The 115,343-nt window shown below is 43.3% G+C and carries 111 protein-coding genes, 1 pseudogene and 3 riboswitches; of the genes and pseudogenes, 95 read left to right on the top strand and 17 right to left on the bottom strand.

Annotation, left to right across the window (positions count from 1 at the left end; genetic code table 11):
* The first annotated feature begins 176 nt into the window (after window positions 1-176).
* A complete protein-coding gene (locus ACFQWC_RS15795; protein ID WP_377108400.1) occupies window positions 177-1,247 on the top strand; it encodes an SDR family oxidoreductase in 1,071 nt (356 codons plus the stop codon).
* Between the two features lie 49 nt (window positions 1,248-1,296).
* On the opposite strand, the gene ACFQWC_RS15790 is transcribed toward ACFQWC_RS15795, so the two are convergent.
* The 6 genes from ACFQWC_RS15790 to ACFQWC_RS15765 form a co-directional block, all read right to left on the bottom strand.
* Window positions 1,297-2,088 (bottom strand): SDR family oxidoreductase, encoded by a 792-nt coding sequence (locus ACFQWC_RS15790; protein ID WP_377108398.1) that lies wholly within the window; start codon window positions 2,086-2,088, stop codon window positions 1,297-1,299.
* Window positions 2,089-2,103: 15 nt separating this feature from the next.
* Window positions 2,104-4,266 carry a TRAP transporter permease gene (locus tag ACFQWC_RS15785; RefSeq protein ID WP_377108396.1) on the bottom strand — a complete coding sequence of 721 codons (2,163 nt, stop codon included), beginning with the start codon at window positions 4,264-4,266 and terminating at the stop codon, window positions 2,104-2,106.
* Between the two features lie 15 nt (window positions 4,267-4,281).
* The gene (locus tag ACFQWC_RS15780) at window positions 4,282-4,755 is read right to left on the bottom strand and encodes a DUF1850 domain-containing protein (RefSeq protein WP_377108394.1); all 474 of its coding nucleotides are present in this window, start codon (window positions 4,753-4,755) and stop codon (window positions 4,282-4,284) included.
* Window positions 4,756-4,797: 42 nt separating this feature from the next.
* Window positions 4,798-5,796: a TAXI family TRAP transporter solute-binding subunit gene (locus ACFQWC_RS15775; protein WP_299743007.1), complete on the bottom strand. Its 999-nt coding sequence runs from the start codon at window positions 5,794-5,796 to the stop codon at window positions 4,798-4,800.
* Window positions 5,797-5,955: 159 nt separating this feature from the next.
* Entirely contained in the window at window positions 5,956-6,648 is a 693-nt protein-coding gene (locus ACFQWC_RS15770) for a response regulator (protein ID WP_377108524.1), read from the bottom strand.
* Window positions 6,629-8,239 (bottom strand): ATP-binding protein, encoded by a 1,611-nt coding sequence (locus tag ACFQWC_RS15765; protein WP_299743012.1) that lies wholly within the window; start codon window positions 8,237-8,239, stop codon window positions 6,629-6,631. Before ACFQWC_RS15765 ends, ACFQWC_RS15770 begins: the two co-directional genes overlap by 20 nt.
* A gap of 74 nt (window positions 8,240-8,313) precedes the next feature.
* Here ACFQWC_RS15765 and ACFQWC_RS15760 point away from each other — a divergent pair.
* Window positions 8,314-9,348, top strand: a pseudogene (locus ACFQWC_RS15760) (DctP family TRAP transporter solute-binding subunit).
* Between the two features lie 76 nt (window positions 9,349-9,424).
* Here the strand turns inward: ACFQWC_RS15760 and ACFQWC_RS15755 are convergent.
* Window positions 9,425-9,664, bottom strand: coding sequence for a hypothetical protein (locus tag ACFQWC_RS15755; RefSeq protein WP_299743018.1), 240 nt, complete (start codon window positions 9,662-9,664; stop codon window positions 9,425-9,427).
* Window positions 9,665-9,840: 176 nt separating this feature from the next.
* On the opposite strand from ACFQWC_RS15755, the gene ACFQWC_RS15750 reads away from it, so the two are divergent.
* The 5 genes from ACFQWC_RS15750 to ACFQWC_RS15730 all read left to right on the top strand — a co-directional run bounded on the left by ACFQWC_RS15750 (window position 9,841) and on the right by ACFQWC_RS15730 (window position 13,665).
* Window positions 9,841-10,767 (top strand): manganese-dependent inorganic pyrophosphatase, encoded by a 927-nt coding sequence (locus ACFQWC_RS15750; protein ID WP_299743020.1) that lies wholly within the window; start codon window positions 9,841-9,843, stop codon window positions 10,765-10,767.
* A 78-nt stretch (window positions 10,768-10,845) separates the two neighbouring features.
* Complete coding sequence (gene gloA2, locus ACFQWC_RS15745) at window positions 10,846-11,235, top strand: SMU1112c/YaeR family gloxylase I-like metalloprotein (protein ID WP_377108522.1); 390 nt, start codon at window positions 10,846-10,848, stop codon at window positions 11,233-11,235.
* A gap of 746 nt (window positions 11,236-11,981) precedes the next feature.
* Complete coding sequence (locus tag ACFQWC_RS15740) at window positions 11,982-12,869, top strand: helix-turn-helix domain-containing protein (protein WP_299743022.1); 888 nt, start codon at window positions 11,982-11,984, stop codon at window positions 12,867-12,869.
* Between the two features lie 69 nt (window positions 12,870-12,938).
* Window positions 12,939-13,400, top strand: coding sequence for a hypothetical protein (locus ACFQWC_RS15735; RefSeq protein ID WP_377108391.1), 462 nt, complete (start codon window positions 12,939-12,941; stop codon window positions 13,398-13,400).
* A 139-nt stretch (window positions 13,401-13,539) separates the two neighbouring features.
* A complete protein-coding gene (locus ACFQWC_RS15730; RefSeq protein ID WP_299743027.1) occupies window positions 13,540-13,665 on the top strand; it encodes a hypothetical protein in 126 nt (41 codons plus the stop codon).
* 276 nt (window positions 13,666-13,941) lie between these two features.
* On the opposite strand, the gene murB is transcribed toward ACFQWC_RS15730, so the two are convergent.
* Complete coding sequence (gene murB, locus ACFQWC_RS15725) at window positions 13,942-14,862, bottom strand: UDP-N-acetylmuramate dehydrogenase (RefSeq protein WP_299743030.1); 921 nt, start codon at window positions 14,860-14,862, stop codon at window positions 13,942-13,944.
* 281 nt (window positions 14,863-15,143) lie between these two features.
* On the opposite strand from murB, the gene ACFQWC_RS15720 reads away from it, so the two are divergent.
* The 46 genes from ACFQWC_RS15720 (at window position 15,144) to cobD (ending at window position 58,758) form a co-directional block, all read left to right on the top strand.
* Entirely contained in the window at window positions 15,144-16,046 is a 903-nt protein-coding gene (locus ACFQWC_RS15720; protein ID WP_299743033.1) for a DMT family transporter, read from the top strand.
* A 215-nt stretch (window positions 16,047-16,261) separates the two neighbouring features.
* Window positions 16,262-17,113 (top strand): DegV family protein, encoded by an 852-nt coding sequence (locus tag ACFQWC_RS15715; protein WP_377108388.1) that lies wholly within the window; start codon window positions 16,262-16,264, stop codon window positions 17,111-17,113.
* A 193-nt stretch (window positions 17,114-17,306) separates the two neighbouring features.
* Entirely contained in the window at window positions 17,307-18,800 is a 1,494-nt protein-coding gene (locus ACFQWC_RS15710; RefSeq protein ID WP_377108386.1) for an ATP-dependent helicase ComFA, read from the top strand.
* Window positions 18,801-18,942: 142 nt separating this feature from the next.
* On the top strand, window positions 18,943-19,491 hold the full coding sequence (locus tag ACFQWC_RS15705) for a ComF family protein (RefSeq protein ID WP_341356997.1): 549 nt from the start codon (window positions 18,943-18,945) through the stop codon (window positions 19,489-19,491).
* Between the two features lie 61 nt (window positions 19,492-19,552).
* Entirely contained in the window at window positions 19,553-19,969 is a 417-nt protein-coding gene (locus tag ACFQWC_RS15700) for a TIGR03826 family flagellar region protein (RefSeq protein WP_299743044.1), read from the top strand.
* 116 nt (window positions 19,970-20,085) lie between these two features.
* On the top strand, window positions 20,086-20,352 hold the full coding sequence (flgM, locus tag ACFQWC_RS15695) for a flagellar biosynthesis anti-sigma factor FlgM (RefSeq protein ID WP_377108383.1): 267 nt from the start codon (window positions 20,086-20,088) through the stop codon (window positions 20,350-20,352).
* Between the two features lie 12 nt (window positions 20,353-20,364).
* Complete coding sequence (locus tag ACFQWC_RS15690; RefSeq protein WP_299743047.1) at window positions 20,365-20,859, top strand: flagellar protein FlgN; 495 nt, start codon at window positions 20,365-20,367, stop codon at window positions 20,857-20,859.
* Between the two features lie 29 nt (window positions 20,860-20,888).
* Window positions 20,889-22,445 carry a flagellar hook-associated protein FlgK gene (gene flgK, locus ACFQWC_RS15685; RefSeq protein WP_377108381.1) on the top strand — a complete coding sequence of 519 codons (1,557 nt, stop codon included), beginning with the start codon at window positions 20,889-20,891 and terminating at the stop codon, window positions 22,443-22,445.
* Between the two features lie 12 nt (window positions 22,446-22,457).
* The gene (gene flgL, locus ACFQWC_RS15680) at window positions 22,458-23,363 is read left to right on the top strand and encodes a flagellar hook-associated protein FlgL (protein ID WP_377108379.1); all 906 of its coding nucleotides are present in this window, start codon (window positions 22,458-22,460) and stop codon (window positions 23,361-23,363) included.
* Between the two features lie 75 nt (window positions 23,364-23,438).
* Window positions 23,439-24,029 carry a DUF6470 family protein gene (locus tag ACFQWC_RS15675; protein ID WP_377108377.1) on the top strand — a complete coding sequence of 197 codons (591 nt, stop codon included), beginning with the start codon at window positions 23,439-23,441 and terminating at the stop codon, window positions 24,027-24,029.
* 18 nt (window positions 24,030-24,047) lie between these two features.
* Window positions 24,048-24,491 (top strand): flagellar assembly protein FliW, encoded by a 444-nt coding sequence (gene fliW / locus ACFQWC_RS15670; RefSeq protein WP_377108375.1) that lies wholly within the window; start codon window positions 24,048-24,050, stop codon window positions 24,489-24,491.
* A 4-nt stretch (window positions 24,492-24,495) separates the two neighbouring features.
* The gene (csrA, locus tag ACFQWC_RS15665; protein ID WP_377108373.1) at window positions 24,496-24,717 is read left to right on the top strand and encodes a carbon storage regulator CsrA; all 222 of its coding nucleotides are present in this window, start codon (window positions 24,496-24,498) and stop codon (window positions 24,715-24,717) included.
* Between the two features lie 158 nt (window positions 24,718-24,875).
* Complete coding sequence (locus tag ACFQWC_RS15660) at window positions 24,876-26,045, top strand: flagellin N-terminal helical domain-containing protein (RefSeq protein ID WP_377108371.1); 1,170 nt, start codon at window positions 24,876-24,878, stop codon at window positions 26,043-26,045.
* A gap of 134 nt (window positions 26,046-26,179) precedes the next feature.
* Window positions 26,180-26,539, top strand: a complete 360-nt coding sequence (gene flaG, locus ACFQWC_RS15655; RefSeq protein WP_377108369.1) for a flagellar protein FlaG — start codon at window positions 26,180-26,182, stop codon at window positions 26,537-26,539.
* 15 nt (window positions 26,540-26,554) lie between these two features.
* Window positions 26,555-28,078 (top strand): flagellar hook-associated protein 2, encoded by a 1,524-nt coding sequence (locus ACFQWC_RS15650; RefSeq protein WP_377108368.1) that lies wholly within the window; start codon window positions 26,555-26,557, stop codon window positions 28,076-28,078.
* 22 nt (window positions 28,079-28,100) lie between these two features.
* The gene (gene fliS / locus ACFQWC_RS15645) at window positions 28,101-28,505 is read left to right on the top strand and encodes a flagellar export chaperone FliS (protein WP_341356988.1); all 405 of its coding nucleotides are present in this window, start codon (window positions 28,101-28,103) and stop codon (window positions 28,503-28,505) included.
* Window positions 28,502-28,843, top strand: coding sequence for a flagellar protein FliT (gene fliT / locus ACFQWC_RS15640; protein WP_341356987.1), 342 nt, complete (start codon window positions 28,502-28,504; stop codon window positions 28,841-28,843). Before fliS ends, fliT begins: the two co-directional genes overlap by 4 nt.
* Window positions 28,844-28,931: 88 nt before the next feature.
* Window positions 28,932-29,276, top strand: a complete 345-nt coding sequence (locus ACFQWC_RS15635) for an MmcQ/YjbR family DNA-binding protein (RefSeq protein WP_341356986.1) — start codon at window positions 28,932-28,934, stop codon at window positions 29,274-29,276.
* A gap of 6 nt (window positions 29,277-29,282) precedes the next feature.
* Window positions 29,283-30,038, top strand: a complete 756-nt coding sequence (locus tag ACFQWC_RS15630; protein WP_377108365.1) for an ABC transporter permease — start codon at window positions 29,283-29,285, stop codon at window positions 30,036-30,038.
* 239 nt (window positions 30,039-30,277) lie between these two features.
* A complete protein-coding gene (locus ACFQWC_RS15625; RefSeq protein WP_377108363.1) occupies window positions 30,278-30,841 on the top strand; it encodes an REP-associated tyrosine transposase in 564 nt (187 codons plus the stop codon).
* A 393-nt stretch (window positions 30,842-31,234) separates the two neighbouring features.
* The gene (gene hpf / locus ACFQWC_RS15620) at window positions 31,235-31,813 is read left to right on the top strand and encodes a ribosome hibernation-promoting factor, HPF/YfiA family (protein ID WP_113971339.1); all 579 of its coding nucleotides are present in this window, start codon (window positions 31,235-31,237) and stop codon (window positions 31,811-31,813) included.
* 156 nt (window positions 31,814-31,969) lie between these two features.
* Window positions 31,970-32,806: a DUF1028 domain-containing protein gene (locus ACFQWC_RS15615; protein WP_377108361.1), complete on the top strand. Its 837-nt coding sequence runs from the start codon at window positions 31,970-31,972 to the stop codon at window positions 32,804-32,806.
* Window positions 32,807-32,935: 129 nt separating this feature from the next.
* Window positions 32,936-34,066 (top strand): YecA family protein, encoded by a 1,131-nt coding sequence (locus ACFQWC_RS15610; RefSeq protein ID WP_377108359.1) that lies wholly within the window; start codon window positions 32,936-32,938, stop codon window positions 34,064-34,066.
* Between the two features lie 604 nt (window positions 34,067-34,670).
* Window positions 34,671-37,181: a preprotein translocase subunit SecA gene (gene secA / locus ACFQWC_RS15605; RefSeq protein ID WP_299743096.1), complete on the top strand. Its 2,511-nt coding sequence runs from the start codon at window positions 34,671-34,673 to the stop codon at window positions 37,179-37,181.
* 373 nt (window positions 37,182-37,554) lie between these two features.
* Window positions 37,555-38,656, top strand: a protein-coding gene (gene prfB / locus ACFQWC_RS15600) for a peptide chain release factor 2 (protein WP_156142358.1) whose coding sequence is annotated in 2 segments (ribosomal slippage) — window positions 37,555-37,626 and window positions 37,628-38,656 — 1,101 coding nt in all. Because the reading frame shifts where the segments join, the coding sequence is not laid out codon by codon here.
* 545 nt (window positions 38,657-39,201) lie between these two features.
* A complete protein-coding gene (locus tag ACFQWC_RS15595; protein WP_341356982.1) occupies window positions 39,202-40,074 on the top strand; it encodes a YitT family protein in 873 nt (290 codons plus the stop codon).
* 79 nt (window positions 40,075-40,153) lie between these two features.
* Window positions 40,154-40,468 carry a cytochrome c551 gene (cccB, locus tag ACFQWC_RS15590; protein ID WP_299743105.1) on the top strand — a complete coding sequence of 105 codons (315 nt, stop codon included), beginning with the start codon at window positions 40,154-40,156 and terminating at the stop codon, window positions 40,466-40,468.
* Window positions 40,469-40,977: 509 nt separating this feature from the next.
* Window positions 40,978-41,664, top strand: a complete 687-nt coding sequence (gene ftsE / locus ACFQWC_RS15585) for a cell division ATP-binding protein FtsE (RefSeq protein WP_299743108.1) — start codon at window positions 40,978-40,980, stop codon at window positions 41,662-41,664.
* A complete protein-coding gene (gene ftsX, locus ACFQWC_RS15580) occupies window positions 41,654-42,538 on the top strand; it encodes a permease-like cell division protein FtsX (protein WP_299743111.1) in 885 nt (294 codons plus the stop codon). Before ftsE ends, ftsX begins: the two co-directional genes overlap by 11 nt.
* 39 nt (window positions 42,539-42,577) lie before the next feature.
* Window positions 42,578-43,927 carry a murein hydrolase activator EnvC family protein gene (locus tag ACFQWC_RS15575; protein WP_377108354.1) on the top strand — a complete coding sequence of 450 codons (1,350 nt, stop codon included), beginning with the start codon at window positions 42,578-42,580 and terminating at the stop codon, window positions 43,925-43,927.
* Window positions 43,928-44,072: 145 nt separating this feature from the next.
* Window positions 44,073-44,163, top strand: a riboswitch (cyclic di-GMP riboswitch).
* 126 nt (window positions 44,164-44,289) lie between these two features.
* Complete coding sequence (locus ACFQWC_RS15570) at window positions 44,290-44,526, top strand: hypothetical protein (RefSeq protein WP_299743117.1); 237 nt, start codon at window positions 44,290-44,292, stop codon at window positions 44,524-44,526.
* 198 nt (window positions 44,527-44,724) lie between these two features.
* The gene (gene rpsN / locus ACFQWC_RS15565; protein ID WP_282138593.1) at window positions 44,725-44,994 is read left to right on the top strand and encodes a 30S ribosomal protein S14; all 270 of its coding nucleotides are present in this window, start codon (window positions 44,725-44,727) and stop codon (window positions 44,992-44,994) included.
* Window positions 44,995-45,024: 30 nt separating this feature from the next.
* On the top strand, window positions 45,025-45,270 hold the full coding sequence (locus ACFQWC_RS15560) for a type B 50S ribosomal protein L31 (protein ID WP_299743124.1): 246 nt from the start codon (window positions 45,025-45,027) through the stop codon (window positions 45,268-45,270).
* Window positions 45,271-45,330: 60 nt separating this feature from the next.
* Window positions 45,331-45,705, top strand: coding sequence for a hypothetical protein (locus tag ACFQWC_RS15555; protein ID WP_299743126.1), 375 nt, complete (start codon window positions 45,331-45,333; stop codon window positions 45,703-45,705).
* 334 nt (window positions 45,706-46,039) lie between these two features.
* Window positions 46,040-46,609 carry a class I SAM-dependent methyltransferase gene (locus ACFQWC_RS15550; RefSeq protein ID WP_377108350.1) on the top strand — a complete coding sequence of 190 codons (570 nt, stop codon included), beginning with the start codon at window positions 46,040-46,042 and terminating at the stop codon, window positions 46,607-46,609.
* 39 nt (window positions 46,610-46,648) lie between these two features.
* The gene (locus ACFQWC_RS15545) at window positions 46,649-47,266 is read left to right on the top strand and encodes a hypothetical protein (protein ID WP_377108348.1); all 618 of its coding nucleotides are present in this window, start codon (window positions 46,649-46,651) and stop codon (window positions 47,264-47,266) included.
* Complete coding sequence (locus tag ACFQWC_RS15540; RefSeq protein WP_377108346.1) at window positions 47,259-47,840, top strand: redoxin domain-containing protein; 582 nt, start codon at window positions 47,259-47,261, stop codon at window positions 47,838-47,840. The genes ACFQWC_RS15545 and ACFQWC_RS15540 overlap by 8 nt, the downstream gene beginning before the upstream one ends.
* Window positions 47,841-47,931: 91 nt before the next feature.
* Complete coding sequence (locus tag ACFQWC_RS15535; protein ID WP_299743972.1) at window positions 47,932-48,315, top strand: DUF302 domain-containing protein; 384 nt, start codon at window positions 47,932-47,934, stop codon at window positions 48,313-48,315.
* A gap of 125 nt (window positions 48,316-48,440) precedes the next feature.
* Window positions 48,441-49,580: a trans-sulfuration enzyme family protein gene (locus ACFQWC_RS15530; protein WP_377108344.1), complete on the top strand. Its 1,140-nt coding sequence runs from the start codon at window positions 48,441-48,443 to the stop codon at window positions 49,578-49,580.
* Between the two features lie 95 nt (window positions 49,581-49,675).
* A riboswitch (SAM riboswitch) is annotated at window positions 49,676-49,794 on the top strand.
* 332 nt (window positions 49,795-50,126) lie between these two features.
* Window positions 50,127-51,422 (top strand): O-acetylhomoserine aminocarboxypropyltransferase/cysteine synthase family protein, encoded by a 1,296-nt coding sequence (locus tag ACFQWC_RS15525; protein WP_377108342.1) that lies wholly within the window; start codon window positions 50,127-50,129, stop codon window positions 51,420-51,422.
* A gap of 403 nt (window positions 51,423-51,825) precedes the next feature.
* A complete protein-coding gene (metX, locus tag ACFQWC_RS15520; protein ID WP_341356976.1) occupies window positions 51,826-52,899 on the top strand; it encodes a homoserine O-acetyltransferase MetX in 1,074 nt (357 codons plus the stop codon).
* A gap of 174 nt (window positions 52,900-53,073) precedes the next feature.
* Complete coding sequence (locus ACFQWC_RS15515; RefSeq protein WP_377108339.1) at window positions 53,074-54,519, top strand: S41 family peptidase; 1,446 nt, start codon at window positions 53,074-53,076, stop codon at window positions 54,517-54,519.
* Between the two features lie 234 nt (window positions 54,520-54,753).
* Window positions 54,754-55,950 (top strand): PDZ domain-containing protein, encoded by a 1,197-nt coding sequence (locus ACFQWC_RS15510; protein ID WP_377108337.1) that lies wholly within the window; start codon window positions 54,754-54,756, stop codon window positions 55,948-55,950.
* An 87-nt stretch (window positions 55,951-56,037) separates the two neighbouring features.
* Entirely contained in the window at window positions 56,038-56,745 is a 708-nt protein-coding gene (locus ACFQWC_RS15505) for an adenosylcobinamide amidohydrolase (protein WP_299743152.1), read from the top strand.
* Window positions 56,742-57,707 (top strand): adenosylcobinamide-phosphate synthase CbiB, encoded by a 966-nt coding sequence (cbiB, locus tag ACFQWC_RS15500; RefSeq protein WP_299743156.1) that lies wholly within the window; start codon window positions 56,742-56,744, stop codon window positions 57,705-57,707. The genes ACFQWC_RS15505 and cbiB overlap by 4 nt, the downstream gene beginning before the upstream one ends.
* The gene (gene cobD, locus ACFQWC_RS15495; RefSeq protein WP_377108333.1) at window positions 57,679-58,758 is read left to right on the top strand and encodes a threonine-phosphate decarboxylase CobD; all 1,080 of its coding nucleotides are present in this window, start codon (window positions 57,679-57,681) and stop codon (window positions 58,756-58,758) included. The genes cbiB and cobD overlap by 29 nt, the downstream gene beginning before the upstream one ends.
* A gap of 46 nt (window positions 58,759-58,804) precedes the next feature.
* On the opposite strand, the gene ACFQWC_RS15490 is transcribed toward cobD, so the two are convergent.
* From ACFQWC_RS15490 to ACFQWC_RS15475, 4 genes are all read right to left on the bottom strand, one after another.
* Entirely contained in the window at window positions 58,805-60,040 is a 1,236-nt protein-coding gene (locus ACFQWC_RS15490) for a dicarboxylate/amino acid:cation symporter (RefSeq protein WP_377108330.1), read from the bottom strand.
* A 176-nt stretch (window positions 60,041-60,216) separates the two neighbouring features.
* Window positions 60,217-61,611, bottom strand: coding sequence for a sensor histidine kinase (locus tag ACFQWC_RS15485; protein ID WP_377108328.1), 1,395 nt, complete (start codon window positions 61,609-61,611; stop codon window positions 60,217-60,219).
* Window positions 61,592-62,284, bottom strand: a complete 693-nt coding sequence (locus ACFQWC_RS15480; protein ID WP_299743165.1) for a response regulator transcription factor — start codon at window positions 62,282-62,284, stop codon at window positions 61,592-61,594. The genes ACFQWC_RS15485 and ACFQWC_RS15480 overlap by 20 nt, the downstream gene beginning before the upstream one ends.
* Window positions 62,285-62,307: 23 nt before the next feature.
* A complete protein-coding gene (locus tag ACFQWC_RS15475; RefSeq protein ID WP_299743167.1) occupies window positions 62,308-63,540 on the bottom strand; it encodes a hypothetical protein in 1,233 nt (410 codons plus the stop codon).
* A gap of 168 nt (window positions 63,541-63,708) precedes the next feature.
* Between ACFQWC_RS15475 and ACFQWC_RS15470 the strand changes: the two genes are divergently transcribed.
* Window positions 63,709-64,659 (top strand): polysaccharide deacetylase family protein, encoded by a 951-nt coding sequence (locus ACFQWC_RS15470; protein ID WP_299743169.1) that lies wholly within the window; start codon window positions 63,709-63,711, stop codon window positions 64,657-64,659.
* A 58-nt stretch (window positions 64,660-64,717) separates the two neighbouring features.
* Here the strand turns inward: ACFQWC_RS15470 and ACFQWC_RS15465 are convergent, their stop codons facing one another.
* On the bottom strand, window positions 64,718-65,569 hold the full coding sequence (locus ACFQWC_RS15465) for a DUF1206 domain-containing protein (protein WP_299743171.1): 852 nt from the start codon (window positions 65,567-65,569) through the stop codon (window positions 64,718-64,720).
* A 416-nt stretch (window positions 65,570-65,985) separates the two neighbouring features.
* Window positions 65,986-66,123: riboswitch (cyclic di-AMP (ydaO/yuaA leader) on the top strand.
* A gap of 242 nt (window positions 66,124-66,365) precedes the next feature.
* Here ACFQWC_RS15465 and ACFQWC_RS15460 point away from each other — a divergent pair.
* From ACFQWC_RS15460 to ACFQWC_RS15430, 7 genes are all read left to right on the top strand, one after another.
* Complete coding sequence (locus ACFQWC_RS15460; protein ID WP_299743173.1) at window positions 66,366-67,022, top strand: potassium channel family protein; 657 nt, start codon at window positions 66,366-66,368, stop codon at window positions 67,020-67,022.
* A 3-nt stretch (window positions 67,023-67,025) separates the two neighbouring features.
* Window positions 67,026-68,348, top strand: coding sequence for a TrkH family potassium uptake protein (locus ACFQWC_RS15455; RefSeq protein ID WP_299743175.1), 1,323 nt, complete (start codon window positions 67,026-67,028; stop codon window positions 68,346-68,348).
* Between the two features lie 220 nt (window positions 68,349-68,568).
* Window positions 68,569-69,648: a 3-phosphoserine/phosphohydroxythreonine transaminase gene (gene serC / locus ACFQWC_RS15450; protein WP_299743177.1), complete on the top strand. Its 1,080-nt coding sequence runs from the start codon at window positions 68,569-68,571 to the stop codon at window positions 69,646-69,648.
* 2 nt (window positions 69,649-69,650) lie between these two features.
* Window positions 69,651-70,826 carry a phosphoglycerate dehydrogenase gene (locus tag ACFQWC_RS15445; protein WP_299743179.1) on the top strand — a complete coding sequence of 392 codons (1,176 nt, stop codon included), beginning with the start codon at window positions 69,651-69,653 and terminating at the stop codon, window positions 70,824-70,826.
* Window positions 70,827-70,896: 70 nt separating this feature from the next.
* Window positions 70,897-71,667, top strand: coding sequence for an alpha/beta fold hydrolase (locus tag ACFQWC_RS15440; RefSeq protein ID WP_299743181.1), 771 nt, complete (start codon window positions 70,897-70,899; stop codon window positions 71,665-71,667).
* Window positions 71,668-71,744: 77 nt separating this feature from the next.
* A complete protein-coding gene (locus tag ACFQWC_RS15435) occupies window positions 71,745-72,386 on the top strand; it encodes an HD domain-containing protein (RefSeq protein ID WP_299743183.1) in 642 nt (213 codons plus the stop codon).
* Window positions 72,387-72,458: 72 nt separating this feature from the next.
* Window positions 72,459-72,689 carry a CsbA family protein gene (locus ACFQWC_RS15430; RefSeq protein ID WP_148970221.1) on the top strand — a complete coding sequence of 77 codons (231 nt, stop codon included), beginning with the start codon at window positions 72,459-72,461 and terminating at the stop codon, window positions 72,687-72,689.
* Window positions 72,690-72,760: 71 nt separating this feature from the next.
* On the opposite strand, the gene ACFQWC_RS15425 is transcribed toward ACFQWC_RS15430, so the two are convergent.
* On the bottom strand, window positions 72,761-74,761 hold the full coding sequence (locus ACFQWC_RS15425; RefSeq protein ID WP_377108322.1) for an N-acetylmuramoyl-L-alanine amidase: 2,001 nt from the start codon (window positions 74,759-74,761) through the stop codon (window positions 72,761-72,763).
* A gap of 623 nt (window positions 74,762-75,384) precedes the next feature.
* Here ACFQWC_RS15425 and uvrB point away from each other — a divergent pair.
* The 6 genes from uvrB to ACFQWC_RS15395 all read left to right on the top strand — a co-directional run bounded on the left by uvrB (window position 75,385) and on the right by ACFQWC_RS15395 (window position 82,923).
* Window positions 75,385-77,367 (top strand): excinuclease ABC subunit UvrB, encoded by a 1,983-nt coding sequence (uvrB, locus tag ACFQWC_RS15420; protein ID WP_299743190.1) that lies wholly within the window; start codon window positions 75,385-75,387, stop codon window positions 77,365-77,367.
* A 7-nt stretch (window positions 77,368-77,374) separates the two neighbouring features.
* Entirely contained in the window at window positions 77,375-80,248 is a 2,874-nt protein-coding gene (gene uvrA, locus ACFQWC_RS15415) for an excinuclease ABC subunit UvrA (protein ID WP_299743193.1), read from the top strand.
* 629 nt (window positions 80,249-80,877) lie between these two features.
* On the top strand, window positions 80,878-81,192 hold the full coding sequence (locus ACFQWC_RS15410; RefSeq protein ID WP_113970834.1) for a magnetosome magnetite crystal formation protein family: 315 nt from the start codon (window positions 80,878-80,880) through the stop codon (window positions 81,190-81,192).
* Between the two features lie 22 nt (window positions 81,193-81,214).
* A complete protein-coding gene (locus tag ACFQWC_RS15405) occupies window positions 81,215-82,342 on the top strand; it encodes a DUF4097 family beta strand repeat-containing protein (protein ID WP_377108318.1) in 1,128 nt (375 codons plus the stop codon).
* Window positions 82,343-82,363: 21 nt separating this feature from the next.
* Entirely contained in the window at window positions 82,364-82,567 is a 204-nt protein-coding gene (locus ACFQWC_RS15400) for a PspC domain-containing protein (RefSeq protein WP_299743205.1), read from the top strand.
* Window positions 82,567-82,923 carry a phage holin family protein gene (locus tag ACFQWC_RS15395; RefSeq protein WP_299743207.1) on the top strand — a complete coding sequence of 119 codons (357 nt, stop codon included), beginning with the start codon at window positions 82,567-82,569 and terminating at the stop codon, window positions 82,921-82,923. Before ACFQWC_RS15400 ends, ACFQWC_RS15395 begins: the two co-directional genes overlap by 1 nt.
* Window positions 82,924-83,050: 127 nt before the next feature.
* On the opposite strand, the gene ACFQWC_RS15390 is transcribed toward ACFQWC_RS15395, so the two are convergent.
* Window positions 83,051-83,731: an N-acetylmuramoyl-L-alanine amidase gene (locus ACFQWC_RS15390; protein WP_377108315.1), complete on the bottom strand. Its 681-nt coding sequence runs from the start codon at window positions 83,729-83,731 to the stop codon at window positions 83,051-83,053.
* A 251-nt stretch (window positions 83,732-83,982) separates the two neighbouring features.
* Between ACFQWC_RS15390 and hprK the strand changes: the two genes are divergently transcribed.
* The 15 genes from hprK to trxB all read left to right on the top strand — a co-directional run bounded on the left by hprK (window position 83,983) and on the right by trxB (window position 97,583).
* Complete coding sequence (gene hprK / locus ACFQWC_RS15385; protein WP_299743211.1) at window positions 83,983-84,918, top strand: HPr(Ser) kinase/phosphatase; 936 nt, start codon at window positions 83,983-83,985, stop codon at window positions 84,916-84,918.
* Window positions 84,919-84,982: 64 nt separating this feature from the next.
* Window positions 84,983-85,819 carry a prolipoprotein diacylglyceryl transferase gene (gene lgt / locus ACFQWC_RS15380; protein ID WP_299743214.1) on the top strand — a complete coding sequence of 279 codons (837 nt, stop codon included), beginning with the start codon at window positions 84,983-84,985 and terminating at the stop codon, window positions 85,817-85,819.
* Window positions 85,820-85,838: 19 nt separating this feature from the next.
* Complete coding sequence (locus ACFQWC_RS15375) at window positions 85,839-86,804, top strand: nucleoside recognition domain-containing protein (RefSeq protein WP_299743217.1); 966 nt, start codon at window positions 85,839-85,841, stop codon at window positions 86,802-86,804.
* Window positions 86,776-87,426 (top strand): pyrophosphatase PpaX, encoded by a 651-nt coding sequence (gene ppaX / locus ACFQWC_RS15370; protein ID WP_299743220.1) that lies wholly within the window; start codon window positions 86,776-86,778, stop codon window positions 87,424-87,426. The genes ACFQWC_RS15375 and ppaX overlap by 29 nt, the downstream gene beginning before the upstream one ends.
* Window positions 87,423-87,962 (top strand): acyltransferase, encoded by a 540-nt coding sequence (locus ACFQWC_RS15365; RefSeq protein WP_341356961.1) that lies wholly within the window; start codon window positions 87,423-87,425, stop codon window positions 87,960-87,962. Before ppaX ends, ACFQWC_RS15365 begins: the two co-directional genes overlap by 4 nt.
* 218 nt (window positions 87,963-88,180) lie before the next feature.
* Window positions 88,181-89,368, top strand: coding sequence for an ATP phosphoribosyltransferase regulatory subunit (locus ACFQWC_RS15360; RefSeq protein WP_341356960.1), 1,188 nt, complete (start codon window positions 88,181-88,183; stop codon window positions 89,366-89,368).
* Window positions 89,365-89,988, top strand: coding sequence for an ATP phosphoribosyltransferase (gene hisG, locus ACFQWC_RS15355; protein ID WP_299743228.1), 624 nt, complete (start codon window positions 89,365-89,367; stop codon window positions 89,986-89,988). Before ACFQWC_RS15360 ends, hisG begins: the two co-directional genes overlap by 4 nt.
* Before the next feature lie 198 nt (window positions 89,989-90,186).
* Complete coding sequence (gene hisD / locus ACFQWC_RS15350; RefSeq protein WP_377108311.1) at window positions 90,187-91,458, top strand: histidinol dehydrogenase; 1,272 nt, start codon at window positions 90,187-90,189, stop codon at window positions 91,456-91,458.
* A gap of 57 nt (window positions 91,459-91,515) precedes the next feature.
* Window positions 91,516-92,100, top strand: a complete 585-nt coding sequence (gene hisB / locus ACFQWC_RS15345; protein WP_299743978.1) for an imidazoleglycerol-phosphate dehydratase HisB — start codon at window positions 91,516-91,518, stop codon at window positions 92,098-92,100.
* 3 nt (window positions 92,101-92,103) lie between these two features.
* Window positions 92,104-92,739, top strand: a complete 636-nt coding sequence (hisH, locus tag ACFQWC_RS15340; RefSeq protein WP_341356958.1) for an imidazole glycerol phosphate synthase subunit HisH — start codon at window positions 92,104-92,106, stop codon at window positions 92,737-92,739.
* Window positions 92,736-93,470, top strand: coding sequence for a 1-(5-phosphoribosyl)-5-[(5-phosphoribosylamino)methylideneamino]imidazole-4-carboxamide isomerase (gene hisA, locus ACFQWC_RS15335; RefSeq protein WP_299743236.1), 735 nt, complete (start codon window positions 92,736-92,738; stop codon window positions 93,468-93,470). Before hisH ends, hisA begins: the two co-directional genes overlap by 4 nt.
* Window positions 93,464-94,222, top strand: a complete 759-nt coding sequence (gene hisF, locus ACFQWC_RS15330; RefSeq protein WP_377108308.1) for an imidazole glycerol phosphate synthase subunit HisF — start codon at window positions 93,464-93,466, stop codon at window positions 94,220-94,222. Before hisA ends, hisF begins: the two co-directional genes overlap by 7 nt.
* A complete protein-coding gene (hisIE, locus tag ACFQWC_RS15325) occupies window positions 94,219-94,848 on the top strand; it encodes a bifunctional phosphoribosyl-AMP cyclohydrolase/phosphoribosyl-ATP diphosphatase HisIE (RefSeq protein WP_341356957.1) in 630 nt (209 codons plus the stop codon). The genes hisF and hisIE overlap by 4 nt, the downstream gene beginning before the upstream one ends.
* A 125-nt stretch (window positions 94,849-94,973) precedes the next feature.
* The gene (locus ACFQWC_RS15320; protein WP_299743245.1) at window positions 94,974-96,485 is read left to right on the top strand and encodes a tetratricopeptide repeat protein; all 1,512 of its coding nucleotides are present in this window, start codon (window positions 94,974-94,976) and stop codon (window positions 96,483-96,485) included.
* Between the two features lie 150 nt (window positions 96,486-96,635).
* Window positions 96,636-97,583, top strand: coding sequence for a thioredoxin-disulfide reductase (gene trxB / locus ACFQWC_RS15315; RefSeq protein WP_299743248.1), 948 nt, complete (start codon window positions 96,636-96,638; stop codon window positions 97,581-97,583).
* A gap of 83 nt (window positions 97,584-97,666) precedes the next feature.
* Here the strand turns inward: trxB and ACFQWC_RS15310 are convergent, their stop codons facing one another.
* Window positions 97,667-97,819 (bottom strand): Fur-regulated basic protein FbpA, encoded by a 153-nt coding sequence (locus ACFQWC_RS15310; protein ID WP_299743251.1) that lies wholly within the window; start codon window positions 97,817-97,819, stop codon window positions 97,667-97,669.
* 182 nt (window positions 97,820-98,001) lie between these two features.
* On the opposite strand from ACFQWC_RS15310, the gene ACFQWC_RS15305 reads away from it, so the two are divergent.
* The 13 genes from ACFQWC_RS15305 to ACFQWC_RS15245 all read left to right on the top strand — a co-directional run bounded on the left by ACFQWC_RS15305 (window position 98,002) and on the right by ACFQWC_RS15245 (window position 114,552).
* The gene (locus ACFQWC_RS15305) at window positions 98,002-98,316 is read left to right on the top strand and encodes a MerR family transcriptional regulator (protein WP_299743253.1); all 315 of its coding nucleotides are present in this window, start codon (window positions 98,002-98,004) and stop codon (window positions 98,314-98,316) included.
* Window positions 98,317-98,824: 508 nt separating this feature from the next.
* Complete coding sequence (locus tag ACFQWC_RS15300) at window positions 98,825-99,541, top strand: GDSL-type esterase/lipase family protein (protein ID WP_299743256.1); 717 nt, start codon at window positions 98,825-98,827, stop codon at window positions 99,539-99,541.
* A 435-nt stretch (window positions 99,542-99,976) separates the two neighbouring features.
* Entirely contained in the window at window positions 99,977-100,435 is a 459-nt protein-coding gene (locus tag ACFQWC_RS15295; protein ID WP_113970858.1) for an 8-oxo-dGTP diphosphatase, read from the top strand.
* Window positions 100,436-100,483: 48 nt separating this feature from the next.
* Entirely contained in the window at window positions 100,484-101,377 is an 894-nt protein-coding gene (gene rapZ / locus ACFQWC_RS15290; RefSeq protein ID WP_044338286.1) for an RNase adapter RapZ, read from the top strand.
* On the top strand, window positions 101,374-102,336 hold the full coding sequence (locus ACFQWC_RS15285) for a gluconeogenesis factor YvcK family protein (RefSeq protein ID WP_341356956.1): 963 nt from the start codon (window positions 101,374-101,376) through the stop codon (window positions 102,334-102,336). The genes rapZ and ACFQWC_RS15285 overlap by 4 nt, the downstream gene beginning before the upstream one ends.
* 57 nt (window positions 102,337-102,393) lie before the next feature.
* Entirely contained in the window at window positions 102,394-103,338 is a 945-nt protein-coding gene (gene whiA / locus ACFQWC_RS15280) for a DNA-binding protein WhiA (RefSeq protein ID WP_299743267.1), read from the top strand.
* A gap of 27 nt (window positions 103,339-103,365) precedes the next feature.
* Window positions 103,366-103,623, top strand: a complete 258-nt coding sequence (locus ACFQWC_RS15275; protein WP_044338500.1) for an HPr family phosphocarrier protein — start codon at window positions 103,366-103,368, stop codon at window positions 103,621-103,623.
* 403 nt (window positions 103,624-104,026) lie between these two features.
* A complete protein-coding gene (locus ACFQWC_RS15270; RefSeq protein WP_377108302.1) occupies window positions 104,027-105,628 on the top strand; it encodes a diguanylate cyclase in 1,602 nt (533 codons plus the stop codon).
* 4 nt (window positions 105,629-105,632) lie between these two features.
* The gene (locus tag ACFQWC_RS15265; protein ID WP_377108300.1) at window positions 105,633-106,676 is read left to right on the top strand and encodes a HEAT repeat domain-containing protein; all 1,044 of its coding nucleotides are present in this window, start codon (window positions 105,633-105,635) and stop codon (window positions 106,674-106,676) included.
* On the top strand, window positions 106,673-108,085 hold the full coding sequence (locus ACFQWC_RS15260; protein ID WP_299743286.1) for a glycosyltransferase family 2 protein: 1,413 nt from the start codon (window positions 106,673-106,675) through the stop codon (window positions 108,083-108,085). Before ACFQWC_RS15265 ends, ACFQWC_RS15260 begins: the two co-directional genes overlap by 4 nt.
* The gene (locus tag ACFQWC_RS23210; RefSeq protein ID WP_483880589.1) at window positions 108,082-111,315 is read left to right on the top strand and encodes a hypothetical protein; all 3,234 of its coding nucleotides are present in this window, start codon (window positions 108,082-108,084) and stop codon (window positions 111,313-111,315) included. The genes ACFQWC_RS15260 and ACFQWC_RS23210 overlap by 4 nt, the downstream gene beginning before the upstream one ends.
* 2 nt (window positions 111,316-111,317) lie before the next feature.
* The gene (locus ACFQWC_RS15250; RefSeq protein ID WP_377108298.1) at window positions 111,318-111,689 is read left to right on the top strand and encodes a response regulator transcription factor; all 372 of its coding nucleotides are present in this window, start codon (window positions 111,318-111,320) and stop codon (window positions 111,687-111,689) included.
* Window positions 111,676-114,552 carry an ATP-binding protein gene (locus ACFQWC_RS15245; protein ID WP_377108296.1) on the top strand — a complete coding sequence of 959 codons (2,877 nt, stop codon included), beginning with the start codon at window positions 111,676-111,678 and terminating at the stop codon, window positions 114,550-114,552. Before ACFQWC_RS15250 ends, ACFQWC_RS15245 begins: the two co-directional genes overlap by 14 nt.
* Before the next feature lie 47 nt (window positions 114,553-114,599).
* Here ACFQWC_RS15245 and clpP read toward each other — a convergent pair whose 3' ends face one another.
* Window positions 114,600-115,196: an ATP-dependent Clp endopeptidase proteolytic subunit ClpP gene (clpP, locus tag ACFQWC_RS15240; protein ID WP_098352025.1), complete on the bottom strand. Its 597-nt coding sequence runs from the start codon at window positions 115,194-115,196 to the stop codon at window positions 114,600-114,602.
* Between the last annotated feature and the right edge of the window lie 147 nt (window positions 115,197-115,343).

Here is a 115,343-nt window from a genome sequence, read left to right as displayed (position 1 = left end):
TGAAAGAAAATGAATCAAAAACGGTGAGCAGGCATAGTCTCACCGGTTTTTTTCTATTAAAGCTCCGCATTTTGACATCATGTTCCAACTCTCTCATTCACAACGATTCCGCTTTCAATATGTGCTATGATAGACAAAATAGCCCTTGAGGTTGAAATTCAACAGGAGTGATCAATTTGAATTTATTTTTAACGGGATCGACAGGTTTCCTTGGTGGAAGGCTCATCAAGAACCTTTTACAAAATAAAGTGAACGAAGTCTATATTTTAGTGAGAAATGTAGAGAAGGCTGAAAGATTAAGAGATTCCTTTGAAGCGGATGAGCAAAAGAGAATTCACATATTTCAAGGGGACATTACCATTCCCAATGCCGGCCTGAGCAGGGATGACCTTGAATGGTTAACGGGAAAAATTGATGCGGTTTATCACCTCGCTGCCCTGGTAAAGTTTGATTTGGAATTGCGTGATGAATTGTTTGCTGCTAATTACGATGGGACCAAGCATATTCTTGAATTGGCTTCACTTCTAGAAGTGAAGAAGTTTTATTATGTGAGTACGGCTTACACGGTCGGGAAGCTGAATAAAGGGATTGAAGAGCTCTATCCAACAAATGGAGAGTTCCATAATCCATATGAGGAGAGCAAAGTGAAATCGGAGCATCTTGTTTTTTCTTATCGAGACAAAATGGATGTGTCCATTTTCCGCCCGGCTATTATTGTAGGGGATTCTAAAACGGGGGAAGCGGACTCTCAATTCACACTGTACGGATTCATGCGTGCTCTCGGGGTGTTCAAGCGTAAGACGGCAAGGCGCAAGGGAGAAGAGCGGACCTACAGACTGGTTGCTGCGAAAAACGGTACTTCCAATCTTGTTCCAGTGGATTATGTTGCGGACATTCTAAGCCTGGCTCCAGAAAAAGCCCAAGCGAACAAAATCTATCATATTACGAATCCGAATCCTCCTGAGAACATCGAGCTTTTGAAGATGTTAAAAGAAGCTCTTCAATTTGAGAACTTATCGGTCGTTGAGAACACGGGTGAGTATGAGTTAGATGAAGAGGAAGTAAAGCTTAATACCTTGATTGATGTGTTCAAGGTGTATCTGGCAGGGGCGTTGACGTTTGATGATCGCAATACTCAAGACCTGATGAAAGGTACCGGGGTGTCCCATTTGGATATGTCGAATGAGACGATTGAGATGATCATACGGACGGGTTGCGAGCCTAACGGTGGGAAAGTTACGGTATAAACAGAATAAGCAAAGCCCCAATGGTAATAGCCATTGGGGCTTTGCTTTTTTATAGTGCGGTAACCAATCCGCCATCAACGACGAGGGATTGACCGGTTAAATAAGTGTTGGCGTCTGAAACTAAGAAGGTAATGGCCCGGGCAAATTCTTCAGGCTCGCCGTACCTTCCCATCGGAATCGCTTTTTCACTTTGCTTCTTAAATTCCTCATGAGAAACATTTTGTTTATCTGCGTTTAATTGATCCAACTGAGCCACTCGTTCTGTTGCGATTCTACCTGGACCCACCGTGTTGATAAGAATATGATCCTGGGCCAGTTCCCTTGATAAGCTCTTCGATAAGCCGACGATACCTGTTCTGAAGGTGTTGGATAGAATCAGACCATCAATTGCCTGCTTCGTGGAGGAAGAAGCGATATTGACGATCCGTCCGCCCTTATTCTTTTTCATATGGGGAATAACCTCTCTGATGGTCCGGATATAGCTGAGCAGGTTAAGCTCAAAGGCATATTGCCAGTCTTCATCATCGAATTGCTGGAAGCCCCCTGCAGGTGGACCTCCTGTGTTGTTGACGAGAATGTCGACTCCTCCAAGTTTATTTACCGCTGTTTCAACGAGTGCTTGAATGTCTCCTGGTTTCGTCATGTCACATGTTGCAAAATAGACTTGGTGATTCCCGGACAGTTCAATGATTTCTTTTGCAGTAGATTGAAGCTCTTCCTCATTTCGGCTTGAAATAAGCACGTGCGCTCCTTCTTTTGCAAGCTCGAGTGCCGTTGCTTTTCCTAATCCTTTACTGGAAGCAGTGACAATCACTGCTTTATTTTTTAAGCCAAAATCCATTAAAATCCACCTCGTTTAATTGGGAATATTGATCTCCTTATTCATCGGTTTACCCTTTCCTTGGTAATTCCAAAACAGAACAAAGACGAAGACAGTGAAGCCGATAAGGTCTGTCACCCAGCCGGGATAAATCAGGAGAAAAGCGGCTACAGCACTAATCAAGCGCATACTGACAGGGATTTTCTTTTTGAAATGGCCCTCAATGGAAACGGATAACAGGAACACTCCGATAACAGATGTTACGGTCAGGACAAGAATACTCGTAACAGATGCGTCCACCATCAGCATTTCATGGGAGAACACAAACATGAACGGAACGATAAATCCTGCAATGGCAAGTCTCATGGCCTGGAAACCGGTCTTAGTCGGATCACCGCCACTGATGCCTGCTCCGGCAAACGCTGCCAAGGCAACAGGCGGCGTGATATTTGCAAAGATTCCAAAGTAGAAAACAAACATATGAGCCACAAAAACCGCCGTTTCCGTCGACCCGGCCAATTCACGGAATAATGGCAGCTGTAAAAGGATCGGTGCTGCCATGGTACTCGTGATGATATAGGTTGGGATACTTGGTAAACCCATTCCCAGCACGATGGAAGTAACCATTGTCAGCAGTAACGTAATGACGAGCTGAAGAAGCGGGCTGTCAATCATTTCACCAATACCGACAATACTGTTTGCGAGCTCAAGTGCAACTCCAGTCAGTGAGGCAACTCCGACGACGATGCCGACAGCACCGCAGGCGACTGCCACCGGAATCGTCGTTTTCGCTCCTTCTTCCAGTGCTTGTACACAATCCTTTAAGCTGATTTCTTCAGCTTCCAGATCCATTGTTTTTCTAACGAGATTGATGACCAATGGTATTACCACGATCAACAGGAGTTCCCACCATCCGCTTTTAAGAGGAGGGATGCTTTCTCCTGACAGGACGCCATTGACCTGTGGTTGGAAAATGAAAAATACTCCGAGCAGGGTTGATAACGTCAGAACCTGCTTCGAACCGGAAATGATAATCGTTGCCAAAATCGACCAGAACGCAGCGTAGAACGGTGTTTTTCCTGAGAATAATAAGTACAGGAGAATCACCATCGGGATGATCAAATGTCCCCGTTCGGCCAAAACTGCTTTCACGGATGGAAGTTCTGATTTCGGTACCCCATGCAATCCTCGTTTGGAAGCTCTAAAGTGCACCTGAAGCAGGATACCGATGTAGAATAGCAGTGCTGGGATGATACCTGCCAAGATCACTTTGGTATAAGGAATATTCAGATTTTCTGCCATAATGAAGGCGGCTGCACCCATGATGGGAGGGAGGATCTGCCCACCGACACTTGCCGCTGATTCAACCGCTCCTGCAAATTCTTTCTTATAGCCGATTTTTTTCATCAATGGAATGGTGAAAGCCCCTGTTGTCACGACATTGGCAACAGCCGAACCATTAATGGAACCGAGAAATCCACTGGCGATAACGGCAACTTTAGCAGGCCCGCCTTTTGTATGACCAGCGACTGCCAGTGCAAGGTCATTGAATAATTTCCCCATGCCGGAGCGGCTAAGGAATGCTCCAAACAAGATAAAGAGAATGATGTAGCTTGCCGAGACGCCGATCGCTGTACCAAGGATCCCCTCCGTAATGTAAACAAGCTGGGAAGTCATTTTCTTTGTCACAGTCAATGTGATTTGAGAATTCAATTCCGGATAGATGGCCAGCTTTACATAGAGACCATAGATTAAAAATCCAAGGGCAAGAAGGGTCAAGCCCCATCCGGTCACACGCCTTGTCAGTTCGAGAAGAAGGACAATGACGAGTATCCCGACGATGAAATCGGTATCGTTGATTTGTCCCCCCATTTTAATGATGCGCTCCGCACTGAATAACAGATAAATACCAACGAATAAGGACAACCCGCTTAAGATATAGTCATAAAATGGAACAGGGTGGCCTTTCTTTTTACTAATAATAGGGTACAGGATAAATCCAATCGCCATTAAGCCATATAAGTGGATGCTTCGCTGCTTTACATCGACTAATGCACCTGCATAAGACGTGTATAAGTGGAAGAGTGCAATCCCGGCTGCCACTACTAAAATAAATATACCGATCACCTTGGGGAACTGGCTTCTCGTATTTCCCTCCCGATCCAACTCTTCCACAGATGTGTTCTTTTGTTTTCTCATCATGAGTCACCTCGCTTAATCATTAACAATCATATAAATCAGTTGATACATAGGGACGGACCTCACCGATAATTGGTAGGACCGCTGAGAATCGAGTACTAGAGTTTGTTCATTGAATGAAATTCGATGATTCGTATTCTTACCTGTCTGGAAGCGCAATGAGTCTCCAATCGATTGATGGATATTCGTCATATACACCCATCCGTCTTTAATATATGTGTCTTCGCCTGCATGGTCCGGAACACCGGCACCAAACGTTTTGAAACGGGTGGAGGTCAAGGTGATGGTAGTATCTTTAATGTGAAAAAATTCTTCCCAATCTTCTTTTTCAACAGAATGTGTCCAGCGGATGGATACTTCCTTTTGGTTGAAAACAGGCTGCACGACTATATTTTTATTCTCATAGGATAAGATGATCGTGTTCATCGGGACAATGGCGAGAAGGGTAAGAAGGAGAAGGGCAGAGGCGCCCAGAATTCTTTTTCTCATAGATAGAATGAAAAGGGCACCAGGATTGATGCCCTTTCTCTATTATTCCAGTAATCCTTTTTCTTCATAAAACTTCTTCGCTCCCGGGTGCAGGGGAGTTATGAGACCCTTCGCCATTTCATCCCGGTTGACTTCTTTAAGCGGTGCAACCGCAACTGCGTCTGTTCCTAAGTAGTCGTAATAACGTTTTGTTAAGTCGTATACTGTGTCTTCACTTACATCCTTCGATACAATCAGCATATTTTGAATCCCGACGGTTTCAACTTTTGAATCCAGGTTATATTTTGCCTCGTCTCCTGACTCAATCGTAAATGTTTTATAGAACGGATATTTCTCCATTAGCTTATCAGCAAGATCTCCTTTGATTTCAACAAACGATACATCATTTTGCTGCATAAGGTCTGTAATATTGCTGTTCGGTACACCTGAAGTGAAAAATGCAGCGTCAAGTGTGCCATTTTTCATTTCCTGTACTGAATCCGCGTACCCTGTGTGAGTGACTTTTTCAAGGTCATCATACGTTAAGCCGGCCGCTTCCAATACTTTCTTAGCGCTCTGTTCCACGCCGGAACCTACCTGGCCTACTCCCACTTTCTTACCCTTTAAATCTTCAATACTCTTAATTCCGCTATCAGACATAGCGACTACCTGTACAACGTTTTGGTACATGCCCGCAAGCGCCTGAACCTCTACTTTATTGCCTTCGAACTGTCCTTTTCCTTCTACTGCATCATAAGCAACATCACTCATGACAATCGCCATTTGATTTAGACCGTCTGTAATGTTCTGGATATTGGCTACAGAAGCTCCTGTCGATTCTACTGTTACATTCCCGATCGAATCACTTTCCTCGAAAATTGGTTTAAGTGATCCGCCAATCGCATAATAAGCACCGGACGTTCCACCTGTCCCAAATACGATTGATTGGCTGGAAGAGTCATCGCCACTGCTTGAATCGTCTCCGCTTGCACCATCACTGCCACATGCCGCCAATAATAATGAAATGATGGCTACCATCGAAATCCATTTTAATTTTTTCATCGTTTCGTCCTCCTTTACGTTACCTATTAAATATGGTAACGCTTACATGTTAAAATGAGAATATTTAGAACTTAAAGGACGTTTTGGTCTTTTTGGTCTGGGAGTGCGATTAAGGAGAATAAAAAAGAATGAGGCATCCACCTTTCGCCTCATTCTTATTTACTGCCATTGATATCGATTGATTGGACGCCCAATTCCACCGTACTCGATCATGATTTGAACCTGGCCTGATTTCTGTAAATAGTCTAAATATCTTCGGGCTGTTACACGGGCGATGCCGATTCCTTCAGCGGTTTCTTCTGCTGATAAGGGGCTTTTTTGGTCTTTTATAAATTGAATGATCTGCTGTAACGTTTGCTGGTTCAATCCTTTTGGTAATTCTTCTTTCTTTTCCTGTGGTTCAATGGGGGAGGGAACACCCTGAAGCTGATCTAATTCCTGCTGTCCCACGGGTCCCTCTCCTGTCATTCGGTGTTTGAACATTTGGTATTTCTCAAGAGCTTGTTTCAATCGTTCAAACTTGAAAGGCTTAATGATGTAATCGAATACTCCTAATCTCATCATCATCTTGATGGTTTCTTTATCCTGTGCAGCAGATATGACAATCACATCCACGTCTGTATCCTGCTGCCGGAAAGCTTGTAAGGTTTCAAGACCATTTTGTTTAGGCATAAAGTTATCCAGAAGGACAAGGTCAGGCTGATAGAAAGAAACCTTCTCCGCACCTTCCTGTCCATTTCCCGCAATGGCACACACTGTAAAGCCCGGTACACGTTCTATGAACATTCGATTGACTTCCTGAACCATGGGATCGTCTTCAATAAGTAATACGTTAATCGGTTCCTTCATGATTGTTCCCTCCATTCATTGGAAAAGTAAGTTGGAATAACGTCCCTTCACCAGGGGTTGACTCCACTTTAATATGACCATCTGCTTTCTCTATAATGCTATGAATCAAGTAGAGTCCGATTCCTGAGCCATTTTTTCCTTTGGTAGTGTATCCTTTTTGAAATAAGTGGGGAAGCTGTTCTTTCGTCATTCCTGCTCCATTATCTTCTATTTCAATATGAAAAGTGTCCAGATCTTCTTTTAAATAGACATGAATGACCTTGGTATATTCTTCAGAATCTTTTAGGGCATAAAAGCTATTTTCAATCAGGTTACCTAAGATAATGACAAAATCATGTTCATCTAGAAGAGGGGGAAGGAATGATAGATAGCTATCGGGATCGATCTTTACTTCTATCCCCATTTCATTTCCTCTCCTGATCTTGCCTAATAGTAATCCTGTCAAACTATCAAGCTTGATCTGCCGTGTCAGGGAGGTGGTGAGATTTTCCTCTTCTTGAGAGGATAGAAAGATATAATCGAGAGCTTTCTCTCCTTCTTCTAATTGAATCAGACCGGCAACGGTATGTAATTTATTCTGGTGTTCGTGATTTTGGACCCTCAATGCCTCAACGAATTCTTTCACTCCAGTCAGCTCTTCTGCCAGTTGAGTCATCTCCGTTCGATCCTGAAACACGGCGACGGCTCCGACAATGTCCCCGTTTACCAGAATAGGAACCCTGGAGCTTAATACGATCTTATTCTCTAATCTCATTTCCTCATGATAAATCGGTTCCTTCTTGTGTAACACGTCCGGTAATTTTGAAGAAGGAAGTACCTCTTGAATGGATTTTCCGGTTGGATCTCCATTTAACACCAATATATCTTTGGCTTTCTCATTAAAGACGGTGATCCTTTTTTGATTATCAATGGCAATGATCCCTTCATTCATGGCTTGAAAAGTAGCGGTCCTTTCCACCAGAAGTTTTCCAATTTCATGAGGTTCCAAGTGAAATGTATCTTTCTTTATTTGTCTTGCCAGTAACCAAGAACCAATGATGCCGAACAGGAGAGTGATGGCACCTATAATGATGAGTTCATTTTGGAGATTCCTTATTATATCGAGTGTAGAAGGGAGCAGGATGCCTACAATGACCACACCTATTTGTTGGTGCTGATCGTTCATGATCGGAACGAACCCCCTGACCGCCGTACCGATTTCCCCCTTAGCTGTCGTCACATAACTATGCTCGGCAAAAGCAGGACCTTCATCCTTTCCGGCAGAAATGATCCCAAGCTGCTCATCAGACGGGTGTGAGTAACGGATCCGGTTCATATTGAGGACGACGATATAGTCAGAGCCATTTACAGTCCTGATATTTTCTACAATGGGCTGGATTTCACCCCATCCTCCGGAATCCTCGAGATGGCTTTGTACAGTTGGAAGATTCGCTACTGTTCTAGCTGTAATAAGTGCCTGGTTTCCTAACTCTTCTTTCTTCATTTCAATCGCTTTTCCTACAAATATAATAAATCCAATGATTAGCGCAAACAGGACTACACCAAAGGATAATATCGTCATTTTCCAACGGATGGGCATTTGTTTTCGATTCATTCTGAATATTCCTTCCTCTTCATTCAAAGTTATTGTACCATTTTTAATAGAACGGAGAGAGGGGAGGTCCCATAATGAAAACATTTTTCTTTATAGGGTTGTTTATTTTAACAGGAATTGCTACAGCCTATTTTGTTGGATTTCAATCTCAGACCGGCTTTACCTGGGAATATGATGACGATCAAGAAAAGCTGAAAGATGGCATCGTCATTAAAGTCAGTCATGTTGTTTCCGAAAACACACCGAAAGGAAAAGCAATCAGGCGTTTTAAAGCACTAGTAGAAAAGAATACCAAGGGAAAAGTGAAGGTTGAAATCTACCCAAACGGCTCGCTCTATTCGGATATTAGTGAATGGAATGCCCTTGAAAATAATAATGTTCAAATGATTATCCCTGCCACGTCTAAAGTCTCTGCTTATGTTCCTGAGTATAGTGTGTTCGACTTACCCTTTGCGTTTAATAGTTATGAAGATGTTTAACGGGCATTTGAGGGGAATATAGGAGATATATTACTTAAAAAGGTAGAAAAACAAGAAAACGTGAAGGGGATTACCTTTTGGTATAACGGATTTAAACAAATCACCAATAGTCAGCGACCCTTGATCAGGCCGGGTGATTTCAATCGGCTCCACTTCCGTACAATGCCGGGTGAGGTGATAAAAGATCAATATCAAAGGATGGGGGCTGCCGTAAGTCACCTGCCTTTTAATAAAACATACGAGAACTTAGAAGTAGGATTTATAGATGGACAGGAAAATACCATTTCGAATATTTACTCCAAGAAGCTTTATGACCATCAATCCTACCTTACTGTCAGCAATCATACTTATTTAGGCTATGTTGTATTAATGAACGAAGAATTTTGGGAGGACTTGCCTGAAGAATACCGGGTGGAAATTGAAGAAGCGATGAAGCAAACGACTGAATGGATCCGCCGGCATGCCATAGAAATCAATGATGACCATATGCGTGAATTAAAGAGAAATACTGATTTGGATATTCACATTCTGTTGAATTCGGAAAAAGAAGAGTGGATGAAGAAGCTGGCTCCTATGTATAAAGAATACAAAGATGAAATAGGGAAGGAATTAATGAGGGAGATTGAATGAAAAGTGGTCAGGTATGTGATTGGTGGTTAATGCTGAAGTTTATCTAAGAGGAAAGAGTGGGAGTGAAAAGTTTTGGTTATTGCTCCATTCCCACTCGTCGTTTTACTTTATGAAGTTCCTTTTTGTGATCCCAGTTTTCTTTTATCAGAATCGTGATGTTATCCTGGGTGTCTTGTTGATTTTCTTCGAGGACGGTCATTCTGGATTCAAGCTTGACCATACGGGTTTCTAATTTCGTCATGCGTTCATTCATGTTGTTTTCAAATCGAGTCATCTGCCCTTGCAACTCTCTAACGGCTTGTAAAATCTGATCCAAGTTATTTGTAACCTCCTTTTCACCCGAGTATAACAAAGAATTTGGGAATGCTGCCTTCATAATCACTGGAAAAAATCTTCCCCAACGGATACGGTTTTGCTATTAAATATGGTAATATAAGAAAATGTAAAGAGAGAAATCAATGATGACTATTACATAGAGTTAGGAGAATGATGATGAGTAAAACACTTATTTTCGGACACAAAAATCCAGATACAGATACGATCACGTCTGCACTCGTATATGCTGATTTGAAGACAAAAATCGGGATGGACGTTGAGCCTGTACGTTTAGGTGAAGTCAACGGTGAAACCCAATATGCCCTTGACTACTTTAACGTTGACGCACCTCGTTTGGTTGAAAAGGTTGCCGGTGAAACCGACACGGTTATCCTTGTCGACCATAATGAGCGCCAGCAAAGCGCGGAAGACATCGAAGAAGTACGCGTTCTTGAAGTCATCGACCACCACCGCATCGCAAACTTTGAAACGGCAGATCCTTTATACTACCGTGCAGAGCCGGTTGGTTGTACGGCAACGATCTTAAACAAGATTTACAAGGAAAAAGGAGTAGAGGTAACGAAGGAAATGGCTGGATTAATGCTTTCAGCGATCATCTCAGATTCTCTATTATTTAAATCTCCAACCTGTACTGATGAAGACGTAGCAGCAGCGAATGAACTGGCTGAAATCGCTGGTGTTGATGCTCAAGTGTACGGATTGGACATGTTAAAAGCCGGTGCGAACATGAGCACGAAATCCGTGGCGGAGCTTGTAACCCTTGATGCGAAAGAATTCTCAATGGGCAACGCGAAGGTGGAAGTGGCTCAAATCAACGTTGTCGATGTGAATGACGTATTCGGACGTCAAGCGGAAGTGGAAGCTGCGATGGAAACAATGATCAAAGAAAAAGGATTGGATCTTTTCTTACTTGTTGTGACTGACATTCTGGAGAATGACTCAACGGCATTGGCTCTTGGAAGCAAAACTGCGGAAGTGGAAAAAGCATTCAATGTAACACTTCAAAACAATACAGCCCTATTAAAAGGCGTTGTATCACGTAAGAAGCAGATCGTACCTGTGTTGACGGATGCGATGAAATAAGAAAGAATTGAGAGGAGCAGTCTTTTGGCTGCTTCTTTTTTTTCGACAAAAAACGGGAGGTGCCTGTGGCCCATGACCATGAATTTTAAAAAAATCCACCACATCGCAATCATCTGCTCAGATTACCATCTTTCAAAAGACTTTTATGTCAACAAACTTGGTTTTGAAATAAAACAAGAAATCTACAGGGAAGAAAGAGACTCATACAAACTGGATTTAGCGCTAAATGGAGAATACGTCATCGAACTATTTTCATTCCCTGACGCACCGGTCCGCCCAAGTTATCCGGAAGCTCAAGGGTTACGCCATTTAGCATTTGAAGTAGAGGATATTGAGGAGAGTGTAAGACGTTTAAATGAAAAGGATATTGAAACAGAAGAAATAAGACTAGATCCATATACTCATAAACGTTTCACTTTCTTTGAGGATCCCGATGGACTTCCACTAGAAATATATGAAAGCGAGTAGAGGTCCGTCCCTAAAAAAAGAGCACTTCCCACAAGGAGAAGTGCCGTCCAAAGGTATTGTAATTTGTCGTTAGGTATATTAAACCACAGATTGTGAACGCATGTATTGTCGTTGTGGCACGATTTTAGTTGATATATAGAGGCATTTCTTATGAATATCTCTGTTATCTTTATATTTATTAAAATATTAATATTGGTGAAATGGGGTGCCAGGCACAGAACCTCTTTTTTGTGCCTGGCACCATTCATGTATCATCATTAGAATGCAAGGTCCGTCCCTCAAAAAAAAGAGCACTTCCCACAAGGAGAAGTGCTGTCCAAAGGTATTGTAATTTGTCGTATGTATATTAAAGCACAGATTGTGAACGCATGTATTGTCGTTGTGGCACGATTTTGGCTGATATATAGAGGCATTTCTTATGAATATCTCTGTTATCTTTATATTTATTAAAATATTAATATTGTGAAATGGCTCCCAGGCATGGAACCTCTATTGTGTGCCTGGCACCCTTTGCGTATAGTCAATTGAATGCGAGGTCCGTCCCTCAAAAAAAAGAGCACTTCCCACAAGGAGAAGTGCCGTCCAAAGGTATTGTAATTTGTCGTTAGGTTTATTAAAACATAGATTTAAAATGTATGTATTGTCGCTCTACGGGCTTGAGAGGACACGTGTGAGGATTTCCCTAAAAAAATTGCTTGTTTTCTGTTAAAATATAAATATATTAATATTTTCTGGGTGGTGAGACTGTGGATTATTCTGTTATTGGGAAAAAAATTAAAGAGCTAAGAAAAGTAGTTGGATTGACTCAAGGTGAATTAGCAGACGGGATTTGTACCCAAGCTCTCATCAGTCGAATTGAAAAAGGAGACATTTATCCAAGCGCTACTTCTCTCTATCAAATTTCAAAGAAACTCGGAGTGGATGTTAACTATTTCTTTGAAATTGGGACGACTCCCCGTCTTGATTACATAAAAGAGGTTGAGCGTCAATTGCGTAAATTAAGAATCAAGCACAGATATACAGAAATGATGGAGATGGTGGCTGCAGAAGAAAACAACCCACTCTTTAAAGAAGAGGCTAATCTTCAGCTTCTTTATTGGCATAAAGGAATCTATAAATTTGAGGTTGAGCATAACTGGGAGGATGCTTTTCCACTACTGGAAAAAGCATTTTCCCTGACAGCAAATAGTAAGAAAGCATTGTCAGAAAGGGAGATGGAGATTCTTCTTGCTTTTGGTGCCTTCTATTTTGGTATGGAAAAATATCAAGAAGCTCTTGATTACTATGAGGAAGTCAGAGGAGCTATAAATACTACCGGGCAACTAAATGATAAATCAATTAAAACACGCTTGCTATACAATATTGCAAGGGTCTTAACACGATTAGGAAATTACAAGGACTCCATAAAGTATTGTAAGGAAGCGATAAAATGGTGTATTGAAGAAGAGCATTTGTACGGTTTAGGACAGCTGCATTATCATATTGGGTATAATTTTGAGTTGGAAGAGAATTACGAACAAGCCTTACTTTATATTAAAAAATCGATTTTGATCTTTGAAATGCTTGAAAATGATGAGCATTTAACTTATTTGACAAACAAAATAGAGGAGATATCTCAAAAAACACTCTCATAAATGTCTTTTATTTTCATACATCCAGCAAGTCCCTCATAAAGATTACTATAGACAGGGAGTGGTGGAGCAATGAGAAGAAGAAGCCCGGTTCCTCTGGTCATTGGAGTAATTGCCTCCATTCTGATCGTAGTGGCCCTATTCATGATAGTAGGGGAAAGCCGGGAACCTGATACACCAGAGGAAGTCATCAAGGAGTTTTATCAGTTTGAACAATCCGGTGATTTCGGTAATGCATGGGAATTATTTCATCCGGAAATGCAGAACAAGTTTCCCAAGTCATCATATATTCAAACGAAGAACCATGTATTCATGGGGCATATGGGGGTAGATGAGTTTGAGGTGGAAGTGGGAAAAATAGAAAAATTAGAAAAGTTCACGTTTAATGAGGAAGGTCTTACGTTTAAAAATGTAAGAAAAGCAGAGGTCGATTTATTCTTTGACAGTCAATTCGGTGAACTGACCATCAGTCAAACCTGTTATGTTGCCTTGGAAGAAGGAGAATGGAAGATACTCTGGGATTATAGCTTTTGAAAAAAGCGTTCATTTTGAGGTGAAAAAGGAAGGGGTTTATAAAAGTTAAAAAAGGTCTGTTTTTTTCTTCTGATTTGGTTTTATTTAGAATTTTTCGGGTAAAAAGAAACTAATTATTTTATAAAGGAGGGCATTAGCTGTGTCGTTACTCTATTTTAAAGCTCGTGAAGCCTATGAGCTGGATGCGAAAGTATCTCAATCCCAAGTGATAAAGCTGAGAGAATTTCGTAGAACGAAGCCCGCCCCCATTGTCAAAAAAAGATAACGTGAAAAATTAAATCGAATCATCCCTGCTCAGTCTAAAACTCTTTTAGGCTGTTTTTTTCGTTTGAAAGAGGTATTGCCATTCGTCCATAGAACGCAATTCAGTACATATCAAAAGAGCTTGAGTTTCATTTCGAACATGGGAATGAGAAGGGAGGATACATCTATCACTCCAAGTCGTTCAATCATCTGAATCAGGATGGAGGTCCTGGATTTTTAACGTGGATTGTAGATGCTGTAAAGCAAAAAAGTCAGGAATCAAAGGATTCCTGACTTTTTATTCTAGATCTTCACCGATGATGCGTACTTCCCGTTCAAGTTCCACATCAAATTTTTCTTTCACTGTTTTTTGAACGTGTTCAATGAGTGAAATATAATCCGAGGCTGTCGCATTGTCTTTATTCACGATGAAACCGGCATGCTTCGTGGAGACTTCAGCGCCGCCAAAGTTCGTTCCTTGAAGCTCACTATCCTGAATAAGCTTTCCGGCGAAATATCCAGGCGGGCGTTTAAAGACACTTCCGCAAGATGGATATTCCAGTGGCTGCTTGGATTCCCGTTTATCTGTCAGATCGTCCATGATGGCCTTGATCTCTTCGTAGTCGCCAGGCTTCAAGCTGAAGGTTGCTTCCAGTACAATATCGCCTTTTTCAGAAATATTACTGTGACGGTAATCAAGCTCCAATTCTGCAGCTGTACGCTTTACCAAGTTCCCTTCACGGTCGACGACATGGCAATAATCCAGAACATCTTTGATTTCTCCGCCATAAGCCCCGGCGTTCATGAATAGAGCGCCACCAACGGTACCTGGAATCCCACAGGCGAATTCAAGTCCTGATAATTTTTCAGCTAACGCACGTCTTGACACATCGATGATCGCTGCTCCACTTTGAGCGACAATCAGTTGATCGGTCGTTTTGATGTCTGTGAAGTTCTTTAAATGAAGAACGATCCCGCGAATTCCACCGTCTTTTACAATCAAATTCGATCCGTTTCCTAATAGAGTAAAAGGAACATCCACTTCATTTGACAGCTTCACGATGTTTTGCACTTCTTCATAAGTGGTTGGCGTTAAGAAGAAATCTGCTTTTCCGCCTAACTTCGTATACAGATGCTCTCTTAACAATTCGTCACGTTTGATATTGTCAGAATGCATCACCTTTGATAATTCTTCAAACACTTTTTCCTTATTGTACATTCTATATCAGTCCTATAAAGTAATTTATGTCTTCTCTAAGTTAAATCCTACCCAACCATTATATGACGAAAACCCATGAAAGTTAAATGGTTTCAGTTGGCAGATGTGAATCCCCTTCGAATGAACCTATTCTAATAGGAAAAGAATGCTTGATCATAGGTCAAAAATACGAAAAAAGAATGTTTTCATCGCCAGCAAAGTAAGATAGGATAGAACTAACAAAATATGTTATAACGTCTATTTAACTATTAAATTATACAATCTGGAGAGGAGGAAGCAAATTGGCCAGATTATATATAGCGTTAATTGGCTTAAGTTTGATTTGGGGGATGTCGTTCGTTTTTATTAAGTGGCTGGTGGATCCAGTAGGTGTGTGGGGGACGGTATTCTTACGCTGTTTAGCCGGTGCTCTTGTGCTTCTTCCGATCTTTTTTATACAAAGGAAAAAAGGAGAGAAGAAATCGCTCCCTATGTGGAAGTTATTTGTTGTCGGGATTGGTAATGCCGCGTTGCCCTGGACTCTGATCGCGTTAAGTGAAACACAGATCAACAGTAACACTGCCTCCATTTTAAACGCAACGACTCCCATTTGGACTGGACTTGCGGGATTTTTATTTTTCTCGGTCCTATTGACCGGATTTCAATGGATTGGGATTATCGTTGGGTTTATAGGAATCCTCGTCCTGATGAATTTCGAAGTGAGCGGGATTTTCACTTCTGATTTTGTAGGGGTAGGGACGATGGTGCTTGCGACAATGAGCTACGCGTTTGCTTCACAGTTTACAAAAAAGTATCTGGCTGGAACGAGCGTGGTTGTGATTTCTACATTCCAGTTGTTGATTGGGTCAGCGGTAGGTTTTGTGGGAATGATGCTGACGAATCCAATCTCAGTTGGCGAGTTGTTATCAGGCGAGGTCATCCTGGGCATTTTAGGGTTAGGCTGTTTAGGGTCTGGAGTGGCGACGCTTCTTTATTTCTACATCATGACCAATGGAGGACCTGAATTTGCTTCGACGGTGACGTACTTGATTCCGGGTACAGCGATGATTTGGGGATTTGTTCTTCTGAGGGAGCCTGTGACTCATAATCTCATTTTAGGTTTATTGATTATCTTTGCGGGAGTGTTCCTGTCTTCCAGAAAATCGAAAAAACTGGTCTCAACCATGCCTGTCGGTACGAGGTAAGACCTTTAAACAAACGTTTGATTAGGACATTGGATCCCTTATAGCTCTAGGGTTCGGGGTCTTAAACAAACGTTTGTTTAGTTTTGCGGAGCTGAAAGTCCCTAGAAACTAATGCAAACCAACTTGTTTTCATATAAAATGAGAAAGATACATAAGGTAGACTAAACAAGCTCGTAACAAGGGCTATAAAAATAAACAATAAGGATGGTAATTCTATGAAAACGGCAATTGTAACGGATAGTACAGCCTACATCCCGAAAGAATTGCGTGATCAACTGAACATACATATGATTCCTCTCAGTGTTATTTTGGGAGGAGAAACTTATCAAGAAGAAGTTGATATTACGGCAAGTGAATTTTATGAAGAGGTCAGCATCCAGCAAAAGCTACCAACGACTTCTCAACCCCCTGTCGGGAAGTTCGTCGAGCTATTCGAAAAACTTTCACGGAACTACGATGCCGTCATTTCCATCCACTTATCGAGTGGGATAAGCGGTACGTATCAAGGGGCCGTTCAAGCTGGGGAAATGGTCGAAGGAATTGATGTGTATGCGTATGATTCCGAGATCAGCTGCATGATTCAGGGTTTCTATGCGATTGAAGCGGCCAAGCTGGGCCGTCAAGGGAAAACGGCTGGAGAAATCGTTGCGTTATTGGACGAAATGAAGCAATCTGTACAGGCATACTTCATGGTTGATGACCTGGCTCATTTGCAACGCGGAGGCAGATTATCACAGGCACAGGCAATCATCGGAAGCCTTTTGCAGGTGAAACCACTTCTGCACTTTGTGGATAAAGTCATCGTTCCTTTTGAAAAAATCCGTACGAAGAAGAAAGCATTGAAGCGGGTGGAGTCTTTGCTTGAAGAAGCCGTGTCTTCCGGAGAAGAGTTTCAAGCTTCGATCATCCATGCGAACCGCGAAGAAGAGGCGATTGAGTGGATGAATGAGCTTCAGGCTAAATACCCGAACGTTGAATTCAATGTCAGCATTTTTGGTCCTGTTATCGGTACTCATTTAGGTGAGGGATCGATGGGGATGGGATGGGCTCGGAAGATGAGTCGTTAGGTTTGGGTGGTTTTGATTGTACCTGGTACGAATTGCGCTTTTTGTACCTGGTACAATCAGGTCATCATGTACCAGGTACACTACCGAACTATCGGTGCCAGGCACAAAACAATGTTTATGTGCCTGGCACCTTTTTATTAGGCAGGATTTTCATAACCTGGTGTAGAATACATCATTATCCAAGAAAGGAGTGATGTGTTTGCGTTTTGCTTTTGTAGACAATCGTTTGATTCCGGAATTACTTGTGAAAGAGAAGCACCACAGTTTGCAGCGGATTTCAGATCTATCTTCCATCCCACCCCGACCCCTTAATGAATCCTTCACCTATTCTTCAGAACTCCAATCCTTTCTTAGCGGCCGATCCCTGCTATTAGATGAAATCCCAATTTCCATTGAAGTCTTTCATGAGCATTATTTAAATGGATGTATTGCCTATGGAAAAGGTGTGGAGGAAAGGTTGTGCAATCGTTGTGGAAATAACAAGCCTCATTTGTTCGCTTCCTTTTCATGTTCAAGATGCCACAACAACTGTATCTACTGCCGGAATTGCATCATGATGGGCAGGGTGTCTGAATGCACACCGTTTCTGACATGGTGTGGTCCGGCACCGGTTCCTGAATCGCCACCGACTTTTCATTGGCTTGGAACTCTTTCAGAAGCGCAAAAAGTTGCTTCTCAGCAAATGGTCACTGCTGTTAAAGACAGCAAGGACCTGCTCGTATGGGCCGTGTGCGGGGCAGGGAAGACTGAGGTTCTCTTTGAGGGAATCCATGAAGCTCTTCAACAAAACAAGCGGGTATGTATTGCAGCACCTAGAACCGACGTCATTCTTGAATTGTCTCCCCGTCTCAAAAAGGTCTTTCCTGACACAACGATCATCACACTTTACGGAGGGTCTGAAGAAAGAAACACCTATGGCGAGCTCGTTCTGACCACCACACACCAGCTGTTCCGGTTTCACGACGCCTTTGACGTGATGATCATCGATGAAGTGGATGCTTTTCCGTATTCCTTTGACGCTTCTCTTCAATGGGCAGTAGAAAAAGCACGGAAACCCGATTCTTCTATTATTTACCTCACAGCAACCCCTGATCGGAACACCCAGAAGCAATGCGCGGCAGGGAAGCGATCCTATATCCAAATCCCGGCACGCTTCCACCGCCATCCGATTCCCCTGCCACGCTTTAAATGGTGCGGACTTTGGAAAAAATCCCTTAAGAAAAACCGGATTCCTCGTGGATTGAAAAAATGGACGTGCACAAGACTCCACCAATCAAAACAAGCCCTGATCTTTTTCCCCACCGTTGAAATCATGGAAAAAGCCCTCCCTCTTTTTCAAGAAATCGATCCTCTCATTGAATCTGTGCATGCAGAAGATCCCCATAGAAAAGAAAAAGTCATGAAAATGCGAAATAACGAGATTCCCATATTACTCACGACGACCATTCTGGAAAGGGGAGTCACTATACCTAATATCGATGTAGCTGTGCTCGGCTCAGAAGAAAAGATTTTCACGGAAAGCGCCCTGGTTCAAATTGCAGGGAGAGTGGGTCGGAGTTCGGACTATCCGAAAGGTGACGTCGTCTATTTTCACTTCGGCCGTACCGGTGAGATGATCAAAGCGCTCCTTCATATCGACGGCATGAATAGGGAAGCCGTGAAGCGGGGGTTGATTGATGGTAAGTAACTGCTTGTACTGTGGGAATGAACTTGTGGAGGACTCGTCCTGGAAGGGATTATTTTACAGAGTCCCCCCGTTTCTGTGTACTGAGTGTGAAAAACAATTGATGGTAATAGAGGGAGAGCGTTGTTCAGGGTGTTCCCGTGCAATGGAAGTGTTATCTTCTGACTTAATAAAAGGGGAGCAGTGCCTGGATTGCGACCGGTGGGAGTCTGACACTGAGTGGAAAGGGGTGCTACTACAGAACGAATCACTCTATCAATATAATGATTTTCTTAAAGAGTATCTAGCTCGATACAAATATAGAGGAGACTATGCATTGGCTAAACCATTTGCACACATTCTCAAAAACTATATTGAAAAAAGTGAGTTTGATATAGTCATCCCCATCCCGCTCAGTAACGAGCGTTTATATGAAAGAGGGTTCAATCAATCCACTGCGTTGCTGGAAGAAGCAGAGGTCCGTCCCTCTTCCCTCCTTACCCGCTCACACTCGGAAAAGCAGTCTAAAAAGACACGGAAGGAAAGATTACAGCAGGAGCAGGTGTTTCAGTTAGGTGAAGCGGATGTTAAGGGAAAGAGGATCCTTCTGTTTGATGATATTTATACGACTGGAACGACGTTGAGGCAGGCAGCTAAATTGCTGCGGGAAGCGGGAGCTGTTGAAGTATCCTCTTTGACTCTTTCCAGAGGTTAAAGCAACTCTTATTTCTGCCGATATAGAGAATAACAGAAGTGAATCAGGGAGGAATGAAACGATGTCAGAAATTATTAACTGTCCACGGTGTAACGAGATTTTTATGAAAAATAAATTCAGGGATGTATGTGATACGTGCTATAAAGAAGAAGAAAACATGTACGAAGCAGTCTACCAATTTCTAAAGAAACGGGAAAACCGGGCTGCCACCATGGCCCGTGTGATCGAAGTGACGGGTGTTGACGAGGAGCTTCTCTATAAATGGGTGAAAAAGGGCAGGATTCAAACGAAACAATTTCCGAACATGGGTTATCCGTGTGATAAATGCGGGAAGATTATTGGGACGGGGAGGATCTGCGAAGGGTGTTCCAGTGAGCTTTTAAATGACCTTAAACAGTTCGAAGCGGAGAGAGAATGGGAGAGTAAAGTGAAGGAATCGGGTCTGAAAACGTATTACACAGTGAGAAATAAGAACTAGATACGTCACACAAGAAAATCAGGAAGAACTAACCAGTCACTTGAGCTAAACAAACCACGTTTTTATCCGATATACTAGGTAGAAACAATGGACGTGATGAAAGCGAGGGGAAAATGATGAAGATTAACAATATCGGAAATCAAAACATTAATCCTTATAAGCGCAATCTTAACAAAATGGATCAAGTCAGCAAAATGGGGAAATTGGCTTCAGACAAGATTGAGATCTCTTCTGCTGCTAAAGAGATGCAAGAGGTTTCAAAGCTCGGAAAAGAACGCCAAGCCAGAGTTGAAGCATTAAAGGATCAAGTGCAGAGCGGTAACTACACCATTGATCCGAAAGCGATTGCTAAAGGTTTAAAGAATTTTTATAACGGAAACTAGGAGCGAACAAACATGCCGGTAACGTCACTAATTGCAACGTTAGAAAAACTATATAAGCTGCACAAAAGTTTGTTCGATCTTTCTGTTGGAAAAACGGATGTTATCAAGAGAGGTGCCATGGACGAACTGGACGTTGTACTAAAGGACGAACAAAAGCATATCGCGGCCATCAATACGCTTGAGATGAATAGACAACGGGAGTCAGAGTACTATCTTCAATCGCTTGGAGTCCGTTTGGAGAAAAACCCAACGATCTCTCTCTGTATTCAGTACAGTTCACCTGAAGATCAAAAGACTCTTGGATACTGGCAGCAGAAACTTGTTGATATGATAGCCGAGTTAAAGGCCCGGAACGAACTCAATCAAAAGCTTGTCTATCAATCTCTTCAATTTGTCAATATGAACCTATCGATGCTGCAGCCTCAATCAGAAAAATTGACTTATTCTCGTCCAAACGGTGACAAGTCGATACCAGCAGGAAGATCCATGTTCGATTCGAAAGCATAACATCAATCATTTGAAACGGAGGCAACACCATGCGATCCACTTTTATGGGCCTTGAAACGGCTAAACGTGGGATGTACACCCAACAAGGAGCCCTTTATACGACAGGTCATAACATCTCCAACGCAAATACCCCCGGTTACACCCGACAACGTGTCAATTTTGCACAAACAGAACCTTACCCGGCACCCTCCATGAACCGTCCGCAAATTCCCGGTCAAATTGGAACAGGCGTTGAAGCCGGTTCGATCCAGCGGGTTCGTGATTCTTTCTTAGACACGCAATATAGAGGGGAAAATAATAAGCTTGGCTACTGGGATACGAAAATGGAAGCCATGAAGAAGATGGAGGAAGTGATGAATGAACCATCTGATTCAGGCTTGTCGAAAACGATGGATATGTTCTGGCAATCCCTTCAGGATCTAGCCGTCAATCCTACCAACTCAGGTGCCCGGTCTGTCGTGCGTCAGCGTGGAATCGCCGTTGCTGAAACGTTCAATTATTTATCATCGTCTTTAACAAGCGTGAGAAACGATTTGAAAAGTGAATTGTCTGTGAGTGAAACGCAAGTTAACTCTCTTACAAGACAGATTGATAGCATTAATAAACAAATTGCCGAAGTAGAGCCCCACGGCTATCTTCCGAACGATTTGTATGATGAACGAGATCGTTTAATTGATGAGTTATCAAAACAGGTCACAATTAAAACAAGTTACCAGTCGAATGGTGGAGGGTCTTCTCCTATGGCTGAAGGTTCCGTGACCATCACATTAGTAGGGAAAGACGGAAAGAATCCGGTGAATCTGGTTGATAAGAGTGGAGCTAAGGAACTCAGTCTTTCATTTAATGGAGAACAAGATACGGTGGATTCTGTAACCATCGGTGGGGAAACGATTGCTATAAAAGACTTTTTATCAAAAGGTGAAGGGAAATTGAGGGCCCTTGTCGATACGTACGGATATGTAAATGAAGAGGGGACAGCGGCAGGATCTTATGTTTCGATGCTGAATGAATTGGACAGCATGGCATATGAATTTGCGAAAGCTTTCAATGTTCAGCATCAAGAAGGGGTATCCCCGGAAGGAATAGAAGATCCATCTGTTAAAACACCTAAGTTCTTCCAGGATGCTAACAATCCATCTGCGGATTTAGGGACTATCGACAAAGCTGGATTTGCTCAGCGCATCCAAATTGCCGATGAGCTGAGTAACCTGGATCTGATCGCAACCTCCGGGAAAGATAACCCGACCTTTGGGGATGCATCCAACATCCTTGCCATGGCAAATATCATCACAACCACTAAACTGCCATATGGTGAGAAAGAATCTTCCTTTCAAGGACACTTTGAATCCCTTATTGGAAAAATGGCTGTGGAATCACAGGAATCCGTTCGACTAGCGAGCAATTCCCACGTATTAAGGTCAGCCGTGGAGGAGCGCCGCATGTCAGTGAGTGGTGTGTCACTAGATGAAGAAATGACCGACATGATCAAATTTCAGCATGCCTATAACGCTTCTGCCCGAATGATCACATTACAAGATGAAATGCTCGATAAAATCATCAACGGCATGGGGACCGTTGGAAGATAAGCAGGTGACTAAATGCGCGTAACTCAAAGTATGCTAACCAATAACTCAATGAGAAATTTAAGTTCATCCTACGCCCGGATGGGAGAGCTGCAAGATCAATTGGCGACGGGGAAGAAAATCACGAAGCCTTCCGATGACCCTGTCGTTGCGATGAAAGGAATGTTTTACCGCTCCAATCTGTCAGGGATCGAACAATATAAGAGAAATCTATCAGAACTTTATTTATGGATGGAAAATTCAGAGTCCGGAATTGATCATGCAAACCAGGGGCTGCAGCGCGTTCGTGAATTGACACTGCAAGGGAAGAACGGATCCCTCAGTGAAGAAGACCGTAAAGCGGTGGCCGTTGAAATTGAACAAATAAAAAAGGACCTTGTAAGTGTGGCCGAAACAAAAGTGGCGGGCAGATATATCTTTAACGGAACAGATGTCGGGAATTCACCAATGAAGGACAAGTCTCCTGCTGACGGATCGGTTCCAAAGGTTGCAGATAACATACTAAATGGAAAAAATGGTGAATACACCATTGAAGTTTCACAGGGGGTATCCCTGAAAGCAAATGCCAACCCATCAAATGTTTTTAGTCAACAACTATTCAACACAGTACACTCAATCCAAAAAGCATTAGAATCGGGAGATGTTTCAAGCCTTGATACGGAACTTGAAAACTTGGACGAAGTGATGAATACACTCTCTGCAGAACGTTCTGACCTGGGCGCACGCTACAATAGGCTGGAGATGATCGATGACCGATTGGCTCAGCAGGAAGTGACCGCCAGCCGTATTCTCTCGGATAACGAAGACGCCGATATCGAACGAGTGATCACCGACCTGAAAACCCAGGAAAGTGTCCACCGCGCTGCCCTTAGCGTAGGAGCAAGAATCATGCAGCCGACATTAATGGACTTCTTACGATAAAAGCAAGGGGACTGACCCTTTAAGGTGTTTTGTCACCTTAGGGGACAGTCCCTTTTTCATTGGAGGTGAACAGTCTTGAACATTCCACAAATACGGTTACAATCCACTCCGGCGGAACTCGGGATCCAAACGACTCCGGGACGAATGGATATCGAACAACCCAAAGCAGAACTAGATATTCAACAGCCGGCGGGGAAAATGGAGATTGAACGGAGACCATCCAGATTAACCATCGATCAAACAGAGGCCAGGGCAGATATGGATTTGAAATCCGTGCGCCGCAGGATAGAAGAATACTCTCGACAAGGATACGAAGACTGGTTGGCGGGTCTCGCCCGGGTGGCCCAGGATGGCGATGAACTCATGATGGTTGAGCATGGAGGAAACGCGATAGCAGACCAGGCAAAACGAAACAGCGAAAGTCCCATGTACGACTTTAATATTGGTTGGATTCCCTCTGCCGGAAGCGTCAAGATCGGGTATGATCCGGGGAGTGTAAGAGTGAACTTCGAACCTCAAAAAGTGATTAACAATTCTCGTCCACAGAAACCGACCATCCACTATACGCCTGCCCAAGTCGACATCAGTCTGAAACGATACGCCGATTTACAAATCGACTTCGCGAACTTGAAGCATGTCGGCATTAACTACGAACAAGAAATATAAAACGAAGGAATGAGAAGGATGAACATAGATACAAAATACCACGGCGTCATTGACATCCATTCAGAGGAAGTGCTGATATTTGAACACGGAATCCCCGGATTTGGAGAAGAAAAGCAATTTATCCTGCTGCCCCTCCCCGAAAATGAATGGTTTCACATCTTGCAATCGGTGACCACACCCCAACTTGGATTCGTGGTCACGGATCCGTTCGTATTCTTTAAGGAATATGACTTTGAATTGGATCAGGCGAGTGTGGAGTTACTAGAGAACCCTTCGGAAAAAGAGGTGCAGGTGCTTTCGATTTTGACTGTACGCGAAACCCTTCATGAATCAACCGCAAATCTCCAGGCTCCGATCATTATTAATCTGGCAAATCGCAAAGGAAAACAAGTCATCCTGAACAACACAGACTACCAAATCAAGCACCAGATCTTTGCCCAGCCTGCAGGAAAGAAGGGGTGAGGGGATGTTAGTACTGACAAGAAAAACGGGAGAAAGCATTCAGATTGGGGATGACATTGAACTGACCGTGATTTCAGTAAGTGGTGATCAGGTCAAACTGGGAATCAATGCCCCGAAGAACGTAGATATCCATCGGAAAGAAGTGTACCTTTCTATCCAAGAAGAAAACACGGAAGCTTCGAAAGGCATCGACAATTTGTTTAATCTTTTGCCAAAAAATGAGTAATTATTTTTCTGAAGCTATTAAACACTAGTCAAAACGACCGATATTAGTAGTGTAAGCAATGAGGAAAAGGGCGGCCGACCTTTGTGACTCGTTGCAAACTACTAAACTTTTATAGTTCACATGGATGTGGGCTTACTTTCAAGGAGGAAATTTTAGTTATGAGAATTAATCATAATATTGCGGCTTTGAATACTTATCGTCAGTTGAATAGTGCTTCTACGGAACAATCTAAATCAATGGAGAAATTGTCTTCAGGTCTTCGTATCAACCGTGCTGGTGATGATGCTGCTGGTCTTGCGATTTCTGAGAAGATGCGTGGGCAAATCCGTGGGTTGGAAATGGGTTCTAAAAATGCTCAGGATGGAATTTCTTTAATCCAAACTGCTGAAGGTGCTTTAAACGAAACCCACGATATTTTACAACGTATGCGTGAGTTATCGGTTCAATCTTCAAATGATACAAATACTGATACAGATCGTGGCGAGTTACAAAAAGAGATCAACCAATTAACGGAAGAAATTGATCGTATTGCTGCCACAACAGAATTCAATACTAAAAAACTATTAAATGGGGATTTAAAGGGAGTAACCGAAGAACTTGGCAATGTGAAATTTGATAATCAAGGTGATTCTGCGTTATTCTCTGGAGTTGTTGCAACTACACCTGCAGTAGCAGGTACACCTGGTACTGAAGCAAACGAAACAATTAATGTGAAAATTACTGACTATGATGTTGCTGCAGATACTTATTCATTAGAGTGGTCTTCACAGGATGGTCAAACTGGTACAATTACAGGTGTCGCCGCTGCAGGTGGGGCGCAGAATATCGTAACCAATGATGGGGACTATTCATTAACGGTTGGTGCTGTAGGAGTAGAGGATATTGGTAAAGAAGCTACTTTTACTTCTAGAGCTTCAGTGGAAGAATACGCTGACAGCAGCTTATCTTTCCAAATCGGTGCCAACTCATCTCAAACAATGAGCGTTGGAATCAGTGATATGAGTTCAAGTGCCCTAAATGTAAGTGGTATTGACGTAACATCTGCTGGTTCAGCTGAAGCATCTATCTCTGCAATCAACTCAGCAATCGAAACAGTTTCTGGTGAGCGCTCTAAACTTGGTGCTTACCAAAATCGTCTTGAACATACTATTAATAACCTAGGAACTTCAGCTGAAAACTTAACTGCAGCTGAATCTCGTGTACGTGACGTTGACATGGCGAAAGAGATGATGAGCCAAACGAAGAATTCAATTCTTTCTCAAGCTGCTCAAGCTATGCTTGCTCAAGCAAATCAACAACCACAAGGAGTTTTACAACTTCTTCGTTAATTTTAATTTTTTAATGAGAGACTCTAGCAATAGAGTCTCTTTTTTACGTATAAAAAATGAATAGGCTATCTAACTACTAAACTTTCCCCACCAAAAACCGATATAACCCATATAACCCTCAGGAGGATCAAACGATGATTGATAAAGTGACAGGCAAAGTTTCCGAAATACAATCATTTACTAGATTAGAAAACCAAACAAGCGAAGAAGTGAAACAAATTCAAGCACAGGAACGACACCATGAAGAAACCAAAACCCAAGAACCTGTCACCAAAGAAAAAATGGAAGATGTCGTCCATGGGATGAATGAGTTTATGTCCACTTCGAATACACACCTCAAATTTGAATTTCATGATAAATTACAGGAATATTATGTGACGATCGTGGATGATCGTACGCAGGAAATAGTGAAAGAGATACCAGCAAGGAAAATTCTTGATATGCATGCGGCGATGACGGAATTTGTTGGTTTAATGGTCGATAAGAAGATTTAGCGGAAGGAGATACATATGGCTGATATGCGAATTGGTGGACTTGCCAGTGGCATGGACACGGATCAAATCATTAAAGACCTGATGAAGGCAGAGCGAATTCCTTTGGATAAACTGGAACAGAAGAAACAATTCCTAGAATGGCAGCGGGATGATTACCGTGATATGAATAAAATGATGTTTGATTTTAGTAATCTAATTTTTGACGGAGTAATGAAGCAGGGGACGTATACTCAGAAAACGGTATCTGTTTCGAATCCAAATGAAGTATCCATTAAAAATATCAATTCTACCACCGACTTCTCAGGAACATTGAAGGTGGAAAAATTAGCTACTGCCGCTACTATGTACAGCTCGGCGATTACCCAGTCAGATGGGGGAGCCTTTGATCCCAAGAAGAAGTTGAGTGAATCGTTCGGGATGACGGGTGAGCAGAGCATCAAAGTAAAGGCAATCAAAGCAGACGGAACGATGGCGGCTGATTTTACCGAAATCAAATTTAATGCTGAAGATGAAACGTTAGACAGTTTAATCGCGAAGATCAATGCTCAGACAGGTGTCACGATGTTCTATGATCAACACACAAAGCAAATGTCTGTCATGAGTAAGAATACAGGTGCCAATGCCGGCGGTGCCGAAATCGAGCTGCAGGGAGATATGTTTACTACCCACCTGAAGCTTGATGCTGACAATGATACGGCCGTGGCTAATAATAGAGGATCCATTGGAGAGAATGCCAAGTTTACATACAATGGAATGGCGACTGAACGATCGTTCAACACATTTACTATCAACGGTTTTGAGCTAACGCTTAAGAATGCATCCAATACCAATGTAACCTTCGCGTCACAGCCTGACACGGATAAAATACTAGAGAAAATCGTCAAATTCGTCGACGAATACAACAAACTCATCGAAAAAGTAAACGGTGAAGTGAACGAAAAGAAATACCGGGAATTCCAACCATTAACGGCTGAACAAAAAGAATCGATGGAAGAAAAGGAAATTGAATTATGGGAAGAAAAGTCCCGCAGTGGAACGCTTCGGAATGATTCCGTCCTAACATCGGGTCTGAACAAAATGCGAACAGACATGTACACACCAGTTTTAGGCGGCACATCAGGTGTTGACCAGCTGGCTCAAATCGGAATCAAAACATCAAGTAACTACCTTGATCGTGGAAAGCTGATCATTGATGAAAGCAAGCTGAAAGAAGCCATTTCCAAAGATCCGAATGCCTTATACGAGATTTTTGCGAAAAATGGAGAGACCCCAGGTGAACAGGGAATCGCCCGCCGCCTTCGTGATACGTTGAAAAATACCATGGACAGCATTGAGAAAAAAGCCGGTAAAGCATCAAGTACGAATAATACATTTACCCTTGGTCGCCTCTTAAACAATATGGACAATCAAATGGATCGATTTGAAAATCGTCTGATCCAAGTCGAAGACCGCTACTGGCGCCAATTCACCGCCATGGAAAAAGCCATCCAGCGTTCCAACCAACAATCCATGTTCCTTATGAACCAATTTGGCGGCTAATCACAATTAAAGGAGTGTTACTATGGCCATCAACAACCCGTATACAGCATATCAGAACAACTCGGTCAACACCGCGTCACCAGGTGAGCTCACCCTTATGCTCTATAACGGAAGCCTGAAATTCATCCATATCGCAAAAAAAGCGATAGAAGATAAGAATATTGAACTGAAGAACACAAATATCCAAAAGACACAGGCCATCGTGAATGAGCTGATGGTTACGTTAAACATGGATCTTGAAGTCTCTCAAAACCTCATGTCCTTATACGACTACATCAACCGTCGCTTAACAGAAGCCAACATCAAAAATGATGCTTCTATTCTAGTAGAAATAGAGGGACTCATCACAGAGTTCCGCGATACGTGGAAAGAAGTCATCCAACTGAATCGCCAGAAGCAGCACGCAGGACAGGCTGGGCAGGCATGAGCTCGGTCGTTCTTTGTTATACCATCACGAAGCAATTGAAAGAAGCATTAGAACACATAGAAAATCGAGAATCCACGATCGAAATAATAGAGTCTCTTTTAGAAAAAAGACAGGGTATAATCATTGCAATCAAGCCTCCATTTACTGAAGAGGAACACGTACTTGGAAAGCAAATGATTGTATGGAACCAAGAAATAGATAGGAAACTCTCACAAATGCAGTCTTCAATAAAACGAGATTTGAACGGGTTATCCAAGAAAAAAACCTCCGTACAGAAATACTCCAACCCATACGAATCTTTACAACATGACGGCATGTTTTACGACAAAAAGAAATAGCGAAAAAACCTCGACCAACTCGAGGTTTTTTTCTTTTTCCAAATACTCTCATGCTATAATAATAGAAAAAATGCTGGAGGAAGCCGGGATGAAAAATCGTCTGGTAGATGAAATCAGAAGTCTTTGCGTCACCTATCCTGAAGTCCATGAACACATAGACGGCTTTGGACACACTTCTTTTCGAGTGAAAGACAAACCATTTGTGATCATTGGCGAAGAGAACAATTTCTCCTTATCTATTAAAACCCTCCCCACCATGCAAGAAATCTTACTGGAGCAGCCTGGCTACATAAAAGCTCCCTATATCGGTAGACACGGCTGGGTGTTGGTAGAGATAGAGGAAGTAGGATGGCAAGCAATTGAAGCCTTGATTCACGAAGGCTATTTAAGAGTGGCACCCAAGAAACTGGCAAATCAAGTTCGAAACGGATGAAGACATATGATCAACCTAATCACCAATGAACTTATAAAACAACTATCCCGCCCCCGCATGTGGATTTCCATTGGAGTGATCGTATTCATCAACTCCATCGCATCCCTTTTCGTCTACATGCTATTCGACGGAATCCAATTTTCCTTCTGGGAGTATATGCGAATCAGCTCAAACCTGCTTATTGTCCTTCAAGTCTTCTGCCTCATCATAGCAGGGGACATCGTTTCAAGTGAGTTTTCGTCAGGTACCATCAAGCTACTGCTCATTCGGCCGGTCAACCGTATGAAAATCCTGTTCTCAAAATATTTAACGGTTATCGTCATAGCAACGATTCTGACCACTGTACATTTTGTATTTTCGTCCATACTGGGCATACTCTGGTTCTATGACAGCTTCTTTGATTTCAGCGTGAACGTTTTTATTGTAGCGGGAGCATATGTGCTGAGATTTCTTGAGCTGGTCGTGATTAGTTCCTTTGCTTTCACTCTGTCTGTACTGACGAGAAGCAGTTCCTTTGCCATTGGATCGACCATCTTTCTGACATTCTCTGCAGGGACATTCTTACTTGTAATGAACGAGAGGGGAATGGAGTGGGGGAAGTATTTGTTGTTTGCAAATACGGATCTGCAGCAGTATTTCTTCGGAACGCCGCCTTTTGAAGGGATGACGTTTTTGTTTTCGGTTGTGGTGATTATGGTGTATTTGATTGGGTTTGGTGGATTGGCCGGGTGGTTTTTTGGTCGGCGGGATGTGGATGTTTAGGAAGTCCGTTCTTGATAGGGTGCCAGGCACGGAAGCATGATTTGGTGCCTGGCACCGATTAGGGGAAAAGTGCCAGACACAAACAGGCAGAAAAGTACCTGGCACCAAAGGGTCAATTTGTACCTGGCACCAACTTTCACGTAGGACACCCATCAATCCGACAAAAAAAGAGGTTTTTTTAATCTAAATGTCGAATGTAATTATTTGTCTAAAATACTCAAAGAAGAAAGGAAGATTCAATGCCTAGAAAGCCTAGAATTTGGTATCCTGGAGCTATATACCATGCGACTGCCCGGGGAAATAGAAAGAACAACCTTTTCCGTGACCGAAAAGATTATCAATACTATATACTCCTGATACAAAAAGCAAAGGAGAAAATCCCCTTCATTCTTCACTCATATTGCCTCATGCCAAATCATATCCACCTCATCATCGAAACCATTGAACACCCTTTGTCTCAAATCATCCATTACCTCCACTCTAACTACGCCAAGTATTTTAATAAAAGGTACGATTACATTGGTCATGTATTTCAAGATCGCTATTATGCCAAGTTAATCAAAAACTGGAAGCAGATGATAGATACCAGTAGTTATATCCATCTGAATCCTGTAAGGTCCAGGTATGTAAAAAGCCCGGAAGATTATCATTGGAGCAGCTATAAAACCTTTATAAAAGTCGGTTACAAGAACCTTGCAGATCCCACAAAGATATTAACAAACCTTGGTGATAATCCTCATGATAAGTACAAATTTTATGTGGACACCAAATTGAATACGAAAGATTGGGACGTAATTAAATAATAATGGGTGCCAGGCACAAAACGAGGAAATGGTGCCAGGCACAAAACGAGTTAAAAGTGCCAGGCACCAAACATGATAATAGTGCCTGGCACTTTCAGGTCTACCAAGACATTCACAATTCCGCCCCAAACCATTCACAAAACCTCCAAATTCCCACCGTTTAATCTCCTCAAAAAGTGAGAAAATAATAATAGAAAGAGCCACAGGTGAACCTACATACTCGCAGCCATCACCTCACTCTTTCATTCTCCAATCCCACACCCATCAGCACTTTCGACACCACATTACAAACTTTACGAAAAATTGACAAAAAATTTAGAAAGTTTAAGGAGGATTCACAAAGGGAATGGAGAATATATAAACATAGCTTTATTTTTAAAAGGAGGAGTTTACATGTTGAACTACAACATTCGAGGCGAGAACATTGAGGTAACTCCAGCGATTCGCGAACACGTGGAGAAAAAGATTGGCAAGTTAGACCGTTACTTTAATGAAACTCCTGATGCAAATGTACATGTTAATTTAAAAGTGTATCCTGATAAAAATACGAAAACTGAAGTGACTATTCCAATGCCGCAATTAGTGTTACGTGCAGAGGAACGCAACACGGATATGTATGCGGCCATTGATCTGATTGTAGATAAATTGGAGCGTCAAATTCGCAAACATAAAACAAGAGTGAACCGTAAGATGCGTGAAAAGGGCAGCCCGAAGGAGTTTTTCGCGGCTCAGGAAGATCTTAATCACGTTTCTCCAAATGGTGCAGCTGCGGTTGAACTGGAGGAAGAGGACGATACAGAAGTAGTAAGAACGAAGCAGTTCAATCTTAAGCCTATGGACAGTGAAGAAGCGATTCTTCAAATGAATATGCTGGGTCACACGTTCTTTATCTTCACAGACGCAGAGACAAATGCAACGAATATTGTGTACAAGCGTCGTGATGGGAAGTATGGCTTGATTGAAACGAACTAACTATTAAATGAGAAGATCCTGCAGTCTACATGACTGCAGGATCTTTTTAATAAGAAGGATTTTTGACAATTATTGTAGAAGTTTGTAAGTAGACATTATGTTTTCACCCTCAAAGATAGGATATTTATAGTAGAAGAACTTAAGGAGGACTTCACCATGACATATTCCATTGTAGGCTATGACCCGGAAGAGAAAGAGTGGGGGATTGCGGTACAATCCAAATTCCTCGGTGTCGGTTCTGTCGTGCCTTTTGCGAAAGCGGGAGTGGGAGCAGTGGCGACTCAGTCTTACGCAAATACCTCTTACGGGCCCCACGCACTTCAATTAATGGAAGAAGGAAAGACGGCAGAGGAAGCGCTGGATATCATCACACAGGATGATCCGGAGCGTCCTTTACGACAAGTAGGGTTAATTGATGCTGGAGGAATTCCCGCCACTTTTACAGGAGAAGGCTGCTATGATTGGGCTGGTGGACAAACAGGTAAGCACTTTGCTGCTCAAGGAAATATTTTAGTGGATGAGAATACCGTAAAGGCGATGGCAGAGACATTCGAGTCGACGACCGGATCTCTCGCTGAACGATTACTCCATGCACTCGATGCCGGTCAGGAAGCGGGAGGCGATTCCCGAGGCATGCAGTCTGCTGCGCTTCTAGTAGTGAAGGAAAGTGGTGGATATGGTGGCTTCAATGATCGGTATATCGATCTGAGGGTGGATGATCACGCTTCTCCTATTAAAGAATTGAAACGAATCTACCTGTTGCATCAGCTCTACTTTAAAGAGTCAGAGCCTGGTAGAGTCGTATTGCTGGAAGGTGAAATCCACGATGAAGTGGAGAGGGAACTTACACGTCTCGGCTATGCAAAAGAAAGACAGTCTCTTCATCAGAGCTTGAAAGACTATCTCCACACCGAGAATTTTGAAATGCGTGAACAGGATGAGAATTATATCGATTTAGATGTCTTGGATTATATGAAAAAACAAGGAGAATAGATTGGAAGGGAACCAGTCCAAAAGTGATTGGTTCTTTTTTCTTGTTCTAAAACAGTTTAAGGAACGCTGGAAATGTTATATAATGAACATTTGTGTACGGGACTCAAGAAGTTGGAGGTAAATACAAACATGAGTACAGTCGGAAGAAACGAACCATGCCCATGCGGCAGTGGGAAAAAATATAAGAAATGCTGTGAAAAAGAAAATGTTGTGAATATAGATACGCTGGTAAGCCAGGAGCTTGATGTGCTCCAGGCGCAGCTTTATGATTATATTGCTACGGCACAGTCAAAAGAGATGGAAGAATCCTATCACCACTACTTAGCGAAAATGGATCTGATGCAAGCGGATCCGGATATTTATGAAATGGCATTTGTCAGCTGGTACGGAGCGACTCAAAAGGATTCTGACGATGTTCGTTTGATCGAACGTTTTGTTGATAAGCAGTTGAGCACGGTGACTCGTCCTCAGACAGCTGAAGTACTGGAGTCTTGGAAAAACGTGCGTGTGACAGCAGGTACCGTAGAGAAGGTAGATGACAATACGTTACGTGTGGAAGAAGCCGTCACTGGTGATGTGCTGATTGTAACTGAAAAGTTCGGTAAGTTAGAAGAGAATAGTTTCTTCTTGGGATTATTATTGCCGAATGGGGAGAAGTATCTTCCATTCGCTCAGTACTTCATTTATCCTGCGATTGAGAAAGCAGCGATGGAATTGGTTAAGATTCGATTTGAACAAGGTGAGTTTGAAACTCTGCATGACTACTTATCTGGTCAATACCTGGAAATAGCTGATGTCGGATTCGTTCTTTATAGTGCTGAGAAGAAAAAGACCGGAAAATCATCTGCGCCTAATAAAGCAGGTGATGCGGCAGACGCACCTTCTGGTTCAGATGAAAAGTCTGAAGACGCAATCGAAGGAGTTGAAATCTGGAAGACTCCTGAATATGTTGAAGCGATCACCTCTCTTCAAAACTTCCTGACTGAAAAAGGGGAAGATAAAGAAGAAAGTGAGCTGCTAGTAGCCGTATTGGAGAAATACTTCTACACAGAGCGCCCAACGATCCGCAATCCGAAAATCTATTCGGGAGCACTTGTGGACATGGCGAAAAACATCGACGAAATCAGCATCCGCCACGTTCAAAAAGAACTGGCCGAATACTTCGATGTCTCTGCCAACAGCATCTCAAGACGCAGTAAACAGATCTGGGAAAGCTACCAGGACACCGTCTACGAACTACTGAAAGCAACAAAAGCCTGACCATTCATATAATCAACATTCAAAAGTCGTCTGCATAGGCGGCTTTTTTGTTTTTTGAGGGACGGACCTCACCTTTCACCAAATTTATGAGGGAATGCTGTAAAGTCTCCTACTCTTGTCGGATTGATGTGGTAGGTGAGGTCCGTCCCTCATCCCACTCATTCCCCTCATCCCAGAGCCACAACATATGAAATTAGTATGATAACGCCAAACATAGGATGACTTCTATATTCGTTGAGGTCCGTCCCTGAAAGGGAACCCCAATCGACGCTTTTTCTAGAGGGAAGGACTTCGCAAATCATGATGAATCCAGGAATCCGGGTTGATAGTAAAGCATCTACCCATTGAAAGCTCTGTGATTGAGAGGTCCGTCCCTCCCTGAGTTGTAACCCATATAGGATAGTGGTAAGATTGGTAGGGAATATATCGTGTTTTTGTGGGAGGATATTTGGATTTTGTAGCGAATTTTTAGTAGAGTGATTGGAAGCTGATGATGGTGACTTTTTACATGAGTTTTTCAACAATCTCATCTGAATTTCATTTTCATTCGTTATACTAGTGACGTTCGACTCTCATTTAAACACAGATAAAGGAGCGTTTATACATGCTTGGTCTATTAAACAAAGTGTTCGATGCGAATAAAAGAGAATTAAAGAGGCTTGAAAAGCTGGCTGATCAAATAGAAGAATTAGGTCCCGATATGGAGCGCTTGACGGATGATGAAATCCGTGAAAGAACAGAACGATTCAAGGAGCGCTATCAAAAGGGTGAAGACCTTGAAGATATGATGGTTGAGGCTTTTGCTGTCGTAAGGGAAGCGGCTCGCCGCGTTCTGAACCAATATCCGTACCGCGTCCAGCTTATGGGTGGTGCCTCCCTTCATGGCGGGAACATCTCCGAGATGAAAACCGGTGAAGGTAAAACGCTGACAGCGACTATGCCTGTATATTTGAACGCGATCACTGGAAAAGGCGTTCACGTTATTACAGTCAATGAATACCTGGCCAGCCGTGATGCCGAGGAAATGGGCAAGCTATACAATTTCTTGGGACTTACTGTAGGCCTGAACTTAAACTCGATGTCTAAAGACGAAAAACGTGAAGCATACAAAGCGGATATCACGTATGGTACGAATAACGAATTCGGATTCGACTACCTTCGTGACAATATGGTCCTGTACAAAGACCAAATGGTGCAGCGTCCTCTTCATTTTGCCGTAATTGATGAGGTTGACTCGATCTTAATCGATGAAGCACGTACACCTCTGATCATTTCCGGTAATGCACAGCGTACGCCACAGCTTTATATCCAGGCAAATGCCGTCGTACGTACACTGAAAAAAGATGAAGATTACACATATGATGAAAAGACCAAAGGTGTTCAATTAACCGAAGAAGGAATCAGCAAAGTGGAAAGAGCCTTCCACATCGATAACCTGTTCGATATTTCACACGTAACTCTTAACCACCACATCAATCAAGCGTTAAAAGCTCACGTCAGCATGCACCGTGATGTGGATTATGTGGTTCAGGAAGGTGAAATCGTCATCGTTGACTCTTTCACAGGACGTCTGATGAAAGGTCGTCGTTACAGTGACGGACTTCACCAATCGATCGAGGCAAAAGAAGGTCTTGAAATCCAGAACGAAAGCATGACCATGGCAACGATCACGTTCCAGAACTACTTCCGTATGTACGAAAAGCTTTCCGGTATGACCGGTACGGCGAAAACGGAAGAAGAAGAGTTCCGTAATATCTACAATATGAACGTTATCGTAATCCCAACGAACAAGCCAATCGTTCGTGATGACCGTGCCGATCTCATCTATGCTTCTATAGAAGGGAAATTCCTTGCTGTAGTCGAGGATATCAAAGAGCGTCATGAAAAAGGACAGCCTGTACTGGTTGGTACGGTTGCCGTTGAAACGTCAGAGCTTATCTCTAAGCTATTGACGAAAAAAGGCGTTCGCCACAATGTATTAAATGCGAAAAACCATGGCCGTGAAGCGGAAATCATTTTAGAAGCCGGGCAGCCAGGTGCTGTAACGATCGCGACTAACATGGCCGGCCGTGGTACGGATATCAAGCTTGGAGAAGGCGTCATCGAACGTGGCGGTCTAGCCGTTATCGGTACCGAGCGTCACGAATCACGCCGTATCGATAATCAGCTTCGTGGACGTTCCGGACGTCAGGGAGATCCAGGTGTGACTCAGTTCTATCTTTCAATGGAAGATGAATTGATGCGCCGATTCGGATCTGACAATATGAAGAGCATGATGGAGCGCCTTGGGATGGATGACACTCAGCCAATCCAAAGTAAAATGGTCAGCCGTGCTGTAGAATCGGCTCAGAAACGAGTGGAAGGAAACAACTTCGATGCTCGTAAACAGCTTCTGCAATACGATGATGTTTTACGTCAACAGCGTGAAATCATTTATAAACAGCGTTATGAAGTAATCGATTCAGAAAACCTTCGTGAAATTGTTGAGGGTATGATCAAATCAGCGATCGAACGTCAGGTAGCAGCCCATACAGCAGAAGAAGATATGGAAAACTGGAACCTTCAAGGCATCGTTGATTATGTGAACGCGAATCTTCTTCCTGAAAACGACGTAACAGTCGATGATCTCCGCGGAAAAGAGCCGGAAGAAATGATGGATCTGATCTATGAAGATGTGAAGCACCGTTACGATGAAAAAGAAGAAGAGCTTACTCCGGAGCAAATGCGCGAGTTTGAAAAAGTCATCCTGCTTCGCGCGGTTGATACGAAATGGATCGACCATATCGATGCCATGGATCAATTGCGTCAAGGTATCCACCTTCGTGCCTACGGTCAAACCGACCCACTGCGCGAATACCAGCATGAAGGATTCGCCATGTTCGAAAGCATGGTACTCGCAATCGAAGAAGACGTGGCAAAATACGTCATGAAAGCTGAAATCCGCAACAATCTTGAACGTCAGGAAGTAGCCAAAGGTCAAGCGGTGAACCCGAAAGAAGAAGGCGGTAAAGCTAAGAAACAACCAGTCCGCAAGCAAGAAGACGTAGGGCGCAACGACCCATGCCCATGCGGAAGCGGCAAAAAGTACAAACACTGCCACGGCATAACTGGATAAATAAAAGAAATGAGATGATACCTGGGACTTATTTTGCTAAAATAAGTCCCAGGTACTTTTCCGTTTTTTATGGGTTCTCGGCCCATGTATTTTTATATAGGGCCAAGGGCTTTCAAGAACAATTGTTGCAAAATAATTTAATTTTTTCATCGCTCTGTTCATTGATTCTTTGTATGATTGTAAGGGGAATGGCGAGACTCCTGCGGAAAAACGAGCTGGGCAAGACCCCGCAGCGAAGCGAGGAGGCTTGCCGGTTCGTCCGCGGAAAGGGAGCGAATCCCATTACAATCAACACCCATACTAATTGAACAGAGCAATCGAATATTTTGAAAAAATAAATGCACAACCCAAATAACTATAGAGGTGACCACACATGGAACTATCAGAAATCAGAGCAGAGTTAGAAAAATCAGCTAAAACATTAGCGGACTTCAGGGGGTCTCTTTGACTTAGAAAACAAAGAGGCGAGAATTCAAGAACTTGACGAAATCATGGTTCAACCCGACTTCTGGGATGACCAGCAAAAAGCCCAGGGGCTGATCAATGAAGGAAACGGATTGAAGGATCTTGTGAACGAATACAAATCATTGCTTGAATCCCATGAGAACCTTGAGCTTACCCTTGAGCTTATCAAAGAAGAGCCGGACGAAGAACTTCAAAAGGACCTTGAAGAGGAGTTGGGTGATTTAGTCAAACGATTAAATGATTACGAACTTCAGCTTCTTCTAAGTGAAGAACATGATAAGAACAATGCGATTCTTGAGCTGCATCCAGGTGCAGGTGGGACCGAGTCTCAGGATTGGGGTTCCATGCTTCTTCGCATGTACACGCGCTGGGGTGAGAAACGAGGTTTCAAAGTAGAAACCCTTGATTATCTTCCTGGAGATGAAGCGGGAATCAAGAGTGTAACCCTTGCCATTAAAGGTCACAATGCGTATGGGTATTTAAAAGCTGAAAAAGGCGTACACCGTCTTGTACGTATTTCTCCATTTGATTCGTCTGGCCGTCGTCACACATCCTTCGTGTCTTGTGAAGTCATGCCTGAGTTTAATGAAGAAATCGAAATCGAAATCCGTACGGAAGACCTGAAAATTGATACGTATCGTGCAAGTGGAGCCGGTGGGCAGCACATCAATACGACGGATTCGGCTGTCCGTATCACTCACTTACCGACGAATGTCGTGGTAACATGCCAATCTGAACGTTCTCAGATCAAGAACCGTGAGTCAGCCATGAAAATGCTTAAAGCAAAACTGTATCAAAAGCGAATTGAAGAACAAGAGCAAGAGCTTGCTGAAATTCGTGGAGAACAAAAGGAAATCGGGTGGGGAAGCCAGATCCGTTCCTACGTGTTCCATCCATACTCCATGGTCAAAGACCACAGAACCAACACAGAATCCGGTAACGTACAAGGCGTCATGGACGGCGACATCGATCCATTCATCAATGCCTACCTTCGTTCCAAAATTCAATAATAATTCCCAAGCTGAACCCACCTATCCAACGGAGGGTTCAGCTTTTTTCTGAATTTATTTAGGGACGGACCTCAAAGAGAGATGAGTTTCTTCCATTATATGTATAAATGTGAGGTTGGAATATACTCTACATACACGGGCAAGCGCACAAACTACTGGTATTATTACGTTTGTAGAAAGGTGAATCTGAATTTTCCTTTGCGAAAACCGGACTTCAGTTGTATAACCTCCCATTTCTCAAGGTCCGTCCCTCACCACTATAACACCCCAACCCATTAATGCTTTACCACGTTATTGAAGTGTTATTTACACCACTATGTGCCCATGCTATACTCTCAAAGGTTGATTCAGAGCATGTTTGAAGGGTGAATTTTTCTATTTGTCACCTCAATTCATTACCTCTACGATCAGTTGAAAGAGACTATTGGTGAACAACCTTCCTCTTAACAGACGAGACGAAACCCTTGATTATAGGTCCGTCCCTCTGCATAAAGGAAGAGGTTGTACTCATACTATAAATACATAGGTTAAAGGAGTCGTACTGGATGGGTTTGAAAGAGAGACGTCGTGAGCAGGCATTTAATCCGCGGAAAGAGAAGTTGTTAGAGTATTTGTTTGTTGTGATTGGGTCAACGATTGTGGCCATTGCGTTTAATGTGTTCTTATTGCCGAATGAGGTTGCTTCAGGGGGAGTGAGCGGGATATCCACCATCCTTAAAGGTCTGTTTGATTGGAAACCTGCCTTTGTTCAATGGGCATTTAATATTCCGTTATTCATTGCAGGGTTAATCTTCCTGGGCCTTCAATTTGGTGTCAAAACAGCCATCGGTACGGTCTTCTTGCCATTAGTGGTGTTCTTAACAGAAGGTTGGGAGCCTTGGACAGAAGACCCTTTATTAGGCGCATTATTCGGCGGAATCGGTGTAGGATTGGGTTTAGGAATCGTCTTTCGAGGTAAAGCATCCACGGGAGGGACGGACCTGGCAGCCCAGATTGTAAACAAATTCACAGGTTTATCCCTTGGGACATGTGTGGCGCTTATCGATGGAATGATTGTTCTATCGGCTGCGATCGTGTTTGACATCGAGCGTGGTTTATATGCCCTTATCGGCTTATACGTAACTAGTAAAACAATTGATTTAGTTCAAGTCGGCATCAGTCGTTCAAAGATGGCTCTTATCATTACAAACAGACAGGAAGAAGTTCGCGAAGGAATCCTGAATAAAATTGATCGTGGTGTGACAAAACTATCTGCATACGGTGGTTATACGGACGATGAGCGCCCGATCCTTATGTGTGTGGTCGATCAAACAGAATTCACAAAACTGAAACAACTGGTCAAAACCATTGACCCCTCTGCTTTCGTCGTCACAATGGACGCCTCAGAGGTGTTAGGTGAAGGTTTCAAACGGGTGTAACCTTGGTATAATTAACTAATAGAGGGACGGACCTTGATACTTCCCGTTACTCTTAAAATGTTTTCCTAGGGGGATAAAAATGAAGAAAAAGCTACTTGGAATTGTTTTTGGCGCTTCATTGGTACTTGCAGCCTGTGGTGGCGGAGGCGAAGAAAGTACAGAAACAAGCTCTGGCGGAGTAGACCCTGAAAAAATCGTAAATAATAAATGCACCAGCTGTCACGGTGGAAACCTTGAAGGCGGAATGGGTCCAGCCCTTAATAAAATTGGTGCTGAATTAAACAAAGATCAAATCTTGGAAGTCATTCAAAATGGTAAAGGTCAAATGCCTGCAGGACTCATCAAAGGTGAAGAAGCAGAAGCAGTGGCAGAGTGGTTGGCGAATAAGAAATAAGTGAGGAAGAAGAGTCCCTGCGTGAGGATTCTTCTTTTTTTATATATCCACAAATTTTATCCTCTCGCTTTTTTAAATATTTGTTACAAAAGCTAATCCAATAACCGCTCTTAGAAATCAGCACTTAAACCGTTCGCGATTATAACCTAGTAACTTAATCAGATTAGCACCAGATTAGTATTCCTATAACAAGGATTCTCAATCTTTCGAATCTGGTGTTAGTACCTGATACTAGATACAAAAGACTACATTTTTCGTGAAAAATAGGTACAATTGTCAGTGAAAAAGGTAAAAAATTCACATTATTTTATGTTTTGAAACGTAAATGTAATAATTTTTTTCCTTAACATCGTATAAAGTGATGTTATAATAATTTTCGGGAGAGCAATTCGAGGTTTTTCGCCATTTCGTGTCTAATTATGGTAAAAACGTTGTTGAGTTCATACCGTGTACATATGTCGATAACAGCCAAGAGGGGAACTACATAATACAAATTAGGTGATTTTATAATGATAGAAATGAAAGACGTATATAAGCAGTACAACAATGGTGTCATGGCTGCTAATGGTTTTAACGTCCACATTAAGCAAGGCGAGTTTGTGTATGTTGTGGGTCCAAGTGGCGCCGGAAAATCTACTTTTATTAAGATGATGTATCGTGAAGAAAGACCTTCTAAAGGAGATATCATCGTAAACGGTATCAATCTGGCAAAATTAAAAAATAGTAGAGTTCCATACTTAAGAAGAAACGTTGGGGTCGTGTTCCAGGATTTTAAGTTGCTACCATCGCTTACTATCTATGAAAACATTGCCTTCGCACTTGAAGTAATAGAAGAACACCCTAAGCAAATCAAAAAGAGAGTTATGGAAGTACTTGACCTGGTAGGGTTAAAGCATAAAGCAAGAATGCTTCCTGATGAGCTGTCAGGAGGAGAGCAGCAGCGTGTATCAATTGCACGATCCATTGTGAATACGCCGAAGCTTGTGATTGCAGATGAGCCTACAGGAAACCTCGATCCTGAAACATCTTGGGATATCATGAACATCTTTGAAGAAATAAGCAACCGTGGTACAACAGTGATCATGGCTACACATAACCGGGAGATCGTAAATACTATCAAGCATCGGGTAATTGCCATTGAGAATGGCCGAATTGTTCGTGACGAACAGCGAGGTGATTACGGTTATGAAAGCTAGAACGTATGGTCGACACCTTAGAGAGAGTTTCAAAAGCATCGGACGTAACGGCTGGATGACGTTTGCATCAGTGAGTGCCGTTACCGTAACCTTACTGCTTGTCGGTGTGTTTATGGTACTAATGCTAAACATGAACAAGGTTGCAACCGATATTGAAAAAGACGTTGAAGTTCGCGTCCTACTCGAGGTTGGTACTGAAAAAGCTCAAATTGATGAAATAGATAAGAAGATTAACCAAATAAGTGGAGTCGAATCCGTCGAGTATTCCTCTAAAGAAGAGGAACTTCAGAACCTTGTGAAAGATCTGGGAGACGATTTCAGATTATTTGAACAAGATAACCCATTATATGATGTGTTTATTGTAAAAGCAGAGAATCCTCGAGACACTGGGAAGATTGCTGCTGAAATCAGCAAGTATGAGAATGTAAATGAAGCCCTGTATGGTGAAGCGAAGATCGAGAAATTATTTAACGTACTGGAAATGAGCCGAAACGTTGGCCTGGTGTTAATCATCGGTCTGTTGTTTACCGCCATGTTCCTCATCTCAAATACAATAAAAATTACGATTGTCGCAAGAAGAAGGGAAATCGAGATAATGAAACTCGTGGGTGCAACCAACTGGTTTGTACGCTGGCCATTTATACTAGAAGGATTATGGCTTGGAATTTTAGGTTCTATTATCCCGATCGCTCTTGTAACAACAGGTTACTACTATGCCTATGACTTTATTAAACCAAAACTACAAAACCATTTTATTCAGATATTGGATTTTACCCCCTTTATCTATCAAGTAAACGGATTAATTCTATTAATGGGTTGCTTGATCGGGGCATGGGGAAGCTTTATGTCTGTTCGTAAGTTCTTAAAAGTGTAAAATTTGATAGGTTGATAGAAGCTGAAAGGAGCATGCCGCTTGAACAAGAAGTATTTCATATCATTATCAATTGCAGCAGCATTAACAATCGGAAGTCTACCAACATTGGGGACAACTGCTAACGCTCATTCCTCCGTGGAGGATCTAAAGAAACAGCAAGATGACATTTCTTCTAAAAAAGAAGAAATTAACGGAAAGATTGATGAGAAAAAGTCAGAAATTAACCAAAACATCAATAAACAACAAGAAATCCAAACACAAATTGCTGAAATCAGTACAAAATTAAAAGATACTGAAACTAAGATAGCTGAAAAAACAAAAGAGATTGATGAAACAACTGCAGAAATCAATAAACTTAAAGAAGAAATTAAAATTTTAGAAGAAAAAATTAAAGAACGTAACGAACTATTAAAAGAACGTGCCCGTGCGATCCAGGAAAAAGGCGGCTCTGCAAATTATCTTGATGTACTACTTGGCGCGGACAGCTTCGGTGACTTCATCAACCGTGTAACAGCAGTAAATACAATCGTAAGTGCCGATAAAAAGATCATGGACGAACAAAAACGTGATCAGGCTGAATTAGAAAAGAAACAAGAAGAAGTAGAAGCAAAGCTTGCAGAATTAGAATCTACTAAAGCAAGTCTTGAATCTCTTAAACAAGATCTTGATAGTCAAAAAGCTCAAAAAGCTGAGTTATTCAAGCAGCTTGAAGCACAACAGGCTTCTCTTGAAGTAGAGAAAAAAGATCTTCAAAAAGAATCGGATGAGCTTTCTAAAATGGAACACCAGCTTGAAGGTGAAATCCAGGCTGAACAAGCACGCTTAGCAGAACTTGCACGTCAGCGTGAGATCGAGCGCAAGCGTCAAGCGGAAGCAGAAGCGGCTAAACGTGCAGCAGCTCAACAACAAGCAACAACAAGCAGCAGCGGTGGTTCTTCTTCAGCTCCTGCTGAAACAGCTCCAAGTGCACCAGTAAGTGCCGGTGCCTGGACATCTCCAGCTTCCGGAACGATTACAACAAACTTTGGCTGGGACGTGTTGAACGGTAAAAAGCGTTTTCACTATGGTACAGATATCGCAGCGCGCGGCAGTGTTCCAATCTCTGCAGCTGCTGATGGATATGTCATCAAGAGTCACTATAGCTCAAGCTATGGAAATGTAGTATACATCACTCACTCAATCAACGGTCAAACGTTCACAACTGTTTATGCCCACATGGCTTCTTCATCTGTAAGCACTGGACAAGCAGTTAACAAGGGTGACAGAATCGGTTACATGGGTAACACAGGATACTCTTTCGGGCAGCATTTACACTTTGAACTTCATGCAGGTTCATGGAATGCATCGAAATCAAATGCTGTAAACCCACGTCAATATATTAACTTTTAATCTTAAAACCCTGCTTCAATAGAAGCGGGGTTTTTTTACGACGGGTTTTCTAGTTATATGAAAGTCTAGAGAATATTCACTAATTCCATTAAGAATCTTCTCATACATTACGTTTTTTAGTATAATGACAACTGTAGTTCCTACAATTTGATAAGGGCAAACTAATTGAAAGATTAGGACGCAAAGCCTCGGGTCTACCATTCTCAGATGAGAATAACGATGGCCGGGTTACCGAAAACAATGGATTACAATGAATACTATTCCGAACGTTTATTAGTATCATTTAGCCTGCCTTTTTGGTGGGCTTTTTTATCTATACGACGTGTTTGGTAGGATTTGAATCTGTAGTAAGGATGATGATGTTGGAATTGACTGAATTAAAAAGGCAATTAAGAAGTTTTTGTAGAAGGAATAGGACTGCTTTGAGGTCTACTGATGTAGGTGAATATACAGCTGAAGAAATCACAGAGATAATTATCGAACGTATAGGTGCTGAAGAGGTTAAGAAAATCCTAATGGACATTGAAGTCATCAATCGCCGTAGCGGAGATACAGTTAAATACTTTATACTTATTTTAGAAGGTTTAAAAGCAGCATAGGACATATAAAACCGAATGCCGGGTTGAATGGTATTCGGTTTTAACTATTTTTAATAGATTTCATTTTAGATCGGTTCTGGAAAGTTCACTCCAAAAGATAGCAGGTAAATATCATTGCAAAAAGATAGAGAGTATGTTTTAATGACATTATTCCGTTATAAAACGTAATGATTACGATTAAAGAAGGAGTGAATCATTTTGGCCAAGAAATCAAAGGTAGTAAAAGAGAAGAAGCGTCAGGAGCTTGTTCAGAAGTATGCAGATTTGCGCAGGGATTTAAAGGAGAAGGGTGATTATGAAGCGTTAAGGAAGCTGCCGAGGGATTCCTCGCCGACGCGATTAAACAGTCGCTGTGAAGTTACAGGGAGACCAAGAGGCTATCTCCGTAAATTTAAGATGTCCCGTATCGCTTTCAGAGAGTTTGCTCATAAAGGGCAAATACCCGGCGTCAAAAAATCAAGTTGGTAATACATTAATCTTCAAGGTGGGGAATTAAGAATGAAAAAAGACATTCATCCAGAGTATCAACAAGTGGTATTTATGGACACGAACAGCGGTTTTTCCTTTTTAACTGGATCTACGAAAACATCCAATGAAACGATTGAGTGGGAAGACGGGAACACGTATCCTTTATTAAAAGTAGAAGTAAGTTCGGACACGCATCCATTTTATACAGGAAGACAGAAGTTCTCTGATCGCGGAGGCCGTGCAGAACGCTTCTTGAAAAAATACAACATGAACTAGTGCATGTCGTACCACTACAAAGAATAGGTTAAGGTATAAACTTATGCCGAGGTGAATACGATGAACGAACATTTAATGGAAATTGTCGCACGGGATATTGTTAAAGGCCTGCCGAATAAAAAAAGGGACATCTATCAATATGTGGTCGGTCTTGAAGATGAATTGGCGAGCCGATCCGAGACGTCTGAGGAATTTATGGCCTTACTTGTGAAACACTCTCCTCATCAACAGGCAGCCACTCATTTTAAAATGAGCTTTGGAGAGCTGATGAGGCGGATGAGGGAAATCGAACAAGAGATTAATGCGAAATTAGATCAAAAGCTGCAAAATGTAACGTGGATTGATTATACAGACACCATTCGATCGATGAAAGGAACAGAAGCAATAAATTCAAGATACTTCTTCTTTTCCATGAATCATGCATATACTAAATAATAAGTAGAAGTTTAGAGTTTAAATCGTAATCATTTCGTTATAAAAGTAATACTTAGTAGGAAATAGCAGGGAACCGGTGTTTTTCTTTCTATACTGTCCACTGATCAATCACTGCAAAAAACATAGAGGAAACCCCTATACTACAAAAGCAGAAATAAAGGATTCTCCTTCATGGGGAATCCTTTTATAATTCAAAATTTCGACACACATTACTCCATGCTATCTGTAATAATTCTCCTATAGGATACACTATGAGTAAATAACTTGCTTGTATATAAAAGATTTAAGATACTAATACATATGAGGGTATATTTAACGAATGGAGGAATTCCCAATGGCCGGAGATTTATTTGAACACCATAAGGCTTCAAAGCTCCTGGATCCAAGACGTCAAGAGCTCGTACCGGTGGAAAAAGTTCTCGAACTACTCAAACTCAATGAAGACGATATCGTCGCCGACTTGGGCTGTGGAAATGGCTACCTGACCCTTCCCATTGCGAAAACGGTTGAATCGAATGTCCAGGCAGTAGATCTGCAGCAGGAAATGCTGGAATATTTGAAACACCGTGCAAATAAAGAAAATGTAGACAATATCGTTTATGTGAAATCGTCCCTTGAATACCTCAGTTCCAATAAAGGCACTTTGGATAAAATCGTTTCTGCCTTTGTCTTGCATGAAGTTCCCGATCTGATCAAAGTATTTCAGGATTTACACGATATGCTGAAGGAAGATGGCATTTGGCTGATCCTGGATTGGGAAAAGATAGAATCAGAAGTGGGACCGCCTTTAGATCATCGCATTTCTTCCGGGGAACTCGATCGACAGCTCAAATCATCCGGGTTCCACACGACAATAGGTCACTTGCATCCATCGGTTTATTACATTGTCGTTAAAAAAGAATAATAGATAAACCAGAACGTGACTGAAGGGAGTTGAATGGCTATGATTGAACAGTGGTACACCATAGGCTCCTTCACATTCCCGGCTTCGTGGGGAGCCATTATCTCTTCGGTCATACTCACTTTCGTGTTCCTCTTCTTCTGGGATAGAAAGGCAAGCGACTGGTATTCCAATGGTACTTTTACCTTTTTACTCGTCTGGAAACTGAGTGTGATTGTGGTTGACTTTCAAACGGTCATGGAGCATCCCGTTACCATCCTCTATTTTCACGGAGGAGTCGTTGGGTACTGGTTGGGACTGATAGCGGCGCTTACTTACATATTTGTTAAAAAAGTGGATCATCCGTCTACTATCATCATTTCATGGATGGTCACAGTTCTTGTCTTTGAAGCTGTCCTTCATATGCTTCATCACCACTATCTTCTAGCTGGTATTCAAGTACTGCTCAATCTATTGATCACTGGCTTTTTTATTAAAAAAGCCAGTGATTCCGGTGGTGATATCTGGGCAGGACAGTTATTAGTCATGTTTACTTTAGTCCAGTTATTTCTAAGTGCCTTCATCGGCGGCTTTGAATTTACCGTCACCACCTGGACATATCTGATCATGATGACCTATCTCATCTTTCTCTTAAACATAAGGAGGAAACACAATGAATAAACGAAATTTTGCTTTGGCCATCGTTGCGCTTCTTATCGGCATTTTCTTAGTGAACTTTTTTCAGGATCAACAGGAAAAGAAGGCCAGGGAAGAGGCTGCCCAATTAGCCAATGAATCCATGGATCTTTCTAATGCACAGCAAGGGCTCGCAAAAGGGGATCGTGCTCCGGATTTTAAATTAACCACCTTAGATGGTGAAGCCGTAAAGCTTTCAGATTATCAAGGTAAGAAAGTGATCCTGAACTTTTGGGCTACCTGGTGTCCACCATGTAAAGCTGAAATGCCCCATATGCAAAGTTATTACGAAAACAATGCAGAGAAAGAAAACGTTGAAATCCTTGCCGTCAACCTGACCTCCATGAACGATGGGGAAAAGGCCGTCCATCAATTTGTCGACGGTTATGAACTGACCTTCCCTATCCCAATGGATAAAGAGGGGGCGGTCGGTGACGAATACCGTGTATTTACCATCCCGACCACCTACATGATCGACACCAAAGGCATCATCCAACACAAAATCGTCGGCCCCATGAACGAAGACATGATGGGTAAAATGGTCGAAGGAATGGAATAATGGAGAGGGACGGACCTCTGAATATCGATGTTTGACCTTATACTCTATGAGGTATTATATGAATGTGATAAAAAAAGGAGGAGATGTGAACATGTTTCATTACACAAAGGAAGTTTCAATGAGTGTGAAAGAAGCAGTGGAAGCGGTAGAAACTGTCCTGAAAGATGAGAGCTTCGGTGTACTATGGAATCTCGATCTTGCCCAGAAATTGCAGGATAAGGGCCTTGATTTCAACGAAGAAGTAGTCGTATTAGAGGTGTGTAATCCACATGAAGCTAAAAAGGTGCTGGAAGAAAGCATGCTCGTAAGCTACTTCCTTCCTTGCAAAGTGACGGTATACACAGAAGGCGGTACCACCAAGATCGGTATGGCAAAACCAAGCAAGCTGATCGAGATGGTGGATAACGATGAACTAAAAAGCCTGGCATTGGATATTGAAAATCGCCTGATCGGATGTTTGGAAAACGTTCAATAAAACGCAGTGCACCTGTTGCAATTTGGCAGGTGTTTTTTTATGCCTCCAAAAGATCTTACTCCTCACAATCTTCTGAATATGATACACTTTTAAAAATACATAGATTCAGGAAGGATGAAAGAGAGATGAAATTCACAACTAAGGTCGTGCACAGTCAGTTAAAAGGAACAGAGGAAATCCGCAGTAAGACGACTCCGATTTATCAGACCTCTGCTTTTTCTTTTACTTCTTTAGAGGAGTTGGAGGGTTTCTATGAAGGGAAGTCTCCTTATCTCTACACAAGAACGGGAAATCCAAATACAGACGAGCTTGGAAAGATGGTGGCAGACTTGGAAGGAGCCCCGGCAGGTGTAGCAACTTCTTCTGGATTATCGGCCATCCTTGTTGGTATCCTCGCTGTTGTGCAATCAGGGGATCACATCATTGCTGCCGAGGATTTATACGGGGGTACGTTCCATATGCTGAAAGAAGAGCTGAAATCACTCGGTATTTCTACTTCATTCGTTGATTTTACAAGTTTAGAGGAATTAGAGGGAGCCATTACTTCACAAACCAAACTCATCTACAGTGAGACCGTTACAAACCCGTTTATGCGAGTGGAAGATATCCCTAAAATGGTCGGATTCGCTGAAAAACACAACCTGAAAACAATGATCGATAACACATTCGCCACACCGTTTCTGCGCCAACCTTTCTTAGAAGGGGTGGATCTGGTCGCTCACAGTGCCACGAAGTATATCGGAGGACATAGTGATATCACAGCAGGAGTCATAGTCGGGAAGGAAGATCTTGTTCAAAAAGCGAGAGAAAAAGTCGTCAACATCGGTTCGAACCTGAGTCCATTTGAAGCCTGGCTGACATGCCGCGGAGCGAAAACACTGGCTCTCCGAATGGGGACCCAAGCAAGGAATGCCGAAGTTCTTGCGGCGGACCTTCGAGCAAATGAATACGTGAAGGAAGTTTATTACCCAACGGATTTATCCGATAAAGGAAATGGAGCCATCGTAACGATCGAGCTATCCAACACATGTGACATCAGCACATTCTTCAAATCACTTGGCTGGATTAAAATCATCCCTTCTCTTGCCGGCGTGGAGACTACGGTCTCATATCCATTAGGAACGTCTCATCGTGCCCTGCCGAAGGATGCGCAGGAAAAACTCGGAATAAACACACATGTCGTGCGCATATCGTTAGGTATTGAGGATGGGGAAGACATCGTCGTGCAATTTAACGAAGCGATTACAGCTTCGGTTAAAAATTAAATAATGTAAAAATTCTAAAAATACTCTTGACGTTGAGGTCGGTTACCCCTTATAATTCATCTCAACGCAAGAATTTTCACATTGACAACTACATGCTCTTATCCAGAGAGGTGGAGGGACTAGGCCCGATGAAACCCGGCAACCTTCATGTACGCAGTAATGCGTCGCATGAAAAGGTGCTAATTCCTGCAGGCGATTGCCTGAAAGATAAGAGGAGGACCCTATTAAATTAGACCCTCTTCTTAGGAAGAGGGTTTTTTATTTTTTCCTCTTCTATCTTCTTAAGGAAACATACTTCTTCGATTTTTCAGTTTCAGAGTTCGACAGCAGAATTTTGGTGGAAATTTAACAGGAGAAAATGGGACGATATTTAACAGTTAAAATAAGTCGAAAATTCAACTGTTAAAAAAACGCATTATTTTAACAGTCAAATATCATTCTGAATTTAACAGTCAAAATTCTAACAAACTTTAACAGGCAAACGTCCAAAACATCCAACCGCAAAACGGAAACCCAATCACCAAAACCATTTAGGAGGAATTCTCTATGACAAAATCATTCGATTTCGACACACTACTACTTCACGGCGGACAGGAGCCGGATCCATCTACAGGTTCGAGGGCAGTGCCGATTTACCAAACGACATCCTACGTTTTCGATAACAGTAATCATGCGGCAAAATTATTTGCCCTTGAAGAGCCGGGTAACATTTATACGCGCATCATGAACCCGACTGTAGACGTGTTGGAAAAACGCCTTGCTCTGTTAGAAGGAGGAATCGGAGCACTTGGTGTATCATCCGGAATGGCCGCTATCTCACTATCAATCTTAAATATCGCCGGAGCAGGTGATGAAATTGTAGCAGCTACCAATCTCTATGGTGGAACCTATAATCTATTCTCTACCACTCTCCCGAAATACGGTATCAAGGTGCATTTCGTAGATCCGACAGACCCGGAAAATTTCCGCAAAGCGATCACTCCTAAAACGAAAGCGGTATTCGCTGAAACAATCGGGAATCCAAGTCTACATGTGCTTGATATTGAAGCGGTAGCAAAAGTGGCACATGACCATCATATCCCGTTGATCATCGATAATACCTTTGCCACTCCATATGTATGTAAGCCGATCGAGTGGGGAGCGGATATCGTCATCCACTCTGCAACAAAATGGATCGGAGGTCACGGTACAGCAATCGGGGGAGTTGTCATTGACGGTGGGAAGTTCGATTGGAATCATGAAAAGTTCCCGGGTTTCACAGAAGAGGACCGAAGCTATAATGGACTGCGCTACGCACAGGATGTAGGACCGGCAGCATTCATTACAAAATTAAGGGTGCAGCTGCTTCGTGACTTAGGGGCGTGCTTAAGTCCGCAAAACGCATTCCTTCTGTTGCAGGGATTAGAAACGCTGCATCTTCGCATCGAACGTCACACAGAGAATGCCTTTAAGATTGCGGAGCATTTAGATCAGCATAATGGCGTTGCGTGGGTATCCTATCCAGGGTTGCCTCAGCATCCGTCTCACAAGCTTGCTCAAAAATACTTGAAAAACGGAGCGGGTTCCATCGTCGTATTTGGTATTAAAGGTGGAAGAGATTCCGGACGGAAAGTAGTCGATAACATTTCTCTTTGGTCTCATGTGGCCAATGTAGGGGATGCAAAATCACTGATCATCCACCCGGCATCCACGACCCATCAGCAATTAAACGACCAGGAAATTCGTGCTACAGGGGTAACCGAGGATCTTGTGAGACTTTCTGTTGGATTAGAGTCTGCGAAGGACCTGATCGAGGACTTGGACCATGCTATTGAAGTGGCGTTGGAAACATCACGGGTGTGATAGAAACTGGAGAATATGGCCCTAAAATCGTCATTGAAATCACTTTACAGGGTGAAAAGGTGGATTTAGATACTATTTATAGAGCATCCGGGGTCTACTTAAGGGAGATATCAGCGAAAACCTGATTTTATCAGCGGAATTTCGAATATATCAGCGAAATCGGACGATTTATCAGTGAAATTCCCAATATATCAGCAAAATCGGGATTGTATCAGCGAACAGGATGCACGCGCCGTCCCCTAGAATGAATATCTGAATTCTTGACGAAAGTCTTAACGACGAATTCTCAACGCCCTAATGGCAATATCCAAAAATCAGTCCAAAGTCAACTGTTTTACAAGCGGGGCTATCTGGTGTGGAATCCTGATCCCCCCGCTACAACACCAAAAAAGGAGGTGGAGGAATGGAGAAGTCATACACGTATGAAGTAAGCTCCATTACCATCCCATCCCTCACATTAGAGTCAGGCACCACGTTAAAAAATGTAGATCTTACGTATGAACGGACAGGAAACAAAGAAGGACCCTCCATCCTGGTTTGCCATGCCCTCACCGGGACCCATATCGTAAAGGGAACGAGTGAAGACCGGGGCTGGTGGGATGGACTGATTGGTCCCGGGTCGTATATTGATACCGAACATTTTAATGTGATTGCCTTTAATGTATTAGGAGGATGTGAAGGAAGTACGGGACCAACGTCAACCAATCGACATACCGGAGAACGTTACGGTCCGGACTTCCCGGGTGTTACGATAAGAGACATGGTCCATGCCCAATATGAAGCACTCCAACAACTTTCGATCGACCGCATCGAAGCGGTTATCGGAGGCTCACTGGGAGGGATGCAGGCCCTGGAATGGGGAGCCCTGTATCCTGCCTATATAAATAAAGTTTTCGCTCTTGCCGTCACACCTTCCTTGAATGATTATGGTCTCGCTTTTAATCACATCGGGATCACAGCGATTGAAGAGGACCCCGGATTTCAAAAGGGACATTATCCACCAGGCGCTATCTTAAAAGGATTAGAGATTGCCAGAATGGTTGGGATGGTCACGTACCGGACTCAGGAACTGTTCGATCAGCGTTTCCAACGTGAAAAGCAAAACGAACAATTCAATGTCGAAAGCTATCTCGATTACCAAGGAAAGAAATTAGGAAAGCGGTTTGATCCAAACAGCTATCTTACCCTGCTGAAAGCCATGAACTCACATGATATTGGAAGGGGGAGAGGAGGAACAGAAGAGGTAGCGAAGAATTATCAGTGCGAACTGATTTCGATTAGCTATGAAGGTGATTTAATTTATTCACCTCACTATCTAAAGGAGTTTACACATCTCGTACCAAAGAGTGAACACTACTTCATCTCCACCGCCTTTGGTCATGACGGATTCCTGGTTGAATTTGAAAAGTGGGGAGGAATCATTGCTTCTCACCTCAAAAACCATCACGTTCAAAGAGTTTTTACAGGGACAAAATGAGAGCTCTCTTATCATAACTCGTCCCCCTCCGGCATATAGTTAGATAAGCAAAGACATTGCACCGCCTTAGCGCGTTTTTGTGTGGTGTCTTTTTCGTTGGATAAGAAAGGCTGGCGTCCTTAGTCGCGCCACTCTTATCTATACAAAGACCAACAACAAGCTGGAGGGGAATATATGGAGTGGACGGGCAGAAAGCTCATCATCACAATCATCATCAGTATGCTGATCGGTGCTGGAGGAATGTATGGCGGCTTGGAATGGACGGGCAAGGATGGGGACGAGCTTGCTCAGTTTGACGGAAAAGGCGAGCTCAATGACAAGCTGCACAAAGTAGAAGTGGCGTATGACTTGATTAGTGACAAGTTCTTTCAGGATGTGGATAAAGGGCAGCTGGTGGAAGGTGCGATTCAGGGAATGCTGAAGACTCTGGATGACCCTTATTCCGTTTACATGAATGCCGAAACGGCATCGCAATTTAATGACGCCCTGGATTCTTCTTTTGAAGGAATCGGAGCAGAAGTCACAATCATGGACGGAAAGCTGATCATTGTCGCTCCTTTTAAAAATTCTCCTGCGGAAGAAGCGGGACTGAAACCGAATGACCGTATCATTAAAGTAGACGGAAATAGCATCGAAGGACTTGACCTGTACGAAGCTACTTTGAAAATCAGAGGGAAAAAGGGTACTGAGGTTCAATTGGAGATTACGCGGGAAGGACTGACGGACCCCATCAAAGTATCTGTGAAACGTGATGAAATTCCTGTTGAGACGGTCCTCTCTGATGTGAAGGAAGTCAATGGAAAGAAAACAGGCTACATCCAGATTACTACTTTCTCGGAAAATACAGCCGTTGATTTTAAAAAGCAATTAGGCGAACTTGAAAAGAAAAAGGTAGAAGGATTGGTTCTGGATGTGAGAGGGAATCCAGGAGGTCTCCTTTCAAGTGTAGAAGAAATTCTTAAAGAATTCGTAACGGAGAAAAAGCCGTATGTTCAAATTCAAGAGCGAAGTGGAGAAGTGATGAAATCTTTCTCAAACAGTAAAGCAAGAAAGGCTTATCCTGTAGTGGTGTTGATAGATGAGGGAAGTGCCTCGGCTTCTGAAATCCTGGCTGGAGCGCTAAAAGAAGCAGAAGGGTATCCGCTCATCGGAACGAAGAGCTTTGGGAAAGGCACCGTGCAACAAGCCGTTCCTATGGGAGATGGAAGCAATATCAAGCTGACGATGTTCAAGTGGTTGACACCAAATGGAAACTGGATTCATAAAAAGGGGATCAAACCGGATATCCCTGTCAGACAGCCATCCTATTTCTATGCCCACCCGCTTCAAGTGGAAAAGCCCCTTCAAGAAGGAATGAACAATGAACAGATTCAAAACGCCCAGGAAATGCTTCAAGGACTTGGATTTTCCATTGACCGCGTGGACGGATATTTCAGTAAGGAAACGGAAAAAGCCGTAAAGGATTTCCAGAGTCAGGAGAGTACTGATGTCACCGGAATCATTGATACTGTAACGGCGGAAAGATTACAGGAAGAAATCTTTGAAGCAGTTCAGGATGAGAAGAATGACCTGCAGCTGCAGGCGGCTTTGGAATATATAGAAAGAACAGCAACGCGTTAATCATTTGGGAGCCGACCATCATGATGGTCGGCTCTGTTTTAATTTTGGGAATTACACATAATCACCTGTTTTTCCTGTCTAACCGACATCATTTCCCGGGAAAATATGCGGAATGCTGTCGGAAATGAAATCGAATCGTAAAAGAATCAAATAAAATTGCAATAGGTTTTAGGAGAGTAGTTTGATAAAATAGTAGATAATGCAAATTTTCTTACAAAAGGTGGTGACGGATCATTGGTTGAGCTTTGGTTGCTGGAGTTCGTGAAGGGATTTGGAAAGTTATTTCTTCATCCTGTTTTATATGTGTCTGTATTTTTCGCTATCATGACGGGCTATTATCGTGTCAAAAGGGAACGAAGGGATTTTAATACGAGATTGCTGGATGGATATCATGATACGCGGGTTTTATTTTCATATGGGATTGTACTTGGGTTGCTGGTTTCTGTCGTAATAGTTGGAGCGGGGGTTGTGATTCCTTTCGCTGGAATCATGCTTATAGGGATGGTGTCCATCCTGTTTGCATTAACGAGTCGTTTTCAGCTTATGTCTGCGACCATGACTGTAGGGTTTTCGTACTTCATCCTGTTTGCGGTGGATTATTTCCAGTGGGAAATCCCCTATGTGGATACATATGTAGAAAGCTTGAATGTAGGTATGCTGAGTTCCATCGTCGTCCTTCTTGGTGTGTTGACGATGATTGAAGGAAGCCTGATTCGAATGAACGGGGGGAAGCATACTTCACCTCGTTTGCTAAAGAGTGCCCGAGGTCTTAAGGTAGGGGCTCATCAAGGGAAGAAATTATGGCTTGTACCGATGTTTGTGCCAATTCCTGCTGGAACATTGCCCCCTCCATTTGAATGGTGGCCGGTGTTAACAATGGGGACAGAAACGTATTCGCTCCTTTGTGTCCCGTTCCTTCTTGGTTTTCAACAGCTTGTTAAAAGTACCTTGCCTGAGGTTGCGATCAAGCAAACTGGTTACAGGGTTTTCTGGCTGGGTGCATTCGTCTTGACACTAGCTATAACAGGATTCTGGGCTCCTATGTTTTCAATCGCAGCAGCTGTTGTGGCAATGTGTGGACGGGCATGGATTTCCTATCGCTTCCGAAGTGCTGAAAACTCTAAGCCATACTTCTTTAAAAGACAGTCAAAGGGAGTCATGATTCTTGGAATTCTACCCGGTTCTCCTGCAAAGAAACTGACACTGGAAGTAGGAGAAATCGTACTGAAAGTAAATGGAGTCGAAGTGAATACAGAAAGAGCGTTTTATGAAGCCCTTCAAAAGAACGGGGCGTACTGTAAGCTTGAGGTACTTGGAACAAACGGGGAAAACCGTTTTACGCAAGGAGCCCTTTATGAAGGTGATCATCACGAGCTGGGAATCATTTTTGCGGATGAGTCATCGGGGTGGGAGCACCATCGGGTTTCATAGACTTTTCTTTCAAGCAAACTACTGACAGTAGTTTGCTTTTTTAATAGAAATAATGTTATTGATATGGCCTGGGAGGAGCAGATAATAATGAATAACGGAAATAAAGAGTTTCAAAATCTTTTAATCATCAATCAGCACTTACTTAGTCACTCCAAGGACCAGATCATCCTTCAATCACCACTCCCACTAAAAACAGTATCCTCTGGAGTCACCAATGCCGGAACAGGTTGGTATTCAACATTTGTCAATCGCCATGTATCAAAAAGCTATAATAGTGAGGACCACCATGAAGAAATGGAAAGATTCCTTCAGCAAATGGGTGCCCAGGTAGAAGACACGGTTGGGATGATGACGGCTGTTCAATTGGAAGATGTCTGCTGGGGATTTTATGAGGGGGGATCATTTTCTGTATTTATTGTCGTTACCGCAGGAGTAGGTAATGCCGTTGATGCGAGTATGAGTGACCGTCATTCGTTTGATCATTCACCGGGCACGATTAACATCTGGGTGTTTATCAATGGGAGAGTATCAGAGGCCGCAAGCATACAGGGGATTATGACTGCAACAGAAGCCAAGGTGAAAGCTCTTGAGGCTCATAATGTAAAAGATCCCATAACAAGGAGTGGAGCAACGGGTACCTCTACTGACAGTATATTAATCGCTAGCACTGAAGAGGGAGTGCTTCTGAAATATGCTGGAACGATCACCCCCTTAGGAAAATGGATTAGTAAAGGAGTTTATGAGTGCACCATCCAAGCGATTTCCAAGTATAAGAAAAGGGTGGGTGCCTTATGATGATTCATCACTTGATTGCTATAACCATTGCCTATGTGCTGGACTTATGGATCGGAGATCCACCAGAGTGGCCACATCCTGTTAAATGGATGGGAAAAGCGATTTCTCGTTTAGATCGTAGCTTGAATAAAGGGGGATTTCTAAGAAGTAAAGGCATAGTGATGGTATCGATATTGGTAGTATCGGCATTTATTCTTACCTCCTGCATCATTTGGGCAAGTTATTCTATTCATACAATTATGGGAGTCTTGGTAGAAGCAATCATCATCATGACGACCATCTCCCAGAAGAGCCTTAAATTGGCGGCTTTAGAAGTATTTCACCCACTTGAAAAAAACGACATGAAAACAGCGAGGGAGAAGCTTTCTTATATCGTGGGCAGAGATACAGAACACTTAAATGAAAGTGAAATCGTAAGAGGAACTGTTGAGACCGTTGCGGAAAATACTAGCGATGGGATAACGGCTCCATTGTTTTGGGCGTTGATCGGAGGTGCCCCACTAGCCATCGTGTACAGATGTGTGAATACGTGTGATTCCATGGTGGGATACAAGAACAAGCGGTACATCGATTTTGGGTGGGGGTCAGCCAAGATGGATGACGTACTGAATTGGATTCCAAGTAGAATAACGGGAGTCATCCTATATTTCTGTAAACGTCCTGAATATTTCACTTACAAAGAGGGGTTTGGAATTCTACTTGAAGATGCCAAGAAACACCCCAGTCCAAACAGCGGCTGGGGAGAGGCGGCTGTAGCTGCGAATTTAGGAATACAACTGGGAGGACTCAATACATATAAAGGAATAGTCTCTGATCGGGCGAAAATGGGAAGGATGGTTTTCGAATTAGAACGAAATCATATCCAGAAAACCATTGCCCGAATGCAGAAGGCTTGTTTCATCTTCATCATTGTTCTTTGGATAGGAGGAATTCTTGTTGGTATTACCAGATCATGGATCTAATCCACAGTATACATATAAAGCAATGGATATCAGGATGCCTGACCAAATCGTTGATCTAAGTGCAAACATTAATCCACACGGTCCACCAGCTGTCTTAAAAAAAATATGGAAAGATCTATTAGATGAGATCATTACGTATCCTGACCCGCATTCTGCAGCATTACGAAGAAGCATTGCACGGAAGGAAGAGATAGAGGCAGAAGCGATACTCATTGGTAATGGCGGCGCAGAACTGATCCATTTAATTGGTAGATGGCTGTCCCATTCCAATGTTCTGATCATCCATCCCACTTTTTCAGAATATGAGAAAGCTTGTCAAATCAATGATTGCACTATCCATCATTTTATTTTAAAAGAGAATGATTGGGACCTGGATGTGAATCAATTGAAAGCAACCCTGCCGAAAATGGATGCTGTCTTTATATGTAATCCTACCAATCCCACGGGTGTGTTGTATTCTGCTTCCAAGTTAGAAGAAATCATTATAGAAGCTAATAATAAAAATTGTTACGTGATTGTGGATGAAGCATTTTATGATTTTCCTTTGGAGGAGGTAACGATAGCCCCTCTGGTAAAGAAATATACAAATCTCATGGTTTTAAGAAGCATGACGAAAATGTTCAGTATTCCTGGGATCCGCCTGGGTTTTCTTATGGCTGGGGAGACAGTAGTGAAAGAATTGGAAACCTATCAGGTTCATTGGAGTGTAAACGGGATCGCTCAAAAAGTAGGGGAAACACTCTTGGAGGAAAAGGATTTTATCCGTCATACTCAATGCATGGTGAAACGGGAGAGGGAGAAGCTATTTGCATTTTTCGACGAATGCCAATTTGACTATTCACCAAGTCAGACAAACTTTTATCTCTTAAGGGATCCGGAGCTTAACGGCCAAACTGAGTTATTCCGTTTTCTGTTAGAAAATGGGATTGTGAGCCGCCATACCCTTAATTTCAAAGGGCTGGATGGAAGGTGGTTAAGGTTTGCTGTTAAGGGAGAAAAAGAGCACGAAAAATTGATGGATGCCTTAACGGAATGGAAATCCCGTCCTTAAATAAAACAAGCTTGAGTCCAACTCAAGCTTGTTTTTTATTCAATATTTAGATGGAAGCGGCTTCTTGTTTGTCTCCATTCTCCGTCTTATCAATAATCGACGTACCAACCAAATCCCCTGTCACATTAAGAGCTGTACACCCCATACCAACAAGGGCATCGATCGCAGTTAGCAGGGCAACCGTCTCCATCGGCAACCCAAGCTGGGCGAAGACAGTGGCAATCATGATGATACCTGCCCCGGGAACACCGGCTGTACCGATTGAAGCCAGGGTTCCGACGAGGACGACGACCAGCATATCATTCAAGCTTAGTGGATTTCCGATTACATTAGCCGCGAAAACAGCGGACACTGCGATCCGGATTGCAGCGCCGTCCATATTGATTGTGGCCCCGAGGGGTAAGCTGAATCCGTATAAGCTCTTCGACAGACCAAGGTTTTTCGCTGCGTTTAAAGTAAGAGGCAGGGTACCGGAACTGCTTTGAGTCACAAATGCCGTAATCATGGGTGTTCTAGCTTGAGCAAAGAACCTGCCTGGCCTGATTTTAAAGAAGAGTAACGCGATGATATAAATGGCAATTTGAACAAACAAAGCAATGTAAAGAACCAGGATCATGTTCCCTAGAGACAAAAGTGTATCCAATCCTTGTTTCCCGACCGTTTCCGCCATGATGGCGAAGATACCGACCGGCACATATTGAAGGATCACCTTCATGATCGCAAGGGTCGCTTCGTTTAACCCGTTCACGACTGTATATACTTGTTCACCCAGTTCATGATGCTCGGATGATGACCTTAAATAGGAAATGGCAATACCAAACACAAGGGCGGTAAAGATGATTCCCAGGAGGTTCATTTCCGTGAATGCCGTGACGATATTCTCCGGAATAATGTTCAGGAGTACACTGGTCATCCCTGGATTTTCCGGTACTTCAAATTTCTCCGTTGTATCGAGGGTCATGCCCGTTCCAGGGTTGAAAATACTGGCAACGGCAATGCCTACCACAATGGCTAATGCTGAAGAGAATAAATAATATAAGAACGTTTTTCCTCCCATTCGTCCGAGTTTGCTCACATTGGTCTGGTTCACGCCGACCATCAATGTAAACAGGATAAGAGGGATGATAAGAAATTTCAGCAAGCGAATCAATATATCGCCCAAGGGAGAAAGGACGGATGCATCTTTTCCGAATATCAGTCCTACCGCAATCCCCAGTACAAGAGCAACGGTTATTTTCACAATAAGGGACGTATCTAGATAACCTTTCCAAAGAGATTTCATTGTAGCCACTCCTTCTATTTAGTAGATTTCCCCAAATATCTCAAAAATACTATTTCTATAATTCTGATAGGTTTAGTGAGGATTCATTGTCATAAGATACAATAGAATGAAAGGAGTGTCAAAATTCATGCCTAATCGATTATAAAGAAAGAGCCTGGATTCAAAATCCAAGCTCTTTAAGAACGTAAGGGAATGGTAAAACCGGCCGTTGTACCTGAACCCTTATCACTTTTCACAAAAAATTTTCCATGGTGCAATTCAACGATGTTTTTACAGATCGCTAATCCTAACCCTACCCCATCTGAATTCTCCCTCTCCTTATAGAATAAGGTGGCAATGTGTTGCAGGTGTTCCGGGTCGATTCCCTGCCCCTCATCTTCTATTTCAAAGGTAAAATGGGAATTCGTCTGGATATAACGAATGAAAACCGTTGAATTCGGGTCCGAGTATTTTATTGCGTTATCTAAGAGATTGATCAACACTTGTCGGATACGATTTTCATCTGCGAATAGATCCACTGTCTCATCGCTTTCCAACATAATGGATATACCTTTTTCTTTCCGTTTTTGATTCAGCTGTAGAATGACTTCATTCAGAGTTCGAATGAAAGAAAAGGTAGTGGGGTGAATCGTAAATGATCCATTTGAAAAACGCGAGAAGTCCAATAGATCCTCTACCAGTCCAATTAATCGATTCGTTTCCTTTGAAATGATGGTCAACCCCGTTTTGTTTTCCTGAACATTTTGTAAATCACCCGTCAGCAATGTTTCGCTCCATCCTTTAATACTTGTAAGGGGAGTGCGAATTTCATGGGAAACCGAAGAGATGAACTCATTCTTCATTTTCTCGGTTTTAAGGAGTTCCCTCGCCATGTCATTAAAGGATGTACTCAAGGTTTGGAATTCGTCCTTGTACTGTCCGACAATTCTTGTTTCCAATTCTCCTTTGGCAAGCTTCTGTGATGCTTCGGTCAGTTCAATCACAGGTTTCGTTAAATTACGTGCAAAAAGTGTACTCACCATAAAAACGATAAGCAAAATAACGAGTCCAATTAAAAACAAAGAAAGCAAGATTGTTCGGAAATTGTTATCCAGTGATTCCAGGGATGTTATAAACCGGATCAATCCAATGGTGTTATTCTCTCCATTTAATGGTACCGACACAGCCAAGATATGCTCACCTGTTATAGGGTGGTTGCCGATCCAAGTTCCGCTGCCATTTCGAAATGCCTCCTCAATATCCTTGAAATCAGGCTTTTCATCCGGAATAAAACCACTAGAAGAGGATAATAAGTCTCCACGTGCGTTTAATATTTGTGTTTCGGCTTGAGGGATGGAGAAATTTTTTTGGAGATTAGTCAATTCATTCCTCAAGGTAAAGGAATGCAGGTTCATATATTTATTGGCAAACTGTGATGAATTCACAGCATGATTCTTCAGCATATCTATTGTACCGATGTAGTAATAAGAATAGATTCCAGAAACGAGAATGCCCAAAAATAACAGAATGGTTAAGGTAATAAGAGAGACGTTCTGAATGAGTAATCTTCTTTTAATTCCCATTTTCGTCATTCCAGCGATACCCATATCCCCAAACCGTAAGGATATAGTGAGGACGGGAAGGGTCATTTTCAATTTTTTGACGGATTCGCCGAATATTTACGTCCACAATCTTCGGATCCCCTGCGTATTGAAGTCCCCATACTTCATCCAAGAGATCATTGCGGGAGATCGCTTCTCCATTTGCCTTGAAAATGATGCTGAGTAATTCATACTCTATCGGGGAAAGGTCAATCTTCTTTCCTTGAACGAATAGAAGTCTCTTCTGTTCGTTTAGCGTGATGGGGGATTGGCTATCCTCCTTGTCCCGATGAACATTCATTCTTCTGAGTAACGATTCGATTCGAGCAATGAGTTCATTTGGACTGAATGGTTTCGGGATATAATCATCTGCCCCATTCATCAATCCGTGTACCTTATCCATTTCCTGCACTTTGGCTGTTAACATGATGATTCCAATGGATGGATTCCAATTTCTTATCTCTTTACATGCTTCAAATCCGTTCATACCGGGGAGCATGACATCAAGTAGGACAATATCGATGGGGGGGTGTGCTCTCTTGATCAGGTGGATTCCGTCCTCTGCGCTCCCAGCTTGAAAGACGGCGTATCCGTATCGCATTAAGTTAATCTCGATAAAGCCACGGATGGATTCTTCATCTTCAATAATCAAAATGTTCTTCATTCAATTACACCTCCATTTTGTCATCAGATTGGCTGGAAAAGGCGCTTGCCTATTGCCGTTGAGTATTTTGTTACATATGTGAATTGATTGCTTTCATACAATAGACTCCACCCTTTTGGCAGTGGTTGACCCTTGTCAATCGCGTATACATCATATAGCACGCTGCCATCTTTAGTAGAAAGAAATTCCACATAACGTCCGTCTTCTGATTCCTCTATATATACAGAGGGCCAGTCCTGGGGGATCTCGAACCTGTATAAATAAGCTGCATTGTCGTAGTATCGATGAATGAGCTCGGCTTGTTTTTGGTCGCTGAGCTGATAATACTCATTGATGAAAGGCATGTCAGAATAGGCAAGATTATCATCGCCTGCCTCTTTTTGAAGAGTGAATTCAAGGATTCCATCTCCGTTCGAATCTTCACTATTCACGGCATATGCCCTGAAAAGCTCTTCCTCCTTCATGTTTTCCGGTAAGACATTCCTCAACTTCTCACCCTCTACACCAATAATGAATGACGTAGACGAATGAGCACCTACACCTGCATCCAGTATCGCTCCTTTTAATGAAGGGGAAATGGACCCGGCTAAGGAGTGGTAGTAAGGGTATACATATGGATCTAATTTCAGCTCATCTAACACGTTCATTTTATGGTTGCTGAATTGATAAAGACGAACAGAATGAGACTGGTTTGGTACCAGTGATGCGAGGAGGATTTCCCCTTGATCATCTTTCGTGAAGTTCCCTGAAAAAAACGCACTATATTGGGATTCAAACAGCTTCTGAGGCTTACCTTTACTCAAGTCGTACACGATCAATGCTTTGTCTGAGGTGTCTTCTGAGAAAGAGAACCCAACCAATATTTCTTGGTATCCATCCTGATTTAAGTCGAGAAATTCCACTTTATGTAGTTCCCTTCCAAGGTCTTTCAATTTCATTTTTTCCTTCCAATCCCCTTTTTCTTCCTTTAGAACAATGGCTTCTATTTGAGAGGTTTGATCAGTTAGTCTATAAAATACGATCAATTCGTTCATTTGATCGTGATCCAAATCTGCTTCAATCATTTTATTCGCTTGTTTGTCTTCAATCGGTGAAACCCATTCCGCCTGTGAGGGAACATATTTTCCGATCGCTTGTTTCACTTCCTGCTGTTTAACCGGAAGTTCAGGCGGCTTCAGTAACGATGTATTGGATTGGAATAATGAGCAACCCGTACACACGAAAAGACAACCCATAAGGAACAAAATCTTCTTCAATTGATCATCACATCCTGCCTATAGCTTTCACTAGTATAGTGTAAACTCAATCGACAAAAGTAACAAAAAAGTTACAAAAGTCGCCTTGCTTTGTAACCGGCAAGTAACCCTTTTCATCGCCTATGACCCTATCATTTAACATAACAAGAATGGAGAAAGGTGATCGATATGGGGAGACAACGGAAAAAAAGAAAATGGATTAAGCCCATTGAATTGGGAGGCTTGGCGGGCGCGATCGTATTATTACTCATTCTTTCAACTTCGTGGGTATTGGACACCGGGGAAGCGAAGATTTCAAAGGAACCAACGACTCAACAAAAAGCAGTCCAGGAAGAACCTTCTGAAAAAGAGGAAGGCGAATCGGGACAACCTGTAGTAGGGAATGAGGACCATGACAGCACTCAAGGAGAGGAACAAGGAGTTAATTCCAATGAAGCAGAGAGTGTGAAAGACGAAAATTACTATGAGGAAGTGAAAATAGAAGACCATTCGACCAATGTGAATGAACAAGGGAACTTCGAGGATGAAAAGACGGTTTACATCACATTCGATGATGGTCCTAATGAAAATACGAAAGCGATTCTTAAAGTGCTTAATCAATATGGGGCAAAAGCGAGCTTCTTTATGCTGGAACCGAATATGAAAAAACATAGTGAGGCCGTTCGACAGATGGTGGAAGAAGGGCATAGCGTCGGGTTGCATGGTGTCACCCATGATGTATCCGAAATCTACCAATCTAGTAAATCGGTTGTAGGGGAGATGCTGACGGCTCAATCTACGTTAGAGTCCATTACAGGTATTCGAAGCGAGTTGATTCGCGTTCCTTATGGGTCCGTACCCAATATGAAACCGGAATATTTGACAGCAGTAAAGAAAGAAGGATTTAGATTATGGGATTGGAATGTGGATAGTGAAGATTGGAAATTTCATAGTGGGGAGTATGTTCAGAGTGTTGTGGATCAGTTAGCTTATTTTCCATATGAAAATCAGTCAAAAGTCATTCTTATGCATGAAAAGCATACGACACTCGCTTATTTAGATTCTTTACTTAAGAAGTTGAATGATCAAGGATATAATATGAAGACTTTAACAGAAGAAATGGATCCAGTTACATTTTAACATTGATGCCAGAAGAACAAGGAAAAAGGAGCTGCCGATTGGCTGCTCCTTTTCATTCTTAATAAATGCTCATATGACGGTTTTTTCCTGTTAGAATCTGAAATACGCCATAAAGGACCAATCCTGCCGCCACAAATCCAAGCAGCCATTGTCCATAAGGTTGTTGAGCGATCTTGGAAAGTGCCCCGTCCAATCCTTGTGTTTTATCAGGATCGGCTGTGATCGCCGTTTGAATAAAGAAATAACCGATCAGTAAAAAGACCATGCCTCGGGAATATAACCCTAGCTTTCCTGTCTTTCTTCCCATTTCCCATTCTTTCTCGGACATTTCATGCCGTTTAAATTTATTCGTGTATTTCTCAGTATAAGCTTTATGAATTTCATAGAGTGCATATCCAATAATGATAAGTCCGACAATCCCGACAATCCATTGACCAAAGGGCTGAGACAATAACTTAGCAGATAAGGTCTGTTTAGATCCCGAACCCGACCCGGAGCTTTTGGCATGCATTGCAATCGCGAAAGCATTATAAGTTAAAGAACCGTATGCAATCCCGCTGATCAGATTAGCCAGCCTTCTAAACATGGATTTCCCGTCGTTTTTCACATGTTCTGGATCCTTTACCACTTGAATGAGGCGCCAAAGAACGATTCCAATCAGACCAAGACCTAATATCCAGAGAAGGACTTCCCCGAAGGGTTTGCTCGCCACTGCTGCAAAGGCACCGCTCGAGTCCGAAGTGCTTCCTCCTATTCCGAGTGCCGCCATAACGGCTAATGCACCGATCAGCATATAAACAATTCCTCTCGAAATATATCCAATTCGTGCAAACCCTCGAATCCAAGGTTTTATATCATTTGATGAAACAGATGAACTGCTTGATGTTGTAATGGATGAAACTCCTGCCATAAACACTTCTTCCCTTCTGGTTCTATTTTCGCAATACTTATGTATGCTATTCCCCGGATATAGAAAAGAGAAACCTTTTTAACGAACAGTAAATGCTGGATGGCTTGATTTAATTTTTCCTTTTTCTTTTGAAAAATTGCTCTTTACTAAATGATTGTTGTTTTTTAACAAAAGGTCTGCTTTGGCTCTGTCAATCAGAATGTGCTGGATGGTGAGGGGAACTGCTTCGCTTTCCGCGGACGTTCGGCCGAGCCTCCTCAACTCACGCCCCGCGGAAAGCGAGCACCTGGAGCGGAAATCAACCACTACTCGCTTTTTCAATAGCAAAAAACTTTACGAAAAGAGACTAAAAAATTTTACATAAAACCTATTTACAACGAATTAGGAGAGGAGTAATATATCTATCATCAAATAAATATTCTTAATCGCTTAATTCATTTTTGAAGCGGGGGACCCGAGTATTTAAAGGGGTGAATCCTTTCTTTTGAAAGGTAGGGCTACTTCCATAACCCGAATCCGTCAGCTAACCTCGTAAGCGTAATGGGAGAGGATGATACTTGTGATCGATTATGGATGACCACAGGCTTAGTTCCTGTTGGTCTTTTTGCGTTGTTTTAGAAGTCCGGCTCCGGAGGCTGGAGGCCAGAGGACATGAGTCAAACCTGCCAAAAAGGCAAAGGAAGTCTTCGCCAGGTTCGTCTTATGTTACCGTCTCTGTTTGAGCTGTCTGCGCTTTTGTTGTAAGGAAGAAGTACTAGATGGTTAAGCTATTAAAAAGGTTTTGGAGGATTTCATCATGAAAAAGCAGTTTGCCGTTATTGGATTAGGGAGATTTGGAGGAAATCTGGTTCAGGAATTAGCTGACCTGGATGTTGAAGTGTTAGCCATAGATATTCATCACGATGTTGTCCAACAGTATATAGACATTGCCACGCATGCCGTGCAGGCGAATGCGATGGATGAATCTGTGTTGAAATCCCTTGGGCTCAGAAATTTTGATCACGTGATCGTGTCCTTTGGGGATAATATAGAGGCAAGTATTCTTACCACTTTACTTTTAAAAGAATTAGGGGTTAAAGAAGTATGGGTGAAAGCTTCGAACGCTTATCATCAGAAGGTGTTGGACCGGATCGGGGCCGATAAAGTCATTCACCCTGAACGTGACATGGCACGAAGGATTGCCCATCACATTACGTCAGAAAAGATCATTGATTATATCGAAGTATCGAAAGAACACAGTATTGTAGAAGTGCGTGCGTCTAAAAAGGTCGCGGGCAAATCCTTAAATGATCTTGATGTCCGGGCAAAATTCGGTTGTAATATCATTGCCATTCACCGCGGGGAGGAAGTCATTGTATCCCCTTCTGCCGATGAAGTCATAAAAATGGAAGATCTACTGATCGTCATTGGACATAACAGGGATATCAACCGATTTGAAAAAGAAGGTGTATAACTTATGAAGCATAAGGTGATCCGGTTAAGCCCTCCTCAGCTTCTCGTTGTGACATTCCTATTCTTTATCATAGTAGGAATGGGTTTGCTTAAGCTGCCGTTTGCCACCACGGAATCGATTACATGGCTTGATGCCTTGTTCACGACGACTTCCGCCATGACGGTTACAGGGCTTGCGGTCGTGGATACAGGAGATGCCTTCACCCTTTTTGGAGAAGTGGTCATTATGAGTCTGATCCAAATCGGAGGGCTGGGTATCATGTCCTTTGCCGTCTTGATCTTTATGATGCTCGGAAAGAAAATTGGGTTTAAAGAACGACTTCTTCTTCAACAGGCGTTAAATCAGACTTCCGTAGGAGGAGTCATCAAGCTTGTAAAATATTTATTCATCTTTTCGTTCCTTGTAGAAGGCTTCGCTGTTCTTTTATTGGCATCGGAATGGGTACCGGAATTCGGATGGAGAAGAGGGCTGTACTTCAGTTTATTTCATTCTATTTCTGCGTTTAATAATGCTGGATTCTCTCTTTGGTCCGATAGTTTAATGGGTTACGTGGGAAGTCCCGTCGTCAATATCACGATTTCGTTTCTGTTTATTTTAGGAGGGATCGGATTCACTGTTTTAGTGGACCTATGGAAATCGAAAACGATCAGAAGGCTGTCACTTCATACGAAGATCATGGTGGTTGGGACATTTGTTCTCAATGTATTCGCTTTTATGATGATTTTCATCCTGGAGTATAATAACCCGAATACACTGGCTCAATTGCCACTACTGGATAAACTATTCGCTTCGTATTTTCAAGCGGTCACCCCCCGCACGGCTGGTTTTAACACGCTTGATTATAGCAGCATGGAGCGCTCCACATTGCTTCTCACGATTCTTTTGATGTTCATAGGAGCCGGTAGTGCTTCCACGGGTGGAGGAATCAAGCTTACCACCTTTGTCGTCATTTCATTGAGTGTGTTTGCTTTCTTAAAGGAGAAAAGAGAGATTCGTATTTTCCGTCGTACGATTGATCAAAACTATATTTTTAAGGCCTTGGCGGTGTCTATGATCAGTGTGCTCCTTGTCTTTACGGCTCTCTTTTTTCTTGATATGACAGAAAGGAATGCTTCTTTCATGGCTATTCTCTTTGAAGTGGTATCAGCCTTTGGAACGGTGGGATTGTCCATGGGAATTACCGGATCTTTGACATCAATAGGTAAATGGATCATCATCATCGTGATGTTTGTCGGGAAACTGGGGCCCCTCACACTGGCCTTCTCCCTATCCAGACCAGACAAAGAAAAGATCCGCTATCCAAAAGAAGATATTTTAACAGGTTAATGTTCATACAATCGGCTCCCTTCATCTTGCCCTTCGCGGGTAAATGGAGGAGCCGGTTTTTTTATGTCCGTTTTTAAAAACAACAAAGAATCAATCCATAACCACGCATGAGCCTAAAAACGGTTATGTTAAGCGTTTTCATCATGGGTTTTTGATATTGACTAAACCACTGGGCGCGATTATACTGTTGAAAAATTCTGAACTTTAGGCGGTGCTGTTGTTGAAGCGTGTGTATAATTTTTCTGCTGGTCCTGCGGTGTTACCTGAGCCTGTTCTGAAAAAGGTTCAAGGCGAATTATTGAACTATCAAGAAACGGGTATGTCTGTGATGGAATTGAGTCATCGATCTGCTCCTTTCCAAAAAATAATAGAAGAAGCTCAAGGTTTATTGCGTGAACTGCTCTCGATCCCGGATGATTACCATGTCGTATTTATGCAAGGTGGAGCATCCCTGCAATTTTCCATGATTCCTCTTAATCTGCTCGGTTCACATCAAGAGGCTGACTATATCCTGACAGGCAGCTGGTCGAAGAAAGCTGTCAAAGAAGCGGAGAAGGTTGGGAATGTTCGAACCTTATCACCTCAAGAGAAGTTCGATATCCCTGCTTATACACCAGAAGATTTTTCACCACAGTCAAGCTACATACATATTACCTCCAACAATACCATTGAAGGAACACGTTACCATGAGTGGCCTGAAACAGGAGGCATCCCACTTGTAGCCGATATGTCCTCCCACATTCTTTCTGAGAAAATAGATGTTTCCTCTTTTGGACTGATCTACGCAGGTGCTCAGAAGAATCTTGGTCCTTCCGGTGTAACGGTGGCGATCATTCATGATAGTCTGGTCGGTCAAGCATCGAATACATGTCCTACGATGTTGAATTATGAAACGTATGTAAAGCATGATTCCCTCTTTAACACGCCTCCGACCTTCTCCATATACGTATTAAAGCTTGTGCTGGAGTGGGTAAAGGAGAATGGCGGGGTGGAAGGGATGCAGGCTGAAAATGAGAGGAAAGCCGGTCTCTTATACCACTGTATAGATGAATCATCTTTATTCCATAACCCTGTCCCGGAAAATAATCGTTCCTTAATGAACATTCCTTTTTCAACACGTGACGAGGAGCTGGATGCACGGTTTCTAAAAGAAGCCAAAGCAGAAGGGTTTGAATTTTTAAAAGGGCATCGTTCCGTGGGTGGAATGCGTGCGAGTTTATATAATGCCATGCCTTTTGAAGGGGTGGAAGCACTAGTCGATTTCATGAAAAAATTTGAGTCTGATCAAGGAGGATTATGAGAATGATTTCAATCAATACGTACAATGCCATTAGCCAAAGCGGACTTTCACTGATAGAGGATGACCTGAACTACCATTTGAATGGGAATGGGGATCCAGATGGAATTCTTGTAAGATCAAAGAACTTGCATGATTATTCTTTCCCGGCTTCAGTCAAAGCCATTGCACGGGCAGGAGCAGGAGTCAACAATATCCCGATCGATCTCTGTACGGAAAAAGGAATTGTGGTCTTTAATACGCCCGGTGCCAATGCAAACGCCGTGAAAGAGCTCGTCTTGGCTAATTTGATCGCTTCTTCCCGTAACCTGTATTCTGCAGTCGGCTGGACGAACACGTTAAAAGAAACAGAGGAAGACGTACCAAGTGTCGTAGAAGCAAAGAAAAAAGAATTCGTAGGAAGTGAGATTAAAGGGAAGAAGCTGGGTGTTGTAGGCTTGGGAGCGATTGGCGTCCTTGTCGCAAATGATGCACTTGCCCTTGGGATGGATGTGGTCGCCTATGATCCATTTATATCCGTTGACGCGGCGTGGCGTTTATCACAGGATGTGAAGCGAGCTCATCATATAGAAGAAGTATGGGCAGAGTGTGATTTCGTTACGCTGCACATTCCATTAACGGACAAAACGGCAAGCTTTGTGAATGAAGAAGGCTTCACGAAGATGAAAAAGGCTATGACGATCTTAAACTTTTCAAGAGGTGAGCTAGTGGAAGAAGGGGCTCTCGAAAAGGCCCTTGAAGCAGGAATTGTCCGAAAGTATGTGACGGATTTTCCGAATAACAAGGTATTGAACATGAAAAACGTCGTCCCTGTTCCTCACTTGGGCGCATCTACCGTTGAATCTGAAGAAAACTGTGCCATCATGGCGACAAAGCAGCTGAAAACGTATCTTGAAACAGGTAATATCAAGCATGCTGTTAACCTGCCTGATGTGGAACTGCCTTATAGCGGTAAAATGCGAGTAACGGTCATGCACCAAAACATTCCGAATATGGTCAGTCAAATCGCCAATGTTCTTTCAGGGTACGCGGTCAACATCGCAGATATGATCAACCGCAGTAAATATACGTGGGCCTATACCATGATCGATTTGGATCAGAAACTCCTCGAAGAAGAAGAACATCAAGTGAAAAGCAGGATAAAAGAAATACACGGTGTTGTTTCCGTCCGTCTCATTTAAATATAGTGACTAGAACTCCCTTAACCCGAGAACAATGTGTAGTAAAGCGGTTGAGGGAGGATTTATTTTTATGGCGATGATCCACTTTAAGAATAGAGATCTTTATTTTGACGATTTAGGAAAGGGGACTCCCCTGGTCTTGATCCATCCCCCGGGTATGGGGAGGATGACATTTATAAAGCAGCATGTGCTTTCCAGGCACTTTCGCCTCATCATTCCGGATTTAACAGGTCACGGGGACTCCTTTACCATGAAACAGAGTATAAGTATTTCGGAGTTTGTAGAAGACATAAAGGCGGTTCTCGACCACCTGAACATTGCTGAATGTGTGATGCTCGGATACTCTGCCGGAGGAGTAGTGGGACAAATGTTTGCCTGTACTTATGTAGATCGGGTTTCCTCCCTCATTCTGGTAGGGGGATACCCGAAAGTCACGAATCCCAAGCTGAAATGGATGCACCAAATGGGAATGAAAATGGTTCGGGAACATCCGGACCGCCTTTCCGGGATTATTTCCAGAGCGCATTTCAAGGACAAGCTAGAGCGTGAGAAACTCAGGGGTCATATGAATAAGGCGAACCCCCATATTTGGTATCAGTTCTACGAGCAATCACTTCATTATGATGGGGTAGAGCAGGTAAGTAAGCTACCCATCCCGCTACTCTTAATTTACGGGGAAAGGTCGGATTGGATCAATTCTCAACTTAAACTGTATAACGATTGCTATCCTAAGAAAATATATATCATTCCAGGTGCCTCTCACCAAATTCCCACACGTTATCACGATGCTCTAAATAATATACTGTTAGGAGAATTAGAAGGGTTGGCAGCTGAGGGGTAATGGTTTATCTTTGCTCTTACTTCTTCTACTTGATACTATTTTCATAAAGTAAAGTCGACCAATGAGAGGAGAATACGATGGGAATTCATCACTATTTTAAAAGCTTATCCGACCTTGAAACCCTCATTCGCTGTCCGGGGCGATTCAAGTATCATGAGCATAACGTAGCCAGTCATTCATTTAAGGTTACCAAAATCGCACAATTCCTGGGAACGGTGGAAGAACAGAGCGGGAAAGAACTTGACTGGAAAGCACTGTATGAAAAAGCCTTGAATCATGACTACGCGGAACTGTTTACAGGTGATATCAAGACCCCTGTAAAATATGCATCGGGGGAGTTACGTGAGCTTTTCAGCCAGGTGGAAGATCAGATGGTCAATAAGTTCATCACTACAGAATTTCCCCCGCAATTTCAAGAAGTGTACAGAGAACGTTTTAAAGAGGGAAAAGACGAATCCCTTGAAGGAAGAATTTTGTCTGTCGCAGATAAAATCGATCTTCTGTATGAATCCTTTGGAGAAATTCAAAAAGGGAATCCAGAGCCTCTATTTATTGAAATTTATCAAGAAGCACTTTCCACCATTGTGAAATACAAGGACCTGGAGTGCGTACATTACTTCTTGGAATACATTCTGCCTGATATGCTTTCTGAGAAATTCATCCCTCATAGTGAGTTGAAGGATAGGACCCAGAAATTAATTCAGCAGGGTGAAGAGTAGGAAAAATCTTTCCAGATAGGGAAAACTTCGGTAGAATATGTGTTATTCCCTTATCTTTAAGGAGAGTTGAACGTGTCCAAAATCATTTTAGGTTTATTTTTACCAGGATTGCTTGTCGTTCTGTTCACACGGGTGACGTACAATCATTATGTCGGTTTGATCTTGACCGTAGCCCTCATTGCAGCTTCGGTTTCAAAGGGCTATACGGACTCCTGGTTGCTGATTGTCGTAGACGCGGCTTCATTGACCGTCGGATTCTGGTATAGTGACCGGATGATGAAAAAAGCGAAGAGAAGTGCATGATTTGGGTGACAGATGAATAGAAGTTCTGAAAAAACACGGACTGACTTTTTTTAAAAGTCAGCCCGTGTTTTTTATGGAGTAGCTACAACATCGACATCGCTGGCTTTTACAAATGCCAGGCGATGGTTTAAGTGGATAAGATAAAACTCATCATTCCCCCAGACGATTTTATGTGTCGTCTCTGGATTGTACGTGTAAACAGGTGCACTGTAGTAGCTTCCTTTTACTTTTTCGGTTGCTACATACTTTTGATCAGAAGTCAGCGTGTACTGAAGAGGGGACATTCCTCTTACCGGGATGCCATCAGGAAAAGCTTCTTCTTCTGGATAAGCCAGTCCGTAAACAGGGATACCCGAAGTTCCATCTTTAGGTGTGATCACAATACCTGATGCTTTTGTTGTATTCGTTCCCTTAGGGTTATAAAACCACGCTTTTTGTCCTGCGTACCAAATCGCTGTCCAGTCATCTTGTTCTTCTGCCTTGTAAAAGGTTTGCCCTGTAACCGCCTTGTTACCCCAATTGGACGCATCGAGTGGGTGGGCGTTCGGTAGGGCAGCGTCTTTGATTAACGGAGCATCAAAGCTTGGGGCTGTATACAAATACACAAAATTTGCCGATTGTTCAGGTACAGGTTCTCCCGATGGGGTCTGAAGGATTGGCTTGTTTGTTTCGAAATTCGGACGGATTTGGACGATGCCTTTTTGTCCTTTTCCTGACTCCAGGGGAGCTCCAAGGATTTGCATATAATGTGCCCAATCCCAGAATGGACCTGGATCCCAGTGCATAGCAGGTTGTCTTGCAGCTGTCGTCCCAGGTATCTCATCATGTGCAATGATATGATCGCGGTCCAATGGAATATTGAACTTTTTAGAAAGATGTTTTACTAATCGGGCTGATGCATGATACAGTTGTTCGTTATACCAGGCTGCCCCCTCAATGGCGATACCTTCGTGCTCGATCCCAATGCTCTTGGAGTTGAAATACCAGTTTCCGGCATGCCAGGCCACATCTTTATTGTCCACCATTTGCGTGATATCACCGTCGGAAGAACGGATCACATAATGAGCGGAAGCCTGGGTCCATTCCCGCTGAAACACGGTTTTGGTTAAATCATAGCTGATTTCTGTGTCGTGGAGGACGATGTACTTGATTTCCTGATTGTCATGCGGTCTGTTTGCAATGTCGTAATTGCCGTATGAAGTTTCATAGTAGGTCCCGCCGCCCCAGTCAATCTTCTTGTAAGCTGCCGGAACGTAATGACATGAAAGGCCATTCGGACAATCGGCCCCAGTTTCTTCAGTATCCATTTTTAAGTTTAACGATTGGATTGATTCTTGATTAGGGCTGGTTTGTTTAGGCGCTAACGTTAAGGAAGATCCATCCTCTGTTTGTTTCGTCACCCCATTATTGATTGTCTCGTATACACGGTCCGCAAAGTCCTTCGCTCCCGAGTAGTCGTTTGAACCGCTGTATTTTGCGACTGCCCCATACCATCCGTTTATGTCAGAGGGTGTTTTTCCAGTGGTATCTTTGGCATACTGTGCCAGAAGTGCTGCAGCACCGCGGATATTTTGCTTTTTATTTTGTTTTAACGTTTCTGGTTGAAGAGAGAGTAGTTCAGCTGCGGTATTCAGAGTGTGAAGTTTTGGATCATGGATGTCTAATGTAGATTCGATTTTCAGTGTTGATTTTTCTAAGGGCTGAGCGTCTGCGTCCTCTTTACCGGATAAAAACATATGAGCGGGTTCATCGCTGTGGGTATCTTCTAAACGATCAGTATTAACATCCGTCAGATGCATCAATCCGTAGCCTCCGGAAGCACTTGGCTTTCCGTCGTGATGCTCCCACAGTGATACGTTATACCCCACTGCAAGTAGAATTTCAACTGGGACATTGAATTCCTGCGCAGCTTGTTGGAACGCTTTTTGCAACTCGAGTGAATCGACAACTTCAGCTTTTGCCACTCCATGAGAGGTGATCGATGGTGCCATCGGGGTAATGGTGGAACTCAACAGAAATCCCGTTAAACTAAGGGAACCGGCGACTTGTAGCCATTTAGATTTTTTCTTCATACATTCCTCCTGAACACTATGTATTTTTTGTAGAACTTATAAAAAAGCTTATTGGAAATAAGACAGAATAGTCAATCAATTATTAGGGATATGCCTAGATGAATATTTGTGTCGGGATAAGCCTTATGATGTGGTAGAAAGCATTTCAGTTAGAGGTTTCTTAATTGTGGATAAATAAAGAATAGTGTGAATAAATGAAGTGGTGGACGGGTTATTCACAGATTGAATACGCATTCATCAACATTGTTCACAAGAATTTTGACGAATTGTGAATAAGTTTAGGGATTTTCCACAAGGAATATCGACTTATACACATAGTTGTACACAGGGTGTGTATAGAAATGCTCGGATTGTGTCGAAAATTTCTTTGTCACCTCCCGTAAAATGTCGAAATCTCAATTCAAGCCTCTAATTTGCTACTTCACCGAATGTTATCCACAACCAAGAGGACGTTTCATGAGGTCCGACCCTTAAATATCAAGAAAAACGAACTTTTGTTCGCTTATTATTGGTTAATAATGTAGGAAATGTGGTAGAATGTGTATAGATGAATGGACAGTGTTTAAGATGGGTATAAGTAGGTAAATACAAGGTAGCAGTCCTTTATTATAGGAGGTTTCACGGTGAAAGATCAATTCGAGCTCAAGTCTAAATATAAACCAGAGGGAGATCAGCCCCTGGCAATTGAAAAATTGGTTAAAGGTATAAATGAAGGGAAACGTCATCAAACCTTACTTGGGGCAACAGGGACCGGAAAGACATTCACTGTTTCCAATGTAATCAAGCAGGTTGAAAAGCCGACCCTCATCATTGCTCATAATAAAACGTTGGCAGGACAGCTCTACAGCGAATTCAAAGAGTTTTTTCCTGATAACGCCGTTGAATATTTTGTCAGTTACTACGACTATTATCAGCCGGAGGCATACGTTCCTCAAACGGATACGTTTATCGAGAAGGATGCCAGCATCAATGATGAAATCGATAAACTCAGGCACTCTGCTACATCTTCTTTGTTTGAGCGAAAAGATGTCATCATCATTGCCAGCGTGTCCTGTATTTACGGTTTAGGTAACCCGGAAGAATATCGGGAGCTCGTCCTTTCCCTCAGAACCGGGATGGAAATCGAACGAAATCAATTGCTGCGTAAGCTTGTGGATATACAATATGAACGAAATGATATCGACTTCCAGCGTGGAACCTTCCGTGTGCGAGGCGATGTAGTGGAAATTTTCCCGGCTTCCCGGGATGAACACTGTATGCGTGTAGAGTTTTTCGGAGATGAAATCGACCGGATTCGTGAAGTGGATGCCCTGACCGGCGAAATCATGGGCGATCGAGATCATATCGCGATTTTTCCTGCTTCCCACTTCGTAACCCGTGAAGAAAAATTACAGGTAGCCATCAAGAATATTGAAAAAGAGCTTGAAGAGCAGCTAGCCATCATGAAAGAAGAAAATAAACTGCTAGAGGCCCAGCGTTTAGAGCAGCGTACCCGTTACGATCTGGAGATGATGCGGGAGATGGGCTTTTGCTCGGGGATTGAAAACTACTCCCGTCACTTGACACTAAGGCCGGCCGGGTCGACTCCGTATACTCTTCTGGATTATTTTCCAGACGACTTCTTAATTGTGGTCGATGAGTCCCATGTGACGTTACCTCAAATCAGGGGGATGTTCAACGGGGATCAGGCCCGTAAAAAGGTGCTTGTGGATCACGGATTCCGCCTGCCTTCAGCCATGGACAATCGTCCCCTGCGCTTCGAGGAGTTTGAAAAGAAAACCCAGCAGCTTCTCTATGTTTCGGCAACTCCGGGACCATATGAGTTGGAACACAGTCCTGAAATGGTCGAGCAGATCATCCGCCCAACCGGACTGCTGGATCCACTCATCGAGGTGCGGCCAATCGAAGGGCAAATTGATGATTTGTTAGGTGAGATCAATGAACGGATTGAGAAAAACGAGCGTGTCCTGGTGACCACCTTAACGAAAAAAATGTCCGAGGATCTCTCTGCCTATCTGAAGGAGATCGGGATAAAAGTCCAATACTTGCACTCAGAGATCAAGACGTTAGAGCGTATTGAAATTATCCGGGATCTCCGTTTGGGGAAATATGATGTGTTAGTCGGGATCAACTTACTTCGTGAAGGATTGGACATCCCCGAAGTGTCACTTGTCACCATATTGGATGCTGACAAAGAAGGCTTCCTGCGTTCTGAACGTTCCCTCATTCAAACGATTGGCCGTGCAGCCCGTAATAGTAACGGTAAAGTCATCATGTATGCGGACAAAATTACCGACTCAATGCAAAAAGCACTTGATGAAACAGAACGTCGTCGGACGATACAGGAAGAATACAATGAAAAACACGGCGTGACCCCGACGACAATACAAAAAGAAATCCGGGATGTCATCAGGGCAACACATGCCGCAGAAGAAGCAGGGGTTTATGAAGGAGAACAGACAAAGGTTTCGAAAATGTCTAAACCGGAGCGACAAAAACTTATTGCTAGCTTAGAAGTGGAAATGAAGGAAGCAGCCAAGGCATTGGACTTTGAGCGCGCTGCACAGCTTCGTGATACCATTCTTGAGCTCAAGGCGGAAGGATGAACGAAATATGGCGCGAGATCAAATAATCGTACAAGGAGCCAGAGCTCATAATCTGAAAAATATAGATATTAAAATTCCACGGGATAAACTGGTCGTATTAACCGGGCTTTCCGGTTCCGGGAAGTCTTCCCTGGCCTTTGACACCATTTATGCAGAAGGACAAAGACGTTATGTAGAATCCCTCTCTGCCTATGCCCGTCAATTTTTAGGTCAAATGGATAAGCCCGATGTCGATGCCATCGAGGGGTTGTCCCCGGCGATTTCCATCGATCAAAAAACAACGAGTCGTAATCCCCGTTCAACAGTAGGGACGGTAACCGAAATTTACGATTACCTTAGACTGCTGTTTGCAAGAGTAGGGAAACCGATTTGTCCAAATCACGGGATCGAAATCTCCTCCCAAACGATTGAACAAATGGTCGACAGGATACTTGAGTACCCGGAAAGAACAAAGCTTCAAGTACTGGCGCCTGTTGTGTCTGGACGAAAAGGAACGCACGTGAAAACCCTTGAAGAAATCAAAAAACAAGGGTTTGTTCGAGTTCGTATTAACGGTGAAGTCCAGGATCTTGGGGAAGAAATCTCCCTGGAAAAAAATAAAAAGCACTCCATCGAGGTGATCATCGACCGAATCGTTGTGAAGGAAGGTGTGGCAGCCCGACTTTCTGACTCACTTGAAACAGCACTCAGATTGGCAGACGGTCAGGTGATCATCGATGTAATCGGGGAAGAAGAGCTTTTATTCAGTGAGCATCATGCATGTCCATACTGCGGGTTTTCCATTACGGAACTGGAGCCAAGAATGTTTTCCTTCAATAGTCCATATGGTGCTTGCACAAGCTGCGACGGATTAGGGACAAAGCTTGAGGTCGATAAGGAGCTTGTGATTCCCAATTGGGATCGCACTCTAGACGAGCATGCCATTGCTCCATGGGAACCAACAAGCTCCCAATACTATCCATCTCTTCTAAAGGCCGTATGTGATCACTATGAAATTCCGATGGATATGCCTGTAAAGGATATTCCAAAGCAGCAAATGGATAAGATCCTATTTGGGTCCGGCAAGGATGAGATTTACTTCCGTTACGAGAACGATTTCGGTCAAGTTCGTGAAAACTATCTTCGTTTCGAAGGTGTCATCCCGAATGTGGAGCGACGTTACCGTGAAACAAGCTCTGATTATATCCGTGAACAGATGGAGAAATACATGGCACAGCAAGATTGTCCAACCTGTAACGGTCACCGTTTGAAAGAAGAGAGCCTGGCAGTCAAAGTAGATTCTCTTCATATTGGGGAAGTAACCGCATTTTCTATTGAAGAAGCAGAGCAGTTTTTCCATAAACTCGAGCTATCCGAAAAGGATATGAAAATTGCCAACCTTATTTTGAGGGAAATCCGTGAACGCCTCGGTTTTCTAGTGAATGTAGGTCTTGAATATCTCACACTAAGCCGTGCAGCAGGAACCTTATCAGGAGGAGAAGCTCAGCGTATTCGTTTAGCCACTCAAATCGGTTCACGTCTGACAGGTGTCCTGTACATCCTGGATGAGCCATCGATTGGGCTGCACCAAAGGGACAATGATCGACTGATTGACACTTTAAAGAACATGCGTGAAATAGGAAACACATTAATCGTAGTGGAACATGATGAAGATACGATGATGGCTGCGGACTATCTTATCGATATAGGACCAGGTGCAGGTGTTCATGGGGGAGAAGTGGTGTCTGCCGGGACTCCTCAGGAAGTAATGGACGATCCGAACTCATTGACAGGTCAATACCTGTCAGGGAAGAAATTCATACCCCTTCCACAGGAAAGACGTAAGCCTGATGGCAGGTATTTAGAAATTGTAGGAGCGAAAGAAAATAACCTGAACAATGTAAAAGTGAAGCTGCCATTGGGGATTTTCACAGCGGTGACAGGAGTGTCGGGATCAGGTAAAAGTACGTTGATCAATGAAATCCTGCATAAGTCACTGGCTCAAAAGCTTCACAATGCGAAATCGAAGCCTGGTGAGCATAAAGAAGTGAAAGGGATTGAGAACCTTGATAAGGTCATTGATATCGATCAATCACCCATCGGCCGTACCCCAAGATCGAATCCTGCCACTTATACCGGGGTATTCGATGATATCCGTGATGTGTTTGCCACAACCAACGAAGCAAAGGTTCGTGGCTATAAAAAAGGCCGCTTCAGCTTTAACGTAAAAGGCGGCCGTTGTGAGGCATGCCGCGGGGACGGAATCATCAAGATTGAAATGCACTTCCTTCCCGATGTGTACGTTCCATGCGAAGTTTGTCACGGGAAACGATATAACCGGGAAACACTTGAAGTGAAATACAAAGATAAAAATATTTCCGATGTACTTGAGATGACAGTCGAAGACGCAGTGAAATTCTTCGAAAACATCCCGAAGATCAAACGTAAGCTGCAAACCATCTTTGATGTCGGACTTGGCTATATCACATTAGGTCAACCCGCCACTACGCTATCAGGGGGAGAGGCCCAGCGCGTGAAGCTTGCTTCAGAATTGCATCGTCGTTCTACTGGCCGCTCTCTCTACATTTTAGATGAGCCGACAACAGGACTTCATGTGGATGACATTGCACGACTCTTAGTGGTACTTCAGCGTCTTGTAGAAAACGGGGATACGGTCCTCGTCATCGAACACAATCTCGATGTCATTAAAGCAGCCGATTACCTTGTAGATCTTGGTCCTGAGGGTGGGGACAAAGGTGGAACCATCGTCGCAAGCGGAACCCCTGAAAAAGTGGCTGAAGTACAAGGTTCCTACACAGGAAAATACCTGAAACCTGTGCTTGAGCGCGATCGTGAACGGATGAAGAAGAAGATCAGGGAAAAAGAAGAAGTGACGAATTAGTGACTAAAGAGGCTGGGACAAAAGTGTTTTAGTCTAAGTAAAACTCGAACAAATCTGCTTCCTAGTAGGCAGATTTGTTCGGGTTTATTATTTAATTTCGGTACATTTGATTTTAGCTGTTTCCAGCGGTTGATTGGAGTGCAAGACGAAGACTCCTGCGGGAAAAGTAGCTTATGTGAGACCCGTCCAGCTCCGGGGCTTAGAGGCACATGTCATAAGTCAAATCGTCCAAGAAGGCAAAGAACGCCTTCGTGGCCGCTTCGCCTTATGCCACCCGCCTCTGAACAAAGCCCCTCCGCTTTTCTTCCCGCAGGCTTGCCGAGGAGGCTCACGGGCTACCCGCGGAAAGCGTAGTCTTGCACGGAAATCATTAGCGGTATAAAGAACCTCCACCTCTATTGTTCATTTTATATCGTGGTTTTTTAGTTTTGTCCCAGCCTCTTTTTAACTAAAACACTACACCATTACCATCTCCATCCACCAACCCAAACCACACCTCCATACCTACCTAAAATCAGCCTCAAGTTGGAGTGAAGAACATTCCCACTATGTGAAAATAAGATTACAAACAAATGCATTGAAACCTTTTGCTTCACGTATCGTAAATAGTAGTAGAGGAGATGATGAAGATGGAGACCAATAAGGTATTATCCGCCCTGTGCTATTTCAGTATATTTTTTGCAGGCTTCCTTTTTCCGCTGATCGTTTATTTTGTATCAGATAATCCTTATGTGAAAAAGGACGCAAAAGCAGCCTTTTTATCTCACTTATTACCGGTCGTTGCGGTTCCCCTTGTCATTGCAGGCTTGTTTTTGGATATGGGGGTTTTCGCCAGTGGTGCGGGATTGCCGATATTCACCGTCATCATGATCGGTTTAGCCATATTACTTAGTGTTGTCGTAGTCATTTGGAACGTGTATAAGGGCATCAAAGTACTTTTATAATCAATAAAGGGGATGAAAGAATATGAATGAAGAACGGAAACGCATTTTGGATATGTTGGAAAATGGGACGATTTCGGCACAGGAAGCAGTGGCGTTATTGGAAGCACTTGATCAAAAGCCGAATACATCTAAGGCAAAAGAGAAGGATTTCCTTGATGAGTTTGTATCCATCTTTCAAGATGAGAAAAAGGGTGAAAAAGATCACTCGTCCCATTCGGGGAATCCGAAAGATAAGCTCCTTGATTTCATGAATTCGGCGTTAAACAAAATCAAGAATTTCGACTTCGACTTTCAATGGAATCAATCGGTTGAATTATCTCATGTTTACCAGCAGCCCAATACTCATTTTGAGAAAATTGATATAGATGTGGCCAATGGGAAGGTTGAGCTTATTCCGTGGGACGGTGAGGAAGTCCGTGTGGAATGCGAGGCCAAGGTTTATCGTACGGAAAATCACGAAGAGGCGAGAAAGCAGTTCATGGAGAATACATCCTTTGCCGTCGACGGGGATACGCTGTATTACTCGACGCAATTAAAGTGGATGAAAGTGGATTCTAAGCTATACATTCCAAAGCATCAATATAAGAGGGTTTCTGTCCGTTTATTCAATGGAGGTTTAAAAGCCGAGAATTTAGAGGTCCAGGATCTTCGTGCCAAGGCGGCGAATGGGAAGATTCATATCGACCATCTGACGACGAAGAAAGCCGAGGTCGAAACCTCCAATGGTGCGATTTCCATCATGAATGCGAAAGCAGACCATATTGAAGCGGAATCCATTAACGGCAAGGTGCATGTTGAAGGAGATATCTCTTATTCAGATGTGCAGTCCCTCAATGGAAACATCGTTTGTGCCTTAACGGGGGAAAAAGCGGATACACTCCACGCAAAGACGGTAACGGGTAACATCGATTTACTCGTACCTGAGAACATCAACATTTCCGGGGAGGCAAAATCAAACTTCGGTAGTTTTAAGCTTGAGTTGCAGGGTATTGATGTACTAGAAGAAAAAAACGAAGTGGTCCAAAAGTCGATTCGTTTCAGTCGCAGAACCAACTCGTTAGATAAGCTTCATCTTTTTGCAGAAACAAAAGCAGGATCTGTCCTCATAAAAAAGCATGAACAGAAGAATGTTAATAAGGACAACGCATAAGATGAGAAAGAAGGAATAAAGATGAAAAAACAATTAGCACGATCAAGGTCAAACAGAAAGCTTTCTGGGGTGATTGGGGGATTGTCCCGTTATGTGGGAATCGATGCTACGATTCTAAGGGTGATTTTCATCATCCTTCTCATTCCGACGGGATTCTTTCCTCTGGTCGTCGTATACGCTTTATTAGCCTTCGTGCTGCCACATGAGGAGGAAGCCATCAGATAATGAGATGGATTATAGGAATTTTAATCAATGCAGTAATCTTTATTGCATTAGCAGGTTTTTTCGAGGGGTTCGAAGTGTCCGGCATAGGCGCTGCTATAGGAGCGAGCTTTATCCTGTCGATCCTGAATGTTCTTGTGAAGCCCATTTTGATCATCCTGACTTTGCCGGTTACGATTTTGTCACTGGGACTGTTTCTCTTCGTCATTAATGCCATCACGTTACTCCTGACAGATGGTTTGATGGGAAGCAGCTTTGAGATATCCGGCTTTGGCATGGCTTTTCTGGCATCGATCATTTTGTCTCTTGCCAATCTGGTGATTCAAAAAACGGTCCTTGAACCTATGAAAGAGAAGTAATAAAGAAAAGACCCTGTCTCGGGCCATGAGACAGGGTCTTTTTTCGTAATGAACAAAAGCAAGCTCACAAACACTTTACGTATGTCATCGAAGCACTTAATGGTGCGTAGCACAGGTCACCGTTCTGTTACTTTGATTCTATATAAATATAAGGAGCGAATCCTGCTTTTTTTAGATGGTTTGCCAGTTGAAGGGCATTTTCTTCGTTTGAAAATGCTCCTAACTGAACTTTGTAAAGGGAGGTGTGCTCTTTAGACTTCAATTGGTAGAAGGCAACAAGGGCTTTGGCGATGGCTTTTCCACATATTTGACGGTAGGTTCTGGTTCTTAACAGGGCTGCTTCTTCACGGTTTGTCATAAACCCGCATTCAATTAAAACAGAGGGCATGTCCGTTTCCCTTAGTACATGAAAGTTGGCAAACTTTACACCGCGATCCCGTCTTTGGGTAGAGGCGACCAAGTGAGATTGAATCTCTCTTGCCAAGGCAGTACTTTTGGAAGGCTGTGTAATGTAGGCATACGTTTCAATGCCCGATGCATCGTTCCAGCCTCCTGAACCAAACGCATTTGCGTGAATCGATACAAATACATCCACCTTTAGGTTGTTTGCTCGATCCGTTCTCAATTGTAAGGGGATATCCTTTGAATCTGAGTGAGAATAGTAAACTTCCACATCATATTTTGCCAACTCATTTCTGCAAAATGCTGCGACATCCCTGTTAAATTCATACTCTCTCATTCCATCCGGTGTCCTCTTCCCCGGAGTCTCATAACCATGCCCGACATCCAACATAATCTTCAACCTCATCATCCTCCCTTAAACGAACTTCTCACCTCTCATATATGTAAAAAGTCGTTTCAAGGGTACCGCTGAAAAGGGACGGACCTTCAAATTTCAGGAAGGAGCAGGCATATAGCTGAACCGAGAAGAGGAAATACGCATCCTTCCCCTTGTCACAAGTAAGCTGCCTTGCGCTTTTCTCTATAATTGCTAAAATAGGTTAGAGTACGAAACGTTTATAAATATGAGGCGAGTGTAACGTGAAGGAGGAGCTATTAGTGGCAAAAGTTCGCACTAAAGATATCGTCGATAAGTTTAAATTAGAGCTTGTCGGTGGAGAAGAAGGTTTACATAGACCGATCACAACAAGTGATATTTCCCGTCCGGGATTAGAGATGGCCGGTTATTTCAACTACTATCCCGCAGAGCGTATCCAATTATTGGGAAAAACCGAGTTATCTTTCCTGGATTTGCTGGATGATACAGAACGTAAGCGCCGAATGGAAGCTCTTTGTACAGATATCACGCCTGGTATCATCATCTCCAGAGACCTGGAAATCCCGCCTGAGCTAGTGGAGGCATCGAATCGATATGATGTTCCTGTCATGCGTTCTTCAATGAAAACAACACGATTCTCTTCGAGGCTCACAAATTATTTGGAAAGTAAGCTTGCTCCTACAACGGCCATCCATGGTGTATTGGTGGATATCTATGGAGTCGGAGTATTGATCACCGGAAAAAGCGGTGTTGGTAAAAGTGAAACAGCTCTGGAACTTGTGAAGAGAGGACACCGGCTTGTAGCAGATGATTGCGTAGAAATCCGTCAAGAAGACATGGATACGTTAATCGGCAGCTCTCCTGAGTTAATTGAACATCTGTTGGAAATCCGCGGCTTGGGCATCATCAATGTGATGACGTTATTCGGAGCAGGAGCTGTGCGCAATTATAAGCGCATCACACTTTGTATTAATCTCGAGCTATGGGATAAAGCGAAGCAGTACGACCGACTTGGTCTGGATGAAGAAAAAATGAGAATCATCGATACAGATATTACCAAACTAACCGTACCTGTTCGTCCTGGACGAAATCTTGCGGTTATCATTGAAGTCGCTGCCATGAACTTCCGTCTGAAACGTATGGGTGTAAATGCAGCAGAGCAATTTACAAGCCGTCTGTCTGATGTGATTGAAGATGGAGAGAATGAAGATATCTGATCCTTACATAAAACGTAAAGATGTTATCCATCACATGCTATCTAATTAATAAAGGAGAGACAAAATGAACGAGAACATTACGCCAATCGATCCCATTGCCATTTCTCTTGGGCCGATCCAAGTACACTGGTACGGTGTCATTATCGGGCTTGGGATCGCATTAGGACTCTATTTAGTCATTCGTGAGAGCAAAAGATTGGGTCTTCATCCCGATACATTCATCGATTTGCTCGTTTGGGCAATTCCTATCGCTATCATTTGTGCACGTGCTTATTATGTCATCTTTGAATGGAATGATTATTATGCCGATCACCCCGGGGATATCATTAAAGTGTGGAATGGTGGAATCGCCATTCATGGCGCATTGATCGGATCGGTTCTTACCACCATTGTTTTTGCCAAAATAAAGGGGCTGCCATTCTGGAAGCTTGTTGATATTGCGGCACCGAGTATTATTTTAGGTCAGGCAATCGGACGCTGGGGCAATTTTGTTAACCAGGAGGCTCATGGTGGAGAAGTGTCCCGTGCGTTTCTTGAAAACCTGATGCTGCCTGATTTCATTATCAATCAAATGTACATTAATGGAGCATATTATCATCCTACATTCTTATATGAGTCTCTTTGGAGTTTCGCAGGCCTGATCCTACTTCTTGTCATGAGAAGGAAAGCAAGCAGCCTCCGTCGTGGGGAACTTTTCCTTACGTATGTGGTTTGGTACTCCATCGGGCGATTCTTTGTCGAGGGATTGAGAACGGATAGTCTGATGCTGGGACCTTTACGCTTTGCTCAAGTGATATCCATTGTTCTTATTATTGGATCTCTTGTATTGTTCTTTTACAGAAGAAAAGCAGGCCTTGCGAAAAAGGCATACGATGAGAAAACGGATAGCGTAAACGCTTAACAAAAGGGGAGTAGGGAGAATGTGGATGTCATCATTGAAAAATGGCGGCCTCGTAGGATTGAAAACCACTTGGTCATTAGGGAAGGTCATCTTTCCAATCACGCTGATTGTGTTTTTGCTTCAATACACGCCTGTCCTTCCGTGGGTCATGGAGAAAATCTCTCCTTTTATGAAGCTCCTCGGTCTTTCAGGTGATGCGGCCATTCCTCTTGTATTAGGGAATTTCCTTAACTTGTATGCAGGTATCGGGGGAATCCTATCCCTTGATTTAACGGTAAAAGAAGTATTCATCATTGCGGTGATGCTCTCCTTCTCTCATAATTTGTTCATTGAATCAACGGTAGCTGCAAAAGTGGGCGTGAAGATCTGGCTGATTGTGGCGGTAAGGATCGGATTGGCTCTGCTGTCTGCTGTTGTGATCAACCTTGTTTGGAAAGGTGGAACTGATATCGCCAAGTACGGAATGATGCCTCCTCAGCAAGCCGAGCCGGATGGATGGGGAGAAATCATTCTCCTGGGAATTGAGAAAGCAGGGTTTGGTGTCCTGCAATTAGCTCTTATCGTCATTCCTCTTATGATGATTATTCAAGTGATGAAAGATTTGAAATGGATGGATGTTTTTTCACGCTGGATGTCCCCTGCCACCCGGGCACTTGGCATGAATGCAAATACTTCATCCACGATGGTAGCGGGACTCGTCATCGGGCTGGCATATGGAGCAGGAGTCATGATTCAGGCAGTAAAAGAAGATGGCGTGAGTAAGAAGGATGTCACGATTGCCTTCATCTTTTTAGTCTCATGTCACGCAGTGGTGGAGGATACGTTAATCTTTATCCCACTCGGGATCCCTGTCCTGCCCCTTCTGATCATCAGGCTGGTCACTGCGATTTTGTTAACGATGGCGGTTTCCTACATTTGGAACAGGGTAGATGCAAAGAAAGAAAAGGAGAGACATTATGAGCAGGATTACAACAATATTATTTGACCTAGACGGAACATTGATCAATACCAATGATTTAATTATTTCTTCCTTTTTGCACACATTGAATCATTATTATCCAGGACAGTACGGGGAAAAGGACGTTCATCCTTTTATGGGGCCACCATTGGAAGAATCATTTGGAGGGTTGGATCCCGATCGTGTGGAAGAGATGTGTGCCCACTACCGTGCTTATAATCATGAGCATCATGACGCACTAGTGACTGAGTTTGAAGGGGTGTATGAAACCGTTCAAGCCCTCTATGAAAATGGATATAAATTAGCGATTGTCTCAACGAAAGTCCGTGATGTTGTTTTAAAAGGGCTGGACCTTATGAATCTTCGTCCCTTCTTTGAAGTCATCATCACCCTGGACGAAGTAGAGAACGCGAAGCCTCATCCTGAACCGATTGAGAAAGCTCTCGTGACATTGGGGTCCTCGCCTGAAGAAGCAATCATGATCGGGGACAATCACCACGACATTTTAGCCGGGAAAAATGCAGGAGTGCTTTCGGCAGGTGTCGCGTGGAGTGCAAAGGGAAGAGAGCATCTGGCTCACTACGAACCGGACTTCATGCTGGATAATATGAAAGACTTATTACCGATTGTTGGAGTTCCTACTGCATGAGACGAACGACCCGCTACCCTGTAGAAGGAGCAAATTCTCTCTGGCATGTTTACAAAACCGTTCCTTTCGGGAAGGTCGTCAAAAATTTCATCGTGATTCAACTGGCAAGGTACACACCCTTTTTGGGGATGAAAAACTGGTTGTATAAGACGTTTTTGAGGATGAAGATCGGTGAACATACGTCATTTGCCCTCATGGTGATGCTTGACGTGATGTTTCCGGAGAAAATATCGGTCGGGCGTAATACGGTCATCGGGTACAATACGACGATCCTCGCCCACGAATACCTGATCAAGGAATACCGATTAGGTGATGTGGAAATCGGATCGGAAGTGATGATCGGGGCCAACACCACGATATTACCGGGTGTTCAGATTGGCGACGGAGCCATCGTATCGGCAGGAACTCTAGTACATAAAGATGTCCCGGCAGGCGCATTCGTCGGTGGAAATCCCATGAGGATCATCTATACCAAAGACGAACTTGCCGAACGCTGGCGAGAAGATGCCATCTACGGATTGAAAAGAGAAGAATAAGGGAAAAGGCAAAGATAGACTGAGTTCTATTTTTGCCTTTTTTTTTTGAAAAATCCACAAATCAAACGGTTGACGAATAAAAAAAGAAGCGCTACACTACAAATAACTTTATTTTATTAGCACATTAGCGAACTAAAGGATTTCTGAATAATCTACAATTAGTAGCAATCCCCAAATCGGGGGAAAATAGATGAATTAATACGCCAAAGGTGGTTCTTATGACTAAGTTATTTATGTTCGAGAAGCCATTGGGAATGAGAGATACATTTCCTGATTTATACGAAATCAAAGATCAGACGAAGAATAAAATGGAACAAGCGATGAAGCTCTGGGGTTACAAATTTATTGAAACTCCAAGCCTTGAATATTATGAAACGGTTGGTGAGGCATCTGCCATCTTGGATCAACAGCTATTCAAACTCCTGGATCAGCAGGGGCATACCCTCGTGTTAAGACCTGATATGACAGCGCCGATCGCCCGGATTGCCGCATCAAAATTGTTGAAAGATGAGGCACCGCTGCGACTGGCCTACTCAAATTCAGTATTTAGAGCACAACAGCGGGAAGGCGGACGTCCGGCCGAGTTTGAGCAGGTCGGAATCGAATGCATCGGCGACGACTCAGTCAGCGCCGACGCTGAAGTGATTGCGTTAATGGTATCGGTCCTAAAAGAAGCTGGATTGGAAAACTTCAAAATTTCAATCGGGCATATTGGATTTGTTCAAGAGCTGTTCACTCAGATCGTTGGGACAGAAGAGCGTGCGAATACGTTAAGAAGATACTTATATGAGAAAAATTATGTTGGATATCGCCAGCATGTCAATGAGCTCGCGCTTTCGTCCATCGATAAGCAGCGACTATTCCGTTTTCTTCAATTGCGTGGATCTGAAAATGTGATAGGAGAAGCGCATTCCCTTTTAGAGGGGGAAAAAGGGCTTAACGCTCTCAAACAGCTAAAAGACCTATGGAGTATTTTAAAAGATTATGAAGTGGAGCAATATGTGAAGTTCGACTTGAGTCTGGTGAGCCACATGAGTTATTATTCCGGGATATTATTTGAAGTGTACGGAGAAAATGTAGGGTTTGCGATCGGAAATGGGGGCCGCTACAATAAACTGCTTGAAAAGTTCGGGAAAAATTCAGGTGCGACAGGATTTGGGCTGCGTCTTGATTATGTGCTGGAAGCTATGCAGGTTCAGTTATCCTCAACCCTTCAGCAATGTGTGCTATTCAGTGATGAACGCAGGAAAGAAGCGATCCGTTTGGCTCATGAGCTGAGAAGTGAAGGAATCGAGGTTGTTCTTCAGAACTGGAAGGGCGTAGGAGACGTGGATGAGTTTACGAAGGGCTTCAGCAATGTACACTTCGTTGTGGGGCAGGACCCGAAAGGCGGTGAAACATCATGAGTTCATTAACCATTGCCATGCCTAAAGGCAGGATATTTGAAGAAGCAGTAGAACTATTAAGGAAGGCAGATTACAATCTGCCGCCTGAATTCGATGATTCGAGAAAGCTGATTATCGAAGTTCCCCAGGAAGATTTACGGTTCATCCTGGCGAAGCCGATGGATGTTCCGACATATGTAGAGCATGGAGTCGCTGATTTAGGGATTGCCGGGAAGGACGTTATGCTCGAAGAAGAACGGGACGTATACGAGCTGTTGGACTTACGGATCAGCGGCTGTTATCTGGCGGTAGCAGGACTCCCGAATACAAAGATGAGTGATGTGGCACCGAAAATCGCCACAAAATATCCGAATGTCGCATCTTCCTATTTCCGGGAGCAGGGAGAGCAAGTGGAAATCATTAAACTCAACGGTTCCATTGAGCTCGCTCCTTTGATCGGCCTCGCTGATCGCATCGTCGATATCGTCTCGACGGGAAGAACCCTGAAGGAAAATGGACTGGTGGAATACGAAACCATCGTCGACATCACCTCGCGACTCATCGTCAATCCCGTCAGCTACCGTATGAAAGACGAAAAAATCGAAGACCTCGTCACCCGGCTGACACGCATCATCGGTTAATGGGTAAGAGTGGGTAAGAGGGACGGACCTTGCCTGGAGCCCGTTAATAAAGCGATTACAACACGTATAAAGAGACTCCGAGGTTCGGAACCTTGTTCATTCACGTCAAGGTCCGTCCCTCCAAATATAGATTACATAGGGAATACGGCATCTGCTGTGGTGAGCAGGTCCGTCCCCGTCGAAGGCTGGTGAAATGGTATGAAGATTATTAAGGATATTAGCGGGGCGTCGATTAAGCGCTCGATCGATAGTGGTACGGAGGAACAGCGAAGAGCAGTTCAGGGGATTATTTCTTCTGTGCAAGAGAATGGAGATCAGGCAGTCCGTGAGTATACGGAGAAATTTGATGGGGTTCAATTAAAGAACTACAAGGTTACACAGAGTGAAATCGAGGAAGCCTTTGCTTCTCTGGATTCTGAAATGGTCTCGATCATTGAAGAAGCCGCGGATAACATTCGTGACTTTCACGCACAGCAAAAAAGATCCTCTTGGTTTACAACCAAGGACGATGGAACCATGCTTGGTCAAAAGCTGACACCGCTTGATTCAGTCGGCGTGTACGTACCGGGTGGGACGGCTGCCTACCCGTCGTCAGTCCTGATGAATGTACTGCCGGCTAAAGTAGCGGGAGTCAAACGAATCACGATGGTTTCGCCACCGGGTAAGGATGGGAAGCTATCTCCCGGCGTATTGGTCGCAGCTAAAATTGCCGGTGTGGAAGACATCTTTAAAGTTGGCGGTGCTCAAGCCGTAGCCGCACTGGCGTATGGGACTGAATCCATCACCTCTGTAGATAAAATAACAGGTCCAGGGAACATCTATGTAGCCCTGGCAAAACGAGAAGTGTTTGGCGATGTGGATATTGATATGATCGCCGGCCCGAGTGAAATCGTGATTTTGGCCGATGAACATCAACGCCCTGATGAAATTGCCGCTGACCTTCTTTCCCAAGCGGAGCATGACGTTTTTGCATCTGCCGTTCTTGTGACGAATTCGGAGACACTTGCTGAGGCGGTGTCCTCACAGGTTGAACAACAACTGACTTCCCTGCCACGTGAAGAGATCGCCCGTCAATCCATCACCGATTACGGAGCGATCTATGTGACGAGAGACATAGAGGAAGGAATAGATGTTGTGAACAAGCTCGCTGCAGAGCATTTGGAAATACTGACAGAGAAGCCAATTGAAACGATGGCCAAAATCCGTCATGCCGGAGCGATCTTTCTCGGCCGCTACAGCTCCGAGCCTGTCGGGGACTATTTTGCAGGACCGAATCACGTTCTCCCGACCAATGGGACAGCGCGTTTTTCAAGTCCGTTGAATGTAGACGAATTCATGAAAAAGACAAGTGTCATTTCATATAGTGAAACAGCACTGCGACAAAATCATCAAAAAATCGCGAAGCTTGCCCGCTTAGAGGGACTGGAAGCCCATGCAAGAGCAGTTGAGATTCGATTCGATAAAGAATAATAGGGAAGAGGGACGGACCTCACAGAGGTCCGTCCCTCCAAAAAGGAGGACATCATGGTGAGAAGTGCAGAGATTGTTCGAAAGACGAATGAGACCGATATTCGCTTGAATTTTGGGATCGATGGAGAGGGGAATTCGGAGATTAAGACGGGCGTCCCGTTTATGAGTCATATGCTGGACTTATTTACGAAGCACGGGCAATTCGATTGTGTGATCGAGGCAAACGGTGATATTGAAGTGGATGACCATCACACGACAGAAGATATCGGCATTTGCTTAGGACAGGCATTACTGGAATCGCTGGGAGATAAAAAAGGGATTAAGCGCTACGGCTCAGCAATGGTTCCGATGGATGAAGCCCTTGCCCAAGTCGTAGTGGACCTGAGTAATCGTCCGCACCTTGAGTTCCGTGCAGAACTTCCAAGTCAGAAAGTCGGGACTTTCGATACAGAGCTTGTACATGAATTCCTTTGGAAGCTTGCCCTTGAGGCGCGAATGAATCTTCATGTCATCGTTCATTATGGTCACAATACACACCATATCATCGAAGCGATCTTTAAAGCACTGGGACGTGCCCTGGATGAAGCAACCACGATCGATCCCCGGGTAAAAGGAGTTCCGTCTACGAAGGGAATGTTATAATTCATGATCGGCATTGTAGATTATGGGATGGGGAATCTGTTCAGCGTCAGTAAAGCACTCGAACGGTTGAACGTTCCTTATTTTATCAGTGATCAACAAGAGGAGTTACTGAACGCAGATGGGTTGATTTTACCGGGAGTCGGAGCATTTAAAGATGCTATGAATCTTCTTGAAACCACTCACTTAAGAGACACTATCCTCACTTTTGCCCAAAGCGGGAAGCCGCTCTTAGGCATTTGTTTGGGTATGCAGCTACTGTTTGAAGAAAGCAAGGAGAATGGAGCAACAAAAGGATTGGCTCTTCTTCCGGGAGAAGTGCTTCACATCCCGAAAAAGGACAGTCAAGGAAACGCATTCAAAGTCCCTCACATGGGATGGAATCTTCTGCGTTACCAAAAAAAATCCCCCCTTTTAGATGGGTTATCAGAAGGCTATGTGTACTTCGTTCATTCCTATTATGTGCACGAAGGATCCAAAGACGTGATAGTGGCAAGTGCTGACTATGCGGGAGTTGAAATCCCTGCAGTCGTGAGCCGGGAAAATATATTCGGAATGCAGTTTCACCCTGAAAAAAGCGGTGAGCTTGGAATGAAGCTGTTAGAAAACTTTACAAAACGGGTGAAGGAGGCGGTCTCATGAGTTTTACGATTTATCCAGCGATCGATATGCGTGGCGGAAAATGCGTTCGTCTCGTTCAAGGTGACTATAATCAAGAAACGATTTATGGAGACTCTCCGTTCGATATGGCGAAGAAATTCGCCGATGAAGGGGCCGAGTGGATTCACATGGTGGATCTTGATGGGGCAAAGGAAGGCTCCCGGATCAATGATGAATTCGTGATCGCCGTTGCAGAAAAGCTGGATGCCAAGGTTCAGATTGGCGGAGGTATCCGGTCGAAAGAGGACATCGCGCACTATTTAAGCCGAGGTGTGGATCGTGTGATCATTGGAAGTATCGCCGTTTCCAACACAGAATTAGTGAAGGAATGGCTGTCGGAATATGGTGATAAGATTGCCATCGGACTCGATGCAAAGGATGGCTATGTGGCAACTCATGGCTGGTTGGAAACTTCCTCCCTTACAGCGGTGGACCTTGGAAAAGAACTGGCTGAAGCTGGTGCAGAAACATTCATCTTCACCGATATTGCCACAGACGGAATGCTATCTGGTCCCAATGTTGAAGCGGTTGTCGATCTTGCCAAACAAACGGGGAAATCAGTGATTGCGTCTGGAGGCATTAGCTCACTTGAAGATCTGAAGACTTTAAAGCAATACGAAAACCAAGGTGTCTCCGGTGCGATTTGTGGAAAATCACTATATACAGGAAAGTTCACGGTGAGAGAGGCCATAAATGAGGTGAAAACATGTTAACGAAACGGATTGTTCCGTGTCTGGACGTGAAGGATGGAAGAGTGGTAAAAGGCATTCAGTTCGTGGAGCTGCGAGATGCAGGAGACCCCGTTGAACTTGCTAAAGTGTACGATGAGCAAGGTGCCGATGAACTTGTCTTCCTGGATATTTCAGCCTCACATGAAGGACGGAAAACGATGGTGGAAGTCGTTCAGCATGTCGCTGCGGAATTGGCGATCCCTTTTACAGTAGGTGGAGGGATTAACTCAGTTGAAGATATGAAAGCCATCCTGCGTGCAGGGGCAGACAAGGTATCCCTTAATACAGCTGCCGTACTGCGGCCTGAGCTTGTCCGTGAAGGAGCGGATTATTTCGGATCTCAATGTATCGTAGTGGCCATCGATGCCAAACTTGATGAAGAGAGCAAAGGTTGGAAAGTTTATACCCATGGAGGCAGAAAGCTGAAAGACCTGGATGCCGTGGAATGGGCGAAGGAAGTAGAATCACTCGGTGCGGGAGAGATCTTGTTAACGAGCATGGATAGCGATGGAGAGAAGCAGGGGTTCAATCTGGCCCTGACGAAGGCAGTCAGCGAAGCGGTTTCGATTCCGGTGATTGCTTCAGGCGGAGCAGGAAATGCCAGGCACTTCAAAGAAGTATTCACCGAGGGCAAAGCCGATGCGGCCCTTGCAGCCTCCATCTTCCACTATAAAGAAACGAGCGTTGAAGAAGTAAAGAGCTACTTAAGAGAGCAGGAGGTGCATGTACGATGACAAATGACAGTTGGATCGCATCCGTGAAGTACGATGATAAAGGATTGGTACCTGCCATCATCCAGGACGCTTCGACAAAAGAAGTTTTAACACTGGCCTACATGAATGAAACGTCTCTCAAGAAAACGGTTGAGACAGGAGAAACGTGGTTTTACTCCCGTTCACGCCAGGAGCTGTGGCATAAAGGTGAAACGAGCGGGAACACCCAAACGGTCAAGAATATCACGTGGGATTGTGATAAAGATGCCATCCTTGTCCTCGTCGATAAACAAGGTCCTGCCTGTCATAAAGGGGAAGAGAGCTGCTTCCATGAAGGAGTGTACGGTGAGGAAAAATCATCAACAGAAAATATCCTCCTCACTCTGGAAAAACTCATTGAAAATCGTGAAATCAACCGACCAGAGGGAGCATATACAACCTATCTCTTTGAAGAAGGTGTAGACAAAATCCTTAAAAAAGTAGGCGAAGAGGCGTCAGAAGTGATCATCGCTGCGAAAAACAGGGACAGTGAAGAACTGAAATGGGAAGTCGCCGACCTGTTCTACCACGTCCTTGTATTATTAAGAGAACAAAAACTTCCACTTCAAGATGTGTTGGAAGTCCTTGTGGAACGTCATAATAAATAACCTACTGAGGGACGGACCTTCGCGCATACGCGCAAAGGTCCGTCCCTCAAAATATGGTAGTTTAGTACGGGGGTATTGTATGATATACTACTGTAGTTATACTATGAACGTTTCGGAGGACTTTGATGAGAAAAGGGTCAAAATTAGGTAGTGAACAAGCGAAAGTGTTGTCTTTTGTCCCGACTGGCGAGTATTACTACAACAAAGGGATGAAGGCTTATCAACGTCGAGAGCTTAAAAAATCATTAAAATATTTAAATAGAGCATTTCAATTAGAACCAGTAGAACCGATGATTGCCTGTCAATTATCGATTGTGTATACAGAGCTTGGTGAATACAAGCGCTCCAATGATCTATTGCATCAAATCTTGGATGATCTGGATCCAAGAATGTCAGAGTGTCATTATTTTTTGGCCAACAATTATGCCCATTTAGGCTTATTTAAAGAGGCGTACGAACAGGTTTCGGCTTATCTTGACAAAGAAGAATATGGTGAATTCGTCGAGGATGCAGAAGATTTATTAGAACTTCTGGAGCTCGATTCCGATCTGATTGTGGACGATTTATACGAGCATGATGAGCTCATCGTCCAACAGGAGAAAGCAAGAGACCTTCTTGAATCAGGACATTTTCAAAAAGCCGTGGATACCTTACAGGCGGTCATTCAAGATTATCCGGAATTCTGGTCAGCTTATAATAATCTGGCACTTGCCTATTTCTATTTAGGTGAAGTCGATCAAGCAGCTGCTACGTTGGAAGAGGTGCTGGAGAAGAATCCTGGAAATCTTCATGCCCTGTGCAATACGGCTGTTTTTTATTTCTATCAGAAGCGTCATGACGAACTGGACGAATTGATACAGGGTCTTGAGAAGGTCCGTCCCTTACTTCATGAGCATCGTTACAAGCTGGGGGCTACGTTTGCGCTTGTTGGTCATTCGAAGCGGGCGTATGATTGGTTGAAGTCCCTTCAGAAGATTGGCTTCGAGGGCGATGCGAGCTTCTATTATTGGTTGTCGTATTCTGCTTATGAAACGGGTCATGAGGATACTGCCCGTAATGCGTGGAAAAGGGTACTTGATATCAACCCGGAAAAAGAGGGACTCGAGCCTTGGAACGATCAAAAGCAGGCAGAGGGCTTTGAAAATCACGTCACATCGATTTTAAAAAAACTGCAAAGTGAATATACGGAAGAAAAGTTATTCGGTCTGTTTCTTACGTCTATTTCAGATAATCAGAGAGCCATCCTGACTCACGCAGACTTTTGTGATGTGGAGGACCTGTCGATTGTTGAAAAGGTGTATTTAGCACAAGTGTTAAACAGCAACGGAAACAGCTCGATTAAAGTGAATCAGGAGATACGGAATATGCATCAGGTGGCTCTGCACCTTTATGGGGATCACCGACCGATCACGAGCGTGGAGTCCGGATTGTTTCTTACTTGGTTTACAATTGCCTACAGAGGCATAAAAGAACGGGAAACTTTCAAGAATGCCAAAGCTTTTGCAGCGGCAACCGAATTTGTATGGAATCGGCTGCGAAATGAAAAGGTCACGAAGAAGCAGCTATGTGATCGATTCAATTTATCTGCGAGTACCTTGACAAAATACATTGCAGTCGTGGAAAGTTACCTTCCGTGAGCATATTTTTGGACGATGGGAACCTATTTTTTATAGGATAGGTGTAGGAAGTTAATACTATGGGTGGAAGGTTTAGCACCATTACGTTTACGATCCATAGTATTTAAATAAAGAACATGCTTACGACTGTTTCGGAAGGAGAATGTCATTATGTCTGAAGAAAAAATTTATGATGTAATCATTGTAGGTGCGGGCCCCGCAGGAATGACTGCAGCTGTTTATACGTCTCGCGCAAGTCTTTCAACGCTTATGCTTGAAAGAGGAGTGCCGGGTGGACAAATGGCGAATACGGAAGAAGTGGAGAACTATCCAGGCTTCGACCATATTCTGGGACCAGATCTTTCAAATAAAATGTTCGATCATGCGAAGAAATTCGGTGCGGAATACGCATACGGGGACATTAAAGAAATCGTTGACGGAGAAGACTTCAAAATCGTCAAAACCGGTTCGAAAGAATTCAAAGCGCGTGCCGTCATCATCACGACGGGTGCTGAATACAAAAAAATTGGCGTACCAGGGGAAAAAGAGCTTGGCGGACGCGGAGTATCTTATTGTGCAGTATGTGACGGAGCATTCTTTAAAGGAAAAGACCTTGTGGTCGTAGGTGGAGGAGACTCTGCTGTAGAAGAAGGGGTTTACCTGACAAGATTCGCTAACAAAGTAACGATCGTTCACCGTCGCGATGAGCTTCGTGCTCAAAAGATCCTGCAACAGCGTGCCTTTGATAATGAAAAAGTTGATTTCATCTGGAACCACACAGTGAAAGAAATCAACGACAAAGATGGCAAAGTAGGCAGTGTGACCCTTGTTTCTACAGAAAATGGAAAAGAGACAGATTTCCAAGCAGATGGTGTCTTCATCTACATCGGAATGCTTCCACTGACAAAACCATTCGCTAACCTTGGAATCATCAACTCTGAAGGTTATATTGAAACAAACGAACAAATGGAAACAAAGGTTCCTGGAATCTTTGCAGCCGGAGATGTCCGCGAAAAACAACTCCGCCAAATCGTTACCGCAACGGGTGACGGAAGTATCGCCGCTCAAACGGCTCAGCATTATATCGAAGAGCTAAAAGAAAAAGTTAAAAACGGTTAATAAGTAAGCCTTACGAGAAGGAGAGACTTTTCGTAAGGCTTTTTTTGTTTTATTAGGGTAAGAGTGTAGGATCAGTACATGAGTTATTCCCTCTTATGTTTGTTAAAAACATACACCAGTTCCGACAACGTCAGCTTCTTCAATCCTTCATCACATGGCTTGTAAACACCAGCTTCTACTAACCGACGAATAAATTGCTGCCTCTCTCGTTCAACGGCTTCACGTAAAAATGGCATGCGTGTTCACTCCTTTTGGATTCTTATCCATAGTGTAAAGGGAATGAATGTGGAAATCTTCTAGTTTGTAAAGTTTTCTTCCAATTTAGAATTCTTTGTGAGGTTTTCTAACATAATAGTCCAAATCCGTTAGAGGGACATGTATAATCAAGATATTCCCTGCCTAGGAGGATGAGGAGAGCGTGGAAAATGAACCTTCCTATAAGGATAAAAAAGTGATATCAATCGGTGTCGTGAGTGAATTGACCGGATTAACCGAGAGGAAGATCCGTTATTACGAAGAGAAGAATCTGATCTTTCCACAGCGTTCGAATCGAGGCTATCGCAAATACTCCTTTTCCGACGTAGAACGATTAATGGATATCGCCGACCAGCGAGAAGAAGGGGTCACGACAAAGGAAATCAAACATGAATTATCCAGAAAAGAGAGAAAAGAAGCAAAGCAGAAAATGATAAGGGGCCAGCTCAATGCGCGGTTTGGAGTTCAGAAGAAATAAGGGGACGGACCTCTGGAGCGGAGATCGTTCGTTTTTGACGGGGTTTTGTGAATCTGCAAAGTGTGTATTAGGGTATATGATGCTTTGTGTGTGGTAAAAAAAGTAAAATGGCTGGATTTTTCCTGATTTCGGCCGGATTAATCCCAAAAACTGCTGTATTTTTATCGATTTCGGCTCTATTATTAACAAAAGCGGCCGGATTTTTTCAACTAAACCTCAATGAATACCCTATACTGCATAGGGTACTACCGCTCATAAAGGGAAAATCCGTGAGGACCAAGCCAATAATAGACTCATGCCGTGTAAAGTGAACTTAGACTCATGCAATAGCCATCTACAAGACAATTTCTACATCCAAAAAACGCCCCTCGACACGAATAAGAAAAGAAATGAAAAACGATTCGATCGTCAGGAAACTTCCAAAAATAAACAGGATTACAACCCTCTAAAAAGGGAATAACCAACATTATGAAAGTCATCCTGGTTTTTTCGGAAGGTCGGATCATGAATGAAAATATGGAAAATCGTTTCTTTAGTAGCGTTGTTTGCCCTTATTCCCATCGTGTATTTTAGTTTTTATGCCGATGAGACCCAATCATCATCCAAGAAGCGGGTAATCGCATTGGGAGATTCCCTGACATATGGATATGGTGATAAACAAGAAGCGGGTTATATTGGACGGTTGGAAGAGAAAGTAAATAAAGAGCATACAAAGATATCTTATAGCTTTCAAAACCTCGGAGTACCGGGGCAGCAATCGGATCAGCTCTTGGGACAGATTGTGAAACCAGAGGTAGCAGAGGATTTAAGTGAAGCAGATGTCTTTATTATAAACATCGGGACCAATGATTTGATTAAAAACAATGGTGGAGACTTATTTCCTCTTCATCATGATAAGATTGTTGAGGCGAAGAAGGATTATCTCGACCATTTGGATAAAATCTTAAATATCGTTGGAACAGCCAATAAAGAAGCCGACATCATCGTGTTAGGTTTATACAATCCATATCCAGATAAAGATAGTGATAAAATCGAGGCATACGTGGATGATTGGAATGAATCCATGATGAAAGAAGCGGAGAAACATGAGAACGTGAAATACGTCTCCACCAATCCCTTATTTAAAGGGAAGTCCAAGGAAAACTATTTCCATGATTCTCTTCATCCAAATGGTAAAGGATACGAACTACTTGCAGATCAAATCATGAAAAACTATGAATTCTAACCCTGAAATGACAATATTCAACAGAATCTATGAAGTTTCGTAAATCCTGTTGTTATACATTAACAATTCCGTAATACCGTTTTAAATCTGTTGTAACACTAGTGAAACAATTTTCGGGTAATATAGAAAATAAGAAATTGACCCCCTTTTAAGTAATAAATCCCGTTGACGACACAGGACTCGCCTGTGTCTATTTTTTTTTGCTTTTTTTCCCCTGTTATAGTGCCTCCGATGTGCCTGTACCTATTATTTACAATTCCCCATGATGTCAAAACATGTCCCAATATCTTTCGATTTCAATCGACAACCTTCAAACAGCAAGCCAAGACATTGTAGCTTGTCTTCAATCATAGTATAATATAAGGAATGAGAATGACTGAAAGTGGGACTAATGTATTCATTGGCTCCCTAATCATCAAGATTGAGGTGAAGGTAGTGCAACGTGTCACAAATTGTTTATATCTGGATGGAGACAAGGTGCTCCTTCTCCAAAAGCCAAGAAGGAATTGGTGGGTCGCTCCAGGTGGGAAAATGGAGTCCGGCGAATCGATCAGGGATGCTGTCATTCGTGAGTATCGTGAGGAAACGGGCATCTATTTAAAGAATCCTGATTTGAAAGGTGTCTTTACGTTCATTATTAAAGAAGGCGATCAGATTAAATCGGAGTGGATGATGTTTTCTTTCTTTGCAACCGAAGCGGATGGGGTCAACCTTCAGGAATCGGAAGAAGGTAAGATTAAATGGCATCCGATCGAGGATATTAAGGACCTTCCGATGGCTGAAGGAGATTATCATATTCTGGACTACCTCTTACACGGAAAGAATACGATTTATGGAACGTTTACCTATACTCCTGATTTCAAGTTATTGTCTTATCGATTAGATCCAAGTTGATCAACAAACTTTTCAAATACAACATTACGATAAAAGCGGGGGAAGAGTATGAGTACAGGTTCTACAAACGATGTTCAATTAGTAATCATAACAGGGATGTCCGGAGCTGGTAAAACCGTTGCCATTCAGAGCTTCGAGGATTTAGGATTTTTCTGTGTGGACAATCTGCCGCCAACTCTCCTGCCAAAGTTTTTGGAACTGATGAAAGAGTCCGGTAATAAAATGAATAAGGTCGCGCTCGTTATGGACCTAAGGGGAAGAGAATTTTTTGACCATCTTTTTAAAGCATTGGACGAATTGGCGGAAACCTCCTGGGTGACACCGCAGGTTTTATATCTTGATGCAGATGATTCCTCTCTTGTCAGACGATACAAGGAAACACGACGTTCTCATCCGCTGGCTCCTTCAGGTTTGCCTCTTGAAGGAATTCGTCAGGAGAGAGAGCTCCTTGAAGAGTTAAAAGGTCGTGCGCAGTTAATTTATACAACTTCAACCATGAAGCCCAGAGAGCTTCGGGAAAAGATTCTAACGGAATTCTCGGTGAATAAAAAGACGATTTTCACGGTGAATGTCGTGTCTTTCGGTTTCAAGCACGGTATCCCGATAGATGCCGATTTGGTGTTTGATGTACGCTTCCTGCCAAATCCGCATTATATTGATCATATGCGGCCGAAAACGGGGTTGGATGAAGAAGTGTCCACCTATGTGCTGAAATGGAATGAAACGAATAAATTCATCGAGAAAGTGACCGATTTACTGTCGTTCATGCTTCCACAATACAAGCGTGAAGGAAAGAGTCAGCTTGTGGTCGCGATTGGATGTACAGGCGGGCAGCATCGATCGGTTGCGTTGGCAGAGTATCTTGGCCATCATTTTGAAAAGGACTATCAAACGAAAATTTCTCATCGAGATATTCAGAAGAGAAAGGGTCTAACAACATGACACATACTCCCAAGGTCGTCGTGATCGGAGGAGGAACGGGCCTGCCAGTCCTTCTTCGTGGATTAAAACGACACCCTATCGATATATCGGCCATTGTCACTGTCGCTGATGACGGTGGCAGCTCAGGTCGTTTGCGTGACAGCTTGGATATTCCTCCTCCGGGAGATATACGGAATGTCCTGGCTGCTCTTTCAGAAGTGGAGCCACTGGTGGAACAAATGTTTCAGCATCGTTTTGAAACAACGAATGAACTTTCCGGTCATGCTTTAGGAAACCTGATTATCGCTGCCCTTGCTTCCATTACAGGTGATTTTGTTCATGCGATTCAGGAAATGAGCAGAGTATTGAATGTGAAGGGGAAGGTTTTGCCTTCGGCGAATCAAAGTGTCATCTTAAAGGCGGAGATGGAGGATGGAACGATTGTCACTGGAGAATCGGCCATTCCGAAAGCCGGGAAGAAGATCAAACGGGTCTTCTTAAAGCCGGATAGCATCAAGCCATTGGGAGAAACCTTAAGGGCCATTAAGGAAGCCGATTTAATTGTGATGGGACCGGGAAGTCTATATACTAGTATTTTACCGAATCTCCTTGTTCCAGGGATTGGCGAAGCGGTATGCCGGGCGAAAGCGAAGAAGATGTATATCTGCAACATCATGACCCAGGCGGGAGAAACACTGGACTATTCAGCAAGTGACCATGTGAAGGCTTTATACGATCACCTGGAAACGCCAAGCATTGATTATATCTTAGTCAACAAAAAGCAGGTACCGAAAGAGGTGCAGGCCCGATATAATGAAGAACAAGCGAGTCCCGTTCACTTTGATATGGAAAAATTAAGGTCCATGGGCTTAGAAGTGATTGCAGAAGAGATTCTCTCCTATGACAACCATCTTGTTCGTCATAACACGGAGAAGGTCGCTGATATCATTTATTCTTATCTTGAAAAATCAACCAGATAAACTACGAAAATTTCTTTTGTATAAGGTTGTGCAAGCGTTTGCTAGGAGGTGATGGGGATGTCGTTTGCGTCCGAAACGAAAAAAGAATTAACCAACATTGAAGTAAAAGATTGTTGCGCGAATGCAGAATTATCCGCGTTGATTCGTATGAATGGTTCATTGTCATTCTCGAATCAAAAGCTCGTCGTCAATATTCAAACCGAAAACGCCGCCATTGCCAGGAGAATCTATACATTGATCAAAAAGGGATACGACACCCCGGTAGAGCTATTAGTGCGGAAGAAGATGCGGCTAAAGAAAAACAATGTCTACATTGTACGAATCAAAGAAGATTCAAAGATGATTCTCGAGGATTTGAAAATTCTAGGTGAGGGTTTCACCTTTATTCATAATATATCGGAAGACTTAATCAAGAAGAAATGCTGCAGACGTTCATATTTAAGGGGAGCGTTCCTTGCAGGAGGCTCTGTTAACAATCCGGAAACCTCATCCTATCACTTAGAAATTTTTTCTCTTTATTCTGAACACAACGATGCGTTGTCCGAGCTGATGAATTCCTTCGGGTTGAATAGTAAAACCCTTGAACGAAAAAAAGGCTTCATTACGTATTTGAAGGAAGCAGAGAAAATCACGGAGTTTTTGAATATCATCGGGGCCCACAATGCCTTGCTCCGATTTGAGGATGTACGGATTGTCAGGGATATGAGAAATTCCGTTAATCGTCTTGTAAATTGTGAGACGGCTAATTTAAATAAAACCATCGGTGCTGCTTTAAGACAGGTCGAAAACATTAAGTTTATTGAAAAGCATGTAGGATTACAGGTATTACCCGATAAACTAAGAGAAATCGCAGAATTACGAGTGAATTATCAAGACGTTACATTGAAAGAACTAGGGGAAATGGTGTCAGGCGGCACCATCAGTAAATCAGGGATTAATCACCGCTTAAGGAAAATTGACCAGCTTGCTGAGAAACTCAGAGCGGGAGAGAAGATGCAATAATTAAGGGCAAAGGGGAGAGAAATGATTATGGTGGAAAAACAAGTGGAAGTGAAATTGAAAACAGGTCTTCAGGCACGTCCGGCGGCATTATTCGTTCAGGAGGCGAACCGCTTCTCATCTGAAATCTTCTTAGAAAAGGATGGGAAGAAGGTAAATGCAAAAAGCATCATGGGCTTAATGAGTTTAGCCATTTCTACAGGTTCTGCCATTACGTTAGTAGCGGACGGAAGTGACGAAGAAGAAGCATTGGTTGCACTGGAGAGATTTGTACAAAAAGAAGCATAGATCTACTTGATAAAAAGCCGATGACCGGGGAGTGGTCATCGGCTTTTTTTATTGGATTTCTGATGTGGCGCGATTACGTACGTGGCCGTTCTGCTTACCATGGACTCCGCTTTCTCTGTGAGTAATACCCGCACAAGATGATTTCACCCGAGGCAAACATCAGGTGAAAAATTAAACCTTTTTCCATAAATGTTCAACTTTAAGATGGAAGAATATTTGCTTTTTTGTTACATTGTACTTTTAAGGTGAAATGGATAAAAAGACACATATTATTTCCAGTCTCCACCTATTAAACTAGAAAACACGAGAGTATAATATAATGAGTTTGGAAGAAAAGAATAAAAAGAAAATGAAGGCAGTATGAATGTAAAAAACGCTGACGATAAAGGAAGACGATGCCGGAATGGAAAAATACACAAAGCATTTCTTTAAAAATATTCGAAAAAAATTGCAAGAGTGGGAAACAGCCGTCGCCATCCCCGATGAAGAGGTGTACAGGTTCATCCACTCGTTGGCTGGATCAGCTTCGGTCCTTGGCTTACATAAAATCGGGGATAGGTCCCGCGAATTGATGGACCGGTATGAGGAAAAAGAAGGCCGGACGTGGACGATTTCGGAAGTGAAGGAAGAACTGTTCGATATCATCCAGTACTGTTATCAATATGAGGAGGAATCAATCGGAGTATTACCAGGTAAACAAAGCAGGTCTGGGGAAGAACCTGTTATATTACTCATTGATGATGATACGTCCTTCCTTATGTACATGAAGGAAGAGCTGGAGAAAATCGGGTGGTATGTCGTCCCTATCGCCAACCCTGATAAGGCGATCATATCCTACTATGATGTGAGGCCGGATTGTGCCATCATCGATATTTATATGGACGGTACGAACGGATTCGAAGTCCTGGATTTTTTCAAGAAGAAGTTGAAGCAGCAATTCATTCCTACTGTCATGGTGAGTGGGGAGAACAGTAAGGAAGTCCGTATGAAAAGCTATCAGATGGGAGCCGATGATTTTATTGCAAAACCATTTGAGCTTGATGAGTTTATTGTCCGTGTAGAGAGGCAGATGGAACGGAAGAAACAGATGGAAGAGCTTGTACTGATCGATGAATTGACCCTGGTTTATAATCGTAAATACCTGAGTCAGGCTTATGCTCAAGTGCAAAGTAATTGGGCGAGGACCGGGGACTCGTATTGTTTGGCCGTCCTTGATTTAGACTATTTCAAAGGAGTGAACGACCGGTACGGCCATCTTGTTGGGGATCAAGTCTTAAAGAAATTTGCCTCACAGCTAAAGTCCGAAACAAGAGTTCAGGACACTGTCTTTCGCTTTGGGGGGGAAGAATTTGTCGTATTGTTCCCTAATACGTCTATAAAAGAAGCGTGTACTCTTGTCGATGATATACGTAAGAGGTTCAGTCAATTGAAGTTTCAGGCAGAGTCTGACTTTTTCTGTACCTTCTCAGCAGGGGTCACAGAAATTGCTGATCCGACGAAGCCTTTCGATACATGGCTTAAGCTTGCCGATCAGGCCCTTTATGAGGCGAAAAGCAGCGGCAGGAATATTGTGAAGATGGATGGGAAAGCAAGTGAGCATACTCCTCATAAAACGATGAAAATTGCCATTGTCGATGATGATCCAATCATCCGGACGGTGATGATGGACATCGTGTCGAAGCTGCCGGGTGAGCAGCATATTCAGTATGACATCCAGACATTCAAAGATGGGGCCGCTTTTATAGAGTCAGAGTGGCATATGACAAACCCTTGTCTGGTGATATTAGACGGGGTGATGCCGAAGATGGATGGGCTTGAAGTATTGGAGCGCCTCCGTTCAAGGAGTGATTCCGATCGCTACAAGGTGCTCATGCTGACATCCCGGAGGAGCGAAAAGGACATTTCAAGATCCCTTCAGCTTGGAGCGGACGATTATATGACGAAGCCGTTTAAACTATTAGAGCTTGAGGCCCGTTTGGGTCAAATGCTAAAAAGGATGAGATAGAACATTGTTCTCTGAGGAACTTTTTTATTTTTCTATTGTGCTGGTTGGTTTGCTTGTTGTGTTAACGGGCCTTTGCCTGTATTTAATGATAAAAAAGATGATCGACAATAAAAATCGGGGTAAGATCGAGAGGTTTAAAGAGGAGTATCAATTAGCCCTTTTTCAGTTTTTACATGAGGGCGTGAAGGATGAGAAGTTAATGCAAGGCTCGCCTTTACAGACCAGGGCGCTCATTGAGTTGTTGGCCGGCTTTTCAAAGATGTTTGCATCTCTCGACATTCAGGAACGATTGCAAGGGTTTGCAGAAGACCATTTTCAAACGTTCATTCTGTCACAGCTGAGGCACAGAAGGTGGAGCCTTAGGATGAATGCCCTTTACTGGATACAGGATTTCAAGATGGAAAGTATGACTGGAGCATTAAGGGAGCTCCAAGACTCCAAATCGATGAGCAGATCGGAAGAAATTCAATTGCTGAAAATCGCTGTTCTGTTCGATGAGGAAGACCTGCTTGCTAGTTTGACTGGGACGAAGCATGATTTGACGGAATTTGAGTACAGTATACTGTTTCATTCATTCAGGGAAGATCAGTTTCAACCATTGGTCCTGGCTTTTGATGAACTCCCTGATGTGATGAAATATGCCCTCATCGATTCGATCGGGGTAAAAAATAGGATGGAACATGTTGCTTTCCTAGAGGACCTGTTGGAGGTGGACTCCACTGAACTAAGGGTCCGTGCATTGAAAGCGGTGGTGGGTATGGAGTTTTATCTTTCCATACCTAAACTTTCCGTTCACCTACGCGCTGAATCCTGGCAGGAACGGCTGATGGCCATCAAAGCATGTGAGTATATCCGTTCCCGGGAGCTCACTCCATACTTACAAGAGCTTATGAGTGATCCAACTTTTTATGTCCGGTCCCAGGCGGCGCAATCCCTCTTGCGCCTTGAAAACGGGAAAGCTTTGTTAGGAGAAATCGCTGCCCATGCCGAAGACGAATATGCAAGGGATATGGCTGGGCAATGGCTGGAAAGGGGGGCGGTTACATGAATATAACAGCAGAATGGGGAAACATCATGATGTTCATCGGATGGTTTGTTCTCATTTATATGATTCTTGTTATCTCTTTTTATACGATTCTCCTCGTGATCTCCCTTTTTCAATTAAGGAAAACCTACGGGCTGGATGATTGGCAGCCGTACGAAGAGCTCTTACACCTCCATCAGACGAAGCCGGTTTCCATACTGGTCCCTGCTTACAATGAATCTGTCGGTATCATGGCGACGGTGAGGTCCTTACTGAGTATTGAATACCCTGAATATGAAATCATTATCATAAACGATGGCTCAACCGATGATACCATGGAAAAGCTCGTTGAGGCATTCCAATTGGTGAAGATTAAATGGGTGATCCGTCAACAGCTTCAAACAAAGTCAGTAAAGGGAGTTTACCAATCAAAGCTGTACAAAAATTTGCTCGTTATCGATAAAGAAAATGGCGGGAAAGCCGATGCATTGAATGCCGGGATTAACGTGTCCAATTATCCATACTTCTGTTCCATTGATGGAGACTCGGTTCTTGAACGGACCGCCTTCTTAAAGGTGATGAAACCGATCATTGAATCAGATGGCGACGTGATTGCATCCGGTGGAAGTATTCGCATCGCCAACGGATGTGAAATCGAAAGTGGAGAAATTGTGAAAGTAGGGTTGTCACGTTCTCCAATCGTTGTCATGCAGGTCATTGAATATTTACGGGCGTTCCTTATGGGGCGCATCGGCTTAAGCAGGCACAATCTGCTGCTGATCGTATCGGGAGCGTTTGGTGTGTTCTCGAAGCGCTGGGTCGTGGACGCAGGAGGATATTCCCACACGGTAGGAGAGGATATGGAACTTGTTGTCAGGCTCCATCGGTATGTAAAGGAGCAAAGAGCGGACAAAAAGATTGTTTATGTTCCGGATCCAGTCAGCTGGACGGAGGCACCGGAATCATTGAAGTACTTGAGGCGCCAGAGGAGCAGATGGCATCGGGGTTTATTTGAAAGCCTTTGGATTCACCGCCGCCTTCTGTTTAACCCCAAATATGGCTCTATTGGAATGGTGTCCATGCCTTATTTTCTTATCATTGAATTCTTTGGTCCTGTCGTTGAATTGATGGGTTATATCATTATGATTCTATCGCTCTTTCTCGGCGGGGTTTATCTTGAATTTGCGATTTTATTATTTTTACTCTCGATCCTTTATGGCTCGATTCTGTCCATGGCAGCCGTTCTTCTGGAAGAATGGTCCGTCAGAAAGTATCCGAAAGCATCCGACATCGGGAGGCTTTTCGCCTATTCATTAACCGAGACATTATGGTATCGTCCATTAACCGTTTTATGGCGCTGTGAAGGAATACTCGACGTGATCCGCAAGAAAAGGGGCTGGGGAGAAATGGCGAGAAAAGGGGTGTCAAAATGACGAAGCTGAAATCCTATTCATTTGTCTTGTTCATCGCAGGCATCGTCCTGCTGGTGTCTGCCCCTTTTTGGCTCTGGCAGGTTAAGAAAGAGAAGGACCTGGACCTACTGGTCATTGATAAAACGGTCCCTGATACGACGTACCGTGAACATAAAGGGCTGATGTGGCTTCTGAATCAGCAAAAATATGTACAAACGAATGGGGATCGTTACGATTTAAAGAAAGACTATGTTGGATTTGTTCCCAACAAAAATCAAACCTTTGATATTAAAAATATCCCTCCATCCACCGACCGGTATGATGCAGTCTACATAGCCGATACGTATGGTGTGTATGAAGAGGAGTTCCATAATGAAAATGTCTCTGGCAAGCGTTCCTCCAAGCTTTACGGAGGCTTGACGGACCAGGATATGGAAGTATTGAGAGACATGGCAATGAACGATGGAAAAACATTGATCGCCGAGTTCAATTCCATGGCACAGCCTACGGAAGAAGCAACAAGGAAGAAATTCTATTCCCTGTTCAATCTGGAGTGGTCGGGCTGGATCGGAAGGTATTTCCCTGAACTGACGAATAGCGAAGTGCCTGAATGGGTGAGGGATAACTACGAGAAACAGTATGGTGAATCGTATCAGTTCACGGGACCGGGTTATGTGCTTGTGGACGAAAAGGACCAGTTGGTGGTGTTGGATAAGGATGACATCGGGAAGAAAGGTGTCGTTTTTTCCACCACGCCTCAGGGTGAAGAGTTCATCGGCGAAGAAATCAGCACAGCTTATTCATATTGGTTTGATATCGTGGAAGCGATCAATCCTGATGAGGTCATGGCCAACTATACGCTGTCACTGTCAGAGAGTGGAAAGGACACCATGAAAGCACTGAATCTTCCTGTTACATTCCCGGCTGTGGTTCACGGCCAGAACCGTCAATTTGACACGTATTATTTCAGCGGTGATTATGCGGATCAGGCGGATGTGCCTGACCTGTACCAGACCGTCGGGTTTTCTACCTGGAGAAAATGGACGGGGTCCACCAGTCCGGATGACATGTCTCAATTTTACTGGAAGGCGTATACTCCCCTGATGACGGCGATCCTTAAGGATATCCAAAAGGATGGTGACCGTAAGGAGACCCAAATCGTTGAAATTACCAAAGAAAATGATGTGAAGCTCGCTGGGAAGACCGGCACAGACTACATTCAGGTGAAGAAGGATGGAAAGTGGGAAGACCTCCTCATAAAAGGGGTGAATATGGGAATTGCAAGGCCGGGTTCTTTCCCAGGTGAAACCGCGATTTCCAAAGAGGAATATCTGAGGTGGTTCAAGCAGATCGGAGCGATGAATGCGAACTCCCTCCGGATTTACACCATCCATCCTCCCGAATTTTATGAAGCTTTTTATGAGTACAATCAAATGGCAGAAAAACCGCTGTATTTATTCCACGGCGTGTGGGTCAATGAAGAGATCTTCTTAAGGTCCGAGGATGCCTTTGCAAAGGAAAACACCGACGAATTTTCGGCAGAAATCAAGAAGACCATCGATCTCGTTCATGGGAATGCTGAAATACCGGAACGGAAAGGTCATGCGTCCGGATCTTACACCTATGACATATCCCCTTACGTCCTTGGCTGGATTTTCGGGGTGGAGTGGGATCCCGAAGTGGTCCTTTCCACAAATGAGAAGCATAGAGGACTTCAGGACTTCAAGGGAGAGTACATTGAGACGGAAAAGGCACAACCTTTTGAAATCTGGCTCACTGAAAGAATGAATGAAGGGATCGCATATGAAACCGCTACGTATCAATGGCAAAGGCCCGTGAGTTTCACGAACTGGGTCACGACCGATTTGTTGGATCACCCAAGTGAACCCCTGGAGAAAGAAGACATGGTGTCTGTGAATCCGAACGTCATGAAGGGTACCGACAAATTGAAAACGGGTTTATTTGCTTCCTATCATATTTATCCGTATTATCCCGATTTTCTAAATTTCGAGCCGGAGTATGTGGATTATATCGATCAACGGGGAGAAAAGAACAACTATGCCGGCTATTTGAATGATATGAAGAAAGCACACTCCATGCCGTTAGTCGTAGCGGAGTTCGGTGTCCCGGGATCACGGGGACTGACACATGAAAACGTCTACGGCATGGATCAGGGTCATCATTCGGAAAAAGAGCAAGGTGAAATCGACCGGCGATTATTCGAAGATATCGTGGAAGAAAAAATGGCCGGTGGAATGGTGTTCGCCTGGCAGGATGAGTGGTTCAAACGGACGTGGAATACGATGGACTATGACAACCCCGACAGGCGCCCGTTCTGGCAAAATGCCCAAACCAATGAGCAGCAGTTCGGAATGTTGAGCTTTGACCCGGGGCTGAGTAAATCCAGCATGATCCACGTGGACGGAAGGACCGGGGATTGGACTTTTAATGGGATCAAACCTGCTTTTGACAAGGATGGACACAGCCTCTATGTGACGAGTGATGAACGCTTTGTCTATATACGGGTTGATTCAGAACGAATTTCTGAAGGGAAAGACACCTATCTACTCTTTGACACGATTCAAGACCAGGGGCAATCCACGATTCCGAATGTGAAGGATGTGTCCACAAAAGGGGTGGACTTTGCCCTTCACATAAAGGGAGAGAAGGAAGCACGTTTGTGGATCGACAGCTATTATGACACCCATCACTATCAGTATGGGCATGTGCTTCATATGATTGAAGAAGAGAAATATGCGAAAGTGAAAAACAACGGGGAGTATCATCCGATCCGATTGACGTTGAACAAATCATTGGATGTAGGAGGGAAGAATATCCCGTTTCAGTCCTATGAAACAGGCGTCCTCCAGTTCGGGACATCGAATCTTCAGGATAAAGCGTATGATTCTTTGACGGATATCGGTGTTGACTCTTCTCAAGGTCGATATGAAGTCCGTATTCCTTGGCAGTTGCTGAATGTGAAGGACCCAAGCCTTAAAGAAGCGATGGGGGATATTTGGTCAGGTAATGGATTGCAAAGCTCAACGACCCTGGAGTCCATCAAGATCGGTTTATACGAAAGAGATGGAGGCAAGGTCTTCTCATACCCTGCCAGTACCGGGGACGGATTCATCAACCCCGCAAAATTTCATCCGTACTCCTGGGAAACATGGGACCAGCCGACCTCCCATGAGAGATTGAAGCAATCCTACTATGAAATGAAAAAAGCATTTGAGAAAGAAGGGGAATAAGAATGGCGAGAATTCTCATTGCGGAAGATGAAGAAGTCCTCCGGATGTTGATGGTGGATACACTCGAAGACGAGGGACATGAGCTCGATGAAGCAGCCGATGGCCGGGAAGCGGTCGATCAGATCATGGAAAATGACTATGATCTCATTCTTCTCGATTATATGATGCCTCTTTTGAGTGGTCTGGAAGTGATTGAAAGGGTGAGGAATTCACCTGAAAAAAATAAGGTGAAAATCATGATGGTTTCTGCCAAGAGCCAACAATCGGATAAGGACCTCGTGTTGAAATCCGGAGCCGATTATTTCATCGCCAAGCCGTACAGTCCGGCAGAACTCGTTCAGCGGATCGAGGACATATTGAATGAAGAAAATTAAAGAATTATTCCAAACAAGCCTACGCAATCAATTCATCGGATTGATGAGCGGCTTCATCGTCATTTTCTTCATCGTGGCAGCCTTTTTGTCTTTGTATGATCAATCCATTACGAATGAGTACCAGGTTCAGAGGAATCAGTTGAATCAAAAAGAAGACCTGGCTGAGCAATTGGACAGAGATTTTCAAAAGGCCTTCTTTGATGCGAGAGGATACCTTGCATTTGGAAGGCAGGAGTTCAAAAAAAGTATCTTTAATCAAGAGAAAAAAGTGGATGACACGTTAAAGAAATTAAAAGGGTTAAAAACAGAACCGGAAGATCAGCTCTTTTTTAAAGATGTAGAGGAATTTTCCAATCTTTATTTCAAGGATATGGCGCCGCGGATCATAAGCGATTATGAAAAGGGGGATATAGAGGCTGTGAAAGAGGCTTCGGCAGCCGGGGCCACTGCTACAATCGAAACGTTCCAAACCCAACTCAACGGGTATACGGACTCCATTGAACAAAGCAAGCGAAGTGCGTATGATGAGTTGAAACGGAAAGAGTCAATAAGTCAAACGGCTTTTGTGATCTTCATTTTTCTTATGCTGCTGGTTCTGATGAGATTGATGAGAATGATTGCAAAACAAATCGGTCATCCTCTCAACCAGGTGGCCTCTGCCGCTGAACAAATTGCAGAAAACGATTCATACCAACAGTGGACGTTTGAGAATAAACGGAAAGATGAAATCGGTAAGATGTCCAGGGCATTCGAAAAGATGATTTATAAAATCCAGGAGAAGGAAGAGCATCTCCTGGCCCAAAATGAAGAACTGCAGGCCCAGCAGGATGAGCTGGAATCCCAGCAGTCTGAACTTGAGCATCTGCTGAATATGACGATGAACAGGGAGTCACAGCTCGAACGCCGGAACGAATTCATTCATGGGATTTCGGGCTCCCTGAACAAACAAGAGGTACTGGAAAGCATTGTGAAGAGTATGAGTCAGGTGATGGGAGCTTCACGGGGCATGATTGTTCTCATGGATGAGCAAAAGTCAAATGCATCATTTGGGATCTCTCAAAATGGTGTTGCACAGTTCTTGACGTACATTTATAACGGGATCCATCAACGATTATTCGATTCGAGGGAACCTTTCTCCCTCAAGCGGGAAATGCTGCCTCTTGAGAAGGGGTATCATGAAGAAACCCTCTACTCGTATGACTTATTTTTACCTGTCCTTTCCGCCGATCAACAAGTGGAAGCCATCATGGTATTTAGCCGTTTCGGAAATGATTTCGATAAGCAGGAGTTGGCTGAGTACACGAGTCTGGCAAAGCAAATCTCCATTTCTCTGCAAAAGATCAGACTGTTTGAAGAAACCGAGGCAAACCGTCAATTAACGCAGGATATCCTGAATAATATTCAAGAAGGAATACAGCTCATCGATAAAGACGGCAACAACTTATTAATGAATACGAAATTAACGACCTTGATCGAGGGGGAGATCGATGAACTTCAACAGGCATGCTATCAAACATGGAAGCAGGCACTGATCGATCGGGTCGAAAACAAAGAAAAACTGGATGAATATTATGAGACCATCGTGAAGGAAGGGAAGACAGGTAAACATCTTCTTACCTATCATCTGGTGGACAGTAAAGAAGTCTTCCAGGTATACTCCGAATCTCTTTATCGAGGGCAGGAGCAGGTCGGCACCATATTCGTCCATCGGAATATCACGAAAGAATTCGAAGTCGATCAAATGAAATCAGAATTCGTCAGTACGGTCAGTCATGAGCTTCGCACCCCGCTGTCGAGCGTGCTTGGCTTTACGGAACTTATGCTGACGAAGGAGTTAAAACCGGAAAGAACAAAGAAATACTTAACGACGATTTATCAAGAAGCAAAGCGGCTGACGTCCCTCATCAACGATTTCCTTGACGTCCAGCGCATGGAGTCGGGACGCCAAACCTTCGAGAGGCGATTTGAGGATGTTGTCCCGATCATTCAGCATGTGATCGATACCCAAAAGGTCAATGCCCCCCATCACTTCTTTAATATCGCAAGGGAGACGGATTGTACGATCGTCCTGGGAGATCGGGATAAGTTGTCCCAGGCATTCACCAATCTGGTCAGCAATGCCATCAAGTATTCACCTGATGGGGGTACCATAACGATCTATTTACGGGAAGAAGAGGATAGTATTCTCATAGATATCAGGGATGAAGGTCTCGGCATACCAAGTGACTCGATTCCAAACTTATTCACCAAATTTTATCGTGTCGACAATTCTGACCGCAGAAGAATCGGTGGCACGGGATTAGGACTTACGATCGTAAAAGAAATCATCGAGATCCATGACGGGGAAATCACTGTGTCATCAGAGGAGGGGAAAGGAAGCGTGTTTACCATCCGCTTACCTCTCGTGACCATCGAAACCTTCAAAGAGGATGAACACAGCGGGGATGGGATGAAAATTATCGTCATTGAAGACGATATCAATCTTGCTTCCTTACTGAAAGCGGAGCTATCCGACAGTGGTTTCAAGGTGCAGCACACTCCGTCAGGAAATGATGCCTTGAAAGAAATGCAGGAATCGAAGCCTGATGCCGTTGTCCTCGATATTATGCTCGAAGGCAGCATGTCGGGATGGGATGTACTTGAAAAAATCAAATCGGACCAAAATTTTGCACAAGTACCGATTATTATATCTTCCGCATTAGATGAAAAAGAAAAAGGACTCACGCTCGGAGCCAATGATTATTTAGTCAAACCATATCACCCTAGTAAGCTATCCAAAACGATCTTACATCTCCTCTTGAAAAAAGGGATGAATGGTGAGGTTTTAGTACCGATTAAGGAGAAAACGTTTGAAATAGAGTAAAATAAAAACCCCCTCACGGCTCAATTCCGTGAGGGGGTTTCATTCTCTTACTTATTATTCATATCGTTACGAGTGATGATGCGATCGATCAATCCATATTCAAGCGCTCTTTCCGCTGTCATGAAGTTATCGCGATCAGTATCTTTTGAAATCACTTCCAATGGTTGACCAGTGCGATCAGCCAGGATTTGATTCAGTTTTTCACGAAGGAATAGAATACGCTTCGCTGCAATTTCAATTTCCGTTGCTTGACCTTGTGCTCCACCAAGTGGTTGGTGAATCATTACTTCAGCGTTTGGAAGGGCTAAGCGCTTACCTTTAGCACCAGCTGCAAGAAGGAACGCACCCATTGAAGCGGCCATACCTATACAGATCGTTTGTACATCAGGCTTAATGTACTGGATCGTATCGTAAATTGCCATACCTGCCGTAATGCTTCCACCAGGAGAATTTATGTAGATTGAGATATCCTTCTCCGGGTTTTCAGATTCAAGGAAAAGAAGTTGTGCTACAATGGAGTTTGCCACATTGTCATCAATGCCGCTTCCAAGCATGATTACACGGTCTTTCAATAAACGTGAATAAATGTCATACGCACGTTCACCGCGGTTTGTTTGTTCAATTACTGTAGGAATTAAATTCATCCTCGTTCCTCCTTAGAAATCCTTTTTATTTTTCTGAATTACTTATTCACTTTGTACTGTAATCATACACCCATGGTCAATAAAGGTCAAACTAAACGCTTCCTTTATTCCCCTGTATGTAAATCCTTTCTACATCATACCCACTCA

This window comes from Rossellomorea sp. GCM10028870 (assembly GCF_042666755.1).
In the GTDB taxonomy this organism is placed as follows: Bacteria; Bacillota; Bacilli; order Bacillales; family Bacillaceae_B; genus Rossellomorea.
The sequence above is the reverse complement of the archived record's forward strand: the minus strand, read 5'-3'. Positions and strand labels throughout refer to the sequence as shown.

Excerpts from the sequence above, each read along its gene's own strand:
- ACFQWC_RS15455 (WP_299743175.1), top strand. The coding sequence starts at position 67,026 with ATGAAGCATAAGGTGATCCGGTTAAGCCCTCCTCAGCTTCTCGTTGTG.
- ACFQWC_RS15435 (WP_299743183.1), top strand. The coding sequence starts at position 71,745 with ATGGGAATTCATCACTATTTTAAAAGCTTATCCGACCTTGAAACCCTC.
- ACFQWC_RS15465 (WP_299743171.1), bottom strand. The coding sequence starts at position 65,569 with ATGGCAGGAGTTTCATCCATTACAACATCAAGCAGTTCATCTGTTTCA.
- ppaX (WP_299743220.1), top strand. The coding sequence starts at position 86,776 with ATGAGCAGGATTACAACAATATTATTTGACCTAGACGGAACATTGATC.
- ACFQWC_RS15650 (WP_377108368.1), top strand. The coding sequence starts at position 26,555 with ATGGCTGATATGCGAATTGGTGGACTTGCCAGTGGCATGGACACGGAT.
- ACFQWC_RS15750 (WP_299743020.1), top strand. The coding sequence starts at position 9,841 with ATGAGTAAAACACTTATTTTCGGACACAAAAATCCAGATACAGATACG.
- ACFQWC_RS15715 (WP_377108388.1), top strand. The coding sequence starts at position 16,262 with ATGAAAACGGCAATTGTAACGGATAGTACAGCCTACATCCCGAAAGAA.
- ftsX (WP_299743111.1), top strand. The coding sequence starts at position 41,654 with ATGAAAGCTAGAACGTATGGTCGACACCTTAGAGAGAGTTTCAAAAGC.
- clpP (WP_098352025.1), bottom strand. The coding sequence starts at position 115,196 with ATGAATTTAATTCCTACAGTAATTGAACAAACAAACCGCGGTGAACGT.
- ACFQWC_RS15615 (WP_377108361.1), top strand. The coding sequence starts at position 31,970 with ATGACATATTCCATTGTAGGCTATGACCCGGAAGAGAAAGAGTGGGGG.
- secA (WP_299743096.1), top strand. The coding sequence starts at position 34,671 with ATGCTTGGTCTATTAAACAAAGTGTTCGATGCGAATAAAAGAGAATTA.
- ACFQWC_RS15690 (WP_299743047.1), top strand. The coding sequence starts at position 20,365 with ATGCCGGTAACGTCACTAATTGCAACGTTAGAAAAACTATATAAGCTG.
- ACFQWC_RS15560 (WP_299743124.1), top strand. The coding sequence starts at position 45,025 with ATGAAAAAAGACATTCATCCAGAGTATCAACAAGTGGTATTTATGGAC.
- hisF (WP_377108308.1), top strand. The coding sequence starts at position 93,464 with ATGTTAACGAAACGGATTGTTCCGTGTCTGGACGTGAAGGATGGAAGA.
- ACFQWC_RS15395 (WP_299743207.1), top strand. The coding sequence starts at position 82,567 with ATGAGATGGATTATAGGAATTTTAATCAATGCAGTAATCTTTATTGCA.
- flgM (WP_377108383.1), top strand. The coding sequence starts at position 20,086 with ATGAAGATTAACAATATCGGAAATCAAAACATTAATCCTTATAAGCGC.
- ACFQWC_RS15300 (WP_299743256.1), top strand. The coding sequence starts at position 98,825 with ATGAAAATATGGAAAATCGTTTCTTTAGTAGCGTTGTTTGCCCTTATT.
- ACFQWC_RS15390 (WP_377108315.1), bottom strand. The coding sequence starts at position 83,731 with ATGAGGTTGAAGATTATGTTGGATGTCGGGCATGGTTATGAGACTCCG.
- ACFQWC_RS15625 (WP_377108363.1), top strand. The coding sequence starts at position 30,278 with ATGCCTAGAAAGCCTAGAATTTGGTATCCTGGAGCTATATACCATGCG.
- ACFQWC_RS15765 (WP_299743012.1), bottom strand. The coding sequence starts at position 8,239 with ATGAATCGAAAACAAATGCCCATCCGTTGGAAAATGACGATATTATCC.
- ACFQWC_RS15550 (WP_377108350.1), top strand. The coding sequence starts at position 46,040 with ATGGCCGGAGATTTATTTGAACACCATAAGGCTTCAAAGCTCCTGGAT.
- cccB (WP_299743105.1), top strand. The coding sequence starts at position 40,154 with ATGAAGAAAAAGCTACTTGGAATTGTTTTTGGCGCTTCATTGGTACTT.
- ACFQWC_RS15630 (WP_377108365.1), top strand. The coding sequence starts at position 29,283 with ATGATCAACCTAATCACCAATGAACTTATAAAACAACTATCCCGCCCC.
- ACFQWC_RS15515 (WP_377108339.1), top strand. The coding sequence starts at position 53,074 with ATGGAGTGGACGGGCAGAAAGCTCATCATCACAATCATCATCAGTATG.
- ACFQWC_RS15660 (WP_377108371.1), top strand. The coding sequence starts at position 24,876 with ATGAGAATTAATCATAATATTGCGGCTTTGAATACTTATCGTCAGTTG.
- hisA (WP_299743236.1), top strand. The coding sequence starts at position 92,736 with ATGAGTTTTACGATTTATCCAGCGATCGATATGCGTGGCGGAAAATGC.
- fliS (WP_341356988.1), top strand. The coding sequence starts at position 28,101 with ATGGCCATCAACAACCCGTATACAGCATATCAGAACAACTCGGTCAAC.
- ACFQWC_RS15245 (WP_377108296.1), top strand. The coding sequence starts at position 111,676 with ATGAAGAAAATTAAAGAATTATTCCAAACAAGCCTACGCAATCAATTC.
- ACFQWC_RS15485 (WP_377108328.1), bottom strand. The coding sequence starts at position 61,611 with ATGACGAAAATGGGAATTAAAAGAAGATTACTCATTCAGAACGTCTCT.
- hpf (WP_113971339.1), top strand. The coding sequence starts at position 31,235 with ATGTTGAACTACAACATTCGAGGCGAGAACATTGAGGTAACTCCAGCG.
- ACFQWC_RS15360 (WP_341356960.1), top strand. The coding sequence starts at position 88,181 with ATGACTAAGTTATTTATGTTCGAGAAGCCATTGGGAATGAGAGATACA.
- ACFQWC_RS15275 (WP_044338500.1), top strand. The coding sequence starts at position 103,366 with ATGGTGGAAAAACAAGTGGAAGTGAAATTGAAAACAGGTCTTCAGGCA.
- ACFQWC_RS15445 (WP_299743179.1), top strand. The coding sequence starts at position 69,651 with ATGATTTCAATCAATACGTACAATGCCATTAGCCAAAGCGGACTTTCA.
- ACFQWC_RS15505 (WP_299743152.1), top strand. The coding sequence starts at position 56,038 with ATGAATAACGGAAATAAAGAGTTTCAAAATCTTTTAATCATCAATCAG.
- ACFQWC_RS15375 (WP_299743217.1), top strand. The coding sequence starts at position 85,839 with ATGTGGATGTCATCATTGAAAAATGGCGGCCTCGTAGGATTGAAAACC.
- ACFQWC_RS15595 (WP_341356982.1), top strand. The coding sequence starts at position 39,202 with ATGGGTTTGAAAGAGAGACGTCGTGAGCAGGCATTTAATCCGCGGAAA.
- ACFQWC_RS15610 (WP_377108359.1), top strand. The coding sequence starts at position 32,936 with ATGAGTACAGTCGGAAGAAACGAACCATGCCCATGCGGCAGTGGGAAA.
- ACFQWC_RS15785 (WP_377108396.1), bottom strand. The coding sequence starts at position 4,266 with ATGAGAAAACAAAAGAACACATCTGTGGAAGAGTTGGATCGGGAGGGA.
- ACFQWC_RS15365 (WP_341356961.1), top strand. The coding sequence starts at position 87,423 with ATGAGACGAACGACCCGCTACCCTGTAGAAGGAGCAAATTCTCTCTGG.
- hisD (WP_377108311.1), top strand. The coding sequence starts at position 90,187 with ATGAAGATTATTAAGGATATTAGCGGGGCGTCGATTAAGCGCTCGATC.
- ACFQWC_RS15535 (WP_299743972.1), top strand. The coding sequence starts at position 47,932 with ATGTTTCATTACACAAAGGAAGTTTCAATGAGTGTGAAAGAAGCAGTG.
- ACFQWC_RS15775 (WP_299743007.1), bottom strand. The coding sequence starts at position 5,796 with ATGAAAAAATTAAAATGGATTTCGATGGTAGCCATCATTTCATTATTA.
- fliT (WP_341356987.1), top strand. The coding sequence starts at position 28,502 with ATGAGCTCGGTCGTTCTTTGTTATACCATCACGAAGCAATTGAAAGAA.
- ACFQWC_RS15555 (WP_299743126.1), top strand. The coding sequence starts at position 45,331 with ATGAACGAACATTTAATGGAAATTGTCGCACGGGATATTGTTAAAGGC.
- ACFQWC_RS15480 (WP_299743165.1), bottom strand. The coding sequence starts at position 62,284 with ATGAAGAACATTTTGATTATTGAAGATGAAGAATCCATCCGTGGCTTT.
- ACFQWC_RS15260 (WP_299743286.1), top strand. The coding sequence starts at position 106,673 with ATGAATATAACAGCAGAATGGGGAAACATCATGATGTTCATCGGATGG.
- flaG (WP_377108369.1), top strand. The coding sequence starts at position 26,180 with ATGATTGATAAAGTGACAGGCAAAGTTTCCGAAATACAATCATTTACT.
- ACFQWC_RS15405 (WP_377108318.1), top strand. The coding sequence starts at position 81,215 with ATGAATGAAGAACGGAAACGCATTTTGGATATGTTGGAAAATGGGACG.
- hisIE (WP_341356957.1), top strand. The coding sequence starts at position 94,219 with ATGACAAATGACAGTTGGATCGCATCCGTGAAGTACGATGATAAAGGA.
- ACFQWC_RS15780 (WP_377108394.1), bottom strand. The coding sequence starts at position 4,755 with ATGAGAAAAAGAATTCTGGGCGCCTCTGCCCTTCTCCTTCTTACCCTT.
- trxB (WP_299743248.1), top strand. The coding sequence starts at position 96,636 with ATGTCTGAAGAAAAAATTTATGATGTAATCATTGTAGGTGCGGGCCCC.
- murB (WP_299743030.1), bottom strand. The coding sequence starts at position 14,862 with ATGTACAATAAGGAAAAAGTGTTTGAAGAATTATCAAAGGTGATGCAT.
- ACFQWC_RS15525 (WP_377108342.1), top strand. The coding sequence starts at position 50,127 with ATGACAAAATCATTCGATTTCGACACACTACTACTTCACGGCGGACAG.
- flgK (WP_377108381.1), top strand. The coding sequence starts at position 20,889 with ATGCGATCCACTTTTATGGGCCTTGAAACGGCTAAACGTGGGATGTAC.
- ACFQWC_RS15735 (WP_377108391.1), top strand. The coding sequence starts at position 12,939 with ATGAGAAGAAGAAGCCCGGTTCCTCTGGTCATTGGAGTAATTGCCTCC.
- uvrA (WP_299743193.1), top strand. The coding sequence starts at position 77,375 with ATGGCGCGAGATCAAATAATCGTACAAGGAGCCAGAGCTCATAATCTG.
- cbiB (WP_299743156.1), top strand. The coding sequence starts at position 56,742 with ATGATGATTCATCACTTGATTGCTATAACCATTGCCTATGTGCTGGAC.
- flgL (WP_377108379.1), top strand. The coding sequence starts at position 22,458 with ATGCGCGTAACTCAAAGTATGCTAACCAATAACTCAATGAGAAATTTA.
- ACFQWC_RS15460 (WP_299743173.1), top strand. The coding sequence starts at position 66,366 with ATGAAAAAGCAGTTTGCCGTTATTGGATTAGGGAGATTTGGAGGAAAT.
- ACFQWC_RS15425 (WP_377108322.1), bottom strand. The coding sequence starts at position 74,761 with ATGAAGAAAAAATCTAAATGGCTACAAGTCGCCGGTTCCCTTAGTTTA.
- ACFQWC_RS15310 (WP_299743251.1), bottom strand. The coding sequence starts at position 97,819 with ATGCCATTTTTACGTGAAGCCGTTGAACGAGAGAGGCAGCAATTTATT.
- ACFQWC_RS15700 (WP_299743044.1), top strand. The coding sequence starts at position 19,553 with ATGTCAGAAATTATTAACTGTCCACGGTGTAACGAGATTTTTATGAAA.
- ACFQWC_RS15710 (WP_377108386.1), top strand. The coding sequence starts at position 17,307 with ATGTGTTTGCGTTTTGCTTTTGTAGACAATCGTTTGATTCCGGAATTA.
- metX (WP_341356976.1), top strand. The coding sequence starts at position 51,826 with ATGGAGAAGTCATACACGTATGAAGTAAGCTCCATTACCATCCCATCC.
- ACFQWC_RS15270 (WP_377108302.1), top strand. The coding sequence starts at position 104,027 with ATGGAAAAATACACAAAGCATTTCTTTAAAAATATTCGAAAAAAATTG.
- fliW (WP_377108375.1), top strand. The coding sequence starts at position 24,048 with ATGAACATAGATACAAAATACCACGGCGTCATTGACATCCATTCAGAG.
- ACFQWC_RS15320 (WP_299743245.1), top strand. The coding sequence starts at position 94,974 with ATGAGAAAAGGGTCAAAATTAGGTAGTGAACAAGCGAAAGTGTTGTCT.
- rapZ (WP_044338286.1), top strand. The coding sequence starts at position 100,484 with ATGAGTACAGGTTCTACAAACGATGTTCAATTAGTAATCATAACAGGG.
- ACFQWC_RS15530 (WP_377108344.1), top strand. The coding sequence starts at position 48,441 with ATGAAATTCACAACTAAGGTCGTGCACAGTCAGTTAAAAGGAACAGAG.
- hisH (WP_341356958.1), top strand. The coding sequence starts at position 92,104 with ATGATCGGCATTGTAGATTATGGGATGGGGAATCTGTTCAGCGTCAGT.
- ACFQWC_RS15470 (WP_299743169.1), top strand. The coding sequence starts at position 63,709 with ATGGGGAGACAACGGAAAAAAAGAAAATGGATTAAGCCCATTGAATTG.
- ACFQWC_RS15705 (WP_341356997.1), top strand. The coding sequence starts at position 18,943 with ATGGAAGTGTTATCTTCTGACTTAATAAAAGGGGAGCAGTGCCTGGAT.
- ACFQWC_RS15635 (WP_341356986.1), top strand. The coding sequence starts at position 28,932 with ATGAAAAATCGTCTGGTAGATGAAATCAGAAGTCTTTGCGTCACCTAT.
- ACFQWC_RS15790 (WP_377108398.1), bottom strand. The coding sequence starts at position 2,088 with ATGGATTTTGGCTTAAAAAATAAAGCAGTGATTGTCACTGCTTCCAGT.
- ACFQWC_RS15545 (WP_377108348.1), top strand. The coding sequence starts at position 46,649 with ATGATTGAACAGTGGTACACCATAGGCTCCTTCACATTCCCGGCTTCG.
- ACFQWC_RS15540 (WP_377108346.1), top strand. The coding sequence starts at position 47,259 with ATGAATAAACGAAATTTTGCTTTGGCCATCGTTGCGCTTCTTATCGGC.
- gloA2 (WP_377108522.1), top strand. The coding sequence starts at position 10,846 with ATGAATTTTAAAAAAATCCACCACATCGCAATCATCTGCTCAGATTAC.
- ACFQWC_RS15250 (WP_377108298.1), top strand. The coding sequence starts at position 111,318 with ATGGCGAGAATTCTCATTGCGGAAGATGAAGAAGTCCTCCGGATGTTG.
- whiA (WP_299743267.1), top strand. The coding sequence starts at position 102,394 with ATGTCGTTTGCGTCCGAAACGAAAAAAGAATTAACCAACATTGAAGTA.
- ACFQWC_RS15285 (WP_341356956.1), top strand. The coding sequence starts at position 101,374 with ATGACACATACTCCCAAGGTCGTCGTGATCGGAGGAGGAACGGGCCTG.
- hisG (WP_299743228.1), top strand. The coding sequence starts at position 89,365 with ATGAGTTCATTAACCATTGCCATGCCTAAAGGCAGGATATTTGAAGAA.
- ACFQWC_RS23210 (WP_483880589.1), top strand. The coding sequence starts at position 108,082 with ATGACGAAGCTGAAATCCTATTCATTTGTCTTGTTCATCGCAGGCATC.
- ACFQWC_RS15440 (WP_299743181.1), top strand. The coding sequence starts at position 70,897 with ATGGCGATGATCCACTTTAAGAATAGAGATCTTTATTTTGACGATTTA.
- ACFQWC_RS15400 (WP_299743205.1), top strand. The coding sequence starts at position 82,364 with ATGAAAAAACAATTAGCACGATCAAGGTCAAACAGAAAGCTTTCTGGG.
- ftsE (WP_299743108.1), top strand. The coding sequence starts at position 40,978 with ATGATAGAAATGAAAGACGTATATAAGCAGTACAACAATGGTGTCATG.
- csrA (WP_377108373.1), top strand. The coding sequence starts at position 24,496 with ATGTTAGTACTGACAAGAAAAACGGGAGAAAGCATTCAGATTGGGGAT.
- lgt (WP_299743214.1), top strand. The coding sequence starts at position 84,983 with ATGAACGAGAACATTACGCCAATCGATCCCATTGCCATTTCTCTTGGG.
- ACFQWC_RS15490 (WP_377108330.1), bottom strand. The coding sequence starts at position 60,040 with ATGAAATCTCTTTGGAAAGGTTATCTAGATACGTCCCTTATTGTGAAA.
- ACFQWC_RS15410 (WP_113970834.1), top strand. The coding sequence starts at position 80,878 with ATGGAGACCAATAAGGTATTATCCGCCCTGTGCTATTTCAGTATATTT.